The sequence below is a fragment of the Marinobacter sp. LM1 genome (assembly GCF_042763285.1).
GTDB classification, from domain to species: Bacteria; Pseudomonadota; Gammaproteobacteria; order Pseudomonadales; family Oleiphilaceae; genus Marinobacter; species Marinobacter nauticus.
This window is the reverse complement of record NZ_CP114373.1, coordinates 1,900,255-2,013,585: the sequence shown is the minus strand read 5'-3', so window position 1 is coordinate 2,013,585 and position 113,331 is coordinate 1,900,255. Positions and strand designations below refer to the sequence as shown.

114 protein-coding genes, 3 tRNA genes and 1 pseudogene (2 of these 118 cut by a window edge) are annotated in these 113,331 nt (G+C 57.6%); 54 read left to right on the top strand and 64 right to left on the bottom strand.

All coding sequences use genetic code 11. From position 1 onward, the window contains the following. From OZ656_RS09455 to OZ656_RS09435, 5 genes are all read right to left on the bottom strand, one after another. On the bottom strand, positions 1–276 hold the start of the coding sequence (locus tag OZ656_RS09455; RefSeq protein WP_023010396.1) for a GntR family transcriptional regulator. 405 nt of this gene lie to the left of the window's left edge; only the first 276 of its 681 coding nucleotides appear in the window; its start codon is at positions 274–276; its stop codon lies beyond the left edge, outside the window. A gap of 92 nt (positions 277–368) precedes the next feature. Continuing rightward, a complete protein-coding gene (gene mdoH, locus OZ656_RS09450; protein ID WP_278350701.1) occupies positions 369–2,474 on the bottom strand; it encodes a glucans biosynthesis glucosyltransferase MdoH in 2,106 nt (701 codons plus the stop codon). Continuing rightward, positions 2,467–2,724: a hypothetical protein gene (locus OZ656_RS09445; protein WP_022991112.1), complete on the bottom strand. Its 258-nt coding sequence runs from the start codon at positions 2,722–2,724 to the stop codon at positions 2,467–2,469. Before OZ656_RS09445 ends, mdoH begins: the two co-directional genes overlap by 8 nt. Positions 2,725–2,738: 14 nt before the next feature. Further along, positions 2,739–4,277: a glucan biosynthesis protein G gene (locus OZ656_RS09440; RefSeq protein WP_278350702.1), complete on the bottom strand. Its 1,539-nt coding sequence runs from the start codon at positions 4,275–4,277 to the stop codon at positions 2,739–2,741. A gap of 120 nt (positions 4,278–4,397) precedes the next feature. Beyond that, positions 4,398–5,528, bottom strand: coding sequence for a ShlB/FhaC/HecB family hemolysin secretion/activation protein (locus OZ656_RS09435; protein ID WP_278350703.1), 1,131 nt, complete (start codon positions 5,526–5,528; stop codon positions 4,398–4,400). Between the two features lie 394 nt (positions 5,529–5,922). On the opposite strand from OZ656_RS09435, the gene galU reads away from it, so the two are divergent. Continuing rightward, positions 5,923–6,759, top strand: coding sequence for a UTP--glucose-1-phosphate uridylyltransferase GalU (gene galU / locus OZ656_RS09430; protein WP_011785155.1), 837 nt, complete (start codon positions 5,923–5,925; stop codon positions 6,757–6,759). 16 nt (positions 6,760–6,775) lie between these two features. Here galU and OZ656_RS09425 read toward each other — a convergent pair whose 3' ends face one another. Next, entirely contained in the window at positions 6,776–7,192 is a 417-nt protein-coding gene (locus OZ656_RS09425; RefSeq protein ID WP_011785156.1) for a helix-turn-helix domain-containing protein, read from the bottom strand. Positions 7,193–7,310: 118 nt separating this feature from the next. Here OZ656_RS09425 and OZ656_RS09420 point away from each other — a divergent pair, with 118 nt between their 5' ends. Next, entirely contained in the window at positions 7,311–8,177 is an 867-nt protein-coding gene (locus tag OZ656_RS09420; protein ID WP_114433985.1) for a RibD family protein, read from the top strand. Here OZ656_RS09420 and OZ656_RS09415 read toward each other — a convergent pair whose 3' ends face one another. Genes OZ656_RS09415 through OZ656_RS09400 form a run of 4 tightly spaced genes read right to left on the bottom strand, consistent with a single transcriptional unit; the run spans position 8,178 to position 12,430 of the window. Next, positions 8,178–9,149 carry a lysylphosphatidylglycerol synthase transmembrane domain-containing protein gene (locus OZ656_RS09415; RefSeq protein ID WP_278350704.1) on the bottom strand — a complete coding sequence of 324 codons (972 nt, stop codon included), beginning with the start codon at positions 9,147–9,149 and terminating at the stop codon, positions 8,178–8,180. Beyond that, complete coding sequence (locus tag OZ656_RS09410; RefSeq protein WP_278350705.1) at positions 9,131–11,050, bottom strand: glycosyltransferase family 4 protein; 1,920 nt, start codon at positions 11,048–11,050, stop codon at positions 9,131–9,133. The genes OZ656_RS09415 and OZ656_RS09410 overlap by 19 nt, the downstream gene beginning before the upstream one ends. Beyond that, positions 11,037–11,435, bottom strand: a complete 399-nt coding sequence (locus OZ656_RS09405; protein ID WP_011785160.1) for a 6-carboxytetrahydropterin synthase — start codon at positions 11,433–11,435, stop codon at positions 11,037–11,039. Before OZ656_RS09405 ends, OZ656_RS09410 begins: the two co-directional genes overlap by 14 nt. Positions 11,436–11,449: 14 nt before the next feature. Further along, positions 11,450–12,430, bottom strand: coding sequence for a zinc-binding alcohol dehydrogenase (locus OZ656_RS09400; RefSeq protein ID WP_041656326.1), 981 nt, complete (start codon positions 12,428–12,430; stop codon positions 11,450–11,452). A 111-nt stretch (positions 12,431–12,541) separates the two neighbouring features. Between OZ656_RS09400 and OZ656_RS09395 the strand changes: the two genes are divergently transcribed. The 6 genes from OZ656_RS09395 (at position 12,542) to OZ656_RS09370 (ending at position 17,399) form a co-directional block, all read left to right on the top strand. After that, positions 12,542–13,297, top strand: a complete 756-nt coding sequence (locus OZ656_RS09395; RefSeq protein WP_278350706.1) for a CDP-alcohol phosphatidyltransferase family protein — start codon at positions 12,542–12,544, stop codon at positions 13,295–13,297. Next, positions 13,278–13,880 carry a YceI family protein gene (locus OZ656_RS09390; RefSeq protein ID WP_278350707.1) on the top strand — a complete coding sequence of 201 codons (603 nt, stop codon included), beginning with the start codon at positions 13,278–13,280 and terminating at the stop codon, positions 13,878–13,880. The genes OZ656_RS09395 and OZ656_RS09390 overlap by 20 nt, the downstream gene beginning before the upstream one ends. 129 nt (positions 13,881–14,009) lie before the next feature. After that, positions 14,010–15,074 carry a hypothetical protein gene (locus tag OZ656_RS09385; protein ID WP_278350708.1) on the top strand — a complete coding sequence of 355 codons (1,065 nt, stop codon included), beginning with the start codon at positions 14,010–14,012 and terminating at the stop codon, positions 15,072–15,074. Positions 15,075–15,114: 40 nt separating this feature from the next. After that, complete coding sequence (locus tag OZ656_RS09380; RefSeq protein ID WP_278350709.1) at positions 15,115–16,203, top strand: hypothetical protein; 1,089 nt, start codon at positions 15,115–15,117, stop codon at positions 16,201–16,203. A gap of 116 nt (positions 16,204–16,319) precedes the next feature. After that, on the top strand, positions 16,320–17,279 hold the full coding sequence (locus tag OZ656_RS09375; RefSeq protein WP_153739986.1) for a DMT family transporter: 960 nt from the start codon (positions 16,320–16,322) through the stop codon (positions 17,277–17,279). 43 nt (positions 17,280–17,322) lie between these two features. Further along, a tRNA-Val gene (locus OZ656_RS09370) sits at positions 17,323–17,399 on the top strand. Between the two features lie 112 nt (positions 17,400–17,511). Here the strand turns inward: OZ656_RS09370 and OZ656_RS09365 are convergent. Then, positions 17,512–17,685: a DUF2897 family protein gene (locus OZ656_RS09365; protein WP_278350710.1), complete on the bottom strand. Its 174-nt coding sequence runs from the start codon at positions 17,683–17,685 to the stop codon at positions 17,512–17,514. 157 nt (positions 17,686–17,842) lie between these two features. Between OZ656_RS09365 and OZ656_RS09360 the strand changes: the two genes are divergently transcribed. Both OZ656_RS09360 and OZ656_RS09355 read left to right on the top strand, forming a co-directional pair. Next, positions 17,843–18,631, top strand: coding sequence for an RluA family pseudouridine synthase (locus OZ656_RS09360; RefSeq protein WP_278350711.1), 789 nt, complete (start codon positions 17,843–17,845; stop codon positions 18,629–18,631). A 260-nt stretch (positions 18,632–18,891) separates the two neighbouring features. Next, positions 18,892–19,716, top strand: coding sequence for a vWA domain-containing protein (locus OZ656_RS09355; RefSeq protein WP_278350712.1), 825 nt, complete (start codon positions 18,892–18,894; stop codon positions 19,714–19,716). A 108-nt stretch (positions 19,717–19,824) separates the two neighbouring features. Here OZ656_RS09355 and OZ656_RS09350 read toward each other — a convergent pair whose 3' ends face one another. The 5 genes from OZ656_RS09350 to dapA are packed head-to-tail and all read right to left on the bottom strand — an operon-like array spanning position 19,825 to position 24,417. After that, a complete protein-coding gene (locus OZ656_RS09350; protein WP_278350713.1) occupies positions 19,825–20,832 on the bottom strand; it encodes an NAD-dependent epimerase in 1,008 nt (335 codons plus the stop codon). Between the two features lie 52 nt (positions 20,833–20,884). Then, positions 20,885–21,625 (bottom strand): TIGR04219 family outer membrane beta-barrel protein, encoded by a 741-nt coding sequence (locus OZ656_RS09345; RefSeq protein WP_226610687.1) that lies wholly within the window; start codon positions 21,623–21,625, stop codon positions 20,885–20,887. 32 nt (positions 21,626–21,657) lie between these two features. Next, entirely contained in the window at positions 21,658–22,371 is a 714-nt protein-coding gene (gene purC / locus OZ656_RS09340) for a phosphoribosylaminoimidazolesuccinocarboxamide synthase (protein WP_272998903.1), read from the bottom strand. Positions 22,372–22,412: 41 nt separating this feature from the next. Beyond that, positions 22,413–23,507 carry an outer membrane protein assembly factor BamC gene (bamC, locus tag OZ656_RS09335; RefSeq protein ID WP_278350714.1) on the bottom strand — a complete coding sequence of 365 codons (1,095 nt, stop codon included), beginning with the start codon at positions 23,505–23,507 and terminating at the stop codon, positions 22,413–22,415. 31 nt (positions 23,508–23,538) lie between these two features. Next, a complete protein-coding gene (gene dapA / locus OZ656_RS09330) occupies positions 23,539–24,417 on the bottom strand; it encodes a 4-hydroxy-tetrahydrodipicolinate synthase (protein ID WP_278350715.1) in 879 nt (292 codons plus the stop codon). A 74-nt stretch (positions 24,418–24,491) separates the two neighbouring features. On the opposite strand from dapA, the gene OZ656_RS09325 reads away from it, so the two are divergent. Next, positions 24,492–24,959, top strand: coding sequence for a peroxiredoxin (locus OZ656_RS09325; RefSeq protein WP_022991090.1), 468 nt, complete (start codon positions 24,492–24,494; stop codon positions 24,957–24,959). A gap of 4 nt (positions 24,960–24,963) precedes the next feature. On the opposite strand, the gene OZ656_RS09320 is transcribed toward OZ656_RS09325, so the two are convergent. Next, on the bottom strand, positions 24,964–26,040 hold the full coding sequence (locus OZ656_RS09320; RefSeq protein WP_011785176.1) for an AI-2E family transporter: 1,077 nt from the start codon (positions 26,038–26,040) through the stop codon (positions 24,964–24,966). A gap of 15 nt (positions 26,041–26,055) precedes the next feature. After that, positions 26,056–26,283, bottom strand: coding sequence for a sulfurtransferase TusA family protein (locus OZ656_RS09315; protein WP_011785177.1), 228 nt, complete (start codon positions 26,281–26,283; stop codon positions 26,056–26,058). A gap of 156 nt (positions 26,284–26,439) precedes the next feature. Here OZ656_RS09315 and OZ656_RS09310 point away from each other — a divergent pair, with 156 nt between their 5' ends. After that, positions 26,440–27,912 (top strand): M48 family metalloprotease, encoded by a 1,473-nt coding sequence (locus OZ656_RS09310; protein ID WP_226596223.1) that lies wholly within the window; start codon positions 26,440–26,442, stop codon positions 27,910–27,912. Positions 27,913–27,929: 17 nt separating this feature from the next. On the opposite strand, the gene nadA is transcribed toward OZ656_RS09310, so the two are convergent. The 14 genes from nadA to aspS form a co-directional block, all read right to left on the bottom strand. Then, entirely contained in the window at positions 27,930–28,991 is a 1,062-nt protein-coding gene (gene nadA / locus OZ656_RS09305) for a quinolinate synthase NadA (protein WP_011785179.1), read from the bottom strand. Positions 28,992–29,182: 191 nt separating this feature from the next. Continuing rightward, positions 29,183–29,258, bottom strand: a tRNA-Lys gene (locus tag OZ656_RS09300). Between the two features lie 62 nt (positions 29,259–29,320). Further along, positions 29,321–29,396 (bottom strand) — tRNA-Lys (locus OZ656_RS09295). A 113-nt stretch (positions 29,397–29,509) separates the two neighbouring features. Continuing rightward, positions 29,510–30,286: a tol-pal system protein YbgF gene (gene ybgF, locus OZ656_RS09290; RefSeq protein ID WP_278350717.1), complete on the bottom strand. Its 777-nt coding sequence runs from the start codon at positions 30,284–30,286 to the stop codon at positions 29,510–29,512. Between the two features lie 23 nt (positions 30,287–30,309). Next, entirely contained in the window at positions 30,310–30,879 is a 570-nt protein-coding gene (gene pal / locus OZ656_RS09285; RefSeq protein WP_023010425.1) for a peptidoglycan-associated lipoprotein Pal, read from the bottom strand. 54 nt (positions 30,880–30,933) lie between these two features. Next, positions 30,934–32,256 (bottom strand): Tol-Pal system beta propeller repeat protein TolB, encoded by a 1,323-nt coding sequence (gene tolB, locus OZ656_RS09280; protein WP_278350718.1) that lies wholly within the window; start codon positions 32,254–32,256, stop codon positions 30,934–30,936. Between the two features lie 14 nt (positions 32,257–32,270). Next, positions 32,271–33,242: a cell envelope integrity protein TolA gene (gene tolA / locus OZ656_RS09275; RefSeq protein ID WP_278350728.1), complete on the bottom strand. Its 972-nt coding sequence runs from the start codon at positions 33,240–33,242 to the stop codon at positions 32,271–32,273. A gap of 75 nt (positions 33,243–33,317) precedes the next feature. After that, the gene (gene tolR, locus OZ656_RS09270; RefSeq protein ID WP_011785184.1) at positions 33,318–33,764 is read right to left on the bottom strand and encodes a protein TolR; all 447 of its coding nucleotides are present in this window, start codon (positions 33,762–33,764) and stop codon (positions 33,318–33,320) included. Positions 33,765–33,797: 33 nt separating this feature from the next. Continuing rightward, complete coding sequence (tolQ, locus tag OZ656_RS09265; protein WP_011785185.1) at positions 33,798–34,487, bottom strand: protein TolQ; 690 nt, start codon at positions 34,485–34,487, stop codon at positions 33,798–33,800. A gap of 38 nt (positions 34,488–34,525) precedes the next feature. Continuing rightward, entirely contained in the window at positions 34,526–34,945 is a 420-nt protein-coding gene (gene ybgC, locus OZ656_RS09260; protein WP_011785186.1) for a tol-pal system-associated acyl-CoA thioesterase, read from the bottom strand. After that, a complete protein-coding gene (ruvB, locus tag OZ656_RS09255; RefSeq protein WP_278350719.1) occupies positions 34,938–35,969 on the bottom strand; it encodes a Holliday junction branch migration DNA helicase RuvB in 1,032 nt (343 codons plus the stop codon). The genes ybgC and ruvB overlap by 8 nt, the downstream gene beginning before the upstream one ends. Before the next feature lie 160 nt (positions 35,970–36,129). After that, entirely contained in the window at positions 36,130–36,759 is a 630-nt protein-coding gene (gene ruvA, locus OZ656_RS09250) for a Holliday junction branch migration protein RuvA (RefSeq protein WP_278350720.1), read from the bottom strand. Between the two features lie 30 nt (positions 36,760–36,789). Next, positions 36,790–37,317: a crossover junction endodeoxyribonuclease RuvC gene (ruvC, locus tag OZ656_RS09245; RefSeq protein ID WP_011785189.1), complete on the bottom strand. Its 528-nt coding sequence runs from the start codon at positions 37,315–37,317 to the stop codon at positions 36,790–36,792. A 69-nt stretch (positions 37,318–37,386) separates the two neighbouring features. Beyond that, entirely contained in the window at positions 37,387–39,186 is a 1,800-nt protein-coding gene (gene aspS / locus OZ656_RS09240) for an aspartate--tRNA ligase (protein WP_023010017.1), read from the bottom strand. 204 nt (positions 39,187–39,390) lie between these two features. On the opposite strand from aspS, the gene fabR reads away from it, so the two are divergent. After that, positions 39,391–40,017 (top strand): HTH-type transcriptional repressor FabR, encoded by a 627-nt coding sequence (fabR, locus tag OZ656_RS09235; RefSeq protein WP_014421258.1) that lies wholly within the window; start codon positions 39,391–39,393, stop codon positions 40,015–40,017. 11 nt (positions 40,018–40,028) lie between these two features. Here the strand turns inward: fabR and OZ656_RS09230 are convergent, their stop codons facing one another. From OZ656_RS09230 to tadA, 4 genes are read right to left on the bottom strand one after another with little or no spacing between them, the layout of a single operon-like run. Continuing rightward, the gene (locus tag OZ656_RS09230; protein WP_199453931.1) at positions 40,029–40,439 is read right to left on the bottom strand and encodes an HIT domain-containing protein; all 411 of its coding nucleotides are present in this window, start codon (positions 40,437–40,439) and stop codon (positions 40,029–40,031) included. A 19-nt stretch (positions 40,440–40,458) separates the two neighbouring features. After that, positions 40,459–41,805, bottom strand: a complete 1,347-nt coding sequence (locus OZ656_RS09225) for a UDP-glucose/GDP-mannose dehydrogenase family protein (protein WP_278350721.1) — start codon at positions 41,803–41,805, stop codon at positions 40,459–40,461. A gap of 33 nt (positions 41,806–41,838) precedes the next feature. Next, positions 41,839–42,828: a UDP-glucose 4-epimerase GalE gene (gene galE, locus OZ656_RS09220; protein ID WP_278350722.1), complete on the bottom strand. Its 990-nt coding sequence runs from the start codon at positions 42,826–42,828 to the stop codon at positions 41,839–41,841. Beyond that, positions 42,825–43,307, bottom strand: a complete 483-nt coding sequence (tadA, locus tag OZ656_RS09215; protein WP_014421254.1) for a tRNA adenosine(34) deaminase TadA — start codon at positions 43,305–43,307, stop codon at positions 42,825–42,827. Before tadA ends, galE begins: the two co-directional genes overlap by 4 nt. A 438-nt stretch (positions 43,308–43,745) precedes the next feature. Here tadA and OZ656_RS09210 point away from each other — a divergent pair, with 438 nt between their 5' ends. After that, positions 43,746–44,702: an arsenic resistance protein gene (locus OZ656_RS09210; RefSeq protein WP_153740019.1), complete on the top strand. Its 957-nt coding sequence runs from the start codon at positions 43,746–43,748 to the stop codon at positions 44,700–44,702. Between the two features lie 15 nt (positions 44,703–44,717). On the opposite strand, the pseudogene OZ656_RS09205 reads toward OZ656_RS09210, so the two are convergent. Further along, a pseudogene (locus OZ656_RS09205) lies at positions 44,718–44,975 on the bottom strand (mercuric reductase); the annotation flags it as partial. 106 nt (positions 44,976–45,081) lie between these two features. Here OZ656_RS09205 and OZ656_RS09200 point away from each other — a divergent pair. The 6 genes from OZ656_RS09200 (at position 45,082) to OZ656_RS09175 (ending at position 52,494) form a co-directional block, all read left to right on the top strand. Beyond that, complete coding sequence (locus OZ656_RS09200) at positions 45,082–45,429, top strand: hypothetical protein (protein WP_153740020.1); 348 nt, start codon at positions 45,082–45,084, stop codon at positions 45,427–45,429. Positions 45,430–45,531: 102 nt separating this feature from the next. After that, positions 45,532–46,803, top strand: coding sequence for a TolC family protein (locus tag OZ656_RS09195; protein ID WP_227548807.1), 1,272 nt, complete (start codon positions 45,532–45,534; stop codon positions 46,801–46,803). 23 nt (positions 46,804–46,826) lie between these two features. Next, the gene (locus OZ656_RS09190; protein ID WP_009575228.1) at positions 46,827–48,041 is read left to right on the top strand and encodes an efflux RND transporter periplasmic adaptor subunit; all 1,215 of its coding nucleotides are present in this window, start codon (positions 46,827–46,829) and stop codon (positions 48,039–48,041) included. A gap of 14 nt (positions 48,042–48,055) precedes the next feature. After that, the gene (locus tag OZ656_RS09185) at positions 48,056–51,202 is read left to right on the top strand and encodes an efflux RND transporter permease subunit (protein WP_044629832.1); all 3,147 of its coding nucleotides are present in this window, start codon (positions 48,056–48,058) and stop codon (positions 51,200–51,202) included. Between the two features lie 80 nt (positions 51,203–51,282). Beyond that, positions 51,283–51,477, top strand: a complete 195-nt coding sequence (locus tag OZ656_RS09180) for a DUF6316 family protein (RefSeq protein ID WP_044629833.1) — start codon at positions 51,283–51,285, stop codon at positions 51,475–51,477. A 108-nt stretch (positions 51,478–51,585) separates the two neighbouring features. Then, entirely contained in the window at positions 51,586–52,494 is a 909-nt protein-coding gene (locus OZ656_RS09175) for a cation diffusion facilitator family transporter (RefSeq protein WP_042924023.1), read from the top strand. 106 nt (positions 52,495–52,600) lie between these two features. Here OZ656_RS09175 and OZ656_RS09170 read toward each other — a convergent pair whose 3' ends face one another. Beyond that, positions 52,601–53,506: a cation transporter gene (locus tag OZ656_RS09170; protein ID WP_153740021.1), complete on the bottom strand. Its 906-nt coding sequence runs from the start codon at positions 53,504–53,506 to the stop codon at positions 52,601–52,603. A gap of 81 nt (positions 53,507–53,587) precedes the next feature. Here OZ656_RS09170 and cadR point away from each other — a divergent pair, with 81 nt between their 5' ends. Both cadR and OZ656_RS09160 read left to right on the top strand, forming a co-directional pair. Then, on the top strand, positions 53,588–53,995 hold the full coding sequence (cadR, locus tag OZ656_RS09165) for a Cd(II)/Pb(II)-responsive transcriptional regulator (protein WP_063142036.1): 408 nt from the start codon (positions 53,588–53,590) through the stop codon (positions 53,993–53,995). Positions 53,996–54,065: 70 nt separating this feature from the next. Further along, positions 54,066–54,215: a hypothetical protein gene (locus OZ656_RS09160; protein WP_080530605.1), complete on the top strand. Its 150-nt coding sequence runs from the start codon at positions 54,066–54,068 to the stop codon at positions 54,213–54,215. Positions 54,216–54,337: 122 nt separating this feature from the next. Here the strand turns inward: OZ656_RS09160 and guaA are convergent, their stop codons facing one another. Both guaA and guaB read right to left on the bottom strand, forming a co-directional pair. Next, entirely contained in the window at positions 54,338–55,915 is a 1,578-nt protein-coding gene (guaA, locus tag OZ656_RS09155) for a glutamine-hydrolyzing GMP synthase (RefSeq protein ID WP_014421253.1), read from the bottom strand. Between the two features lie 65 nt (positions 55,916–55,980). Further along, the gene (gene guaB, locus OZ656_RS09150; protein ID WP_199453938.1) at positions 55,981–57,444 is read right to left on the bottom strand and encodes an IMP dehydrogenase; all 1,464 of its coding nucleotides are present in this window, start codon (positions 57,442–57,444) and stop codon (positions 55,981–55,983) included. A 190-nt stretch (positions 57,445–57,634) separates the two neighbouring features. Between guaB and xseA the strand changes: the two genes are divergently transcribed. The 3 genes from xseA to OZ656_RS09135 all read left to right on the top strand — a co-directional run bounded on the left by xseA (position 57,635) and on the right by OZ656_RS09135 (position 61,524). Beyond that, positions 57,635–59,014 carry an exodeoxyribonuclease VII large subunit gene (xseA, locus tag OZ656_RS09145; protein WP_206769661.1) on the top strand — a complete coding sequence of 460 codons (1,380 nt, stop codon included), beginning with the start codon at positions 57,635–57,637 and terminating at the stop codon, positions 59,012–59,014. 113 nt (positions 59,015–59,127) lie between these two features. Further along, the gene (locus tag OZ656_RS09140) at positions 59,128–61,002 is read left to right on the top strand and encodes a propionyl-CoA synthetase (RefSeq protein ID WP_379945171.1); all 1,875 of its coding nucleotides are present in this window, start codon (positions 59,128–59,130) and stop codon (positions 61,000–61,002) included. Between the two features lie 312 nt (positions 61,003–61,314). Beyond that, the gene (locus tag OZ656_RS09135) at positions 61,315–61,524 is read left to right on the top strand and encodes a cold-shock protein (RefSeq protein WP_011785214.1); all 210 of its coding nucleotides are present in this window, start codon (positions 61,315–61,317) and stop codon (positions 61,522–61,524) included. Positions 61,525–61,624: 100 nt separating this feature from the next. Here OZ656_RS09135 and leuA read toward each other — a convergent pair whose 3' ends face one another. Next, entirely contained in the window at positions 61,625–63,319 is a 1,695-nt protein-coding gene (gene leuA / locus OZ656_RS09130; RefSeq protein WP_278350051.1) for a 2-isopropylmalate synthase, read from the bottom strand. A 142-nt stretch (positions 63,320–63,461) separates the two neighbouring features. Here leuA and OZ656_RS09125 point away from each other — a divergent pair, with 142 nt between their 5' ends. Then, positions 63,462–63,959, top strand: a complete 498-nt coding sequence (locus tag OZ656_RS09125; protein WP_278350050.1) for an Lrp/AsnC family transcriptional regulator — start codon at positions 63,462–63,464, stop codon at positions 63,957–63,959. Here OZ656_RS09125 and OZ656_RS09120 read toward each other — a convergent pair. Beyond that, complete coding sequence (locus OZ656_RS09120) at positions 63,947–64,570, bottom strand: TetR/AcrR family transcriptional regulator (RefSeq protein WP_278350049.1); 624 nt, start codon at positions 64,568–64,570, stop codon at positions 63,947–63,949. The genes OZ656_RS09125 and OZ656_RS09120 overlap by 13 nt on opposite strands. A 126-nt stretch (positions 64,571–64,696) precedes the next feature. On the opposite strand from OZ656_RS09120, the gene OZ656_RS09115 reads away from it, so the two are divergent. Next, positions 64,697–66,430 carry a proline--tRNA ligase gene (locus tag OZ656_RS09115; protein WP_278350048.1) on the top strand — a complete coding sequence of 578 codons (1,734 nt, stop codon included), beginning with the start codon at positions 64,697–64,699 and terminating at the stop codon, positions 66,428–66,430. Between the two features lie 65 nt (positions 66,431–66,495). Here OZ656_RS09115 and murB read toward each other — a convergent pair whose 3' ends face one another. From murB to OZ656_RS09070, 9 genes are all read right to left on the bottom strand, one after another. Continuing rightward, positions 66,496–67,527, bottom strand: a complete 1,032-nt coding sequence (murB, locus tag OZ656_RS09110; RefSeq protein WP_011785219.1) for a UDP-N-acetylmuramate dehydrogenase — start codon at positions 67,525–67,527, stop codon at positions 66,496–66,498. Then, entirely contained in the window at positions 67,524–68,003 is a 480-nt protein-coding gene (locus OZ656_RS09105) for a low molecular weight protein-tyrosine-phosphatase (RefSeq protein WP_011785220.1), read from the bottom strand. The genes murB and OZ656_RS09105 overlap by 4 nt, the downstream gene beginning before the upstream one ends. Further along, on the bottom strand, positions 67,996–68,781 hold the full coding sequence (gene kdsB, locus OZ656_RS09100) for a 3-deoxy-manno-octulosonate cytidylyltransferase (RefSeq protein WP_011785221.1): 786 nt from the start codon (positions 68,779–68,781) through the stop codon (positions 67,996–67,998). The genes OZ656_RS09105 and kdsB overlap by 8 nt, the downstream gene beginning before the upstream one ends. A gap of 20 nt (positions 68,782–68,801) precedes the next feature. Then, on the bottom strand, positions 68,802–68,990 hold the full coding sequence (locus tag OZ656_RS09095; protein WP_011785222.1) for a Trm112 family protein: 189 nt from the start codon (positions 68,988–68,990) through the stop codon (positions 68,802–68,804). Beyond that, the gene (gene lpxK / locus OZ656_RS09090) at positions 68,983–70,044 is read right to left on the bottom strand and encodes a tetraacyldisaccharide 4'-kinase (protein ID WP_011785223.1); all 1,062 of its coding nucleotides are present in this window, start codon (positions 70,042–70,044) and stop codon (positions 68,983–68,985) included. Before lpxK ends, OZ656_RS09095 begins: the two co-directional genes overlap by 8 nt. Then, positions 70,041–71,810, bottom strand: a complete 1,770-nt coding sequence (gene msbA, locus OZ656_RS09085) for a lipid A export permease/ATP-binding protein MsbA (protein ID WP_023010006.1) — start codon at positions 71,808–71,810, stop codon at positions 70,041–70,043. Before msbA ends, lpxK begins: the two co-directional genes overlap by 4 nt. Then, positions 71,810–72,235: a biopolymer transporter ExbD gene (locus OZ656_RS09080; RefSeq protein ID WP_011785225.1), complete on the bottom strand. Its 426-nt coding sequence runs from the start codon at positions 72,233–72,235 to the stop codon at positions 71,810–71,812. Before OZ656_RS09080 ends, msbA begins: the two co-directional genes overlap by 1 nt. 5 nt (positions 72,236–72,240) lie before the next feature. Then, on the bottom strand, positions 72,241–72,867 hold the full coding sequence (locus tag OZ656_RS09075) for a MotA/TolQ/ExbB proton channel family protein (protein ID WP_011785226.1): 627 nt from the start codon (positions 72,865–72,867) through the stop codon (positions 72,241–72,243). Positions 72,868–72,939: 72 nt separating this feature from the next. Beyond that, a complete protein-coding gene (locus tag OZ656_RS09070) occupies positions 72,940–75,360 on the bottom strand; it encodes a DNA internalization-related competence protein ComEC/Rec2 (protein ID WP_379945170.1) in 2,421 nt (806 codons plus the stop codon). A gap of 83 nt (positions 75,361–75,443) precedes the next feature. On the opposite strand from OZ656_RS09070, the gene OZ656_RS09065 reads away from it, so the two are divergent. Further along, positions 75,444–75,989: a DUF2062 domain-containing protein gene (locus OZ656_RS09065; protein WP_041656333.1), complete on the top strand. Its 546-nt coding sequence runs from the start codon at positions 75,444–75,446 to the stop codon at positions 75,987–75,989. Here the strand turns inward: OZ656_RS09065 and OZ656_RS09060 are convergent. Beyond that, a complete protein-coding gene (locus OZ656_RS09060) occupies positions 75,977–76,675 on the bottom strand; it encodes an ABC transporter ATP-binding protein (protein WP_278350044.1) in 699 nt (232 codons plus the stop codon). The two genes, OZ656_RS09065 and OZ656_RS09060, sit on opposite strands and share 13 nt — an antisense overlap. Further along, on the bottom strand, positions 76,668–77,912 hold the full coding sequence (locus OZ656_RS09055) for a lipoprotein-releasing ABC transporter permease subunit (protein WP_011785230.1): 1,245 nt from the start codon (positions 77,910–77,912) through the stop codon (positions 76,668–76,670). The genes OZ656_RS09060 and OZ656_RS09055 overlap by 8 nt, the downstream gene beginning before the upstream one ends. Before the next feature lie 154 nt (positions 77,913–78,066). Between OZ656_RS09055 and OZ656_RS09050 the strand changes: the two genes are divergently transcribed. The 9 genes from OZ656_RS09050 to infA all read left to right on the top strand — a co-directional run bounded on the left by OZ656_RS09050 (position 78,067) and on the right by infA (position 84,923). After that, on the top strand, positions 78,067–78,651 hold the full coding sequence (locus tag OZ656_RS09050; RefSeq protein WP_278350041.1) for a PilZ domain-containing protein: 585 nt from the start codon (positions 78,067–78,069) through the stop codon (positions 78,649–78,651). 104 nt (positions 78,652–78,755) lie between these two features. Beyond that, positions 78,756–79,061, top strand: a complete 306-nt coding sequence (locus OZ656_RS09045; RefSeq protein ID WP_121206738.1) for a hypothetical protein — start codon at positions 78,756–78,758, stop codon at positions 79,059–79,061. A gap of 151 nt (positions 79,062–79,212) precedes the next feature. After that, on the top strand, positions 79,213–80,214 hold the full coding sequence (locus OZ656_RS09040; protein WP_031210503.1) for an agmatine/peptidylarginine deiminase: 1,002 nt from the start codon (positions 79,213–79,215) through the stop codon (positions 80,212–80,214). Then, positions 80,211–81,134 (top strand): carbon-nitrogen hydrolase, encoded by a 924-nt coding sequence (locus OZ656_RS09035; protein ID WP_153740033.1) that lies wholly within the window; start codon positions 80,211–80,213, stop codon positions 81,132–81,134. Before OZ656_RS09040 ends, OZ656_RS09035 begins: the two co-directional genes overlap by 4 nt. Positions 81,135–81,141: 7 nt before the next feature. Then, positions 81,142–82,053 carry a MoxR family ATPase gene (locus tag OZ656_RS09030; RefSeq protein ID WP_278350040.1) on the top strand — a complete coding sequence of 304 codons (912 nt, stop codon included), beginning with the start codon at positions 81,142–81,144 and terminating at the stop codon, positions 82,051–82,053. A 174-nt stretch (positions 82,054–82,227) separates the two neighbouring features. After that, entirely contained in the window at positions 82,228–83,181 is a 954-nt protein-coding gene (gene trxB, locus OZ656_RS09025) for a thioredoxin-disulfide reductase (protein ID WP_278350039.1), read from the top strand. 15 nt (positions 83,182–83,196) lie between these two features. Next, a complete protein-coding gene (gene aat / locus OZ656_RS09020; protein ID WP_153740035.1) occupies positions 83,197–83,913 on the top strand; it encodes a leucyl/phenylalanyl-tRNA--protein transferase in 717 nt (238 codons plus the stop codon). Beyond that, positions 83,910–84,623, top strand: coding sequence for an arginyltransferase (locus tag OZ656_RS09015; protein WP_278350038.1), 714 nt, complete (start codon positions 83,910–83,912; stop codon positions 84,621–84,623). The genes aat and OZ656_RS09015 overlap by 4 nt, the downstream gene beginning before the upstream one ends. Positions 84,624–84,704: 81 nt before the next feature. Continuing rightward, complete coding sequence (gene infA / locus OZ656_RS09010) at positions 84,705–84,923, top strand: translation initiation factor IF-1 (protein ID WP_014421226.1); 219 nt, start codon at positions 84,705–84,707, stop codon at positions 84,921–84,923. Between the two features lie 50 nt (positions 84,924–84,973). Here the strand turns inward: infA and clpA are convergent, their stop codons facing one another. Next, positions 84,974–87,244, bottom strand: coding sequence for an ATP-dependent Clp protease ATP-binding subunit ClpA (clpA, locus tag OZ656_RS09005; protein WP_379945169.1), 2,271 nt, complete (start codon positions 87,242–87,244; stop codon positions 84,974–84,976). Between the two features lie 18 nt (positions 87,245–87,262). Beyond that, a complete protein-coding gene (gene clpS / locus OZ656_RS09000; RefSeq protein WP_278350035.1) occupies positions 87,263–87,622 on the bottom strand; it encodes an ATP-dependent Clp protease adapter ClpS in 360 nt (119 codons plus the stop codon). A 432-nt stretch (positions 87,623–88,054) separates the two neighbouring features. On the opposite strand from clpS, the gene OZ656_RS08995 reads away from it, so the two are divergent. The 8 genes from OZ656_RS08995 (at position 88,055) to OZ656_RS08960 (ending at position 95,008) form a co-directional block, all read left to right on the top strand. Continuing rightward, positions 88,055–88,366 (top strand): cold shock domain-containing protein, encoded by a 312-nt coding sequence (locus OZ656_RS08995; protein WP_011785239.1) that lies wholly within the window; start codon positions 88,055–88,057, stop codon positions 88,364–88,366. A 158-nt stretch (positions 88,367–88,524) separates the two neighbouring features. Then, positions 88,525–89,133 (top strand): pseudouridine synthase, encoded by a 609-nt coding sequence (locus OZ656_RS08990; RefSeq protein WP_153741391.1) that lies wholly within the window; start codon positions 88,525–88,527, stop codon positions 89,131–89,133. Then, a complete protein-coding gene (locus OZ656_RS08985; protein ID WP_011785241.1) occupies positions 89,130–89,579 on the top strand; it encodes an NUDIX hydrolase in 450 nt (149 codons plus the stop codon). Before OZ656_RS08990 ends, OZ656_RS08985 begins: the two co-directional genes overlap by 4 nt. A gap of 48 nt (positions 89,580–89,627) precedes the next feature. Then, the gene (gene mnmA / locus OZ656_RS08980; protein ID WP_153741392.1) at positions 89,628–90,806 is read left to right on the top strand and encodes a tRNA 2-thiouridine(34) synthase MnmA; all 1,179 of its coding nucleotides are present in this window, start codon (positions 89,628–89,630) and stop codon (positions 90,804–90,806) included. Next, the gene (gene hflD / locus OZ656_RS08975; protein ID WP_023009997.1) at positions 90,803–91,423 is read left to right on the top strand and encodes a high frequency lysogenization protein HflD; all 621 of its coding nucleotides are present in this window, start codon (positions 90,803–90,805) and stop codon (positions 91,421–91,423) included. Before mnmA ends, hflD begins: the two co-directional genes overlap by 4 nt. 79 nt (positions 91,424–91,502) lie before the next feature. Further along, entirely contained in the window at positions 91,503–92,870 is a 1,368-nt protein-coding gene (purB, locus tag OZ656_RS08970; RefSeq protein WP_153741393.1) for an adenylosuccinate lyase, read from the top strand. A 14-nt stretch (positions 92,871–92,884) separates the two neighbouring features. Next, positions 92,885–94,036: a cupin domain-containing protein gene (locus OZ656_RS08965; RefSeq protein ID WP_153741394.1), complete on the top strand. Its 1,152-nt coding sequence runs from the start codon at positions 92,885–92,887 to the stop codon at positions 94,034–94,036. A gap of 3 nt (positions 94,037–94,039) precedes the next feature. Continuing rightward, positions 94,040–95,008, top strand: coding sequence for a GNAT family N-acetyltransferase (locus OZ656_RS08960; RefSeq protein WP_153741395.1), 969 nt, complete (start codon positions 94,040–94,042; stop codon positions 95,006–95,008). Here the strand turns inward: OZ656_RS08960 and OZ656_RS08955 are convergent. Further along, a complete protein-coding gene (locus OZ656_RS08955) occupies positions 94,997–96,007 on the bottom strand; it encodes a LysR family transcriptional regulator (RefSeq protein ID WP_011785247.1) in 1,011 nt (336 codons plus the stop codon). The two genes, OZ656_RS08960 and OZ656_RS08955, sit on opposite strands and share 12 nt — an antisense overlap. 227 nt (positions 96,008–96,234) lie before the next feature. Here OZ656_RS08955 and OZ656_RS08950 point away from each other — a divergent pair, with 227 nt between their 5' ends. Together OZ656_RS08950 and OZ656_RS08945 are read left to right on the top strand one after the other, a co-directional pair. Next, on the top strand, positions 96,235–97,005 hold the full coding sequence (locus OZ656_RS08950) for a hypothetical protein (RefSeq protein WP_011785248.1): 771 nt from the start codon (positions 96,235–96,237) through the stop codon (positions 97,003–97,005). A 44-nt stretch (positions 97,006–97,049) separates the two neighbouring features. Next, positions 97,050–99,398, top strand: coding sequence for an ATP-binding protein (locus OZ656_RS08945; protein ID WP_278350909.1), 2,349 nt, complete (start codon positions 97,050–97,052; stop codon positions 99,396–99,398). Here the strand turns inward: OZ656_RS08945 and OZ656_RS08940 are convergent. Next, positions 99,349–99,816, bottom strand: coding sequence for a MarR family winged helix-turn-helix transcriptional regulator (locus OZ656_RS08940; RefSeq protein WP_199453973.1), 468 nt, complete (start codon positions 99,814–99,816; stop codon positions 99,349–99,351). The two genes, OZ656_RS08945 and OZ656_RS08940, sit on opposite strands and share 50 nt — an antisense overlap. A 2-nt stretch (positions 99,817–99,818) precedes the next feature. Next, positions 99,819–100,304, bottom strand: coding sequence for a glutathione peroxidase (locus tag OZ656_RS08935; RefSeq protein WP_272998688.1), 486 nt, complete (start codon positions 100,302–100,304; stop codon positions 99,819–99,821). Positions 100,305–100,560: 256 nt separating this feature from the next. On the opposite strand from OZ656_RS08935, the gene OZ656_RS08930 reads away from it, so the two are divergent. From OZ656_RS08930 to htpX, 3 genes are all read left to right on the top strand, one after another. Further along, entirely contained in the window at positions 100,561–101,775 is a 1,215-nt protein-coding gene (locus OZ656_RS08930) for a pyridoxal phosphate-dependent aminotransferase (RefSeq protein WP_199453975.1), read from the top strand. Between the two features lie 12 nt (positions 101,776–101,787). After that, entirely contained in the window at positions 101,788–102,261 is a 474-nt protein-coding gene (locus OZ656_RS08925; RefSeq protein ID WP_014421210.1) for a hypothetical protein, read from the top strand. A gap of 93 nt (positions 102,262–102,354) precedes the next feature. Next, positions 102,355–103,236, top strand: a complete 882-nt coding sequence (gene htpX / locus OZ656_RS08920; RefSeq protein ID WP_014421209.1) for a protease HtpX — start codon at positions 102,355–102,357, stop codon at positions 103,234–103,236. A 62-nt stretch (positions 103,237–103,298) separates the two neighbouring features. Here the strand turns inward: htpX and pdxB are convergent, their stop codons facing one another. Genes pdxB through OZ656_RS08905 form a run of 3 tightly spaced genes read right to left on the bottom strand, consistent with a single transcriptional unit; the run spans position 103,299 to position 106,308 of the window. Beyond that, entirely contained in the window at positions 103,299–104,453 is a 1,155-nt protein-coding gene (pdxB, locus tag OZ656_RS08915) for a 4-phosphoerythronate dehydrogenase PdxB (protein WP_278350910.1), read from the bottom strand. A 23-nt stretch (positions 104,454–104,476) separates the two neighbouring features. After that, positions 104,477–105,748 carry a DEAD/DEAH box helicase gene (locus OZ656_RS08910; RefSeq protein WP_014421207.1) on the bottom strand — a complete coding sequence of 424 codons (1,272 nt, stop codon included), beginning with the start codon at positions 105,746–105,748 and terminating at the stop codon, positions 104,477–104,479. Continuing rightward, a complete protein-coding gene (locus OZ656_RS08905) occupies positions 105,745–106,308 on the bottom strand; it encodes an elongation factor P hydroxylase (RefSeq protein ID WP_226374420.1) in 564 nt (187 codons plus the stop codon). The genes OZ656_RS08910 and OZ656_RS08905 overlap by 4 nt, the downstream gene beginning before the upstream one ends. Positions 106,309–106,454: 146 nt before the next feature. On the opposite strand from OZ656_RS08905, the gene dsbD reads away from it, so the two are divergent. Continuing rightward, positions 106,455–108,332 carry a protein-disulfide reductase DsbD gene (dsbD, locus tag OZ656_RS08900; protein ID WP_278350911.1) on the top strand — a complete coding sequence of 626 codons (1,878 nt, stop codon included), beginning with the start codon at positions 106,455–106,457 and terminating at the stop codon, positions 108,330–108,332. A gap of 1 nt (position 108,333) precedes the next feature. On the opposite strand, the gene tusA is transcribed toward dsbD, so the two are convergent. Further along, entirely contained in the window at positions 108,334–108,579 is a 246-nt protein-coding gene (tusA, locus tag OZ656_RS08895) for a sulfurtransferase TusA (RefSeq protein WP_014421203.1), read from the bottom strand. 84 nt (positions 108,580–108,663) lie between these two features. Between tusA and OZ656_RS08890 the strand changes: the two genes are divergently transcribed. After that, positions 108,664–108,957 carry an antibiotic biosynthesis monooxygenase gene (locus OZ656_RS08890; protein ID WP_011785260.1) on the top strand — a complete coding sequence of 98 codons (294 nt, stop codon included), beginning with the start codon at positions 108,664–108,666 and terminating at the stop codon, positions 108,955–108,957. Positions 108,958–108,966: 9 nt separating this feature from the next. Here OZ656_RS08890 and rlmM read toward each other — a convergent pair whose 3' ends face one another. Then, positions 108,967–110,043: a 23S rRNA (cytidine(2498)-2'-O)-methyltransferase RlmM gene (rlmM, locus tag OZ656_RS08885; RefSeq protein WP_273030201.1), complete on the bottom strand. Its 1,077-nt coding sequence runs from the start codon at positions 110,041–110,043 to the stop codon at positions 108,967–108,969. A 131-nt stretch (positions 110,044–110,174) separates the two neighbouring features. Between rlmM and OZ656_RS08880 the strand changes: the two genes are divergently transcribed. After that, positions 110,175–112,064: a diguanylate cyclase gene (locus OZ656_RS08880; RefSeq protein WP_278350912.1), complete on the top strand. Its 1,890-nt coding sequence runs from the start codon at positions 110,175–110,177 to the stop codon at positions 112,062–112,064. Here the strand turns inward: OZ656_RS08880 and OZ656_RS08875 are convergent. Further along, the gene (locus OZ656_RS08875; protein ID WP_278350913.1) at positions 112,037–112,684 is read right to left on the bottom strand and encodes an alpha/beta family hydrolase; all 648 of its coding nucleotides are present in this window, start codon (positions 112,682–112,684) and stop codon (positions 112,037–112,039) included. The genes OZ656_RS08880 and OZ656_RS08875 overlap by 28 nt on opposite strands. Positions 112,685–112,918: 234 nt before the next feature. Here OZ656_RS08875 and ccoN point away from each other — a divergent pair, with 234 nt between their 5' ends. Continuing rightward, positions 112,919–113,331, top strand: partial view of a cytochrome-c oxidase, cbb3-type subunit I gene (gene ccoN / locus OZ656_RS08870; RefSeq protein ID WP_023009983.1) — the 5' portion only. 1,018 nt of this gene lie beyond the right edge of the window; 413 of the gene's 1,431 nt are visible here — the first part of the coding sequence; its start codon is at positions 112,919–112,921; the stop codon falls past the right edge of the window.

The following is a 113,331-nucleotide window of genomic DNA, read 5'->3' as shown; positions in this document are numbered from 1 at the left end:
CTCCATGACTTCTCGAATTCGGTACAACTCAAGAAGCTCTGCGGCACTAACGGACACCACCTTCACACCAGCGTGAGGGCGCCTGACCAGTAATCCACGGGATTCAAGGCGGCCCAACGCTTCACGCAGCGGGCCTCGGGTAAGGTTAAAGCGGGAACAGAGCTCGACTTCGCCGATTTTTTCGCCCGGCGCCAGATCGCCCTTCACAATCGCCGTTTGCAGACAATCAAAGGCCTCATCGGCGCGGGTTTGGGTTTGCAGCTGTGCCTGAATCATGCTTTGTTAACAATCCAGAGGTTATTTAGCGTGAAACTACGCCTGCATTCCCTGATTGTCAACAATTGTGAGTTAGGCTTAAGTATGATTGTTTACAGATCCTGCAAACCTTGCGCGTGCAGTACGAGATTGCGAACGCGTTGCCCCCAGAATGAGTCCGAAGGCGCACTCCAGGCTCGCCGATGCAGGGCTGTCAGTGCCTGCGGGTCTTCCAGCAAAAGCGAAAGCCGGCCCTTTTCGATTCCCCGGTAGCCTCGGCTGACGCAGGCATCGAGCTCTCCCTCAATGACTTCTTTCTTCAAGCCCTTGGCGCCACGCCCGGCAAGGTGGCGGTGCAGCCGATTGACCGCAGGGATCAGTACCGCCTGTTCCACCGGTGTGAGAGCAACCTCACTCTCTGCCTCCTCTCGAAAGCCCCGTGCATCATCAAGCATCGGCATACTGGTTCGCTCTTCAGGTGTTAACAATAAGCCCCTGCGACTCAGGGACTCACCGCTGCTTGACCGGCTCAACCAAACCGTTGTTGGCGCTGCCAGTGCCAGAGGGACAGACACGGGTAATGACCATAAAAAGAACATCGGGTCCAGGGTCCAGGCAAAGGCCGACCAAGCACTACCGATGATAAGTCCGGGCAGATGTCGCACAGCAGCCTCCCGCCAACCGGTCTCCTCGGTACGATTCTGGCCAGCCCAACTCAGCCGAACGTTTAACAGGGCCGAAATAACGGAATGACTGTGGGCAAGCATCCGGATGGGGGCAAGCAACACTGAGACGACGATTTCAAGCAACACGCTCGACAACAACCTGAAAAAGCCGCCAAATCCACTCAGAGCCCGATGGGCGACGACATCAACAATGGCCAGAAACTTGGGCAAAAACAACAGCGCCATGGTGCTGACGACCAAGGTGATGGCCCATGTCGGCCGCCATTCTGGCCACAAAGGAAAGGGGCTCTCACGCCCGTCCGGAAAATAATCGATAGGCGCGACGGTCAGTTGCACAGCAGCAATCGTTGTCAGGACCAGGAACAACAACCATAACGGTGACGATGCGTACGCCATAATGCCATTCAAAAAGGCAAAACGATGTGCCAGGCGCAATCGAGGCGAGAATAGCATCAGCGCTGCGTGCTGCAGGTTTCCTTTCGACCAGCGCTGATCTCGGGCAAGCTCGTCATCAAGCGTGGGCGGAGATTCTTCATAGCTGGCCCCCAAAGCCGGTTCCAGCCAGACTTCATACCCTGCTCTACCCAGAAACGCCGATTCTACGAAATCATGGCTCATGATTGGCCCTTGCCAGATACCAGCGCCTTTGAGCTTTGGCAAACCACAATGCGCCATAAATGGAGCAACGCGTATCACAGCGTTGTGGCCCCAGAATGCAGCATCCCCCATCTGGATGGCAGCCAGGCCCGTGGCAAAAAGCGGCGAGTAAAGCCGATTGGCAAACTGCTGGATACGAGCAAACGCGGAGCGAGCGTTAATAATGGTAGGAGCAGTCTGAAGGATCCCAACCTGGGGCTCCCGGTTCATCACCTGCACCATGGTCCGAATAGTGTCACCGGCGAGGAGGCTATCGGCGTCCAGAACGACCATATACTGATACTGACTTCCCCAGCGCCTCAAGAAATCAGCCACGTTGCCGCTTTTGTAGTTGAGATTAACCCGACGCCGGCGATAGAAGAGCCGACCGTGAGCGCCGAGCTCTTCCACCAGTTTCAACCAGACCTGCTGTTCTTGCAGCCAGACATCAGGATCCTGACTGTCTGAGAGAATATAAAAATCAAAATCATCCAGGCGGCCTGATCGCGCCAGATCGAGGTAAATGGCTTTGAGCCCCTTCAGCGTCCAGCTTACCGGCTCGTGATACAACGGCATGACAATTGCGGTTTTCGACAGCGGCGTTGCCGCCAGCTCATTCTGAGTATGGCGCTTCAGTAGCGATGCCCGATCTCCGCCCAGCAAGCGCAGCAGGAAACCGTATACCGCGATCCAGAAGCCAAAGGCAATCCAAAGGTAAAGTACCGCGAAAACAGCAACGATCAGCCACTCCGCCACGTTGCCGCCGTGATAAGGCAGCACCTGGAGCAGAAACCAGGATGCCAGCCCCGTCTGGCCAGCCACAAACGCAGTCAGCACCAAGCGTCGGATCGTCGCCTGCAGGTGCCAGGGGCGGGACACAGTCGCTGACTCAGTCATCGGTGAAATACCCGATACTGCTGCGGCGAATCGGCGGTGCTACCGGCGGAAGACTTGGCTCATCCAACTCGAAGTAGTCAGGAATGCGGGCCAAAAGGTCCTCAAACCGAACGCTGTGTTCGTTTCCGGCGACGCCGTCCGCGAGTAAGGCCAGTGCGCCATTGAACGTTTTACGGTCGTTACTGGCGCCACTCAATTCAAGGTACACCAACAGCTTTCCCAGCAACTGGTAAGAGGTTTGCGCGTCCATACGATCCTCCAGGATCAGGGTTCTGCCCGCAGGCCTGTCCCCGGCGGCAGGGAGTAGCTCCACGTCTCCGTGGCGACCTCATCATCCACCATCAGAAAACCCCGCAGCTGAAGAATCTGATCCGGCGCGGGCTTGGCCAGGATCGACAATCGCCAATGATTCTCTGGCGCTACCCACTCCACAAAGTGTTCAAGCACCTCAACACCCTCGCCCCCGGTCACTTTGCTGACTACGGGAGACTCCGCGTTGAGTTCCGACAAGGGACCGCCGGCAAAATCCACCAGAATCCGATAGGCACCCGCCTGATCACCGCCGCCTATACGATCCCCTGCGCCGACGAAGGTGTTTACCACCTTGCCGCCGGGATGTGGCGCCACGCCGGGACCGCCGAACTGAATCGAGTAGTTCAGATCCCGCGACGTGCCTGCGGACACTTCACCTCCCGGACTCCAGAAAGCGACTATGTTGTCATTGGTTTCGTCGTCCGTAGGTATCTCCACCAGAACCACATTTCCTTTCCCCCAGTCCCCCTCGGCGCTCACCCAGGCGCTGGGCCTGCGCTCATATCGGGCCTCCAGATCTTCGTAGTGACGAAACTCCCGATCACGCTGAATCAGACCAAAGCCGCCGACACGACGGACACTGTGGAAACTTGCGGCAAGTCGATCCGGGTTCATCAGCGGGCGCCATAGCCATTCGCCGGTTGCATCATCATGGATTAACAATCCGTCCGAATCGTGGACCTGGGGGCGCCACTCACCAAGCGGTCTGGGAGTATGTTCCCCGTAATAGAACATGGAAGTGAGTGGAGCGAGCCCCAGCAACTCGATGTCTTCCCGCATAAACAGGCGGGCTTTCACATCTACCCGGGTCTGCTCCCCGGGGTATACCGTGAACTCATAGGCCCCGGTCAGGCTTGGACCATCCAACAATGCGTAGACACGAACATGATCGCTGTCGGGAGCGGGGCGCTCCAACCAGAACTCCGTGAAATCAGGAAACTCCTCACCGGTCGGCAAACCCGTGTCTACAGCGATACCCCGCGCAGACAGCCCGAAGGAGGTTTCCTTACTGACGCCGCGAAAATAGCTTGCGCCCGCGAACACCAGGAACTGATTGGCTACGTCGGGACCATCAAAAGGAAACGTCAACTTGAGCCCGGCGTACCCGAGATCGGCTGGCACCCGCTTTCTGAGCGCCTCGTCGTCGACATTGAACAGACTCTTATCGAACGACAGCGGATGGACGCCCTCGCTGTCCACTACGTGGATGCTTACCGGACGGGTGTAAAACTTCCCTGCGGGAATGAGCATTACCTGGAAGCGGGAATTCCCGTCTCGCCACAAACTTTTTGAGGGATCAAAGCGGATGGACTGGTATTCGTCGTAACTCAGGTCTGCCATAAAGTCGGGAATACGAGGGGCCTGCTCGTATGCCGCACTCGCCTTCGATTTCGCTTTTTCCACAACATCCTGAAACTGGAATGCCTGGGCATAAAAGGGAGCAAACAAGAACAATCCCAGAACCACCAGACCTACTTTCCCTGCGTGCATCGTTTCCTTCCTCGGTTCACGGTTTGTCCATTCAATGTAGCACCGCGCCCGAGGGCTGCTACAAGTGACAAGTTCGTAAGCGAATCGAAATCAAATGAAACGACGTGAGGCAGAGTTGCTTCAGATCTGCAAGCTCATGGTAAAGCGGACATCCGGTTGATCAGGTATTGTTATGGCATCTGTGGTTGTATTCAGCACCCGCCCCAGGCTGACATCGGCGCTGAATTGCCGCGCAGATAGCCCCCATGAAACCTCTCCCGAAGTAACATGTCCTGCCTGATGCTGCTGGAATGATTCATCAGGAATCCAGCCGCGCAGGACAGAAAGACGAACACTCGACGAAAACCGGGGAAAGAACGGAACGTCGAATTCCGGGCTACGGCTACCCAGGCGCAGCCACCCACCTTCGGCTACGCTAAGTGACTGGCCATTGAAACCCGCCACCAGCCCTGACCCGGCAACCCTCAGGTGCTGAGAACCCGGAATATCGGCAGACGCCAACTGGTATTCCCCGTCCAGTCCCCAGTGCCAGGCCAGTAACTCTCGGTCAAGCGATGCACTGAGAACCATGCGCCCAAACTGCTCTTCACGCCGCCCCTGTTCCGAATCGGTCGCACGCTCTATCTCGGCCTCAATACCCGTGACCGCACGCAGTCCGCTGCTCAGGTCAAAACCACCGTACAGATTGTGATGTCCGTTAGCCTCAAACCCCACAGTCGATAACTGGTAACTGGAACGATGCACTTCATCCGTTCTTCGGGTCCAGTACTGGTTTACGGAAGAGTATCCGGCACGGCCGAGGAACTGATAGCCGAACGTAGAGAACAGGGCTCGCCTGCCGGTGATAGTGAGATCCCGGGTGCGTCCTTCTTTCTGAAAACGGGAACCGTCTGCCCTGGACACCTCTTCATAAGCGGTATTCCGGAGTTCAATATCCAGATGGTTACGCCCTACCGGAAGGCCATAACTGAAGCCGAGTACTCGGCGCTCATTGCCCACCCGATAGGTCTTGGCGTCACTGTAGCGCACGCCGGCACGATGATTCGCCCAGAAAAGACCATTCAGGCCCACGTTCAGCGCCCCATCCCGATGATCGGTGTCCCGGTTGGTGCGCCCGGAAAACTTCATCTTGGAGCGCAGCCAGTGTTCACGGGTCAGCTTCAGACTGTTCTCGGGAAGCAACGCCTGCCGGCTGGTTTCAGGGGTATCACCATCAAGCGCCGTCTCTGAACCGTAGGCTGGCAGACACAAGCTCGCTGTCGCGCACAAAAATAGTGCAGACAATGAGAAGTGACGAACAGGCAGTTTGAAGATCAATGGCGGCACTCTGGAAAACCCGAAGCAATGTCAATTTCATGTAAACCCATTAATTCGGTGCAACTTTAAAAGATAGGCCGCTCTCAGGCCACCATTATCATCATAAATTTACAATTTTAATGTTACGTAAAATCATGTAGTTAAAAGCGGGACTGAAACAATTTTCTAGGCATTTCAGTCACCCCGGACAGATCGGAACCAGTCGACAGAATTACCAGAAATCAACACTCGGAAATGAAACCCTCCAACTCAGCATACAACTTGGTTACACTTGGCACGCTTTGTGGGTAAACAAAGCGGTAAACCACCTGATTAAGGACGAACAATCATGATCAAAAAGTGCCTCTTCCCGGTTGCCGGATACGGCACCCGTTTCCTTCCGGCCACCAAGGCCATGCCCAAGGAAATTCTGCCGATCGTTAACAAGCCACTGGTGCAGTACGGGGTGGAGGAAGCCGCAGATGCCGGCATTCATGAATTCGGCTTTGTCACCGGCCGCGGCAAACGCGCCATCGAAGATCATTTTGATATCAGTTACGAGCTTGAGCACCAGATTGCCGGTACCGGCAAGGAAGGCCTGCTTACCTCTATCCGGGATCTGATCAACAACAACTCTTTTGCCTTCACCCGTCAGAATGAAATGAAGGGACTGGGCCACGCCATCCTGACTGGCCGCAACCTGGTGGGCGACAACCCGTTCGCCGTTGTGCTGGCGGATGACTTCTGCGTGGGCCCGGAAGATGGTGACGGCGTTCTGACCCAGATGGTCAAACTGTATAACCAGTTCCGCTGCTCCATTGTGGCCATCGAAGAAGTACCGGAAGACGAAACCCACAAGTACGGTGTGATTGCGGGTGAATCCATGAAGGATGGCCTTTACCGTATTACCGACATGGTGGAGAAACCAGCACCGGAAGACGCGCCCAGCAACCTGGCGATTATCGGGCGCTACATCCTGACCCCGGACATTTTCGACATTATCGAGCGTACGCCGCCGGGTAAGAATGGTGAGGTTCAGATTACCGATGCCCTGCTGGAGCAGGCGAAGAATGGTTGCGTGCTGGCCTACCAGTTTAAAGGTCAGCGTTTTGACTGCGGCAGCATTGACGGTTTCGTGGAGGCCACCAACTTCGTTTACGAGAACATCTACAAGAAGGGAAAATAGAGGCGACCCGGGCCCTTTAGCGCCCCAATAGCTGCAACACCATGCGCCGGTTATCTGCACTTGCCTTGCGGAACCGGCGCAACAGCTCGGTTTCGTCATCACTGAGCTGGATTCGATTGATCTCCTGCTCAAGCTCTTTCAGCGCCACTGAGAGATCATCACTGTTGCTGAACGCCAGCCCCGGCAGTTCCAGTTGTCCATCCTCACCGTCATCGTCCATATCCAGCAGACGTTCCAGCGGTGTTTCGGTTTTCAGGCAAAAATCCAGCAATTCACTAACCCCGGGGTACCCTCTCTGGCGTGCGTCCGTCGCCTCCCAGCTGCGGACACGGGCCTCGTCCACGCCACACATTTCGGCCACATCCCCCAGGGACAACTGGCCCTGCTCCCGAATACGACGCAGACGACGGTTAAAAGATTGCAGGTACCGCATGGCTCCGTGCCCCTGAAAAGTTGGCCGAAAAAGTGAATCAAACCGGAAATGTATCGTACATATAGCTTTGGACACAATCTGCCTATACTGAAACGAACAACGAACGAGCAGGTACCACATGGCAAATGACGCACTGGACACCGATAACGCCTGGGATCTGGTACTCAGCGCGATCAACCGGAGCAATATCACCCTGCCCGTGCCCGGTTCTGATCAACCCGCGGTGAAGATCAACGGCAAAAGCTGGGAACTCGTTCAGCCGGCATCCGAACAAGCGAGGAACCTGCTGTCGTTGTTCCTGCCCCTGTGCCAGCCCGTCACCAACAACAGCCGGGTGATCGGCCAACTTGGCCAGAGCCTCGATGGCCGGATCGCCACAGTCACCGGCTGCTCCCGGTTTATCAATGGTGACGACGGCATTACCCACCTGCACCGAATCCGCGCCCTGTGTGACGCCGTGGTGGTCGGCGCTGGAACGGCCAGCACCGACAATCCGCGCCTGACCGTGCGCCGAACCTCTGGCCGCAACCCGGTGCGCGTCGTGATCGACCGCCGGCAGCGGGTGCCTGCCAGCCACCACCTGTTCACCGACGGCGATGCTCCTACGCTGCATCTGATTGCCGGCGATTATCAGCCAGGCCCGAAAACGCTGGATCCGACCGGGGTTACAACAGTGCCTTGCCTGGGCTCCGCAGAAAACGAAGCCCCTGCTTCTCCCGAACGTATCCTGCAGGTGTTACAGGATTTTGGACTTCGCAAGATTTTTATCGAGGGCGGAGGCGTTACCGTCTCGTCCTTCCTGAAGGCGGGATTACTGGACCGCTTACACGTGATGGTTGCCCCCATGATCATCGGAAGCGGCCGGCCTGCGTTCTCCCTGCCGGAGATTGACCAGCTGGATGAGGCGCTTCGCCCAAAAGCCCAGTTGGTGAATCTTGGTAGCGATATGCTTTTTGATCTGGCATTCGACACCGCCAAACCCTGATTACCGGCGGAACAGCAGCGCCAGGGCACCCGGCAGACTCACCAGAAACACCGCCGCACCATAGCCAACACTCAGCGCCACGCCCTGCTCTGCCGGCAGCCCTACCAATGGCCACAGAATAGCCGCCACGCCCTCTCTGACGCCCCAACCAGACACCGTTAACGGGACCACCATGGCCAGTAACAGTAGCGGGCACAGGGCCACGACCAACAGCCAGGGTGTGCCGTCGGCAAACAAGTCCATGCCCGTGGCCATTAACATGAACACCGCCATATAGGTCAGGAAAACCAGAACCGAGGTACCAACCTGCACCAGGGCATTCCGACAACCCAGAAAAGCCCGACGCACATCCCCGCTTAATCGTCGGACATAACGCCTGAACCGGGCCCCGAACCCCGTCATAGAGACCAGCAAAACCCCGAGCACGGCCAACGCGGGCAGAATCAGCCAATAGCCCAGGTTCAGGGATACGCCTGCGTCACCGACCTGGCTATTTAACTGCCCGGTCCACCAAAGCCCGGACACCGCAATCAGTACAACCGGTACCAGCACCAACTGGCCTGACAGGCGCTCCAGCACAACCGCATGGACAATCGCCAGTTGCTGCAAACGCTTCGCCGAACGGCTGTGGCGCCAGGCTCGATTTACGTCCCCCATCACGCCCCCGGGAAGCACCTGATTCAGAAACCCGGCCAGGTAATACTCCCGAAAGGCAAAGCCAAAGCCCATGACTACACCGAGCCGGTTCGCGGTATACCGCCAGCGCCAGGCCGACAGTGCGATCTGAATCAGCGAGACCACCAATACCGCAAGGATGATCGTTGGCGGAACCATCGCCAGCCTCTGGGCTAGCCTATCGATGTCGACGAAAACAAAAACAATCCCCAGGAGCAGCAAGGTGACGCACCAGCGAAACACCCCTCGCCCAAAGCCGGGGACCGGCCTCTCCGGGTTCAGACCTGCTTCGGCCATGCCAGCAGATCCGTATGGCTCACGGTAATGGCGAGGGCGCCGGTATCCAGCTGTTGCCGACGGGTTTCGAGCCAGAATTGGATATCATTCGCCTGTTCCGGCTGCTGTTCTGTGGCAGCCTCCGCCCAGCCCTCAAGCAACATAGCGGCGAGGCTGGCCTGCTCACCCGTCAATACCCAGGGACTATCTGCCGTTTGGATGTCATAGCCCTTGCCGGACATGAAACGGCTCAAACAGGCCGTGGCGTCCGGGCCGAGCGCAGCGCCACTGCCCTTCTCCCGATGTTGATGGGCATTGACCAGAGCGCGCAGTTTGTCATCGAAGGGATGAGCAGGTTCCAGAGTAAAAAAGCCGCTGTAAGTGATGACGACCAACAATGCCGCCTGACGTTTGGCCACCGCTGCAGACAAGGCGCTCAACCAGGGTTCGGAAACCAGGTCGATCAAGGCCGAAGACGTCACCAGGTCCGCGTTTTCGGGCAACGCCGTACTGAGGTTATCTTTCGTCAAGACCATTGTTTCCAGCACAGCCGGTGCATCCAGCTTTTCAACCCGCTGAAGGGCGATCCCGGCCAGGGTTTGGTCCGGCTCAACCAACGTCCAACGCTGGGGTACCGGTAGTCTCGGGCAAAGGTAGACAGGATTGGAGCCCCGACCGGTACCGAGATCCACTAGATGAAGGGGCGCCCCCGGTTTGCTACCCGACGCCCGACAGTCATATCGTTCGGTAAGCCATTCGGCGAGTCGGGCCGTCAGCCCCTCATCACGGGCCTGGTGATCGGCGGGCTCCCTTGCTTCCAGCCAATCCGCGGAAAATTGAACCGGATTACGCGGCCTGCCCTTTTCCAGCCCGGCAATGAAATCTTGCGCGGTTTCAGACCAGCGACGGATCTCGCACCGGGCCTGCATAGCGCCCGCGACCAGTGTCTCAAGGGCGTCCGGTTCGGCAAGCAGCCGGGTCAATCTGGTGGCCAGAGCCGCTACATTGCCCGCTTCATACAACGCAACGCCTGGTTTGGCGCCAGTCGAAACCAGCGCGCCGCCGTTGGAACTCAACACGGGCAGCCCGGCTGCGAGGGCCTCATCGATGACCATGCCATAGCCTTCGTAAAGCGAGGGAAACACAAATAGATCCGCTTGCTGATAAGCCTTCAGCACATCTGCTTCTTTCAGCTCGCCAGCAAACTCAACACGGCTTTCCAGACCGGATTCTCGGACCAAGGCACGAACACCGGAAGCATAATCCGTGGCTCGCTCCGCACTGCCAACCAGCGTCAGGCGCCAGTTCAGGTGTGTGAGTTTAGCAAGCGCCTGAATCAGCTGATGCTGCGCTTTTCGGGGTGACAGATGACCCACACACAGCAGATGAATCGCCCTGGTGGCATCACGCCGGCCAATCCGGGGCGGCTGCTGAAAAAAAGCATCGTCGACAGCGGGCAAGGCAGTGGTCACCCGCGCCGGCGTCACTCCGAATGCCTGCAGCCGTTCCGCCGTGTAGTGACTGGTGGTAAAAACGGCGCCGACACAGGCCAATGCCGTCGTTTCCGAATGCTTGAACCAGGCCTGTTCCTGCTCACTCAGGCCGTTCTCATCCGCCAGCGGGTGGTGCACCAGCGCCATCAGGTTCAACCGGCTCTGGTGTCGCTGTAAAACCTCAGGCAGGCCGCCCATCGCCAGGCCATCCAGCACGACCCGGGTTCCGTCTGGCAAACCCGCAAGGAACCGATCCAGCGACTGCCTGGCAAAGTCATCCGGTTTGGGAAACGTCCCTTCCAGGCCGGTTAACTGTACCGGAATGCCCGCCTTGGACAACGCCGCAACCAGGCGCCGCACATAACGGTAACCACCGGTGTTCTGGCCGGGGTCTCCCGGCACCACGAACCAGAGTTCAGATGCCGGCATGGTAGCTGGCCCACGCGATGTGCGACTCGCTGAGGGTCACTTTCAAGCTGACCACGCCTTTACCGTCCTCACCCAGCCGGCCGGCGTGAATGGCCGCCGCCATGCGGTCAAACACCACCTTGGCCATGAACTCTGTGGTGGTGTTTCGTCCCGCAAGCTGGGGAATATCATCCAGGTTCTTCATGTTGAATTCCGACAACACGTCCTTGAGCAACGCCGAAGCCTGCCCGATGTCGACAATCAGGTCGTTGTTGTCGAGTACGTGGCGCTCGAAAGTAACATCCACCACATAGGTTGCCCCGTGAACGCCCTGGGCAGGCCCGAAAATCTCACCGTTAAAGCTGTGGGCGATCATCATGTGATCACGAACGGTCAGGCTGAACATAGTCTCTCCCTGGGTTAGTAAACAATTCGGTGGCAGAGCGCATCGGCGCCCGGCATCAGAATATTTCCGGCGACTTGCGGAAGCTGTTCAAAGCGCGACTCTCCGCTGATCAACGCATCCAGAGCCGGCTCTGACAGCATGGAAAGCGCCAGTTCCAGGCGGCGGCGATGGTGCCAGCGCGGCCTGCGCTCCGGCGATAGCTGGCCCACCTGGCTTGATTTCAGAGTCAGCCGGTTCGGGTGAAAGGCGTGTCCCAGCGGCACGGAAACAGGCGTGTCTCCATACCAGCTCAGTTCAATCACCCGGGCATCCGTCCCCGCCAGCGACAAGGCTTTGGCCAGCCCCGAGGGGTGCCCGGAGGCATGAAATACCAGGTCACAGTTCTGGATGTCCGGCTCGGTAGTGAACCGCACCCCAAGGGCTTGAGCCACCGATCGTCGCCCTTCATTGGTATCAACCCCGATCAATTCCACGCCGGGAATGCGATTGACCAGCCAGGCCACCAACAAGCCCACCACGCCAAGACCAATCACCGCAATCCGGTCACCAACCGCAGGCTGCCCATCCCAGACTCCATTAACGGCGGTCTCCATGTTGGCCGCCAGCACTGCTCGCTCGGCTGGAACCTTGGCTGGCAAAGGCAGCACCGCGGATGCTGGCACCGCGTATCGCTGCTGGTGAGGATAGAGGCAGAATACGTTCCGCCCCAGGAGGGCTTCCGGCCCGTCCACAACCTCTCCTACACTGGCATAGCCGTATTTCACCGGAAACGGAAATTCGCCTTCCTGAAACGGTGCCCGCATTCTCTGGTATTCGTTTTCAGGAACCTGGTTGTTGTAGACGAGGGATTCCGTCCCCCGGCTGATGCCGGAATAGCGGGAACGAACGATCACATACGGTGTTTCAGAAGCGGGAAAAGTCGGCTCGGGCACTGGCCCTAACCTGGCCTCCTGATACCCGGTAATCCAAAAGGCAGTGTTGTTCTCAACGTCCATGAATAGTCCATTTGATGAATGGCTGCGTACGCAAAAGCAGTCTCTCCAAACTATAGTCATAGAATGGGAGCTTGCTAACGCCACTCACAGGCTATACGGACGCAATGGCGTATGGATTCCATCAGTACCTCAATGAAAGGAAGTTTCAGCCCCATCAGTGATCTGATCCTGGGAATGCTGGGCCTGGCTGGCGTTTCGTTTATTCTGACCAAAGCCTTTGATCTGCCAACCGGCTTCTGGTTAATCACCTTTGCGTTCTATCTCGGGCAAAGTGTACTTATCCTCCGGCACTGGCGGTGGCAGACCGACTTCGGCTGGGCCAACCGCGCCACGCTGCTGCGGTCGGTTCTGGTGCTGGCGCTGGTTGGCTGGGCTCCGTTCCTCGGTGACCACTCCTCTTCAGCAACCTCAACCGAGCTCTGGAGCTATGCGGTTATCAGCCTGATCGCCCTGTTGTTGGACGGTGTCGACGGCAAAATCGCCCGGGCAACAGGAAGCCATAGCGCCTTCGGTGCCCGTTTCGATATGGAGCTGGACGCGCTCTTTATCCTCGGGCTGTGCGTTGCCACACTGGCCCTGGAGAAAGCCGGTAGCTGGGTACTTGCCCTGGGCCTGATGCGCTATCTGTTCATATTGGCCTGTTGGCCACTGCCCTGGCTGAATAACCCGCTGCCAGACAGCTTCCGACGGAAGACCATCTGTGTCTGGCAGGTGGTCACACTGATGGTCGCGGTTGTGCCCATTACCCCTGCATTATTCGCCAGCCTGACGCTCGGGCTCGCTCTGGCATTGCTTGCCTGGTCCTTTTATCTGGACGTGCGCTGGCTCTACCAAAGGAGACAAAATCATGAAACTGTCATTTCCTGAAGCTCTGACAACCTCAATCCTGCTGGCCACCGCTACCAGTGTTTCTGCAGAGCCGGCTAAGTTCGAAGTGGACGAAGAACACTTCTCCATGAGCTTCGAAATCATGCATATCGGTTATGCCCCGGTGATGGGCATGTTCCGGGATATTGAAGGCCAGTTTGAATACAACGAAGAAACCGGAGAACTGAATTCCGGGAAGCTGGTTTTCAAAGCCAGCAGTGTCTTTACCAACCACGATAAACGGGACGATCACCTCCGCAAGCCCGATTTTCTGGACGCCAGCAAATACCCGGAGATTACCTTTGTGGTGAGTGATTTTGAAAAAACCGGGGACAATACCGGCATAGTGACCGGTGACCTGACCTTGCTGGGACAGACCCGGCCGGTCGACGTGAACGTCACCCTCAACAAAGCGGCGGAGTATCCCATCGGCCATGAGGACTACACCCTGGGCATCAGCGCAGAGGCTGTCATCAACCGCAGCGATTGGGGCATGACCTACGGCCTGGAAAACGGACTGGTGGGAGATGAGGTGCGGCTACGCTTCGGCTTTGAGGCCATCAAAGACAGTGGCTGGTTCTGAGTTTGAGAACCGTCTCGCAAAACGACACAAAACCTCTGCTATTCCGGCCTAATTTTTTGCCGTTTAAGACAATTCGACCCTATGGTTAAAAGTTAACCAAGCCTTCAATAACAATAACGGGGTCTGACAATGCCGTACCGGGCATTAAGCATAAGCCTGGCCATCACCGCCGGTGTGGCCGGTGCCGTGTGGCTGCTCTCGGCCGAGAACGAGGGCAGCTTCCGGGGCCTTCAGCAAGACACCACCACTTCCGTTCCGGAAGCGGTTTCCAACCAGGAGTCGGCCGCCCAGGCCACACCTGCCGGGCCTGTTTCCGAACCACCCTCCGATAACGCACTGGGATTCATGCTGGCAAGTGTCGCAGACGAATACCAACAGACCATTCGGTACCCGGATTATTCGGTACCGCTGACCAAAGCTCAGGCAGAGGCTTACCAGGGTAACCGCTACCACCCGGTCGTGCTTCCGCTGGAGGGCGATGGCAGATTTGTAGTGACGCTGGACAAATTCCGCTTCAGCCAAGGTGAGCCGATTCTGGTGGTAGCGTCCCTGAAAGGTCGCCAGGTGTTCGGCCAGTCTCTGTCCGCCACCCTGGAGACCGCCGGAGAGCGGGGCCGGGTAGCCTCTGCCGAGCTGGAGAATGCAGACCCCGGTTATTACCAGGGCACCATCAGTTCCGATCATCCCCCCGGCGAGTACCGGTTGATTGTGGAGGCCCGGGTAGACGGCAAGCCCGTTCGACATGTGTCTTCACTGACCATCGAACCCGATCTGGGCAGCTTCGAGGGTCTGGAAACCGCCTATGTGTCTGGGAACGACCTGGTCATCCCTGTGCGCTTCGATCCGGAACAGTCTGGCTATTACGCCCTCTCTGCACAGCTCTACAGCGGCGAAACCCCGCTGGCCCAATTGCAACAGGAAACGTCTCTGGGCAGCAGCTCGGCCGTCATTCGCCTGAAAGCCCATGGCAGCGTGTTAGCCAATCGCGACATTCAGGGCACCCTGCAACTCAGGCATTTGCAGATACGCCGGTTACCCGCCGCCCCGGGCGACCGCACCGACTACGCCTTCGGTCCCGAGGAAGGCTATGAATTTTCACCGCCGGATCTGGACGGCCTCCAAAACCAGCCGGCGATGAATCCCGAATCAGAACAACGGGCTGCCCTGCTACGGCAGCTGGCGGACAAGTTCTGATAACACCACAACAATAAATCGGAAAGAAACGGAGCAACCAATGACAATGAAAAGAAGAGGATGCCTGACGAAAACCGCCCTCGCGACAGCGCTGGCTGGCGGCCTGTTTGCCACTGGCGCAAGTGCGCAGTTGGCCGGCCACAATGTGATCCTGGTTCACGGCTTCATGATGGATGATCTGTCCAACCCACCGGCCAACTTCCAGGAAGTCCAGCAGGCCGGCGAAGATAACTGGCGGGAATACTGGCTGAACCGGGCCGAAGCCCGTATCGACTGGGCCAGCAATGGCCGGGTAGAAGGCCAGATCGCCCAGCAGGCTTATCAGCAACTGCGGCAGATCAGTCAGCAAGGGCTGTGTAATGACTACTGCGTTGTTGTTACCCACTCCACCGGCGATCTGGTAACCCGCCATCTGCTGGAAAACCAGGCGCGCTGGCTGCAATCGGAAGGCCTGCAACCGCTGAAAATCCTGGCAGTACTGGACATGGCCGGTGCCGGTGGTGGCACGGAACTGGCCGACCTGGCCGTGAGCATTGCCTACAACGACAGCTGGTACAACTGGCCGGTGAAACAGGCGGTCAAAGCCTTTACCGGCATTGACCCGGAGCCGGATAATCTGGGTGTGGTCAACGACTTGCAGACCAACGTTGCCCGCAACCTGGCCGTCAGCCCCAACAGCATTCCGCGCCTGCGGTTCGTTGGCGGTGGCTCATCCTACGGAGGTATCACCAAACCCTTTATTGATGGCACCGACGATGGCGTTGTTCCCACCCATTCAGCCTGCGGAGCAACCAATGCCAGCGGTATTGATTCCTGCTCCAACAGCATCAGCCTGGCCGGTAAAGTCAGCGGACAGAACGGCCCGTCCGGGTTGTATTACAACCACTACCCGGTGCTAATGAGCGAGGGCGCAAACCATGGCGACGTGATCAATACCCAGACCGGCAACACCGCTGTCCCCGTGGTGAACAACACCACCCTGAACGGCCTGCGTGTGGACTTTGCCAGCCGCACCTACAATCAGCGTGCGTGGTGGCAGTTCTGGGGCTCTGGCGACCAGTACATTGAAGTGCCGAACTCCAGCCAGACCAGCCTGTCCAATCTTGTATACACCACACTCAACAACTGATCGATCGTTGTTGCAAAGGCTCAGGGATGAGCCACTCCCTCGGTTTTCGCTGCTATCTTTTTTAATTCGCAAACTATAGATTGAGCCCTCTGATTTTTATTGATGCCGGTTCAATCATGTCTGACGCCCACAAATCTGATCTTTACCTGGTACTCGTTACCCTGCTGGCGGCGATTGGCTGGATGCTGTCTAAAGAGGCAGTTTTAATGATGCCGCCCCTGATGTTCATGGCGGCTCGCTTTCTGATTGCCGGCTCCTTTCTCGCCCTGCTGGCCTTACCCTCGCTGTTAAGGCTTACCCGGGACCAGATACTCCGAAGCCTGGGTGTGGGCTTTGTGTTCGGCATTGCCATGACCTGCTGGATCATGGGGCTGTATCACACCGACAGCATGGGCGAAGGCGCGTTTCTGACCAGCCTGGGCGTGGTGATTGTCCCGATCATTGCCCGTACAGTATTTGGCGAACAGCAGCCTTTGAGCACCTGGCTGGCGATACCGATTGCGGTGGCCGGTCTGGCGCTTTTGTCCCTCGAAAACGGCTTCAGGCCAGACCCGGGGCAGCTCTATTTCGTTCTGGCGGCAACCATCTTTGCCCTGTACTTCACGCTCAATACCCGCGCCGCCAACCAACGCATCGTGGTCGACAAGCAAGGCAAATCGGTGGAGAAAAAGAAAGTACCGGCACTGCCGCTGACGGCCATTGCCCTGCTTACCGTTGGGACCGTGACCCTGGCGGAGTCCGCCATCAGCGAGCGTTGGACTCACACACTGACCAACCCCGAACCCATGCTCTATGTCTGGGTACTGGCCAGTGCCTTGATTGCCACAGCTGGACGTTTTCTGTTGCAGACCTATGCCCAGAGCCTGTCGGTGAACAGCCACGGTGTAGTGATACTGGTACTGGAACCGGTGTGGGTTGCTGTCTTCGCGGTTGCCTGGTTCGGCGAGACCATGACCCTGCTGCAAATAGCCGGCTGCGCGCTGATTTTTGCCGCGCTTCTGGTCAATCGCTGGAACGCCCTGAGCCGCGCCATCAAGGCCCTGATGAAAGCGAAAAATCCCCCGCAAAGAGGTTGACCAGGGCACCCGAAATCCGTATATTTCCACCCCGTTGCAGGACAGGACCATAGCTCAGTTGGTTAGAGCGCTACCTTGACATGGTAGAGGTCCGCGGTTCGAATCCGCGTGGTCCTACCAATCCTGCAGAAGAAGTCGCTTACAGCTTTGCTGGGCGGCTTTTTTTGTGTCCGGGAGTTTTCGTTGACCATCATCTAAGCTGGAAAGTTGGAACTGGTTCATGGTTCTGGCGCTACCAGCTATCCCCGTCTTTTTTATCCTTTGCCTCCTGTTCCGCTTTGCGCTGACGAATCTTCTCAAGCTTTTCTTTGGGGATTTTCATATTTGCCCCATCTCGCAGTAAAAGCAGGCTTCCGACAATCATCGCGAAGGCGGCGAATATAAACAGCCAGCCAATCATTGGCATGTCGATAACTCCTTGAGGTGGCTTTTACTCAGTGTACACCCTCAGCGCTTTCTGTCATCAATGTGCCTTGAGGTACAAGCGCCTTGTCGACACTTTCCCCGCTCCGTATTATTGCCGGCAATCATCTTGGATCTTCTCCTTCCGGATAAAAACGCCGATGCGCAAACAGTTTGATGTCACCGTAGACCAGAGCACGACGGCTGTGGATGCGCTTGCAGACGCCTCGGGCCTGCCCAAGCAGCGCATCAAGGATGCCATGGCCAAAGGCGCGTGCTGGTGGACACAGAAGGGAAAACACGTGCGTTTACGCAAGGCCAAGCGGGAACTGAAACCCGGTACCCGTATTCAGCTTTTCTACGATGATCAGGTGCTGGCGCGCAAGCCGGAAACACCGACGCTGCTGGAGAACAAAGGTCGTTACAGTGTCTGGTTCAAACCCCACGGGCTGTTATCACAGGGTTCTCAATGGGGCGACCATTGCAGCTTGCTGCGCCTGGCAGAAATTGAACTGAACACACCCTGCTTTCTGGTCCACCGCCTGGATGCCGACGCTGCAGGTCTGATGCTGATTGCCCATGATGGCAAGGCTGCGGCGGCCCTTTCAGAATTGTTTGCCGGGCGCGCCATGACCAAGATCTACCGAGCGCGGGTCGCCGGCAACCTGATGGCGGATGATCTTCGCCTCGACACGCCACTGGATGGCAAGGACTCAATCAGCCGCGTGACGACACTGGGCCGGGATGAGGAATCAGACACAACGGACGTGCAGGTACGAATCGAAACCGGCCGTAAACACCAGATCCGTCGACACCTGGCCGGCCTGGGGCACCCGATTGTCGGGGATCGGCTGTATGGAGGCGCTCGGTCAACCGTGCTTGAACTAGAGGCCATCTACCTGGAGTTCAAATGCCCCATGTTAGGCAAAGTAGTTAAAATCTCTGTATAGACCTCCAACCTGTTAGCTATCCCTGACGCCCACCCTCACAAATGTCAGCTTTTGATACACTCCAGCTCGCCGCCGGCTATGTCCGCAACCACCAAGCCTTTGTAACATTTTGACTTATAGGCATTATTCGTCTAAATGAAAATTATGGCTCACCTTTTGCCTAGATTATTTTAGCCAACATGGGCTACAACCCGGTATCCACCGATTGAGCAGTACGGAATGGATCCCATAGAAACGACTCAACCTGGATGAGGTGAACCATGAATCTCAAGAAGTTTTTCTCCGGCCTTATTCTGGGGACTGCCGTCGCAGTATCGCCTGCGCACGCCGCCCCCATTCTTAGCGATATCGTATTTGTTGTGGATGAATCCGGCTCCATGGGTAATGTTCAGGCAAACCTACGGACTAACATCGGACTGTTTGCCAGCATTCTGACTGGCACGGGCCAGGTCAATGCCCAGTACGGGTTGGTAGGGTATGGAAGCGGCTCTCCCGCTCCAAGGTTGATTACGGACTTCACCGATGCCACAAATTTCTCAACCGCGGCGCAAGGGCTGGTAACTAATGGCGCCTCGGAGCCGGGCTATACCGCTACCGCATTCGCGCTCAACGGTTTAGATGGCCAATCCAGCCTGTTCTCCTTCCGCAACAACGCGGTTAAGAACATCATTATACTGACCGACGAGCCTTCCAATGGCGATTTCATCAGGCGTGGATCTGTAGGAGGCCAGGCGGTTTCTGAAAGCGTTCTTGACGGACTACTGACTAGCAATAACGCGCTCTACAACGGCGTTCTGAGAAACAACAGCACAATCGCATCCTATCAACAGTTGATCTCCGATCATGGCGGAACGGTATTTGACCTGAATCTGTTCAATACCACGGACCAGACCATCGTGCAGAACTTCGTTACAGACTTCGCCAATAAAAAGCTTCAGGAAACCCTGGACTTCTGTCAGCTCAATCCGACGGACCCAGCGTGCCAACCGTCTGCATCGGTGCCGGAACCGTCCTCATTGGCCCTCATCGGCCTTGGCCTGTTTGGCCTGGGACTTCGAGCTCGCCGGAAGGCCGCCACTGCCTAACCTCCAAGGTACCGTTGAGCAAAAAGGCCAGCGATCTCGCTGGCCTTTTACTATCTTAAGCAGCACCGGCGCGGGCCGAATACTGCGGCAATGATCAAGCAGGCAAAATCATACCTTGTAAAAATCCCGATACCAGTCCACGAAGTTGGCAATGCCCTCTTCCACCGTGGTAGACGGCTTGTACCCCACATCGTTGATCAGGTCATCGACATTGGCGTAGGTGGCCGGCACGTCACCCGGTTGCAACGGCAGCAGATTCTTCTCGGCTTTTTTGCCCACCCGCTCCTCAATAATCTCGATAAAACGGGACAGCTCCACCGGGTTATTGCTGCCTATGTTGTAGATGCGGTAAGGCCCCTTGCTGGTGCCCGGGTCCGGCTGGGCACCGCTCCAGTCTTCGTTCGGCTGGGCTACGTTGTCCAGGGTACGGATAACGCCTTCGACGATATCGTCGATGTAGGTGAAGTCCCGCTTGTGATGGCCGTGATTGAACACGTCGATGGGCTCACCGGCCAGGATCTTTTTGGTAAAGATGAACAGCGCCATATCCGGCCGGCCCCAAGGGCCGTAAACAGTAAAGAACCGCAGCCCGGTGGTGGGCAGGTTGTACAGATGGCTGTATGTATGGGCCATCAGCTCGTTGGCTTTCTTGGACGCCGCGTACAGGCTCAGCGGGTGATCCACGTTATCGTGCACGGAGAATGGCATGGTCTCATTGGCCCCGTACACGGAGCTGCTGGAGGCATACACCAGATGCTTGACCTCGTTATGACGGCAACCCTCAAGGATGTTCATGAAGCCGACCAGATTGGCATCCACATAGGCATGAGGGTTTTCCAGGGAATACCGGACTCCGGCCTGGGCTGCCAGGTGCACTACCCGCTCGGGCTTGTGTTCACGAAAAACCGCTTCCATGGCCTCGCGGTCGGCCACGTCCTGGCGTACTTCCGTGAAACCGGGCTTGTTCAGCAGCCGGGCCAGGCGTGCTTCCTTGAGATTGACGTCGTAATAGTCGTTGACGTTGTCCACGCCAATCACTTCATCGCCACGATCGAGCAAACGGTGAGCAAGATGCGAGCCGATAAAGCCGGCGGTTCCCGTAACGAGGATTTTCAAGATCTGTTCTCCATGAAAAATGGCGCCCGAAGGCGCCTTTTAGCGGTCCTGGTCAGAACGCCACGCCAACACTGGCGAAGGGTCCGGACATTTCGACATCCAGTTTGTCGTCATCGTCTTCATAGTCGATGGCCATCTGACGATAGCCCGCCCGCAGCTGCAGCATGGCGAATTCGTACTGGCCATAAGCGTTGAAGTCGTGCAGAGAGTCGCCGCTGTAGCTGATGAAATTGCCCTCGGCACCTACGGACACGCCAGTTAACGGCAGGTCAAAACGGGCGGCGAGGTAGCCCATAGGGACGACGGCGTCGACGGAGGTTTCACTTACTTTTGTGGAAAGCGGAGTCTGATCGCGAAGCACAAGCTCACCATCAAATCGGCGGGCAGTCAGGCCCAGATCCAGATTCACCCAGTTATCAAGTACTTCGTAATACAGGGTCACATCCAATTGATCGATATCCAGATCGGACTTGACTTCCGCACCAACCGGTATGTCATCAAACGCTTCCAGCCCGATCTCACCACGCCCACTCTGGGAAATGCTGGTGTAATTCAACCGTACGTTCGGCAGCACCGGAATCGGATGCTCGAAAAACGCCGTGAAGTTCGCGTTGCTGTCGCTGTCGAGGTTGAGATCCTTTTCAATATCAACGGCCGAATCCTTGTTGACCACTTCGCCAGAGAAATCGGAATCCCAATAGCTAACGTTGGCGCCAACGCCTAGTACATCAGCATCGGCCAGCGGCGCGGCCAAAGCCAGTGAGCCACCTACAACAATCATCAGTTTACGCATAACGCACCCGTTTTTGTGGTTGTATTAGCCGGTCAGTCAAACTTTATGCCGAGACGACGACCGACTTCTTCATAGGTTTCAATCACTTCGCCAAGGCCCTGGCGGAAGCGATCCTTGTCCATTTTCTTGCGGGTTTCCTTGTCCCAGATACGACAGCCATCAGGGCTGAATTCGTCACCCAGAACGATCTGACCACCACTGCGGCCAAATTCCAGCTTATAGTCCACCAGCAGCATGCCGGCGTCGTCAAACAGTTTTTTCAGCACGTCGTTGACCTTATAGGTCAGCTCTTTCATCCGGGCCAGCTCATCGGCCTTGGCCCAGCCGAAGCTGACCGCCAGGGATTCGTTCACCATCGGATCGTGCAGCGCATCGTTTTTCAGAAAGAGCTCAAAGGTGGGCGGGTTCAGCTCCTGACCCTCGTCCACGCCAAGGCGACGGCACAGGCTGCCCGCAGACACATTGCGCACCACACACTCAACCGGGATCATCTCAAGCTTCTTGACCAGGGACTCGGTATCAGACAGCAGCCCTTCGAAGTGGGTAGGTACGCCGGCCGCTTCCAGCTTTTCCATGATGAAGGCATTGAACTTGTTGTTCACCATACCCTTGCGGTTCAGCTGTTCTTTCTTCTCTCCGTCAAAGGCCGAGGTATCGTCCCGGAACACCAGAACAAACCGCTCGGGATCGTCCGTGCGGTAAACCGATTTTGCCTTGCCGGCATAAAGCTCTTCGCGCTTTTCCATTACTTTCTCCAAACGGCCGGTGGCCACGGCCACCCCGTTAATCAATACAGATGTTCAAAGAGTTGGGTAAGCAGATCTGCTGAACTGCGCTCACCCCCGTAGCTGTCCTGCTGCTCGGCGGTAACGCTCATAGCGTCCGCGCTCTGCTGAATTCGAACTGTGTGGGTGTGAACCGGCTTTTCGGCATCGCTGAACCACGAGAACCAGCCCGGGCTGCGTTCGTCTTCCGTGCGGAAATCCACCTGCAACCAGCCTTCGCTCCGGTTCAGATCCAGTACCGGCAGCCCCATTTCCTCCAAGGACCGATTGACCTCTGCCCAGGTGCGGCCGAAATCCAGTTCTACCCGAATGGCAACCGCTTCTTCCTGTTCAGACTGCAAGCGTACCAATGGCTTGGAGACCATGCCTGAGGCCGCCCGCGAGAAGGATTTGTTATCCTCACGCTGTTTGAGGAAATCCCCCAGCTCCGTCAGCAGCGCCCGCTGGTGTTGCTCGGAGGTTGCATCGGCACCGGTGTCACTGTCCCAGGGCATGAGTTCTTCCGGGGCTTGCTCCAGCTCCAGAATACGCACGCGGATTTCAGTGGTTTTACGACGGATGCCAGGTGCCAGACGGGCCTGCATCACCACTTTGGGTTCAGTTGCGGTCGGATTATCAGCGAGCCCCAGCAGTGTTCGGCTGCGCTTGCTGAAGTTCGCCAGTTCACTCTGGAGAATCCCCAGTTGCGGGCTGTCATGGGCAATGCCCAGACCGCTTTCATTCATCCAGGCACTCACCACGGGCCAGAGTCGGCCCGGCACCTCATTGACCAGTAACCAGATACGGCCGTCCAGCTCTTCAATTACATAGTTTTCATCCAGAATCTCGGATGTCATATCTGGCGGACGGGGAATCGACGACGGGTAAAGATTGCGGGAATCAGCTGTGTTGATAGCCCGTATCGGCATGGTCTCACTCAGTCGGGAGCTGTCGAGACCATCTGGCACCTGAATCGGCTCGCCTTCCGGCGCATTGACATAGCCTTCGGAACGATCATTTATGAAACTGCAACCGGCCAGGGCACTGGCAAGCACCAATGCCGAAACAGGTCGAACGAACAAAACGGTTTTCTTACGGGCTCTTGCAGGAACCTGCATCGGGTTACTCCGGTTAACGGTAACGGTGGCCTCAGAGAACACCTGAGGCCTTGAGCGCGTCTTCCACCTCGCCGTGGAACTTTTCACTGAGCGGCGTCAGTGGCAGACGGATGCCCTCACCGATCATGCCCATGCGGTACAGCGCCCATTTTACCGGAATCGGGTTGGCTTCCAGGAACAGCTTGCGATTAAGCGGCATCAAAAGCTCATTCAAGCGGCGGGTTTCGTCTTCGTTGCCCGCAATGGCCGCTTCACAGAGCTCAGCCATGGCTTTCGGAGCAACATTGGCCGTTACCGAAACATTACCTTTCGCGCCCGCCAGCATCAGATCCGCCGCTGTGGCGTCGTCACCGGAATACACCGCAAGGCGTCCATCCAGGGCTTCGATCAGCTCGGCGCCACGGGGAATGTTCCCGGTCGCATCCTTGATACCAACGATATTGGGGATATCGGCCAGGCGAACCACCGTCTCGTTCAACATATCGCAGGCAGTGCGGCCCGGTACGTTGTAGAGAATCTGGTTCATGCCCGGTACCGCTTCCGCGATGGCCTTGAAGTGCTGATACAGGCCTTCCTGGGTCGGCTTGTTGTAGTAAGGCACCACGAGCAGACAGGCATCGGCACCGAGTTTGTGGGCTTCGGTGGTCAATTCAATGGCTTCGCGCGTACTGTTACCACCGGTACCGGCAATAACGGGAATCCGGCCGTTCACACGTTTTATGATATGCCCGATCGTCCGGATGTGTTCCTCCGGATCCAGGGTTGCGGATTCGCCAGTGGTGCCCACAGCAACAATGCCATGGGTGCCGTTTTCGATATGAAAGTCCACCAGTTTGTCCAGATCCTCCCAGTGAATATCACCGTTTGGATGCATGGGCGTGACCAGTGCGACAAGGCTACCCGTAATCATAAAAGCTCCGTCCGAATAAAACCGATATGGTAATGTTGGGCTCGAACTGACACAAGGGAATTAAAGGAGATGTCATGTCATCCGTAGCATTGAATCAACCCGTGCCAGAATTTCAGGCTGAGGCCACTGGCGATCAGACCGTTCGCCTGAGCGACCTGAAAGGCCGGAACATCGTTATTTATTTCTATCCGAAAGACAATACACCGGGCTGCACCACCGAGGGCCAGGACTTCCGGGACAGAATGGAAGCCTTCGCTGCCGAGGACACCGAGATATTCGGCGTCTCGCGGGATGGCCTGAAAGCCCATGATAACTTCCGGGCGAAATACAGCTTTCCGTTCCACCTGATTTCCGACAAGGACGAATCCCTGTGCAAGCTGTTCGACGTCATCAAGCTCAAGAAGCTTTATGGCAAGGAGCACCTTGGCATTGAACGCAGCACCTTCCTGATCGACAAGGAAGGCGTGCTGCGCAGGGAATGGCGCGGCGTCAAGGTCAAAGGGCACGCCGACGAGGTGCTGGAAGCCGTCAAGGCCCTTTAACGCCCTATTCCGCAATGGCTGGTGGCGGAGGCGACTCCTTCACCGGCCAGGCCGCGAAAACCGCTTTCAGCATCGTCGCCAGTGGAATCGCAAAAAACACGCCCCACAAGCCCCAGATTCCGCCAAAGAACAACACGGCAACAATAATCGCCACCGGGTGCAGGTTGTTCACTTCCGAGAACAGAATCGGTACCAGGACATTGCCATCAAGCGCCTGAATAATGCCGTAGATGACCATGACCCAGATAAAATGGCTGCCCCAGCCGAACGCAAACAGGCCGATCACTGCCACCGGAATGGTGACCACCGCAGCGCCAATGTAGGGAATCACCACGCTCAGCCCCACCAACAGGGAAAGCAATGCCGCATAGGGCATGCCGAGAAACTTGAAGGCGACATAGGTGACGCCACCCACTATCAGGATCTCCACCGCCTTGCCACGGACGTAGTTGGCACATTGCAGATTAACCTCGTGCCAGATGCGAACCATCATTGGTCGCTGCGGAGGTAGCAGGCGGGCAAATGAGTTCACCAGGACCCGACGGTCTTTCAGAAAGAAAAAGACCAGGATAGGCACCAGAACCATGTAGATCAGCAAGGCCACAAGGTCCGGAATGCTGGAGAGCGAGAAAGACACCAGCCATTGAGTCAGGTGCCCTACTTCGGCCGAGATCTGCTGATACATGGTATTCACAGATTCAGCAGAAACCAGATGCGGATATTGTTGCGGCAGAACCTCAAGATAGGACTGCAGCTCGCGGATGATCCGTGGCGCTTCGCCGGCAAGGGTACTCAGTTGGGTCCAGATCAACGGCAACAAGCCGAAGATAAAACCCACCAGCACGCCCAGGAACACGACAAACACGCCAATTACGGCGATCAGCTCAGGCACACCCATCCGGTTCAGTTTTGACACCAGGCCCTGCAGAATGAACGCGACAATCAGGGAAGCGATGGCCGGCGCCAGCATGGCCCCGAACCAGATAATAAAGACGGTGCCTGTCACCAGCAGCAAAAAAAGGATGACGGCTTCTTCGTCTGAAAAATACTTGTGGGCTAGACCGCGCAGAATTCTGACCATGAATGACTCCGGAAATTAACCGCCGCACTTTATCACGAAACGGTATTCCCCATTACTCTCCGATTGGCTGACAAGCGTATGGGCCGACAACGCCAGCCAGGCAGGTATGTCCCTCAGTGAGCCGGTATCCGTGGCGACAACCACCAATTCCTCCCCGGGCGTCATGGAGTTGAGCTCCAGCTTGGTTTTCAGCAGCGGCATGGGACAACGCAGGCCGCTGGCATCCAGGGTTCTGTCAGCCATAATCAGCATTTACCATTACGTTTCATACAGTAATCAGGCAGGCATTATGCCGCTGGTGTTACTCTATTGCATCACAAGAGTTGGTAATACTCCGGAGAACTTGCCGGCTGCCGCCTTGTCAAACGGGCAACACGAATTCGAGGCATCCTCAGACATATGAAGTACCAGAACGAAGGCCAACACCGCTCCCCCTGGGCCCTGATCGTTTTTCTGGCCCTCAGCATGGCGGTCACCAGCCCGGCCACACGCGCGCAGTCGTCAGACCTGCCAAGCATCGGCGGTAGCGGCGGCCTGATCTCCGGACAGATGGAAGCTGATATTGGCCAACAGGTTATGGCCTCCATTCGCCGTTCAGCCCCGCAACTTCAGGACCCACTGGTCTACGACTACCTGAGCGCGATCATTTATCGTCTGGTGCCGTCCGCACCGCTGGATAACCGCGACCTGAAACTGGTTCTGATTGACAGCCCGGCCATCAACGCTTTCGCCGTGCCCGGCGGCGTAGTAGGCGTCAATGGGGGCCTGTTTCTGAACGCCGCCACCGAACAACAGTTTGCCTCGGTCCTGGCCCACGAACTGGCCCACCTCAGCCAGCGCCATTTTGCTCGCCGAATGCAGCAACAGGAAACCAGCGCTCCGTTAACCCTGGCCGGCATGATCGCCGGTATCGTGCTTTCTGCGGTTACCCAGTCAGACATTGGCATTGCCGCCATCGCCGGCACCCAGGCCATGGCGGTGCAGAACATGCTGGCCTACAGCCGCTCCCACGAACAGGAAGCCGACCGGGTTGGCATGGACATCCTGGCCAGTGCCGGCATGGACCCGAGAGGCATGCCCGAGATGTTCGAAATCATGATGAGACAGAACCGCCTGCAGGGAAATCGCCTGCCGGAATACCTTTCCACTCACCCGCTGACCCAGAACCGGGTTGCCGACACCCGCAACCGGGCCGAACAATACCCTGATACCCGGGTGCAGGACGGACAGGAATATCACCTGGTTCGCAGCCGCCTGCAGGTGCATTACAGCGAATCTCCCGAAACGGCGATAGAAACGTTCGAGGCTTACCTTGCCCGGGAAGACGCCCAGCGCAACGATGCCATCCGTTACGGCCTGGCGGTGGCTTATCAGGAAAGCCGACGCTACGACAAGGCCGAACCATTAATGCGGGAATTACTGAAAGCCAACCCCGGGCGCATCACGTTCCAGGTGTCACTGGCGGAAGTTCTGCTCAGCCAGAAACGGTATGCCGACGCCAGAGCGCTTATGCAGGAGGCACTGGCGCGCAATCCCGGCAACTATCCCATCACATCCACGCTGGCGGCCATAGAGATTGCCGATGGTAACGGGGCCGCTGCTGCCGACTACCTGAGGGAGCTGACTCGCCGCCTTCCCAGCCAGGAGCAACTGTGGCTGAGACTGGCCGAAGCCGAAGGTATGGCGCGAAATATTGTCGGCGTACACCGGGCGAGAGCGGAATACGATGTACTGATGGGCGATCTGAAATCAGCACAGCGGCAATTGCGCCAGGCTCAGGAGAAACTGCCGGCCGGCTCCGCCGAACGCCAGGTGGTGAGTGAGCGCCTTGGTGAGCTGACTAACCGACTTCAGGCGCGCGAAGCCGGTTAGGAATAACCCCGAAGCCTTCAGGCGTTGCCGGCAGCCTTGAGGTTCATGTTGGCGGTGAAGTCCAGCATCCGGCGCAGCGGGCGCAGCGCGTCTTCTCGCAGCTCGTCATCCACATGCACTTCCTGGTCGCCATGCTCGAGCACGTGCAGCAGATTCTCCAGACCGTTCATGGCCATCCAGGGACAATGGGCACAGCTTCGGCAGGTTGCGCCGTTGCCCGCGGTGGGCGCTTCAATCAACGTTTTGTTGGGCGCCAGCTGTTGCATCTTGTAGAAAATGCCGTTGTCGGTTGCAACGATAAACTCTTCGTTCGGAAGCGTTTGCACCGCATGAATCAGTTGCGAGGTTGAACCGACCACATCCGCCATCTGTACCACCGCATCGGGTGACTCCGGGTGCACCAGGATTGCTGCATCCGGGTACAGAGCCTTGAGGTCTTCCAGGCCACGGTACTTGAATTCCTCGTGCACGATGCAGGAGCCGTCCCACAGCAGAACGTCTGCGCCTGTGGTTTTCTGTACATAGCCGCCCAGGTGTTTGTCTGGCGCCCACAGGATTTTTTCACCTTTGGCGTCCAGATGCTCAACAATGGCCTGGGCGCAACTGGAGGTGACCACCCAATCGGCCCGGGCTTTCACCGCAGCCGAGGTGTTGGCATAAACCACGACGGTGCGATCCGGGTGCTGATCACAGAACTCGGAGAACTCGTCTGCCGGGCAACCAACATCAAGCGAGCAAGTTGCCTCCAAAGTCGGCATCAGAACCTTTTTCTCCGGATTCAGAATCTTTGCCGTCTCTCCCATGAAACGAACGCCGGCAACGACAACGGTGGAGGCCGGGTGTTGGTTACCGAAGCGCGCCATTTCCAGGGAATCCGCCACACAACCACCGGTCTCTTCTGCCAGCCGCTGGATGTCCGGGTCGGTGTAATAATGCGCTACCAGAACGGCATCCTTCTCCTTCAGAGCCACCTTGATCCTGGCCTCGAGATCAGCTTTCTCTGAGGCGCTCAGGGGCTTGGGCTCCGCCTGATGGGCGAGATGTTCCTGAACCAGAATGCGGTCTTGCGCTTTAGTCATCACTTATTCTCTGATTGACGTTAACGGCCAGAGTATATCACTTCTGCCTTTGGTTTCATGATCCTGCAATGTGGGTATGCCAGGTTGCAGGATAGCGTCCGTCCTGTGGGTATAGGTGGGTTCTTGCGGGCAAAAAAAAAGAGCCTTTCGGCTCTTTTTTCCGCAAACCCCGTGGTGACGGCTTGCCTTGTTGGTGGGTCGTGAAGGATTCGAACCTTCGACCAATTGGTTAAAAGCCAACTGCTCTACCAACTGAGCTAACGACCCCTAACTGGCTGTGCTGGCTTTTCATCCAGCGAACGCGCGGCCAAAACCTCGCACTCTGAATTTGGTGGGTCGTGAAGGATTCGAACCTTCGACCAATTGGTTAAAAGCCAACTGCTCTACCAACTGAGCTAACGACCCAAACGAGGCGCACATATTACTGATATTTTTTTGGTGATCAACCCCTTTTTTTCATGGTCGACCAACTTTTTTCAATGACCGATCAAGATCCGTGCAAGTTGACCAGATACCGATCAACCCTGGGCGGAATCAAGATACTTCTTCGCCAACTCTGCCGCCCCTGAATCGGGGTACTGCTCGACCACGGAGGTCATCCGACGCCGTGCCTCGTCTTTTTCGCCAAGGCGATCCAGAGTCACCCCCAGCTTGTACACAGCGTCCGGCGCCTTGCGATGATCACTATAGCGCGTCGCAACGATGGTAAAAGCCTGACGGGCCTGCTCCAACTGGGGTTTCGCCAGATAGACTTCACCAAGCCAGTAATAGGCATTAACGGTGAGGTCGCCCTCGGGATAGGTATCCACAAACTCGTACAGGCGGGTTATCGCCGTGTCGTAGTCTTTCTTGTTGCGGATAAGGTCGATAATGTCGTTATAGGTTTTCTGCTCTTCCGGTTCCGGCGAACGATACACCCGGGTCGGCTTCAGTCTTCCACTGTCTGCTGAAGCTCCCGCTGCAGCCGACTGCTGTGCAGCACTGGCCCCGGACTCGACGGCCTTGGACAGCTCCAGTATCCGCTGATCCAGATCCACATAGCGGTCCCTGCCCTGCTGTTGCAGGCGACCAATCTGGTGCTGCTGTTCTTCAACCTGGCCACGCAGGTCTCGAACTTCGCGCTGCAGTTGCTGAATCATGTAGAACAGCTCTGCCGTGGCCTGGTTGTTGCCGGCCTTACGCTGGGCCTCGGAGCTGTTGTTCTGGAATGCGGGTGTGGACGACTGTGCATGGGCGACTCCCGCCAGGCCAAGGCCCAGCGGGATCAGCACGGCCGCCATGAGGTGTTTTCTCATGGATACGTCCGTCTAGGTCGGTTTTACTGGAATACCAGCTCTACGCGACGGTTCTGTGCCCAGGCACTTTCAGTGGAACCACGCACGGCCGGCTTTTCTTCACCATAGCTTACGGTTTCAATCTGGCCACGGGAAGCGCCGTTTACAATCAGGAAGCGCTGTACGGCGTTCGCGCGGCGCTCACCCAGAGCCAGGTTGTATTCCTTGGTACCACGCTCGTCAGCATGACCTTCCAGGCGTACCTGCTGACGCGGGTTGTCCGCCAGGTAGCGAGCGTGGGCAACCAGCACGTCACGGGCGTCCGGCTTGATTTCGGACGTATCGAAATCGAAGTAGAAGGTGGTAATGTCACGCAGGGCTTCCTGCTCGGCTTGCTCCTGAGCGGCCCGACGCTCGTCATCAGTCAGCTCGGAGGCGGAAACGCCGGAGCCATCCGCACCACCGTAAACGGTAGAACCGCCATCCTGATCAATCGCGGCCACGTCAGAACCGTAAGTACCCTCTTCCATGTTTTCACCGGTGGAGCTACAACCAGCAACCAGGCCGGCGGACAGGAGCATGGCAAACGCTTTTGCAGAGAAAGACATCTTCATCACGTTATTTCCTCTTTTCAGGTCTTCGTTGAATTAATTCAGTTCAGTGCATTTTCAGCGGGTAACCGGCCCCCAGGCCGGCTCCCGCACTTCGCCCTCAGAGGCCGGCAGGCTATACGCCGCGCCTCCGTCTGCGGATACCACGGTCAGTACGCCTTCCCCATTCTGACGGGTTGCGTAGATCAGCAACCTGCCATTGGGAGCCACACTGGGTGATTCGTCGGAACCGGTTCGGGTAATAACCGTCTCTTCGCCGGTCTCCAGATTGGTTCTGGCGATATGGAAGGCGCTATCGCGCTGATGAACGTAATAGACATAGTCACCCGTGGGGCTCGGTCGCGGCCTGGCGTTGTAGCGACTGCCAAAGGTAATTCGACGCGGCTCAGCCCCCGGGCGTTCCATGTGATAGATCTGCGGCCCACCGGAGCGATCAGAGGTAAAGTAGATACCCCGGTCGGCATGGTCCCATGCGGCTTCGGTATCAATCGCCCAATGGTCGGTCAACCGCGTCAGGTTGCGGCTGGCAAGATCCATTCGGTAGATCTCGGCGTTGCCGTCGCGAGAGAGCGTCATCAACAGCGAACGGCCATCGGCTGACCAGACCGGTGCCGAGTTCAGCCCCGGGAAGTCAGCGACCTTCTGGCGCTCACCGGTAGCCAGTTCATGGATAAAAATAACCGGTTTGCCCGTCTCAAAGGAAACATAGGCCAGTTTCTTTCCATCCGGCGACCAGGCCGGTGACAGAATGGGCTCCCGGCTTTCCAGCCGGACTTTGGAGCGCTTACCATCCACATCGCTGACCTGAAGCCGGTAACGGGTCTGATCGCCCTCACCAGACACGGTGATGTACGCCAGCTTGGTGGAGAATACACCGGGAGCTCCGGTAATAGCCTCATATACCCGGTCACTGATGTGGTGGCCCAGCGACCGCAGGTTAGAGGCAGGAACTGCCGCCGTTTCACCAAGAATCCGCTTCTCCTGGTTAACATCAAACAACTCGTAGCGGGCCTGAATCCGATCACCATTGCGGGTCAGCTGCCCCACCAGCACATAGCGCTGCCCCAGCATGCGCCAGTCCCGGAAATACACCTCGGAGCGCTCAGAGGGAAGGCTCAGCATTTTTGATGGTTCTAGCGGACGAAACTCACCACTCATGGTCAGATCTGCCTGCACGATACCGCCCACCTTGTCCCCGGCGGGCATACTGCCACTCTCTGCGAACGGTACAACGGCAATCGGAATGGCCGACCCCGCACCTTCGGTAATGCGGATCAACAGTTCCGCCCGGGCGCCCAGGGATGCCGTCAAAAACAGCACCAGGCAGGCAATAACCGGTGTCTTCAGAAAGCTACCAGAGCAACGGGATCTGCTTTTCATAAACATTATCAACCTCACCGCAGTCTTTGCGGGTTGAATTCAATCATGAACTGGCGGAAATAACGCTCAAACGTGTCACGATTATCCGGAATGGGATAGCGGTTCAATGATCGGACCGCACTCAGGGCCGAGTTATCAAACGCAGTGTTGCCACTGCTACCGACCAACTTCACACTGGCCAGTTCACCAGTGGGCAACAGTGTGATCTGCAACCTCGCCGTCATGTTTTCATTCGCTGAGGACGGCGGATACCACGCCTGCTTTAACCGCTCGCGAATCAACGCCTGGTATTTATCACTCTCGCTCTGCATCTGCGCTTCTCTTGCACGCGCTGCCGCGGCTTCCTGCTGGCGGCGGGCTTCCGCTTCACGCTCCTGCCTGGCCTGATCCGCCAGCGCTTCCAGCTGCTGTTCACGCAGGCGCCTCTCAGCCTCAAGACGTTTCCGCTCTGCCTCTTTGCGAGCTTCCTCTTCGCGGCGCTGTCGTTCAGCCTCTTCTTTCTTTCGCTGCTCTTCCTGTCGGCGTTTTTCTTCCTCGGCCCGGCGTTTGGCCTCTTCTTGCCGCTTGCGCTCTTCCTCAGCTTTCTGCCGTTCACGCTCTTTGGCTTCGGCTTCCGCTTTCTGGCGCGCCGCTTCACGCTCTCTGGCTTGCTTCTCTGCCAGCTCCTTAGCCTGCGCCTCTTGCTGACGACGCTCTTCTTCGCGCCTGCGAGCTTCTTCCTGAGCCTTCCGTTCCGCCTCCTGCCGGGCTTTTTCTTCAGCCCGGCGCTGGCGTTCAGCTTCTTCCTGCTCGCGCGCCTGTGCCTGCTTGCGCTCCTGCTCTTTATCCGCCTCGTCCTGCTCTTCCACCACCGGTGTCGGCCTTGGTTCAGGACTGATCAGCCGGGCCGAAATACTTCTGGGCTCCGGTTCTGGTGGCGTATTCCACGACCACCCGGCCAGAGCAATACCGAACACCAGCAGGTGCAGCCCTACCGAGACCGCCACCGGCGATTTCAGAGGTGCTTTTCCGGTACTGACGATGTCCCGCTTGTGGCCCTTCAAAATGTCACCATCATCCAATTACTGATTATCATTGGGCGCGTCGGTAATCAGGCCAATCCCGGTGGCCCCGGCAGCCTGAAGCTCAGCCATCAGGCGCACCACCACACCGTAGTCCACGTACTCATCGCCCCGGACGAGCACTTCACCGTTGCTCCGTTGGGACAGAATCTTTGCCACCTGGTTGCGCACCTCGTCCAGCGCCATCGGCTCGCTGGCGTCGTCACCCACTTCCAGGTAGTAGGCGCCATTGCTATCGACAGACACGGTGATGGACTCCACGTCTTTGTCCTGCTGAATCGGATCGGAGGTTGTCTCCGGCAGATCCACCTTCACGCCCTGGGTGAGCATCGGTGCCGTCACCATGAAGATCACCAGAAGCACCAGCATCACATCGATGTAGGGGACTACGTTGATCTCAGACATCGGCTTGCGCCGTTGCTGAGGCATCATTCCCATACCTTTCATCTCGCTACACTCCTGTTACCGCCAGATGGCAACTTATGCTGCGGCCTGATCGCTGTTGTGGACCCGGCGATGCAGAATGCTGGAAAACTCTTCCGCAAAGGTTTCATAGTTCTTCAGCAAGGCGTCTGACATGGCCGAGAACCGGTTATAGGCAATGACCGCAGGGATGGCCGCGAACAGGCCCATCGCCGTGGCAATCAACGCCTCAGAGATACCCGGCGCCACCGTGGCCAGCGTGGCCTGCTGCACCTGGGCCAGCCCGCGGAAGGAGTTCATGATGCCCCACACGGTACCGAACAGGCCAACGTAGGGACTGGTGGAACCGACCGTCGCCAGGAACGGCAGATGGGTTTCCAGGCGCTCCTGCTCCCGGGAAAAAGCCACGCGCATGGCTCTTTGGGTACCTTCCATCACGGCGTCGGCATCCCGGCTCTGCTGACGAAGGCGGGAGAACTCTTTGAACCCTGCCCGGAAAACAGACTCCATACCGGAAAACGGCGTTGGCTCCGCACTCACTTCTTTGTAGAGCTGGCCCAGATCCATGCCGGACCAGAACCGGTCCTCAAATTCCAGCTGAGCCTGACGGGCTTTCCGGAAGACCTGCAGGCGCTGGAAAATCAGTGCCCAGGAGACGACCGATGCCAGCATCAGCAACAGCATGACCAACTGCACCAAAATCCCTGCATTCGCAATCAGATGCCAGACTGACAGTTCCGTTTCCACTGTTCACTCCCAAGTAGTTTTGTAAATCTTTCAACAAATTATACGAAATTCTTAAGAATTTCCTGCATATTTTCCGGAAGACGCCGGGGTTTGCCGGTATCCAGTGCAACACAGGCCACACGAACGTCTGCATCACACAGCAACTGCCGATCATCCGCGCGATACACGCATTGCCGAAAGCCCATCCAGACCCGGGATGCCGCTTTCAGCTCAGCCGTAACCAGCAACTGATCATCCAGCTTCGCGGGCATCCGGAAGTGCAGATTCATCTTTTGCACCACGTAACTGATGTTGTGCTCCAGCCCCGCACGAAGCCCAACACCCTGGCTACGGACCCACTCCGTTCTGGCACGCTCCATGTAGTGCAGATATTTGGCATGAAAAACAATGCCACCGGCATCTGTATCTTCTATGTAGACCCGAACCGGCAATTCAAAGCTGGCAGAGGGATCACTCAAACAGGTCGTCCTCCCGGCCGGACTTTGGCGGCACCACCCCGAAATGCTGGTACGCGCTCGAGGTCACCATACGCCCTCTTGGTGTCCGCACCATGTACCCCTGCTGAATCAGGAATGGCTCCAGTACGTCCTCAATGGTACCCCGCTCCTCACTGATTGCTGCCGCCAGACTCTCCACACCCACCGGGCCACCATCAAACTTCTCGATCATGGCCAGCAACAGGCGACGGTCCATGTGGTCAAAGCCCTGGCTGTCCACTTTCAGCATGTTCAGTGCCTGGTCGGCAATATCCGCCGTGATATGGCCATTGGAGCGCACTTCCGCAAAATCCCTGACCCGGCGCAGCAGCCGGTTGGCAATCCTCGGGGTCCCCCGGGACCGGCGGGCAATCTCGAACGCCCCTGCCTCGTCGATTTCCACCGACGACAGCCGGGCCGAACGGGTAATAATATGGGTGAGGTCCTGGTGATTATAGAACTCCAGGCGCTGGACAATGCCGAACCGGTCTCTCAGCGGCGACGTCAGCAGACCAGCACGGGTGGTTGCCCCTACCAGCGTAAACGGCGGCAGATCCAGCTTGATAGACCGTGCAGCCGGCCCTTCACCAATCATGATATCCAGCTGATAGTCTTCCATGGCCGGATAGAGCACTTCCTCCACCGCCGCACTCAGGCGATGGATCTCGTCGATAAACAGGACGTCACCTTCCTCGAGGTTGGTGAGCATGGCAGCCAGGTCTCCGGCCTTTTCCAGTACCGGGCCGGACGTCGTCTTGATCGAGACACCCATCTCATTGGCAATGATGTTGGCCAGAGTGGTTTTACCAAGCCCGGGAGGGCCGAAAATCAGCACATGATCCAGCGCTTCCTGGCGGCCCCGGGCAGCGGAGATAAAAATCTCCATCTGTTCGCGTACCGTAGGCTGGCCCACATACTCGGAAAGCAACGTCGGACGGATGGCCCGATCATGCACTTCCTCATATTCTCCGGCCTTGGCCGATATCAATCGGTCCGATTCAATCATGGCATTATCCGCTTGCTGGGAATAAACAACATGCCCGCTGGCTCACCCTGTAAGTCAGGTTGCACCAATTGTACAAAGGGGCGCTTGTGAGTCACGTTACGCTCTATACACATTGGTGTCATGGTTCTGTGGCCTTAGCCGACACAAAAACGCCGGGTTGTTACCCGGCGGGAATCATATTCTTCAGGGCCAGACGTATCAGCGTTTCGCTGTTCATCTCCGGGCCGGCCACCTTGCTGATCGCCTTGGCCGCCTCCTGGGGCTTGTAGCCAAGGGCAATCAATGCGGCCTCCGCCTCCTCACGTGGGTCAGGCCCAGCCTGACTCGCCGTAGCCTGCCCGGCTCCAGTCGGCACATCGGGCTGAGACGGGACGAACTGCCCTTCCAGCTGCCCTATCCTGTCGGCCATTTCAATCAACAGCCTCTCGGCCGTTTTTTTGCCGACACCGGGCAGTTTGACCAGCGAATTCGCGTCCCGAGCCTCGACACAGCGGATGAATTGCTGTGCATCCAGGCCCGACAGAATGCCCACCGCAAGTTTGGGGCCAACACCGTTAACCTTGATCAGCAGCCGGAACAGATTTCGATCCAGACGGGAGGCAAAACCATAAAGGCTCTGGGCGTCTTCACGAACGGCGAAATGGGTATGAAGGGTCACTTCCTGCCCGGTCTCGGGCAGATGAAAAAACGTGGTGTAGGGAATGTCAATTTCGTAACCCAGGCCGGAACATTCCACCAGCGCCTGCCCGGGAGACTTTTCAATCAGCATTCCTCGGATTCGACCAATCAAACGGGCTCTCCTGTCGCGGCAAACCGCCGCTTATGGTTGGCGTACGCGGCCGCTTCTGACCTTACCTCCGGTCCTGGCCATACGTAATACACTCTGGTTCATATGGGCATGGCAGAGGGCAATGGCCAGGGCATCGGCGGCATCCGCCTGTGGTTTTCGGGACAGCCCCAGAAGCGCCTGCACCATGTGCTGCACCTGGGATTTATCCGCTCCACCAGTACCCACCACCGCCTGCTTCACCTGCCGGGCAGAATACTCATGAACTGCCAGGCCGCTGTTGGCGGCACTGACGATTGCAGCTCCCCTTGCCTGACCGAGCTTCAGGGCCGAGTCAGGGTTGCGCGCCATGAACACCTGCTCAATAGCGAACTCCTCCGGGCGATATTCGCCAATCAGCACGGCGAGACTGTGGAAAATAGTCTGCAGCCTCTCCGCCATTGGCTTTTCACCTACTCGGATGCAGCCACTGTCGAGGTACTCAAGAAGCCGGCCTTCAGAACGAATAAGACCGTAACCGGTGATGCGGGAGCCGGGGTCTACCCCCAGGATGATTGCCATCCGCCTGCCCTCGGAAGTGAGAGAGTCTGGCCGTGCCGGAGATGGCGCGCCACCTCCGGCATCGTGCCTTTACTCTTTATTTTCTGCCTTGTTGCCTTCAACGGCTTTAGCAGAACGGCGCAGACGAATATGCAGCTCCTTCAGCTGCTTCTCGTCTACCTCGCCCGGCGCCTGAGTCATCAGACAGGTGGCGCTCTGGGTTTTCGGGAAAGCGATGACGTCGCGGATTGACGAAGAACCGGTCATCAGCATCACCAGACGATCCAGACCAAAGGCCAGACCACCGTGAGGCGGGCAACCAAATTTCAGGGCATCCAGCAGGAAGCCAAACTTGGCACGAGCCTCTTCCTCTCCGATACCCAGGATACGGAACACCGCTTCCTGCATTTTCTCGTCGTGGATACGGATAGAACCACCGCCCAGCTCGGTACCATTGAGCACCATGTCATAGGCACGGGACAAGGCGTTCGCCGGGTCTGCTGCCAGATCTTCCGGACTGCAGGACGGCGCCGTGAACGGGTGGTGAATGGCGGTCAGATTGCCATCCGGCAGCTCCTCGAACATCGGGAAGTCTACAACCCACATTGGTGCCCACTCGCAGGTAAGCATATTGAGGTCGTGTCCTACCTTGATACGCAGGGCGCCCAGGGCTTCATTCACGACGGTAGCCTTATCAGCGCCGAAGAAGACGATATCGCCATCTTCCGCACCTACGCGCTCCATGATGGCCAGCGCAACGTCGTCACCCAGGAATTTCACGATTGGCGACTGCAGGCCTTCGGCACCCTTGGCCAGTTCGTTTACCTTGATGTAGGCCAGGCCCTTGGCACCGTAGATACCAACAAACTTGGTGTAGTCATCAATCTGTTTACGGGTCAGCTCGGCACCCTTGGGCACGCGAAGGGCGGCGACACGGCCTTTCGGATCTTTGGCGGGACCAGCGAACACCTTGAAGTCCACGCTTTCCACCAGATCACCCACATCCTGAAGTTCCAGAGGGATACGAAGGTCCGGCTTGTCGCTGCCGTAACGCTGCATGGCTTCAGAATACGGCATGCGCGGAAACTCCGGCAGCTCAACATCCAGCACATCCTTGAACAGGGAACGAATCATTTCCTCGTTCAGGCCCATCAGGGTTTCTTCATCAATGAAAGAAGCCTCGATGTCCACCTGGGTAAACTCGGGCTGACGATCGGCACGCAGATCTTCATCGCGGAAACACTTGGCAATCTGGTAGTAGCGATCTACACCAGACACCATCAGCAACTGTTTGAACAGCTGCGGCGACTGTGGCAGAGCGAAGAAGGAACCCTCGTGGGTACGGCTCGGTACCAGGTAGTCACGGGCACCTTCCGGGGTGGCACGGGTCAGGATCGGGGTTTCCACATCCATGAATCCGCGGCTGTCCAGGAAGTTCCGGATGTAACTGGTCACACGGGAACGGAACCGCAGACGGTTGATCATCTCCGGGCGACGCAGATCTACGAAACGGTACCGCAGGCGAACATCCTCGCCCACGTCGACGTGCTCATCCAGCGGGAACGGCGGGGTGGCGGCTGCGTTCAGAATGACCAGCTCTTTGCCCAACAGCTCGACCTGGCCAGTGGGCATGTTGTTGTTCTCGGTACCCGCGGGGCGACGACGAACGCGGCCGGTCACCTTGATAACAAATTCGCTGCGGACTTTCTCCGCCAGAGCAAAACTTTCAGGGGTGTCCGGATCGACCACAACCTGAGACATGCCATCCCGATCTCGCAGATCCAGAAAGATGACCCCACCGTGGTCACGGCGGCGGTGTACCCATCCGCAGAGTGTGACTTCCTGATCGATGTGAGATTCGTTAATCCCACCGCAATAATGGCTGCGCATATCGGTTCCCGTTCGTTCTGAATGTGTTCGCGTTGAATCAAAGAATTTGGGCGGCTATAGCCGAAAAGCCGCCCATTATAAACACAATGGCTTTGAAAATCAGGCGTCCGGAAACAGAATTGACACCGGATATCCGGCAGCGGGATGACTATCAAAAAACCGGGGGCTAGAATGCATGGTTTGACCGGACCATGGAGTAAGACGTTGGCCACCCGAGCGGAACAGAAACTGAAAACCCGTCGAGCACTGATGGACGCTGCCCTCGCCCAACTGAGCGCAGACCGGGGCTTTGGCAGCCTGAGTTTGCGGGAAGTCGCCCGGGAGGCCGGCATTGCCCCCACATCCTTTTATCGGCACTTCGCCGAGCTGGACGAGCTTGGCCTGGCCCTGGTGGACGAAGGCGGCGTGGCCCTGCGGCAGCTGATGCGCCAGGCCCGTAAACGTATTGCCCGGGACGGCAGTGCGATTTCCACTTCGGTGGACACCTTCATGGAGTACCTGGGTAACAACGCCAACCTGTTCCGCCTGATGCTGAGGGAGCGCACCGGCGTATCCAAGCCTTTCCGGACGGCGGTGAAAGCAGAAATCGACCATTTCGTAACGGAGCTGGCCGACGATCTTGGCCGGTTTGCCGACGAACAGAACAAACCCCTGGCGGAAGCCAGGATTGTCGCCGAAGCAATGGTCACACTGGTCTTCAATCAAGGCGCCGAGGCGCTGGATGCAACCCCGAAAGAGCGAGAAGAACTCAAGCAGAAATTGAAAACCGAGCTGAGAATGATTCTGGTGGGTTCCCAGACCCTGGCCCAGTGGCAGCAGGGTCTGGATTGAGCTACTAAATCTTAGGCAAGTTGCTCAAGTAGCGGCTGCAGCTTTGCTTTCACACTGGCTAGCTGCTCTTCTGTGTAAGGTACAGGAGGCTGCTTGCCCCACACCGGGCCCGGCCAGGCCGGGTCGCCCTGATAGCGGACAATATGATGCAAGTGCAACTGGGGCACCATATTGCCCAGCGCTGCCACATTCATTTTGTCGCCACCGAACAGTTCCATCATCCCCTCACTCAATGCAGAGGACTCGAATAGCAGACGTTGCTGCTGCTCGTTCGGCAACTCATAGATTTCCCGAATGCCTGATACGCGGGGTACCAGGATAACCCAGGGCCAGGTGTTGTCGTTCATCAGCAAGACATCACACAGACGGCTTTCCCCCAGCTTGTGGGTATCTGCCGCCAAACGCTCGTGAAGCTGGAACATCAACACCCCTCCCCGGCCGTCAGACCGCTGAATGGAACTGGTTACGGCCGCGGCCAATGGCGTAGTAGATCAGGCCATGACGATCCAGCATTTCCGGCTCGTACAGGTTGCGACCATCAAACACCACCGGCTCACTCAGGGTTGAGGCAATCACATCAAAGTCCGGTGAGCGGAACTCTTTCCACTCGGTGCAGATCACCAATACGTCAGCACCCTTCAACGCCTGTTCCTTGGTACCGCACAAAGTCAGTCCCTCGTGATCCCCGTAGATGCGCTGGGTTTCCTCCATGGCTTCCGGATCGAAAGCCTGCACCTTCGCACCGGCTTTCCAGAGATCTTCCATCAGGGTGCGGGAAGATGCTTCGCGCATGTCATCTGTGTTGGGCTTGAACGCCAGACCCCAGAGCGCCACGGTCTTGCCCTTCAGATCACCCTGAAAGTAGTGCGAGACCTTGTCGAACAGCACATGCTTCTGGGCATAGTTCACTGCTTCCACCGCGTTCAGCAGCTTGGACTCGTAGTCGCAGTCGCGGGCGGTGCGGGCCAGGGCCTGCACATCTTTCGGGAAGCAGGAACCGCCGTAACCGCAACCCGGGTAAATAAAGTGATAACCGATACGCGGGTCAGAACCGATACCCCGGCGAACTTCTTCAATATCCGCACCCAGCCGCTCGGCCAGGTTTGCCACTTCGTTCATGAAGCTGATCTTGGTAGCCAGCATGGCATTGGCCGCGTACTTGGTCAGCTCAGCAGAACGGATGTCCATGAAGATCATGCGATCGTGGTTACGGTTGAACGGGTAATACACTTCCCGCAACACATCCGCCGCCTTTTCGCTCTCGGTACCGACCACAATCCGGTCCGGCTTCATGAAATCGTTGATGGCAGCACCTTCTTTCAGGAATTCCGGATTGGACACCACATCAAAATCCAGTTCCAACCCCCGCTTGTCCAGCTGGGCACGAACCGCCGCCTTTACTTTGTCGCCAGTCCCGACCGGTACGGTGGACTTGTCCACCACCACCTTGTAATCCTCCATGTGCTGCCCAATGGATTTCGCCACTGCCAGAACATACTGAAGGTCCGCAGAACCATCTTCATCCGGTGGCGTGCCAACGGCGATAAACTGAAGGGTACCGTGCTTGACCGCTTCCTCGGTGTCCGTGGTAAATGCCAGGCGACCTGCCTCAACGGTGTGCTTGACGATGTTGTCCAGGCCTGGCTCGTAAATAGGAATCTGGCCGTTCTTCAGTTTTTCGATCTTGCCCTGGTCCACATCCATGCACAGCACGTGGTGCCCGACATCCGCCAGACAGGCGCCGGTCACAAGGCCGACATAACCGGTTCCGAAAATCGTAATCTTCATGCAACTCTTCCTGAAAATTTAGAATGAAAACTGTCAGTGGCCTGCTTTCTTTTGCTGCCAGATCTTTTCCCAGGCCAGCGCGGTCCGCACGATGGTATTCAGATCATCAAAATCCGGCTGCCAGCCCAGGACACTCTTGATCCGTGTGTTATCGGCCATCAGCGCAGCCGGGTCGCCGGCTCGGCGTCCGGTTTCCTGTACCGGGAAGTCAACACCGGACTCGCTTTTCACCACATCAATCACTTCACGCACAGTGAAGCCACGGCCATAGCCGCAATTAAGCACCTGAGACTCACCGCCTTTGGCCATATAATCCAGCGCCATAACATGGGCCTTGGCCAGATCTTCCACATGGATGTAGTCGCGGACACAGGTGCCGTCACGGGTCTCGTAGTCGGTGCCAAACACGCTCATACCATCTCTCTGCCCGGTCACGCACTCGCAGGCTACCTTGATCAGGTGCGTTGCCTCCGGCGTTGCCTGCCCCAACAAGCCGTCCGGATTGGCACCGGCCACGTTGAAATAGCGCAGGATCACGTAATTCAGACTGCTGGCGGCGGCGAGGTCCATCATCATGCGCTCGCTCATCATTTTCGAGGCACCGTAGGGGTTGATGGGCGCCAGCGGAAGGTCTTCCGTCAGTACGGTTTGTTCGGGCATACCGTAAACCGCTGCGGTGGAGGAAAACACCATGTAGGGAACCTGATAGCGCTCAACCATCTTGAGAAGATTCAGGGTGTTACGGGTGTTATTGCTGTAATACTTGAGGGGGTTGGCAACCGATTCCGGCACCACAATATTGGCGGCAAAATGCAGCACCGCCTCGAATCCGTGTTCGGAGAACACCGCTTCAAGCGCCTGCTCATCGGCGAGATCACCCACCACCAACTCGCCGGCGGTCACGGCCCAGCGATAACCGGTAGACAAGTTATCAAAAACGACAATGTCGTGACCTGCCGCCGCCAGTTGACGCACAACGTGACTGCCAATATACCCGGCGCCACCCGTTACCAATACTTTCATGGAGCTTCGCTTCCCTTCCCTGAGTGTTGTTTGCGACGTTGCCGGATTTCACGGCGACGCCGGCTGAAAAATTCAGATATCACCTGACCACACTGCTCTGCCATCACCCCGGCGGAAACCTCTACCCGCCAGTTCAGGTGCGGCTCTTCCAGGGTTCGCCTGGCTGATTCCACAGCGCCGGCCTTGGGCTCCAGAGCGCCAAATACCAACCGGCTGACACGGCTGTGAACGATCGCGCCGACACACATGGTGCAGGGCTCCAGTGTCACGTACAAGGTGGCACCGGCCAATCGATAATTGCCAACCCGGGCCGCCGCATCCCGTAACGCCCGGATTTCCGCATGGGCCGTAGGGTCACAGCCGGAAATCGGTGCATTGAAGCCCGCACCCACTTCCTTGCCGTCAAGCACAACCACGGCCCCTACCGGCACTTCACCGACAGCATCCGCCTGGCTGGCCAGAGCCAGCGCCCGGGCCATCCACAATTCATCCTCAGAGGCTGTCGTCACCGTCAAACAGCTCCCGGCCGCTTATTCCCACTCTATTATCAATAAGCCATTTTTGTCTTTTATTTTCAACGGCTTATTATACTGATAATCGGTAACACCATGATAAATACCATGCTCAGAAATTCCTTAAAAATAATTTCATTTTTTACTGGCAGCTCCTCTCAACAGGGTCAGAACCAGCCAAACCGGGTAAAAAGCCACCAACCCTGTGGAGACGCCCATCCCCGCTACTGTCAGAAAAAAGGTATAACGCTGACGCTAACCATTTTACCGTATCTCTCCCGACCCAACCTAAAGAGATTTCAGTCCCCCTCGAAGCCTGCCGAAATGCTCAGGGCAAGTGTCGGGAGTTCATTGCGCCCCAATGATACTATCGTGCCCTCGAAAAAACAGCGGGAACAGCCTTAAATGCGCGAACAATTGGAGCGATATCAAGTCTGGCTTTATCTCCTAGCCATCCTGGCCGGCATGACCATCGGCTGGATGTCATCAGAGCAGACCCGTCATTGGGAAGCGCTGCTTTGGCCCGCACTGGGCGTTCTCCTGTACACCACTTTCACTCAGGTACCACTGATACATCTCAGGTCGGCATTTCGTGATCGCCGCTTTCTGGCCGCTTTGCTGACGGGCAATTTTATTCTGATACCAGTGGTCGTTGGTCTTCTATTGTGGCTGTTACCGGATGATCCCGCTATTCGTCTCAGCGTGCTGCTGGTACTGCTGGTACCCTGTACGGACTGGTTTATCAGTTTTACCCATCTCGGTGGCGGGGACGGTGCCCGGGCCATCGCGGCCGCGCCGATCCTCCTGATTGTCCAGCTCATTTTGCTGCCCGTTTACATCTGGCTCTTCATGGGCAATATCGCCATTGAACTGGCGGTTGGCAGCCACTTGTTGCCAGCCTTCTTCGGACTGATTGTCACTCCGCTGATCCTGGCCTGGTTAACCGAACGGCTGACGGAAAAGCACCAGCGAGCGCAAACACTGGTGGACTGGCTTGGGTGTCTGCCCGTGCCATTGCTGGCGCTGGTGGTGTTTCTGATTGCCGGCTCCCAGGTCAGCCTGGTGATCGACAATGGCGCCCTGCTGTGGTCCGCGCTCCTAGTCTTTGTACTTTACCTGGTTGCCGCCGCCATTATCGGCAAGGGGCTCAGCGAACTATTCGGGTTCACACCCACTACCAGCTGCACCCTCACCTTCAGCTTTGGCACCCGAAACTCCTTCGTTATGCTGCCACTGGCCCTGTCACTGCCGGAACCCTGGCGGGCCGCTGTCGTTGTCATTGTTTTCCAATCCCTGGTCGAGTTGTTCGGTATGGTCGCGTATCTGCGCTGGCTGCCGCACCTGATCAGGCATTCCGACTGAGCCGGGAACGCAGCCTTACCCGGCACAACAGGACAATTGAGTCACGTCCTTGGTAAAAGTCTGGGCGCAGTGCTTGAGCCCTTCCACTGTGGTCCGGTAGGGAAACAGCTCTTCAGCCAATTTCTGCACGGTCATATTGGCCCGCATCGCCATGACCGCCGGCATGGCGCGAAGATCGAGCATAGCGTCGCCGCCGGCCATATTGATCCCGGCCCGGCTGCCCCCGGCGGCAGCCACATAGACGAACTGCGGTTGGTCGGTGCAATCGCCCGCCACTCAGGGCAGCGCACTACGGACACACGTAACGCCATGGGAGTCCAGTCCTTTCTATGTGGTTGCCTTTCTGCTAGGCTCACGATCAAATTCCGGGACCACTTGCATGATTAAACGCTGTTTCATAGTCGCAATGACGCTGTTGATTGCTTTGCAGTCAGTGGCATCTATTGCCTATGAAGCACAACCGCACAACCCCGCAATGCCACATTATGATGAGCATTCACACGAATCAGCGGATTTTTCCAGCGAAAATCAGGCAACCAAGTCGTCTCCCGACAGCCCCAGTCATTCAGCGGACCATGGCCATCACAGCCACAGCTGCTTTCACATGGTGTTGCTGGGAACCCTCACAGACATTTCCGGCTTGGCTGCGGGAATAGTACAGTCCGACTACCAAGCCAACTTCACCACCGGGGTTCAATCCTCCCTTTTCCGCCCTCCCGTTTCCTGACCCTGCGAATACCTTCCCCACCCGGGGAACAACTGTCATTTAGACTTTCGTAGGAGCAGCCTCATGCTTTTCAGAATGCCCATGAAAACTGGGCGGCGCGCAATGCCGTCCCACTCTATTATCCATGCCTTTTCCCTTCTAGCGCTGGCATTCGGTGCTGCCCTGGCACACGCCGGGGAGAAACCGCTCACTCTGTCCGAGGCCCTCTCGCGGACCATGGCGCAAAACCCCGGCCTCCAGGTCTTCGATTTTCGCCTTCAGGGCCTTGATGGCCGCCGCATTACGGCAGATCAAAATCCTGCCCTGGAGGCCGGCCTGGAAGTGGAAAACTTCCTCGGCAGCGACAATCTGCGAGGAGTTGACGGGGCAGAGTACACCCTATCCCTGTCATCGGTTCTCGAACTTGGCGGCAAGCGTCAGGCCCGCGTCAGCGTGGTTGACTCACGATACGGGCGCGTCGAGGCCGAGCGCCGGGCCGAGACCCTGGATGTGCTCGGACAGGTGACCCAGCGCTTTGTCGCCACCCTGGCCCTGCAGGAAAAACTCCAACTCGCCGCTGAAGCCGTGGCGCTGGCCGAGGCCACCCACGAGATCGTCACCCGTCGCGCCGACCGCGGCGCGGCGCCCCAGGCCGAAGTCCTGCGCGCCAGGGCCGCGCTCACCCAGAGTCGTATTGAGCAGTCCCATCTGCGAGCCGCCTACGAGAGCCGGAAAATGGCTCTGGCTTCCCTGTGGGGTGATACCAGCCCGGACTTTCAAATGCTGGAAGGCGACCTGTTCCAGTTCGGTTCCTCCGACAACTTCGTTGCTCTGTACCAGCGGGTCAGCGACAGCCCGGCCATTCAAATCTACGCCAGCGAACAGCGTATCCGCGAAGCGGAAATTCAGCTGGCGCGCAGCCAGTCCGAGAGCGACATCCGTTGGCAGGTCGGCATCCGGCGCTTCGAAGAGACGGATGATACGGCCTTGACCGCTGGGCTCTCGGTACCGCTCTTTTCCGGACGGCGCAATCGCGGCGAGGTGCAGGCCGCCCTGGCGGCGCGGGATGAGGTCCGATTCCGCCGGGAGGATACCCTGCTGCGCCTCCATTCGCGCCTGTTCGACGCCTACCACTTGCGGCAACAAAGCATCGAGACTGTTGAGCAGATTCGCAGCCAAATGCTTCCCGACCTGACCGAGGCACTCACTCAGACCCGCGAAGCCTATGAAAACGGCCGCTACAGCTATGTGGAGTGGACCGCCGCACAGCGGGAGCTGCTCTCAGCACGGGAGGCACTGGTCGACGCCGCCACCACGGCGCTGCTCAACCAGGCGTTGATCGAACAACTTACGGCGCAGCCACTCGCGACTGTTCCGGGCGCCCCGACGCGCTAACCCACAAATTCAGGATTCACACCATGCAACTGATAAAACAACTCTGTCTGATTCTGGTGGCCACCTGCCTTGCCATCAGCCCCTTACAAGCTGCCGAGGAACAACACGACGAATCGCAGGCAGAGGCCAGGGGGCCTCACGGCGGCATACTGCTGCAACAGAACGACGCCACCGTCGAACTGCAGATCTTCGAGCAGGGGGTCCCACCGGAATACCGGGCCTGGGTCACCAGGGATGGCCGCGCCGTTACTGATGATATTGACCTCAATGTCCAGCTCACCCGCCTGGGTGGGCAAGTGGACACCTTCGACTTCGCCTACCAGGGGGACTACTGGCTGGGGGATGGCGTGGTGACCGAACCCCACTCCTTCGACGTAGAAGTGAGCCTCGCCATGGACGGCAAGAACTACCGCTGGCACTGGGAATCCCACGAAGGTCGCACCCGGATCGCCCCGGCTATCGCCCGAAAAGCGGGTATCACAACGGCCGCAGCCGGGCCGAGTGCCATCGAGCGCAGCCTCACCACCTACGGCAGCCTGACCACGGCACCGCAGCAGATTGCCCGGATCCGCGCCCGTTTCCCGGGCGTGGTCAGCCAGGTGAAGGTCAATCTGGGCGATCGGGTCGAGCGTGGTGACGTGCTCGCTCAAGTCGAGTCCAACGAAAGCCTGCAAACCTACGCACTGCGAGCGCCCATCGACGGGATCGTCATTGAGCGTCGGATCAGCAACGGAGAAATGACCGGGGAGCAACCCCTATTCGCCATTGCCGATTTGACCACTCTGTGGGCGGAATTCAAGGTCTTCCCCGGCCAACGGGCCGAGGTTGCCATTGGCCAGAAAGTCCGACTGAAGGCTGACGGCATTGACCGGGAAGGCACCATCCGCCACCTGCTGCCGGCACCCGGCAACGCGCCCTACACCCTGGCCCGGGTCGAAGTCGACAATGCCGAGGGACTGCTGACCCCCGGTTTGCTGGTGGCCGGGGATATCGTGGTGGAAACGGTGGAGGCCCCCTTGGTGGTTGACAACCGCGCCCTGCAATCCTTCCGGGACTGGACCGTGGTGTTTATTCAGGTGGATGACACCTACGAGATCCGCCCACTGGAGCTGGGCCGCAGCGACGGCAACCTGACTGAGGTGCTGGGCGGCCTGCAAGCAGGCGATCGCTATGTGGTGGAAAACAGTTATTTGATCAAGGCCGATATCGAAAAATCCGGCGCATCCCACGACCACTAACCCAGGAGGCTTTGATGATAAACGCCATCTTACGCTTCTCGGTAGAGCGGCGGTTTTTAACGTTATCCCTTATTCTGGTGCTGGTCGGCGTGGGCGTGTGGAGTTTTCAGCGCCTGCCCATCGACGCGGTGCCGGATATCACCAATGTCCAGGTACAGATCAACACCGAGGCACCGGGCTATTCGCCCCTGGAGGCAGAGCAACGCATCACCTTCCCGGTGGAAACGGCCTTGTACGGCCTGCCCAACCTGTCCTATACCCGGTCCCTGTCCCGCTACGGCCTGTCCCAGGTCACGGTGGTGTTCGAGGAAGGCACGGACATCTATTTCGCCCGCAACCTGATCAATGAGCGCTTGGGCGCCATCAAGAGCGCGCTGCCACCCGGGCTGGAGCCGGAGATGGGTCCCATCGCCACCGGTCTTGGCGAGATCTTCATGTACACCGTAGAAGCCCTGCCCGGTGCCACTCAAGCGGATGGCAGTCCGCTGGACGCTACGGCACTGCGTGAGATCCAGGACTGGATCATCAAACCCCAGTTGGCCCAGGTGCCCGGCGTGATCGAGGTCAACACCATTGGCGGCTACGACAAGCAGTACCACGTCACGCCGTCGCCCCAACGGTTGCTGGAGTTCGGCATCACGGTGGATGAACTGGTCAGCACCCTGCGGGCCAATAACACCAATCGCGGCGCCGGCTATATCGAACGCAACGGCCAACAGCTGTTGGTGCGCTCGCCCGGGCAGCTGGCCACCATTGGCGATATTGAACAGGTGGTGATTGCCAACCGGGATGGTGTGCCAGTCCGGGTAGCCGATGTAGCTGAAGTGGCCATTGGCAAGGAGCTGCGCACCGGCGCCGCCACCCGCGACGGCAAGGAAACGGTGATGGGCACCGCCATGATGCTGGTGGGGGAAAATTCCCGGGCGGTAGCACAGGCGGTGGCCGAAAAGCTGGAGGCCATTCAGCCCTCCCTGCCCGACGGCGTCAAGGTGGAGGCGGTATACGACCGCACAGCCCTGGTGGACAAGGCGATTGCCACGGTGGAGAAGAACCTGCTTGAAGGGGCACTGCTGGTGATCGTGGTGCTGTTTCTGTTGCTGGGCAACCTGCGCGCCGCCTTGATCACGGCAGCTGTCATTCCGCTTTCGATGCTCGCCACCATCACCGGTATGGTGCGGTCTGGCGTATCCGCCAATTTGATGAGTCTGGGGGCGCTGGATTTCGGCCTGATCGTCGACGGCGCGGTCATCATCGTCGAGAACTGTATCCGGCGCCTGTCCCAGGCCCAGCACCAGGGTCAGTTGGCCCTCAAGGAACGTCTGCAATTGGTGTTCGAGGCCACCAACGAAGTGATTCGTCCCAGCCTGTTTGGTGTCGCCATCATTACTGTGGTGTACCTGCCGATCTTTGCTCTCACCGGGGTCGAGGGCAAGATGTTCCACCCCATGGCGGCCACTGTCGTAATGGCACTGCTGGCGGCCATGGTGCTGTCACTGACCGTGGTGCCCGCCGCTGTTGCGGTCTTTATGGGGGGCAAGATCAGCGAAAAGGAAAGCCCGGTAATCAGCGGTGCTAAATCGCTCTACAGGCCTGCGCTGCGGGTGGCTATGAGGTTCCGCTGGCTGGTGTTGGGCGGCGCGACCACGCTGGTAGCGGTCTGTCTCTGGCTGGCGACCACCCTGGGGTCGGAATTTATTCCACAACTGGATGAAGGGGATATTGCACTCCATGCCCTGCGCATCCCGGGCACCGGGTTGGAGCAGTCCATCGAGATGCAATCGCAGCTGGAAGAACGGCTGAAGGCCTTTGGGGAGGTGGACAAGGTGTTCGCCAAGATCGGCACGCCGGAAGTGGCCACCGACCCCATGCCCCCCAGCGTAGCGGACAACTTTGTTATCTTGAAGCCCCGCAGCCAATGGCCGAACCCAGACAAAACCAAGGATGAACTGGTGGCGGAAATGGCAGCAGCGGTGGAAATGCTTCCCGGCAACAAGTATGAGTTCACCCAGCCCATAGAAATGCGCTTCAACGAACTGATCTCCGGCGTGCGCGCCGACCTCGGCATCAAGGTGTTCGGCGATGACCTGGATCAGCTGCTGGCATCGGCCAACGACGTCCTTGAGGTTGTGGAATCCATGGAGGGCGCCGCCGATGCCCGGGTCGAACAGGTGACCGGCCTGCCCATGCTGTCGGTACACCCCAAGCGCATGGCGCTATCCCGCTACGGGCTGACCGTGGATGATCTCCAGGATCTGGTGGCAGCCGGTGTCGGGGGCGAAAACGCCGGCCTGATTTACGAAGGCGACCGCCGCTTCCAGTTGGTGGTGCGTCTTCCCGAAGACATCCGCCGGGATGTGGACAGCCTCGCGGACCTACCTGTCCCCCTGCCGGACGGTGGCTATGTGCCCCTGTCGGAAGTGGCCGAGCTGGAGCTGGCTCCGGCGCCCAACCAGATCAGCCGGGAAAACGGCAAGCGTCGGGTGGTGGTCACCGCCAACGTGCGGGACCGCGACCTGGGCGGATTTGTCGAGGAAGCACAGGCGCGCATTGCGGACGACGTGGACCTACCCGCCGGATACTGGCTGGATTACGGCGGGACCTTCGAGCAACTGCAGTCCGCCAGTCAGCGGCTTGCCATCGTGGTGCCCGTGACCCTCGCCATCATCCTCGCACTCTTGGTGATGGCCTTCGGCTCCCTCAAAGATGCCTTGATCATCTTCACCGGCGTGCCACTGGCCCTCACCGGCGGGGTTCTGTCCCTGTGGCTGCGAGACATGCCCCTGTCGATCTCGGCGGGTGTTGGCTTTATCGCCCTCTCCGGGGTGGCGGTGTTAAACGGCTTGGTGATGATCGCCTTTATCCGCGATCTGTGGCACGAGCAGGGTGACCTGATGAAGGCCATTGTCGAAGGCGCCCTGATCCGCTTACGGCCGGTATTGATGACCGCCCTGGTAGCAAGCCTCGGCTTTGTACCCATGGCACTCAATACCGGCACCGGTGCCGAAGTACAGCGTCCTCTGGCGACCGTGGTGATCGGCGGGATTATCTCGTCCACCCTGTTGACGTTGTTTGTACTCCCTGTGCTCTATGCGCTGTTGCATGGCAGAAGTGCCAGTAACTCCACGCCCACAGGCGACATTAATCACGACACTGATAGTTAACCAACACTCCATCGTGGGGGGGGAATCTCCCCATGATTTTTTCAATGTTCTTTTATTGCGGTTTATATCCTGGAAAGACTATGAACGATCCACCCAAGCAACGAATAGATGACTTGAAAGAAGCCTCACCCTTTCGAACACATCGCATCCACGCCATCAACAGTGACTGGTATTTTTTAACCCGTGAAGGTCAAAATATCGGGCCATTCCCGAACAAAAAAGCGGCCGAAGACAGCCTTGCGGAACTCCTGAAAACTGTCAAAATGGATGAGTAGCCAATGGCCCAAAATCCACAAAGTCGCCAAGGTACAGGCGACCAGGCACAGAGTAAGCTGAATACAGCAGATGCCTCTTTATAAATAGCCACCAACTAGGTTAACCCAATGAGTCACGACCATGTGCATATACCCCCCGAGACCAAGGATAAACGCGTTGCCATCGCCATCTGGGCGAACGGGATCCTGACCCTGGCTCAGATTGGGGGAGGTATCTTTGCCGGCAGTCTCGCCCTTATCGCGGACGCCTTGCATAACTTCTCTGACATGGCCTCACTCGTCATCGCGTTCGCGGCGCAAAAAATTGCGCGCCGCCAGGCTGACGCAAGGATGACCTTTGGCTACGGACGCATTGAAATCGTTGCAGCTCTCATCAACTACACTACCTTGATCATTATCGGGATCTACCTGGTTTACGAAGGTGGCATGCGGATAATCGATCCTCCAGAGGTAAAGGGCTGGTGGGTCGTCTGGCTTGGTGGTATCGCTCTGGCTGTGGACGCCTTGACAGCGTTGCTCACCTATTCGATGCAGAAAGACAGCGTCAATATCCGTGCACTGTTTCTTCACAATCTGTCGGATGCACTCGCGTCGGTCGCCGTGGTCATTGGCGGGACTCTTATTTTGCTCTACGACATGCGCTGGGTTGATCCTGCCATCACCATCGGTATCGCGGGCTATATTCTCTACCTGGGCCTGACAGAAATCGGCGGCACCATCAGAACACTCATGCTGGGTAGCCCGGTGGACATCGATACCGATGCCGTCATTGTTGCCCTCTCCAACATCGAAGGCGTTATCGACCTTCACCATGTGCATTTTTGGCAGATGGGCGAACACGATGCCTCGCTGGAGGCCCATGTGATTATCGAGGAAAGTGCATGGGATCAGCTTGAGAATATCAAATACAGGATAAAACAGGCTCTGGCGCAGGAATTCAACATACGTCATTCAACACTGGAATTCGAGCACCCGGACCACATGCACAAGGATGCCCACACCTATGGGCACGGTTGACAGAAAATTCTCCATAAGCATCGGCGAGAGCGGCGACTATTTTAATAGGCCGCCCAGGCGCGGAATTTTGCCGGCATGAATCCGAGCAGCGAGAAAGAGCCAGAGACTAATAGCGCAGTTGCAGAATACGCCGGGCGCCATTCAGCACAATCAGCCCGATGATCAGACCAATGACCAGGTCGGGATGACGGGAGCCCGTCCAGGCGACCAATACACCGGCGACGATAACCCCCACATTGGCGATGACATCATTAGCCGAAAAGATCCAACTTGCTTTCATGTGTGCGCCGCCGTGCCGGTTTCTTGCGATAAGCACCAGACACCAGACGTTGGCCGCCAGGGCCACAAGACCAAAACCCATCATTAACGCGGATACAGGTTCGCTGCCGAAGACAAATCGCCGCCCGACTTCAGCCAGGACTCCCAGCGCCAGAATCAACTGAAGCCAACCGGAAAAATGCGCAGCGCGCAGCTTCATCCGTACACTGTGTCCAACGGCATACAGTGCCACGCCATAGACGGCGGCATCAGCAAACATGTCCAAAGAATCCGCGATCAAGCCAGTGGATTGCGCCAGCCAGCCTACTGTCAGTTCAACCACGAACATAACGCCGTTGATGGCCAGCAACCACTTCAGTATACCGGCTTCGACCTGGGCGGTTGCCTCTTCCTTCTCCCTGGCCAGGACTAGATCCCCTTCCCCCACCGGGGTGGTTTTTTCCAGCGTGGCACCCAGCCCCAGGGAGCGCATCCTCTCCTCGATGGCAGCCCCATTGTCGCCATGGAATACCCGCACCTTCCGATTCGGTGTATCGAACTCCAGTAAAACGCGGGGCTCAATACTGTCCAGAGCCATGCGGATCATCCCCTCTTCCGACGGGCAGTCCATTTTTGGTACCCGGTAGTCACTGACATAGCCATGCTGCAAAGCTACGTCAGTATTCGCTATCCCAGAGGTGGGGGCACTGGCAATCTTGTTGCTCTGACAGTTGTCATTGCACGGGTCAGACATCGAATAAAGCCCTTGTGGATGTACAGACAGCCACTATAAACTCTATAACAACTATAGAGTCAATCGGAATATTGAGAGATGATGAAAATCGGCGAACTGTCGAAAGTGACTGGCTGCTCCGTGCAAACCATCCGGCATTATGAAAAGGAACATTTGATTGCCTCTGTAGAACGCAGTGAAGGCAATTTTCGCCTGTACGATGAAGCTGCCGTTGAGCATTTGCTGTTCATCAAGCACTGCCGCAGCCTGGATCTCAGTTTGCCGGAGATCCGGCAGTTGTTGGCTTTAAACCGGTCACCCGGTGCGCAATGTGATGATGTGAATCGGATGATGGATAGGCATATCGAGCAGGTGGAGGCGCGTATCCAGGAACTAACCAAACTGAACGAGCAACTGAGAATGCTGCGCCGCAGCTGTTCAAACCGTCGGACAGTCGAGCAATGCGGCATATTGCGGAATTTGTCGGCTACTCCGGTTTCGAGCGGCTGACACCCGGTTCCAAAAACTCTCCTGAACGTTCTGTAACAGGGGCATTTTTCCAGCGTAGGCGCCGACCGCAATGGTGAGAGAAGAACTGCACAGCGGAAAACCGGTCAGTCTGTTGAATGACTGGTTTACCACCTATGACGGCTATTACCTGTATTACCCGAGTCGCCGTCAATCATCCCCGCTGTTTCGCTTGCTGGTGGATGCACTGAGGTTCAAATAGAAAAACCGGGTAATTCCAGGTAATTAATCAAAGTCCAAAAACAAACAACCCGGCAATGGCGCCGGGTTGAATGAACGCCTGTCATTGACAGACGGTTACCAGAGAGTGCCCGTCGTTGCCGGCTACTCCCACTCAATGGTTGCAGGCGGCTTGGAAGAGATGTCGTAGGTTACCCGCGAAACACCGGAGATTTCGTTGATAATCCGGTTTGACACGGTTTCGAGCAATTCATACGGCAGGCGCGCCCAGCGAGCCGTCATGAAGTCGACGGTTTCAACCGCGCGAATAGCGATGACATATTCATAGCGACGGGCATCACCCACTACACCCACTGATTTCACCGGCAGGAAGACGGCAAACGCCTGGCTGGTCTTGTGGTACAGATCAGCACGGTGCAACTCTTCCAGGAAGATCGCGTCGGCACGGCGGAGGATGTCCGCGTACTCTTTCTTGACCTCGCCGAGGATACGAACGCCCAGCCCCGGCCCCGGGAACGGATGGCGATACACCATGTCGTATGGCAGACCCAGCTCAAGGCCGATCCGGCGCACTTCGTCTTTAAACAGCTCGCGCAGCGGCTCTACCAGCTTCATCTTCATGGTTTCCGGCAAGCCACCCACATTATGGTGGGATTTGATGACGTGAGCTTTACCGGTTTTGGACGCCGCAGATTCGATTACGTCCGGGTAAATGGTGCCCTGGGCCAGCCAGTTCACATCTTTGATGTTGGCCGCTTCGTCGTCGAACACGTCAATGAAGGTGTTACCGATGATCTTGCGCTTCTGCTCCGGGTCGTTCACACCCTTGAGCTTGGACAGGAACAGATCTTCGGCGTCAACCCGGATAACCTTCACGCCCATGTTACTGGCAAACATGTCCATCACCTGATCGCCTTCGTGCAGACGCAGCAGGCCGTTGTCCACGAACACGCAGGTAAGCTGGTCACCGATGGCTTTATGCAACAAAGCCGCCGTAACCGAAGAATCCACCCCACCGGACAGGCCCAGCAACACTTTGTCGCTGCCGACCTGCTCCCGGATCTGCCGAACCGCGTCATCCACGATTTTCGCCGGCGTCCAGAGCGCTTCGCAGCCACAGATGGTCATCACGAAGTGTTCCAGAATTCGCTTGCCTTGCAGCGTATGCGTCACTTCCGGATGGAACTGGACACCGAACAAGCCGCGGCTCAGATCCTGCATGGCTGCAATCGGCGCACTTTCAGTGGAAGCCAGCAGTTCAAAACCTTCAGGCATGGCCACCACTTTGTCACCGTGGCTCATCCACACATCCAGCAGAGATTCACCGGCCGGCGTCAGATGGTCTGTAATGTCCGCAAGAAGTGGACCCTTGGCACGCACTTTCACCTGGGCGTAACCGAACTCCCGCTTCTCGGAACTGGCCACCCGACCACCGAGCTGCTCAGCCATGGTCTGCATGCCGTAGCAGATACCCAGGACCGGGATGCCCCGATCAAACAGACCTTCCGGCGCGCGCGGGCCACCCAGCTGGGTTACCGATTCGGGGCCGCCCGCCAGAATAATCCCCTTGGGATTGAACTCGTTGAGCTCGTCATCGGTGATATCGAATGCCTTGATCTCGCAGTAAACGCCGATTTCGCGAACGCGACGGGCGATCAACTGGGTGTACTGGGAACCGAAATCGAGAATCAGGATACGGTGGTCGTGAATGTTCTGGGCCATGGAGTCCTCGGGCTGTAAAGAAACAACGCGGCCCGGAAACCGGGCCGCGTCTGATCAGGCAAAGATTAACCGATTCGGTAGTTGGGCGCTTCTTTGGTGATGGTCACATCGTGAACGTGACTCTCACGCATACCGGCATTGGTAATGCGAACAAACTCGGGCTTGGTACGCATTTCGTCCATAGTGGCGCTACCGGTGTAGCCCATGGAGGCCCTGATACCGCCAACCAGTTGATGCACGATATTGCGCATCGGGCCTTTACAGGCCACACGGCCTTCAATGCCCTCCGGCACCAGTTTCTCGATGCCTTTGCTGGCATCCTGGAAATAACGGTCGCTGGAACCCTGGCCCATCGCGCCGATAGAGCCCATGCCACGGTACGCCTTGTAGCTGCGGCCCTGGAACAGTTCGACTTCACCCGGAGCCTCATCGGTGCCTGCCAGCAGGCTGCCGATCATGACGCAGTGAGCGCCAGCAGCAATGGCCTTGGCGATGTCTCCGGAGAAGCGGATACCGCCGTCTGCAATCAGTGGCACACCGCGGTCCTTCAGGGCAGCGGCGACATTGGAAACCGCAGAAATCTGGGGCACACCAATGCCGGCGACGATCCGGGTGGTACAGATGGAACCGGGGCCGATACCTACCTTCACAGCGTCAGCGCCAGCTTCGGCCAGCGCGATGGCAGCATCACTGGTGGCGATATTACCGCCAATGACCTGAACATCCGGGTAGTTTTGTTTCACCCAGCGAACCCGATCGATCACGCCCCTGGAATGGCCATGGGCGGTATCAACCACAATCACATCCACGCCGGCTTCTGCCAGTGCGGCAACGCGAGCTTCGGTGTCGCCGCCAGTGCTGACCGCGGCACCAACTCGCAGGCGCCCCTGCTCGTCTTTGCACGCTAGCGGGTAGTCCTTGGCTTTCTGGATGTCTTTTACCGTGATCAGGCCACGGAGCTGGAATTGGTCGTTTACCACCAGAACTTTCTCGATGCGGTGGCGATGCAGAAGCTCTTTTACCTCGTCCAGATCGGCGCCTTCCTTGACGGTAACGAGCTTGTCCTTGGGCGTCATGATGTCCCGCACCGGAGTATCCATGCGGCTTTCGAAACGGATATCACGGCCGGTCACGATACCGACAAGGTCATTGCCATCCACAACCGGGAGGCCTGAGATATTGTTGGCCATGGTGATATCGACCAGCTCGCGCACGGTGGTCTCGGGAGATACGGTGATCGGATCCTTGACCACGCCACTTTCGAACTTCTTGACCTTGCGGACAGCAGCCGCCTGCTGCTCCACCGTCATGTTCTTGTGCATGATACCGATACCGCCTTCCTGGGCCATGGCAATGGCCAGCTCCGCCTCGGTTACCGTATCCATGGCCGCCGACACCAGCGGAATATTCAGGGTAATACCCTTGGTCAGCTGGGTTTTCAGGTCGACCTGGTGAGGGAGAACTTCAGAATATCCGGGCACGAGCAGAACGTCGTCAAACGTGAGGGCTTCTTCGGCAATACGCAGCATTGGGATCCGCCTTTTGAACATGCTAAGTTGGGAATTTCCGTGCCGCACCCGCGGCGGTGCGACAAAGCAAAATCCTTAATCGATCTATTATAAAGTGGTGCGTAAGGACAGTAAACCGCGCGGTTTTTGCCATTTGGTTGCATCTTTTTGAATTTCCGTTATTTTTGGCCATCTCTTTCGGCTATTGCTTATGAATAATCCTGGAGCCCGCCCTGTGAGCACCCCCTATCCGGACACCCGCCCACGAGCACTCACAGTCAGTGAGCTCAACCACCAGGCGCGCCACCTGCTGGAATCAAGCTTTATGCAGGTCTGGGTTGAGGGGGAACTCTCCGGCTTTTCCAGACCATCCTCCGGGCACTGGTATTTCTCGCTCAAAGATCAGAAATGCCAGATCCGGTGTGCCATGTTCCGTGGCGCCAACCAGCGGATCCGCACCCTGCCCCGGGAAGGAGACCAGATCCGGATTCGCGGCAAGGTGACCCTGTACGAGAACCGCGGGGATTTCCAGATCATCGTGGAACACCTCGAACCCGCCGGCCTGGGTGCGCTCCAGCAAGCTTTTGAGGCACTCAAAGCGAGACTCCAGAGTGAAGGCCTGTTTGATCCGGCCCGAAAGAAACCGATTCCCGCCACGCCCAGGCATATTGGTGTGATCACCTCACCAACTGGCGCCGCCATTCACGATATCCTGACGGTACTCAAGCGACGTTGCCCGGCTATTCCGATCACGCTCTATCCCACCGCCGTTCAGGGCCAGGCGGCCACCGCAGATATCGTCCAGGCCATTGACCGTGCTCAACGGCACGGTCTCGCTGACGTCCTGATCATCGGCCGTGGTGGCGGCTCCCTGGAAGACTTGTGGTGCTTCAACGAAGAAGCCGTCGCGCGGGCCATTGCCGCCTGCCCCATCCCGACCGTCAGCGCCGTTGGCCATGAGGTCGACGTCACTATTGCTGATTTTGTCGCGGACTTGAGAGCCCCCACGCCGTCGGCCGCCGCTGAGAAGATCTCACCCGACCAGCAGGACTGGCTCCGTCGACTGACCGAACAGCAGGGACGTCTTGGCCAGTCTGCACGCCGCTTATTGCAAAGGCTGGATAACCAGTTGGGGCACCTGTCTGCCCGGCTCCGGGATCCTCGACGGGAACTACTGGAAAAGGCGCAACGCATGGATGAGCTTGAGCTGCGACTGAACAAGGCCATCCGTAACAGACTGGACCAGCAGAAGCAGAAAACCGATTACCTGCTTCAAAGGATGAGCGCGCAATCCCCACGCCGAACCCTGAAAACCGCAAGTGAACAGACCCAACAGCTCGAGGAACGCCTGACACTCGCGGCCCGGCACCTGCTGCGCCAAAAAGACGAGCGATTGCAGCACATTGCACAAACCCTTCATGTGGTCAGCCCCCTGGCCACCCTCGGAAGAGGCTACGCCATCGTCAGGGACGACCAGGGCCGTATTGTTCGCAAGGCCGGCGACCTGGAAACCGGCGATCAGATTACCGCAAGACTTGGACGCGGCTCGGTGTCAGCCCAGGTGACGGAGATCAATTCTTCGTCGGAATAGTGCCGCAGAGCCTGGCAACTACGCCTATGGTCTACTAGCCCCGGATTTCAAAGCTCCTAAAGTTGTCAATAACAACGATAAAACAACAACACGCACAACTGAGGTGGAGCACAATGAGCTACAACTCCGAATTTCGCCGGTCCATTGACCAGCGGGATGATTTCTGGCGCGAGCAGGCGCAGCACATCGACTGGATCAAAGCACCGAATACGATCTGGCGCGCCCTCGACAATGGCCACGGCGAGTGGTTTCCAGACGGGGAACTGAACACCAGCGACGTTGCTCTGGATGCCAATATCCGTGCCGGCCGTGGCGACCAGAAAGCCCTGATTTACGACTCCCCGGTCACCAATACCAAGCAGTCATTTACCTACAACGAACTGCGTGATGAAGTCGCTCTGTTTGCCGGCGCCCTGCGCGCCCGCGGAGTCGAAAAAGGTGACCGCGTCATCATCTACATGCCGATGATTCCTCAGGCAGCCATCGCCATGCTGGCCTGCGCCCGGCTCGGCGCTATCCATTCGGTGGTCTTCGGCGGGTTTGCCGCACACGAACTGGCCGTTCGCATTGAAGATGCCAAGCCCAAGGCCCTGATTACCGCCTCCTGCGGCATCGAAGTTACCAAAGTGATCGAATACAAACCGCTGGTAGACAAGGCCATTGAGCAATCAAGCCACAAACCGGAAGCCTGCGTGGTATTCCAGCGGCCGCAGGTCAAGGCAACCATGCAGGAAGGCCGAGACTTTGACTGGAACGAGATCGTGGCCAACGCCACCCCGGCTGATCCGGTACCCGTCAAGGCCAACGACCCGCTTTATATTCTCTACACCTCCGGTACCACTGGAAAACCCAAAGGTGTTGTCCGTGACAACGGGGGCCATGCCGTTGCTCTCACGTACAGCATGAAGCTGGTTTACGATGCCAAACCCGGCGACGTTTACTGGGCGGCCTCAGATGTTGGCTGGGTGGTGGGCCACAGCTACATTGTTTATGCACCGCTCTTTACCGGCTGCACCACCATTTTTTACGAAGGCAAACCGGTAAAAACCCCGGATGCCGGCGCATTCTGGCGTGTGGTTCAGGATCACAAAGTCAACATGCTGTTTACCGCGCCCACCGCATTCCGTGCAGTGCGCAAGGAAGACCCGGAAGCAGATCAGCTGAGCCGCTACGATGTCTCCTCTCTCAAACGCATCTTCCTGGCCGGCGAGCGCCTGGATCCCCCGACCTACGAATGGCTGAAAGAGCACACCGGGCTGCCCATCCTCGATCACTGGTGGCAGACCGAAACCGGCTGGGCCATTTGCTGCAACCCGGTTGGCATTGAAATGATGACTACCAAACCCGGTTCTGCAACCGTCCCCTCACCCGGCTTCAACGTTCAGGTGGTGGACATGGAAGGCAGCCAGGTGCCGGCGGGCGAACAGGGTCAGATGGCGGTGAAACTGCCGCTGCCCCCAGGCTGCCTGATGACCGTATGGGGCGACGACAAGCGCTTTCAGAACAGCTACCTGAAGCCGATTCCTGGCTTCTACAGCTCAGGCGACGGTGGCTTTATCGATGATGACGGCTACGTCTTCATCATGGGTCGGACGGATGATGTGATCAACGTCGCCGGGCACCGGCTCTCTACCGGCGAGATGGAAGAAGTCGTTGCGTCCCATCCGGCCATCGCGGAATGCTGTGTGGTGGGCGCCCATGACGACATGAAGGGACAGATTCCGGTTGGCCTGGTGCTGATCAAAGATGGCGCCACTATCGACCAGGACGAACTGGAGGAGGAGCTGGTAGAGATGGTTCGCGAGAAGATCGGGGCCATTGCCTGCTTCCGCCGAGCCATCGTCGTTGACCGGTTGCCCAAGACCCGCTCCGGCAAGATCCTGCGCCGGATCATTCGCCAGATTGCCGATGGTGAGGAGTACACGGTACCCAGCACCATCGACGACCCGGCCATACTGGAAGAAATCAGCGAGAAATTCGGTCGCTGATCAAACCTCCATCCGCTGAGCCACACAACACCCGGGGCGCTCTTGATCAAGAGCAGCCCCGGGTTTCACTTTCATTACAACTTATTGTTTTTTATCAATTAAAAAACGCTTGCTGATCATAAAAAAACAATTGACGCCGTTCAAAGTCGGTCTATACTGAAAATTGCTGTGTACTTCTGCAGCGTTATTTGGCGAATGCGTTACAACGTCCTGCCCTTGGCTTTTCGTTGCCCCTTCCTCAGTGCGCTCCGGATGTCCCAGCTCGAAAGAAGGTCCCGTGAGGGAAAATTATCAGTAAGACAGGAAAGATCGATGTCCGATACCAAAACCGGCCACGTGAAGTGGTTCAACGAATCCAAGGGCTTTGGCTTCATCGCCCAGGAAGGCGGCAGTGACGTTTTCGTTCACTACAGTGCAATCAACGCAAACGGTTTCCGTACTCTGGCCGAAGGTCAGCAGGTGCAGTTCACCGTAACCCAGGGCCCGAAAGGCCCGCAGGCCGAAAACGTAACACCGCTTTAAGCTGTTATGTCAGCGTCCTGATGCCCCTCACGGGCAGAAACAAGAAAGGCCGGCAGTCCCTGGATTGCCGGCCTTTCTGTTGGTAGAAGGGATTATCCGCTCAGACAGTTTCTGCCGCTTCTGCAGAAACAGACTCGGACCGGCTACCATCGAGCACCTGAGCTACCGCCGAGAACAGGGCCTGCAATGTCGCCGAGGTAGTATCTTCCGCCAGGGCTGCCGCGCTGCAGTGCCTGCCATTGGCTGTCAGCCGGATACACGCCAGAGCATTGGCATTGGTACCTTCGCCCAGCGCGTACTCATCATAGGCTTCGACCGCCACCGAGACCCCAAACTGCCTGGACAGTGCGTCGGAAACCGCCTCCACGGCTCCCAGCCCTCGACCTTCCAGGGTAGCCGGAGCAGCATCACCACCGACAACTACCTCGGCCCGCACGCCATTATCATCCCGATGCAGGTCGTAGGAGCGAAGAGCCCAGTCGCTGTGCACTTTCAGATAACGCTCTTCAAACAGACGGTGGATAGTATGTGAATCGATCTCTCCACCATTGGTTTCAGCTTCGTGCTGGACCACCTTGCTGAATTCGATCTGCAGCCACCGCGGCAGAGTAATATCGTAGTCCCGCTCGAGTACGTAAGCGACACCGCCTTTGCCGGACTGACTGTTGATACGAACCACTTCCTCGTACCGGCGGCCGACATCGAATGGATCGATGGGCAGGTAAGCCACGTTCCAGGCATCGCCCTCTTTCCGACGGGAGAGACACTTGCGAATGGCGTCCTGATGGCTGCCGGAGAAAGCGGTAAAGACCAGCTCACCAGCATAGGGATGACGCGGATGAGTGGAAATTTCGGTGCACGCCTCCACCACTTCGGTGATTTCGGCCATGCCGGACAGATCCAGGGTAGGGTCAATCCCCTGGGAATACAGGTTCATGGCCATGGTGACCAGGTCCATGTTACCGGTGCGCTCGCCGTTGCCCATCAAGGTACCTTCCACCCGGTCTGCACCCGCCATCACGCCAAGTTCGGCAGCTGCCACCGCGCAGCCCCGGTCATTGTGGGTATGCAGGCTGATGCTGATGTGCTCCCGGTAGCGAATGTTGTCGCAGATCCACTCCACCTGGTCTGCGAACACATTGGGCGTTGCCATTTCAACGGTCGCCGGCAGGTTAATGATGACCGGCTGGCCCTGGTCCGGGCGCCAGACATCGTTGACGGCATCAATCACACTGGCAGCAAAATCCAGCTCCGTGCCGGTAAAGCTCTCCGGGGAATACTGGAAGGTCCACTCTGTGTCCGGATAGCGAGCAGCGATATCCCGCACGATAGTGGCGCCACGTACCGCGATATCGCGAATACCTTCCCGGTCAAGACCAAACACCTGCTCCCGCTGCACGGTAGAGGTGGAATTGTAGACGTGCACAATCGCCCGTTTGGCGCCCTCAAGGGCCTGATAAGTCCGCTCGATCAATTCCGGCCGAGCCTGGGTCAGGACCTGGATCTTTACATCATCCGGAATCCGGTTTTCTTCGATCAGCTTGCGGCAGAAATCAAAGTCCGGCTGGCTGGCTGCCGGGAATCCGATTTCGATCTCCTTGAAACCCAGCTTGACCAGCAAATCAAACAAACGCTGCTTCTGGGCAACAGACATGGGTTTGACCAGGGCCTGGTTGCCGTCCCGAAGATCTACAGCGCACCAGACCGGGGCTTTCTGGATAACCTGATCGGGCCAGCGACGGTCTTTCTTGGCGACCGGCTGGAAAGCAACGTATTTGCGATGGTCAAAAGCCATGATGAAAATTCCTTCCGATATCAGACAGTGATTGGAACACACACAGTGTAAAGGCTAGAGCGAGCTATTTGGTTGCCATTTTCTGGCCGCAACACCAAATAATGCCATATAATTTCAGAAAACCTCCAACAAGAGACAGAAAATGCCTGTTACAGAGAAAACGCTTGTCAAAATTGACAAGCTCGACCGAAAAATCCTCGAACAATTGCAAAAAGACGGCTCCCTGACCAATCAGCAGCTGGCCGAGAAAGTCGGGCTATCCCCCTCTCCCTGCCTGCGCCGGGTTCGTGCCCTTGAGGAGGCCGGCATTATCGTGCGGACGGTCACTATTCTGGATCACAAAAAACTGGGACTGTCGCTCACCGCCATCATTCTCATTGGCATGGACCGGCATACACCAGAGCGCTTTGCGGCGTTTGAGGAACAGGTGGGTGAGTATCCTGAGGTTCAGGAGTGTTATCTGATCACTGGTCAGAGCGCGGATTACATGCTCAAAGTGGTCGTGCCGGATATGGACCACTACCACCACTTTCTGTTGAACCGGATAACCCGCATTCCCGGTGTCAGCGGCGTTCACTCCAGCTTTGTTCTGCGGCGGGTCATCGACAGCACTGCCCTGCCGCTGGGTTACCTGTCCTGAGCCACCAGGTTGTCCAGGTAAGCACGGGCCATGGTTTTCATTTCCTGTACCAACAATACGCCCTGCTCATCCGGCAGGGTGGCCGCCAGCCGAAGAATCGTGCCGGCAGAACGGGGTAACAGCAAACTGGCTGTCCAGCGGCGATCTGCAGGCAAATCGGGATACTCCTCCTGCAGACGGGCATCCAGATCCCGGGCATTGCTGTAGAGTTCGCGAAGATCCAGCTCCCTCAGTTCCGGCATGGCTTCCACGCCACTCCAGATGGCGGAATAGGCGGGCTCCGTTCGGTAGAAGTCGTAAAACAGATCGATCAGAACATCCACCGCATCGCTCAGACTCAGTTGCGGCAGCCTGGCCCGCAACGCCTGCTCCATCTTCTCAACGTGACGCTCCGCAATGGCATGAACAATCGCTGCTTTATTCGGGAAATAGCGGTAAAGCGATGCCAGAGACATACCGGACTGCCGGGCAATGGCCGACATACTGGTACTGTCGACGCCCTGCTCGTGAAAGATCCCGGCGGCATGGTGCAGTATGGTGTTCACCCGTTCCCGGCTGCGAGCCTGAACCGGGCGCCGGCGGGGTGACACATCGATGGATTCGTCAGTCATTATCTGTACCTTGTGATGCAGGCTCCGTACAATAACGCCCACTCTACGACAATGAAAGGCTGTGGCGGGCATCCCGCCTTGCCAATTAGTCTGACTCCCACTTTTCTGATGACAGCGGAAGACACGATGCGAGCGAGCCGTTACCTGATAGCTACCCAGAAAGAGACCCCTTCCGACGCCGAGATTATCAGCCACCAGCTGATGCTGCGGGCGGGCATGATCCGTAAACTGGCCGCCGGCCTTTATACCTGGTTGCCTTTAGGGTTGCGCACCCTGCGCAAGGTGGAGCGAATCGTCCGTGAAGAAATGGACAAGAGCGGTGCCCAGGAAGTTCTGATGCCGGCGGTACAACCCGCCGAGTTGTGGCAGGAATCCGGGCGCTGGGAACAGTACGGCGGTGAACTCCTGCGCCTGAACGACCGCCATGGCCGGGATTTCTGCTTCGGCCCCACCCACGAGGAAGTCATCACTGATCTGATCCGGAACGAGCTGAAAAGCTACAAGGAGCTGCCGGCCAATTTCTACCAGATCCAGACCAAGTTCCGCGATGAGCGCCGCCCCCGGTTTGGTGTGATGCGCGCCCGCGAGTTCATCATGAAGGATGCCTACTCCTTCCATCTGAACGCGGAATCCCTGGATGAAACCTACAAGGTCATGCACCAGACCTACTGCAACATTTTCGACCGTCTGGGGCTCGACTATCGTCCGGTACAGGCGGACTCCGGTTCCATCGGTGGCAGTTCATCCCATGAATTCCACGTCCTGGCCTCGTCTGGTGAAGACGCCATCGTGTTCAGCACCAGCGGTGACTACGCCGCCAACATCGAAAAAGCCGAAGCAGTGGCACCGGCCGGTGAGCGCCCTGCCCCCGGCGAAGAACTGAAAGAAGTTCATACCCCGGGACAACGCACCATCGACGCCGTTTCCCAGTTCCTCGGCATGCCGGCTGAGCGCAGCGTAAAAACGCTGCTGGTGAAGGCAGAGGCGGATGAAAATGGTGAATCCGGCCTGGTGGCCCTGATTCTGCGCGGCGATCACACCCTGAATGAGATCAAGGCAGAGAACCTTCCCGGCATTGCCGAGCCGCTGACCATGGCAACCGACGAGGAAATCGAGAAAGCCATCGGCTGCAAGCCAGGCTCCATCGGCCCGGTCAAGCTGCCGGTACCGGTTATCGTGGATCGCAGCGCTGCCCACCTGGCAGACTTTGTCTGCGGTGCCAACAAGGATGACTATCATCTGACCGGCGTGAACTGGGGGCGTGATGCAGAGATCAGCCGTGTGGAAGACCTTCGCAATGTGGTCGAGGGCGATGCCAGCCCGGATGGGAACGGCACACTGGAGATCCGTCGCGGTATTGAAGTTGGCCACATTTTCAAGCTGGGCAACAAGTACAGCAAGGCCATGAACGCCTCGGTTCTGGATGAACACGGCAAGACTTCGATAATGGAAATGGGCTGCTATGGTATTGGCGTTTCCCGCATCGTCGCGGCGTCCATCGAGCAGAACCACGACGAGAAGGGCATCATCTGGCCGGATGCCATCGCACCGTTCGAGGTGGCCATTGTTACCCTGAATGGCCACAAATCTCCGGTGGTGGCCGAGGCTGGCGACAAACTGTACGAACAGCTTCGCCAGGCCGGTTACGATGTCCTGCTGGACGACCGTAACGAACGCCCGGGTGTGAAATTCGCCGATATGGAGCTGATTGGTATCCCCCACCGCTTCGTGGTCTCAGAACGCGGCCTGAGCGCAGGAACCCTGGAATACAAGGGTCGGCGGGACGAGGAAAAACAGGATATTCCTGTTGACGAGGCTCTGTCGTTCCTGGTGAAGGCGTCGCCCAAAGGCGGCCTGTAACCCTGAACCAAATTCACCGGAAGGCTGTTCCCGGCCTTCCGGTGTCTTGACGACGTCTCCGCAGATCAGGCGTTGCCCACAATCCCCGGTTCCATCTCCAGCTCAACGCCGAATTTCTCAAGCACAGACTGGCGCACGTCATCAGCCAGGGACAGTACATCCTGGCCGGTTCCACCGGAATGATTGATCAGTACCAACGCCTGGCGGTTGTGAACCCCGACCCGACTGTTGCGAAACCCCTTCCATCCGGCCTGGTCAATAAGCCATGCAGCCGCCAGTTTGACCTGACTATCCGCGGGATAGGACACAACATCCGGAAACCGGGCCTGAAGCCCCCGAAACTGAGTCAATCCTATAACCGGGTTTTTGAAGAAACTGCCCACATTCGGCAATACCGCAGGATCCGGCAGTTTGCGATGACGGACAGCCATCACGGCCTCGGCCACCGCCAGGGGTGTTAACTCAGCCTCGTTAACGTCGCCAAAGTAATCCTGAAGATCCCGATAGCCGATATTCAAAGACGCATCGCGGGACAACCGGAGCCGGATTTCAAGAATGATGTAGCAGCCCGGCCGGTGCTTGAACAGGCTGTCGCGATAGCCGAACTCGCAGGCGCTTGCGGGCAGGTTTTCTACCTCCAGAGTCTGGCGGTTCAGTACCGTGACACTCTCCAGACAGTCACACAACTCGGTGCCATAAGCCCCGATGTTCTGTACCGGGGCGGCGCCGGCCGTGCCCGGGATCAACGCCAGGTTCTCGATCCCGCGATAACCGGAGCGGGCGGCATAAAGCACAGCCTCGTGCCAGTTCTCGCCGGCTTTCAAGACCAATACCGCACCATGATCATCTACCCGCTCCCAACTTCGGCCACGCAATGCCATCAGGATGACCAGGCCGGGATAATCGCCGGCAAACACCAGATTACTGCCACCGCCAAGTACCAGAACGGACTGTTCATGGTCATCGGCCCAGCAAAGCGCCTGTTTGAGCTGCACCGCGTTTTCGACTTCAACCAGGTATCGGGCCGTTGCAGGCACAGCCAGGGTATTCAACCTCTGAAGGCTGGCCCGCTCCTGAATCTCCAGAGCCTGACTCAAGCCAGCCGCCTCCGGATTTCTTCCAGAAGGCCGGAACTTGCGTCGTGAATCAGATCAAGCACGTGTTCAAAGCCATCCTCTCCGCCGTAGTAGGGGTCCGGTACCTCGGCCAGCCGAGAGCCCCCGAAGTCCAGAAACAGTCGGGGTTCGGTACCGCCATTCTGGTGCCAGACCTCACGAACGTCGGCAAGATTGGACCGATCCATCACCAATACATAGTCAAACTGGTCCAGATCTTCCGCACGGAACTGGCGGGCGCGCAGGTCGCTGATATCGATACCACGGCGCGCCGCGGCGGCAGTTGCCCGCTCGTCCGGGGATTTACCGATATGCCAGCTGCCGGTGCCGCAGGAATCAATATGCAGTCTGTCTAACAGGCCATGTTCCTGGGCGAGGTGACGGAAAACTCCCTCGGCACTGGGAGAGCGACAGATATTGCCCAGACAAACAAACAGCACGCTTACACGATCAGCCACGGGCACCCCCTTTTTCCATCAGCGCCCGTAGACGGGCCAGATCCTCTTCGGTATCCACCCCGGGGGCCGGTGGCCGGTCCGCCACATCCACATGAATCAGAGCACCGTTATAAAGTGCTCGCAACTGTTCCAGGGATTCCACCCGCTCGGTAGGGGCCGGCAGCCAGGTAACGAACTCACTGAGCACACTGGCTCGATAGCCATAGATACCAATGTGCCGGAAATAGCCAATGCCATCCGGAAGGTCCACATCCTGGGTAGCCGCCCCCGCCGGCCAGAAGTCCCTGGCCCAGGGAATCGGAGCCCGACTGAAGTAATGAGCCATGCCCCGGGCATCGAACACCACTTTCACAACATTGGGATTGAACACCTGGCGGGCATCGTGAATCCGCTCGCACAGCGTTGCGATGGCGGCCTCCTGGTACTGCTCAAGGTTATCGGCAACCTGATTGATCAGTTCGGGCGGTATCAGAGGCTCGTCCCCCTGAACGTTGACCACCCGATGATCCGGATCCAGCTGCAGCTTCCTCGCCACTTCCTCAAGGCGGTCTGTGCCACTGGCATGATTGGGCGAGGTCATGATGACTTCAGCACCAAAACCGCGACACGCCTCTTCGATACGGGCATCGTCGGTCGCGACCACCACGCGGCTGGCGCGGCTCTCATTGGCCCGCTCGCAGACATGCTGAATCATCGGCTTGCCGGCAATCATGGCCAGAGGCTTGCCGGGCAAACGGGTAGAGGCATATCGGGCGGGAATGACAACGGTAAATGACATGGTTGCGTCCTGCGGGTGACTCAGTGTTTGTCGAGGCGCTCGTCCGTGCTGAGGGTGCGGGCTTCAACCGCCAGCATAACCGGAATCCCCTCACGAATGGGGAACGCCATGGCATCCTGGTAGCAGATCAACTCGGTACGGGCGTCGTTGAGCTTGAGCTCTCCCTTGCACACCGGGCAGGCCAGCATGGCCAGCAGTTTCTTATCCATGGTTCGATTCCTCGCTGATATCAGTTTGCAACTGGCCAGAGCTGGCTCTGAGCCGTTCCAGAAAATGCTGTTCAAAAGGTTCCGACAACCGGGCCTGAACCGTCAAGACCCAGGCGTTGTCCGGCGCAAAGCCATGGCACTTCACCGCATCCTTGGCCGTCATCACCAACCATTCAAGAGCACCGGACGCCAGGTCTTCGGGGCGAAAATGATGATGGTCGGGAAAGGGAACTTCATTCACGTGGGCGCCAAGGTTCCGGAGGGTTTCGAAAAATCGACCGGGATTACCAATACCCGCTACTGCCCGTACCGGCTTGCCTTTGAGCTGCTCCGGAGACAGGGTCTCACCGGAATTCAGGTTCACCAGAGCCGAAGGCACCAGCTCCATGGCATGAATCTCCGGATGATCAACGCCGGCAAAACTCTCTATGGTCTCTCCGGCCTCAGGAAACTCAGCTCCGTTAAGAACGACAAAGTCGACACTGTTCAAGCGCTCAACCGGCTCCCTCAGCGGGCCTACCGGAATGATGGCACCATTTCCGGTACCGCGCCGGGCATCGAATACAGCCAGTTCGATATCCCGGGGCAGGCGGTAGTGTTGCAGGCCATCATCACAGATCAACACATCGCCCAGGCCATTCTCCAGCGCCCAACGGGCCCCTCGACAGCGATCCGGGTCCACTACAACGGGGCATCCGGTGGCCCGGGCCAGCATCAGAGGCTCATCACCACAGACACCCGCCGGGGTCCCGTCAGCGACCAGCAAGGGATACTGAGAACTCTTACCACCGTAGCCACGGCTGAGAATCACCGGTTTCCAGCCGTGTTGATTCATGCACTGAACCAGACTGGCAGTAAGAGGCGACTTGCCGGTCCCGCCAGCGGTGATATTGCCCACCACCACAACCGGCACCGGCAGCGATTCATTGCGCGCATGCCAGGCCTTTCGGCGTCTGGACTCAGACACCGCCCGATACAACCAGGCCAGTGGTGTGAGCAGGGCAAGAGGTCTGCCCTGCCCGTACCAAAGCCGGTCAACCAGGCTGGTACTCATGCGTGCTCGCTGAACTGAATCTGATGCAGCTGGGCGTAGGCACCCCCCGCAGCCAGCAGCTCACCATGACTGCCGGATTCGACAATGCGGCCATTATCCATGACCAGAATTCGGTCGGCTTTCTCAATGGTGGATAGCCTGTGTGCGATCACCAGCGTGGTACGGCCTTGCATAACGGTTTCCAGCGCCTCCTGAATATGGCGCTCGGATTCTGTATCCAGAGCCGATGTCGCCTCATCCAGAATGAGGATCGGTGCGTCCTTGAGGATGGCCCGTGCAATCGCAAGGCGCTGGCGCTGGCCGCCGGAAAGCATCACGCCATTGTCGCCGATCATGGTATCGAGCCCCTCCGGCATGCGGTTGATAAACTCAAGCGCATGGGCCTTCTCAGCCGCTTCCATGATTTCCTCCCGGCTGCAGTCGCGCAAGGCGCCATAGGCAATATTGGCGGCAATGGTATCGTTGAACAGCACCACGTTCTGGTTCACCAGAGCAATCTGGGCACGCAGGGACTGAAGCGAAAACTCCTTCAGTTCATGGTCATCAATGCGGATAGCTCCCCCAGTGTACTCGTAGAAACGGGGTAACAGGCTAACCATGGTCGACTTACCACTGCCTGACCGGCCCACCAGTGCAACGCTCTGGCCGGCTGGAATATCGATGGTTATCCCTTCAAGCACATTGTCGAGCTGATCCCGGTATCGGAAAGACACCTGGTCAAATGTGATGTCGCCTTTGACCCGCTGCGGGTTGTAGGAGCCTGGGTCCTCTTCCGGCTTTTCATCCATGGTCTCGAACACATCAAATGCAGCCGCCACACCCTTCTGAATCTTGGCGTGCACGGAAGTGACCTGGCGAATGGGCTTGGCCATGGTCGTCGCCGCGGTGATGAACGCAATCAGCTGACCAGTCGACATCTCACCCCGAATCTCCGGCGCAAGCATGGTCCACACCAGCGCGGCGATAGCAAAAGCCACCAGCACCTGAATGACCGGGACACTGATCGCCTGAGTAGAAGCCATTTTCAGGCTCTGTTTCAGGTTTCGGGCACTGACCTCACGAAACCGCTCCCGTTCATAATCTTCGCCTCCGAAGGTGCGCACCACCCGGTATCCGGTGATCGACTCGGAGGCCACATGGGTGATATCGCCCATGGAGCCCTGAATACGCTTACTGATTCGACGAAACCGTTTGCTGGCATAATTCACTACCAGACCAATGACCGGACCGGCAGTAAGAAAAATCAGGGTCAGCTTCCAGTTGGTGTACAGCATAAAGCCGAGCAGACCCAGTATGGTCAGGCCTTCGCGAAGGGTGATAGTCACCGCATTGGTCGCAGCATCAGCGACCTGCTCAACGTTAAAGGTGAGCTTCGAGACCAGACGCCCGGATGCATTTTCATCATAGTATCGGGACGGCAAAGACATCAGGCGATCAAACACATCGTTGCGCAAGGCGTTGATCACGTTTCGCCCGACGTAACTGATAAAATACTGGCTAAAAAACGTACCAACGCCTCTGAAGGCGAAAACACCCACAATCAGCCCGGTCAGCAACATCCGGTTCTGGTCGGACGGATTCTCGATCGCCGTGATCACATATTCCATCGCCGCGGCCATCCCGGTGGATGCAGCGGCGTAAATGATGTTTCCGAACACGGCGAGGGAGAACGCAAACCAGAAGGGCTTGACGTACTTGAGCAGGCGTTTGTAGGTGGTCCAGCTACCGGCAGGTGGCGTATTGAGCGGCTCCGGCCTTGTTTGCATCACTGGCTCTCAGCCTCCCGCTCTGTGGTTATGCTCAGCTTGGCAAAACCCAGGCGACCGGCAACATCCATGGCCCGCACCACAAATTCGTGGGGGGTTCGGGCATCTGCAGTGATAATGAACGGCAGACTGTTGTCGCCCTCAGCCAGTTCACTGACACCACGCTCCAGGGTTTCCCGGCGATTATTGACCAGGGGGCGGTCATTCAGAAAGTACTGGCCCTCGGCGTTAATCACCACATCAATCTGCCAGACTTCAGACGGAGCTGCCGGCTCTGCACTGGCTTCCGGAAGCTCCACCTGCAGGTGGCTCTCCCGGGTAAATGTGGTCGACACCATGAAGAAAATCAGCAGCAGGAACACCACATCAATCAGTGGCGTCAGATCTACCCCGACTTCCTGGCTTCGTTGACGCTTGAACTTCACGGCGTTCAGGCTCCTTCAACGTCGATTTCGCGGTCTCCGTGGACCACTTCCACCAGTTTGATGGCTTCCTGTTCCATGTTGACGACCAATTCATCCACGCGACGGATGAAATAGCGGTGACAGACCAGAGCAGGAATGGCGACACTCAGGCCAGCCGCGGTGGTAATCAATGCCTCGGAAATGCCTCCGGCCAGGTTACCGGCATTGCCAACGCCGGCCAACTGGATTTCGGCAAACACCTTGATCATCCCGATAACGGTACCCAGAAGGCCCAACAGCGGCGTGATTGTGGCGATAGTACCCAGGGGATTCAGAAAACGCTCCAGCTCGTGGATAACCTGGCTGGCCTCGTGTTCGATGCTTTCTTTCATGATCTCGCGACCATGCTTGGCGTTGATCAGGCCGCCGGCCAATATTCGGCCAAGCGGAGAGGATGCCTGCAGCGCCTTCAGTTTGCGGCCGTTAAGCTCCTTTTTTTTGATCCAGCGCCAGAGCTCGTTAATAGACTGCGGGGGCGCAACCCGAGAGGCCCGCAAGGTCCAGATTCGTTCCAGAATGATGGCAAGTGCCAGGATGGAACAGGCAACAATGGGCACCATCAGGATGCCACCGGCTTTCAACAGCTCGAACACGCTTGATCTCCCTGATTAGTTACAAGCCGCGCTACTTTAGCATAGCTGCCGGTGCAGGCCACACCCGGATTGTCACGGTATTTTACATTCACTCCTGGCAAGCCCCGGAGACGCTATCCAGAAAGGCTGCGTCTTCCAGAGCTCACTCATAAGCAGACCTGAATCTGTGAACCTGAGTGTGATCTGGCCGGAGCAGGCCGTATTCAATGGCACTGCACCGCTGGCGCGGTATCGACCGGTTACTTCCGGATGCGGATGCCCGAAATGGTGCCGGTAGCCCGCCGTATAGATCACCCGATCCGGCGCCACCGCCTGCACCCAGCGTGTTGAAGATGAGGTTTTGCTGCCATGGTGTGGCGCCAGCACCACCCGGTGCGCAACGCGGTTCTCAAGCCAGTCCGGCCCACCATCACCCAGCATGAGTTTTTCAACCTTCCGGCTGATATCCCCGGTCAATACGAGATCACTGTTGCTGGGCGGATGATACAGGCGCATCACGCACGAAGCGTCATTCCCTTCCGCAGGCATTGGATTTTGCCACCGCGACATCACAAGACCCGGCCACTGAATATTCCCCGGGCGACAGGCCTCCACCGGTGCCGGAACACGCCCATTAATCAGATCCGGCTCACCGGAAATCACCCTTTTGATCGCGAAGTGCTCAGATAACGTCTCGAGACCGCCGGCGTGGTCATTGTCGGCATGACTCAGAACCAGCAGATCAATAACCTCGACGCCCATCGCCCGGAGATTCGGAACCAGCACCGAATCCACAGCAGAGTACACGCCCGCGACTTCCGGCCCGGTGTCATACACCATCACCCGGCCACTGGCACGAACCACAACCGACAGCCCCTGCCCCACATCCAGAACACGTACTTGAGGCGCCTGTACGACGGAATCGCCTCCTCCGGCACCGGACCAGGGAATACTGAGCAGCAGAAAGGTACCCCCCAGCAATGCCCGCCATCGCCAGTCGCTCCAGCGAATTGCCCAAAGCGCCAGCAACGCCAGACTGGCTGCCAGTGGCAGCGGCAGAGGCTGCATCTGTCCTGCCGGGAACCGGGCCACCAATTCCAGCCACCACCAAAGCGCTCCCAGGACCAGGTCAAACCCGGCCGATACCCAGGGCAGGAGCCACCCTCCGGAAAGGAGCGCGATGATAGCCCCCAGGAACAGCACCGGCATGACAGCAAGCGAAACCCAGGGAACCGCCAGAAGGTTGGCCGCGAAGCCTGCAAGCGGTTGGCCCTGATGCAACAGCATCAACATTGGCCACAATCCGAAAAATACCGCCCCCTGCGCTCTTAACAAGGCCGACAACCAGCCCGACGAGCCCAGACGGCCGGAGAACACGATCAGCAGCACCCCGACAGCACCAAAGGACAACCAGAAGCCCTGATCCAGAGGCGCAAACGGATCCATCAGAAGCACCGCTGCCAGCGCCAACACAAAGGGCCGCCAGCCACTTTGCTGTCTTGCCTTGAGCAGATACCAGCCGCCCGCAACCACCATTACCAGGGCCCGGCGAGTCGGTACAGTAAAGCCGGCCAATAACGCATAGGCGAAGCAACTGAGAACAACTACCAGAAAAACCAGAGAACGCCGCCCCTGCTCACTCAGGCAACCAACCGGCAGCAACAGCAAGCCCCAGCGCGCCAGCAGACCGGCTCCGACAGCCACCAGCCCGAGATGCAAACCGGAAATGGCCACCAGATGTATGGTGCCGGTCGCCTTGAGCACCTGCCAGTGGTGATCTTCCAGCGAGCCCCGGTTACCCATCAGCAAAGAGGCAATCAGCGGGTAGTATTCCGCTTCACCAAACCAACGCTGCAACTGTTTTGAAGCGCGCCAGTGCCAGGCGTGGTACTGACATTGCAGTCCGCAGGCCAGCTCCGGAGCTGCATCCACCTGCTTTACACTGCCAGTCGCCCGGTAGCCATGGCGGAACAACCAGTCTTCATAACGAAACCCGTCTGGATTCAGATTGCCGTGCGGACGCTTGAGCGTGACCTCCAGGGTCAGACGATGGTCGGGTAGCGTGCGCCCCTCCCTGCCGTACCAGGACAGCCGAAGGACGCGGGGCAAGGTATAACTTTTGGACACATCGGGGACATGCCATTGCCGAACACAGAATCCGAATCTCAGGCTGTCAAAGCTTCCCGGTGTCGGCAAATCACAGAGGTAGCCGGAAACCATGATGCGCTTGGTCTCCAGCTCCGAAGGCAGGCGTTCGGCAAGTCTCATATCGGCATTCCAGCCGGCCCAGGCCAGCCCCAGCGTCGCAGCAACCACCACGGGCGCAAGCCTATGCATGCGCCGATATCGCCAGAACATCGCCAGCAACATTACCCCAACCAGCACAAACAGCCATGGATATGGTGGCAAGGTTGCGAGCCGATACAGTAAGATAACGCCGCAAGAGAAGGCGAGAATGCTGGCGAGTCCAACACCGAGCCTGCTGACCCGGTTGGTAACTGGGTTTTCGGACAATCCTTGTCCTCCGATTTTCGATAGCGCTGGCAGCCCCTGGGTGCCAGTGATTACTCAAAGCCAGGAAACAGGCCGAACTTCCTATGCCGAAGAAGTTCATGAAACGGTATTTGCCCACCCCTGAAAAGGTGCAGTCGATGCAATCGCTGCGTTTTCTGGGCGATATCCTCCATGAACCCAACCTGTGGCATATCAACCGACACTGTGTTGCCAGGGCCTTCCTGGTGGGCGTCTGGTTCTGCTTTATCCCGATGCCCTTCCAGATGCTGGCGGCGGCCTTCTGCGCCATCTGGTTTAACGCCAACCTGCCTTTGTCTGTGGTTCTGGTCTGGATCAGCAATCCGCTGACCATGCCCCCTATGTTCTACTTCAATTACAAGGTGGGGGCCTGGATACTGAACCGGCCGGTTCTGGCGTTCGAATTCGAGCTTTCCTGGGACTGGATCAGCCACAGATTGATCGATATCGGCGTGCCCCTTTATCTGGGTTCTCTGGTTCTGGCTACTGTTACCGCCTGCCTCGCGTACCTGATCATTCAGTATCTCTGGCGCCGCAAGATCCGCACTGACTGGCAATTGCGGCGTCGCGAGCGCATCAAAAGCACGCCAGCCAGCAATCAGGCCTCCTGAACCAACCGCCCCTGCTCCAGTCGCAGCACCCTTCCCAGGCTCCGGGCCATGGTCATATCGTGTGTAACCATAATGAATGAGGTCCCGGAATTATCCCTCAGGTCACCAATCAGGGCCCGAATCCCCTCTCCGGTGTGCTCATCCAGGTTACCGGTCGGCTCATCCATCAATACGCACTCCGGGCTGTTAACCAGCGCCCTGGCTATGGCGACCCGCTGACGTTCACCACCGGACAACTCACCAGGCTTGTGCCTGAGCCGTTCACCCAGGCCGACCCTTTGCAGCAGATGCTCCGCCTTCGGGCGGGCCTGCCTGGGTGGCATGCCACCCAGCGCGCAGGGCAACATAACGTTCTCGAGGGCGGTAAATTCCGGTAACAGGTGATGGAACTGATACACAAACCCCAGGTGCTGGTTCCGGAAGCGCGCCCTGCCCGCTTCCGATAGCTTGTGAATGTCCTCGCCGCAGATCCGGATATGCCCCGAGGAAGGGCGATCCAGGCCACCCAGCAGATTCAGCAGGGTTGTTTTCCCGGCTCCGCTACTGCCGACAATGGCGACTGTCTCGCCGGCCTCAACCTGGAGAGAGATGTCCGAAAAAATCGTCAGCGTCTCCGGCCCTTCGCTGTAGGTTCGGGTAACCTGCTGACAATCAATCACCAGAGATGTCCCCTGCCCGTCACTCATAACGCAATGCCTCCGCCGGTTCGACCCGCGATGCACGCCAGGCCGGGTAAATAGTTGCCAGCAGGCTCATAGCAAGGCCCGCACCGCTGATAATCAGTACATCCTGCAACTGGAGCTGCGATGGCAGGTAGCTGATGAAATAGACATCGGCGCTGAGGAACTGATGCCCCAGCGCCGATTCAAGCCAGGAGATAAAGCCGCTGATGTTCAGGGCGCCAAAGATCCCCAGCGCGGTACCTGTCAGCGTTCCAAACACGCCAATCACGGCACCCTGGATGATAAAGATCCTCATAATGCGCCCGGGCGTGGCGCCCATGGTTCGCAGAATAGCGATATCCGCAGTCTTGTCGGTCACCACCATGACCAGTGTCGACACAATATTGAAGGCCGCCACGGCGACAATGAACATCAACAACAACCCGATCATGGTTTTTTCCATGCGGATTGCCTGAAACAGGTTGCCGTGGGTACGGGTCCAGTCCGATACGTAGTAGCGGCCGCCCAGTGTGCGGGCAACATCATTGACAACCCGAGGTGCCGCAAACAGGTCATCCATCAACAGCCGGATACCCTCTGCCCGACCACCGGTGCGCATCAACCGCGCCGCATCATCCATGTGGATCAGCGCGTAGTTGCCATCCAGTTCTGCACCAACACTGAAAATACCCTTGACGGTGAAGCGCTTGAGCCTGGGCAACACCCCGGCCGGGGTTACGGAAGCTTCCGGCAACACCACCGTCAGCTTATCTCCCACCCCCAGGCGAAGACTGTTAGCCATCAACCGGCCTATGATGATTCCGAATTCGCCAGAACGAAGCTCATCAAGGCTGCCTTCGATAAAATGATTCTCGATAATCGAAACACTGGCCTCCTGCTCCGGCAGGACACCGTTGAGCATAACGCCCCGGACGTTACCACCACCGGTTACCATGCCCTGCCCCTGGATAAAGGGAGCGGCCGCGAGCACCCGCGGGTAGGCTTCGACCTTCTGGTCAATCTCCTGCCAGTTCTCCAACGGGCCGGAAGCCCCCTGAATCGTGGCATGGGGCACCATCCCAAGAATGCGCTGCTTGAGTTCACGATCGAACCCGTTCATGACCGAGAGCACGATGATCAGTACCGCAACGCCCAGCATCAGGCCAATCATTGAGGTCAGGGAGATAAAGGAGATGAAGTGATTGCGTCGTTTGGCGGCGGTGTATCGCAGCCCAATATAAAACGATAAGGGTCTGAACATGTAGGGGTGCCTGTCGCTACCTTGCGGTCCGTCGATTATTGATTCCCTGCCGGCCTCGATCATTACCTGGCCCGGAGATTTGCCAGGCCTCTTACCAGCCATCGGGAAACTGCTAAACTGTTCTATAATCAATAAAAACCCGTCCGGAGACAGGATGCCAAGCCAGAATAAAACGCCACCGAGCGGAGACAGCCAACGGGAGCGCCGGGAGTTCTTCCGGATAGAAGACCGTATCGGGCTTGAGGTACGCCGCCTGGACGACGCCCGTGCCGGCGACGACCCGTTCAACAGCTCACCACTGGAAGCCCTGAAAGCCGAGTTCCGGAGGCTGGACCAGGACGTACGTGCACACCTGGCAAGCCTGGCCGAGCGCGACCGCCTGCTGGCCGGGCTGGTCAAATCCCTGAACAGCAAGGTCGATACGCTGGCGCGCATTATCGCCTTTGAGCAAAATCCGTTGCAACCGGAGGACTGGCAGGATGTGACCCTGAGCGAGGGCGGGCTCTCATTCAGCTGGCCCACGGCAGCCTTTGGCGCGGGTGACCGACTGGCCGTTCGGATGACCTTACCACCAGAGCTATACCAGCCAAGAGCCATTGCTGAAGTACTGGATACCGAGCACGACAACCAAGGCGGCACACGGGTTCACACGCTGTTTGTTGAACTGGATGACAGCGACCGTCAGCAAATTGCCCGGCATGTGATGCGTTGGCAGATTCGGCAACGCCAAAAAGAGTAAGATACTGAAAAAGTGCTGACTTTTGCTAAGCTTTTCGGGATATTACGTTTTATTCATCTGCCGCAGACAGTGCGCAGTAATCATGCATTATTGGAGACTCCTCTATGACAAACTACCGCAATGTGATGGCTGCCGCCGTTTTGGCTACGGCTGTATTCGCCGGCTCAGCGCCACTGGCCCTTGCTGAGGAACTGAGGGTACCGGTCGGCAGCCAGGCCGACAGAAGCCAGATCAGCCTGCCCGCGAACGGCATGAGTGAAGACTCCGTCCGGAATCGCTGGGGCGCCCCCCAGAACATCAAAGGTCCGGTCGGAGAACCCCCCATCAGTCAGTGGCATTATCAGGATTTTGTCGTCTATTTCGAAGGTAACCGCGTAATACATGCAGTGGTAAAGCAACACAAAGACTGATAAACACCCGCTTCATCAAACACCGGCCAAGGAATGACAATGCACGGGCTGCATTGCTCAGATAGAATGGCGGCTTTTGCAAACCAAGGTGACTTATACAGTGACTTCCAGACGTACGTTGCCTGCGGAGTGGGCTTCCCAAAGCGCAGTCATGTTGACCTGGCCTCATCCCGGAACCGACTGGGCAAAGCGCATGGCCGACGTGGAGCCCGTGTTCGAGGCCATTGCCAAAGCGGTCCTCCGTTTTGAACACCTGGTGATCAGCTGCGAGTTCGTGGCACGTCTCCAGCAACTTGGCCAGCAGCTGAACGCTTATGCCGAAGGCAACGGGTTACCAGGTCGCGTAATCACTGTGCCAGCCCCGGCCAACGACACTTGGGCCAGGGACCACGGCCCCATCACCGTGGATACCGCTGACGGCCCCGCTCTGCTGGACTTCCGGTTCAATGCCTGGGGAGACAAATTTCCCTGGGAAAAAGACGATGCCCTCAACCGGCACCTGGCGAACGCGGGCGTTTTCGGCAAACACCCACTGCAGCCAGTGGATTTTGTCCTGGAAGGCGGCTCTATAGAATCCGATGGCGCCGGCACCTTGCTCACTACCAGCGAGTGCCTGCTGACTCCGTCCAGAAACCCATCCATGGATCGGACGGCTATCGAGCAATTGCTGGAGGAAGTCCTCGGGGTCGATCGTATTCTCTGGCTCAACCACGGATATCTGGCGGGCGACGATACCGACAGCCACATCGATACCCTGGCACGGTTCTGCGCGCCTGATCATATCTGCTATGTGACCTGCCCGGATGTTGCGGACGAGCACTACAGCGCCCTGGCGGCGATGGAAGAAGAATTGCAGGAATTCCGTCAGGCCGACGGCACCCCCTATCGCCTGACGCCCCTGCCCTGGCCCGACCCGATTTACGATGAGGACGGCGAACGGTTGCCAGCGACCTACGCCAACTTCCTGATCATCAACGGCGCAGTTCTGCTGCCAGTCTACGATGTGCCGCAGGACGAAGAAGCAGTTCGCATCATGGCGGGCATCTTCCCAGACCGGGAGATTATTCCAATTGACTGCCGCCCGCTCATTTACCAGCACGGCAGTCTGCACTGCGTAACCATGCAAATTCCTGCGGGGGTGGTAACGGTATGACCAGCACGAACACCAGCTCCAACCTGAAGGTCGCCGCCATTCAGCAAACCTGCAGTCCCGACAAGAACCGGAGTCTCGCGACATCCGAACGCCTGATACGGCAGGCTGCGGTGGATGGCGCGCAGTTGATTGTCCTGCAGGAGCTGCACGCCACCCAGTATTTCTGCCAGACCGAAGACACCGCCATTTTTGAGCTTGCAGAGCCCATTCCCGGGCCCACCAGCAACTATCTGTCTGGTCTCGCAAAAGAATTAGGCGTTGTGCTTGTGGGTTCTATTTTTGAAAGGCGCATGAATGGCGTTTACCACAACACATCTGTGGTGTTCGACACCGATGGCAGCCTGGCCGGGCTGTACCGGAAAATGCACATCCCGGACGACCCGGGCTTTTATGAGAAATTCTACTTTACTCCCGGTGATGCCACCTTCAATGACGGCAGCAGCGGGTTTACCCCCATCCAGACTTCCGTTGGTAAGCTGGGGGTCCTTGTGTGCTGGGACCAGTGGTACCCGGAAGCGGCCCGACTGATGGCACTGGCCGGCGCGGAAATACTGATCTACCCGACCGCCATTGGCTGGGATGTGACCGACGATCCAGACGAACAGGCCCGGCAACTGGACGCCTGGGTGACCGTTCAGCGTGGCCATGCGGTAGCCAACAACCTTCCGGTTATCGCCCCGAATCGCGTTGGGACCGAGCCAGATCCTTCCGGCCAAAGCGATGGCATCCGGTTCTGGGGGAACAGTTTCATCTGTGGCCCTCAGGGCGAGTTTCTGGCCCGCGGCAACGAGACTGACGAGTGTATCCTGTCGGTAACCCTGAACCGCCAGCGCACCGAATCCATCCGGAGAATCTGGCCGTACCTCAGGGACAGGCGCATCGATGCCTACGGCGACATTCTGAAACGGGTGAGGGACTGAAACCGGCATGAAACAGAAAATGGACACTGTCGTCAGCGCCCTTAACAAGGTACTGCTGGGCAAGGAGAATCAGGTTCGTCTGGCGCTCTGCGGCCTGCTTGCCCGCGGCCACCTGTTGATTGAAGATATTCCGGGCATGGGCAAGACCACCCTCTCCCATGCGCTGGCAAAAATCATGGGGTTAAGCTATCAGCGAATCCAGTTCACCAATGACCTGCTGCCTGCAGACGTCCTCGGCTACTCCATGTATGACAAGCAGGCCGGCGGGCTCGTGTTTCACCCCGGCCCCATCTTCGCCCAGGTGGTTCTGGCAGACGAAATCAACCGCGCGTCACCGCGCACCCAAAGCGCCCTGCTGGAAGCCATGGAAGAAAGGCAGGTATCCATTGAGGGGGAAACCCGACCACTACCTACCCCGTTCTTTGTGATCGCAACCCAGAACCCCATAGAGCAAGGCGGTACCTTTCCCCTGCCTGAATCCCAGCTTGACCGGTTTCTGATGCGACTTCGGCTGGGCTACCCCGACCCGAAAGCGGAACGGGAGCTGCTGGAGGGCGAAGACCGCAAACACCTTACCGATCGTTTGCAGGCCATACTCCCGCACGATGAGCTGGTGGCCTTGCAGCAGGCCGCGGAAAAGGTATCCGCCAGCCCGGCTTTGCTGGATTACCTGCAACGCCTTCTTGAGCAGAGCCGGCGCATGCCCGGACTGCTTTACGGCTTGTCCCCGAGGGCGGGCCTCGGCCTGCTGAGAGCCGCCAAAGCATGGGCACTGATGGAAGGTCGTAATCACGTACTGCCCGACGACGTGCAGGCCGTCTTCCCCGCCGTAGCCGAACATCGCCTGGAACAGGGAGAATCCGGTAAAGCCCGGGAGCGGGTGCGCCAGCTGTTAACGACCGTATCGGTGCTTGAATAATCCGGGTCTGACCACATAGCAACGTTTTATAAGCCGCATTGGCGTAAACGAATGGCAGCCCGGTCATTTCATGTTAGCCTTTTGCCAGATTTCAGATGAGCGGCTCCCGTTCTGCCCTCCGAAGGGACAGAGGAGAGCCGTCGAATACGCATACTTCATTTCAGTGAGACACAGATGAGCGAAACCCGACATTCCCGACTGATCATTCTTGGCTCCGGCCCGGCCGGCTACACCGCTGCAGTCTATGCCGCGCGCGCCAACCTGAACCCGACCCTGATCACCGGTATCGAAGTGGGCGGCCAGCTGACCACCACCACTGACGTAGACAACTGGCCGGGCGACAATGACGGCGTTCAGGGCCCCGAGCTAATGCAGCGCATGCAGAAGCACGCCGAGCGTTTTGAAACCAGCATCGTGTACGACACCATCAACGAAGCTGATCTGAACAACCGCCCGTTCCGGCTCAAAGGCGACAACGGCGAATACACCTGTGACGCTCTGATCATTGCCACTGGCGCTTCTGCCATGTATCTGGGGCTTGAATCCGAAGAGAAGTTCAAGGGTCAGGGCGTGTCGGCCTGCGCCACCTGTGACGGCTTCTTCTACCGCAAGCAGAAAGTCGCGGTTATCGGCGGCGGCAATACTGCTGTGGAAGAGGCTCTGTATCTCTCGAACATCGCTGATGAAGTGACCCTGGTTCATCGCCGTGACAAGCTTCGGGCCGAGAAGATCCTTCAGGACAAACTCTTCGAGAAAGCAGAAAACGGCAACGTCAACATCATCTGGGACCACACCCTGGACGAAGTGCTCGGCGATGGCACCGGCGTTACCGGCATGCGCATCAAGAGCACCAAAGATGGCAGCACTCAGGATCTCGAGCTGGCCGGCGTATTTATCGCGATTGGCCACAAGCCGAATACCAGACTGTTTGAAGGCCAGCTGGATATGACCAACGGTTACATCCGGATTCGCTCTGGCCTGGAGGGCATGGCCACCCAAACCAGCATTCCGGGCGTGTTCGCCGCGGGCGACGTAGCTGACCACGTCTATCGGCAGGCTGTGACGTCCGCCGGTTTCGGGTGCATGGCTGCGCTGGACGCCGAGAAGTTTCTTGACCAACAGGGCTGACAGCTCAGAAGCAGAATGACGTCGCTACCCTGGCTGGATCCTGATCAACTCTGGTTTCCTCCCGCAGAAGAAGCGCTGGAGGATCCCGATGGACTGCTTGCCCTGGGTGGCGACCTGTCTCCGGAACGCCTGATTCTGGCCTATCGGAATGGCATTTTCCCCTGGTTCAGTGACGACCAGCCCATTCTCTGGTGGTCACCCAACCCTCGTTGCGTGCTGTTTCCCTCTGACATCCACATCTCCCGGAGCCTGCGCCGGACACTGAACCAGCGCCGATTTCGTATCACCACCGATCACTGTTTCGGCCGCATCATCCGGCTCTGCGCAAACACCCGCGCTGAGGGCACCTGGATAACCGACGAAATGATGGCAGCGTATACAGAACTTCATAGACGTGGCATCGCCCACTCCATTGAAGTCTGGAATCGCAACAATGAGCTCGCAGGCGGCATGTACGGACTGGCTATCGGCCGCTGCTTCTTCGGCGAATCCATGTTTTCACTGGAAACCAACGCCTCCAAGGTTCTGATGGTGCACCTGGCACATCAGTTGGGTGAATGGGGCTATCAGTTCATGGATTGTCAGGTGGAGAGCGACCATCTGCTAACGATGGGGGCGAGCAGTATTCCGAGAGCCGAGTTTTTATCTATACTCAGGGCATGTGTCGATCGGAAACCAGACCAGCCAGACTGGAACTTCAGCTGGCAATGGCCCTGCCCGGAGGTGAAATGAGTAATCTCAGAACGCTCGTTTTCTTTGCCACCCCTCCTCACGATTGTAGTTACCTGCCAGACCGTGAAGCGACCACCATGTTTGTGGACCCTCGCGCCCACATCGACAAAAAACTCTACAGTCAGTTAACCGCACTGGGCTTCCGCCGCAGCGGCTCACATTACTACCGTCCGCACTGTGAAAGCTGTAACGCCTGTGTTCCGGTACGCCTGCAGGTAGGCCAATTCGAGCCAGACCGGAATCAACGCCGGGTGCTTCGCAAAAATGCCGACCTCGACTGCAAGCTGGCGCCAGCAGCATTCAGTGAACGCTATTACCGGCTGTATGCCCACTATATAGAGGAGCGTCATCGCGACGGGGACATGTATCCACCTTCAAGAGAACAATTTACCTCGTTCCTCGTGGAGGGGGCTACCGACTCCTGGTTCCTCGAAATGTCTCTTGATGGTGACCTGGTGGGACTGGCAGCCGTCGACCTGCTGGATGATGGCCTCTCGGCCATCTACACCGTCTTCGCGCCGGAACTGGAGCACCGGAGCCTGGGCACTTTCGCAGTGCTCTGGCAGATTGAGGAAGCCAAACGGCGGGAATTGCCGCATCTGTATCTGGGGTACTGGATAAAAGAATGTCGGAAAATGAACTATAAAACCCGCTTTAAGCCCATTGAGGCCTTGCGGGATGGCCACTGGCGCGAGATGTCGACCGACTGAGTTTTGCCAAACGTGGAGAATTCAGGCAGAATTGCGCAATTTAAAATCACCGAAAAGTATTCCGAACGAGGTTTCTACTGAATGGCGAAATCAGATGTCATTGAAATGGAAGGCGTTATTATCGACACCCTTCCCAACACCATGTTCCGCGTTGAGCTGTCCAACGGCCACGTTGTGACTGCACACATCTCCGGAAAAATGCGCAAGAATTACATCCGCATTCTGACTGGTGACAAGGTCAAGGTTGAGCTGACTCCCTACGACCTCAGCAAGGGCCGCATCGTTTACCGTGCCCGTTAATGGTCCGAGCTGACATCTGAAAAGCCCCGCAAGTGCGGGGCTTTTTTGTATCACACGGCTTCAGCCGGTTCGTCCTCATAATCAAAGGTCAGCTCGTCGTCCTTGAGCTGAATGAACACATCACCACCGTGCTCCGATAGCCGGCCGAACAGGATCTGCTCCGCCAGCGGACGCTTGATCTTGTCCTGAATCAGGCGCGCCATCGGCCGGGCCCCCATGGTCACGTCATAGCCTTTTTCCGCCAGCCAGAGCTTGGCCGCATCGTCAACGTGAAGCACCACATGCTTCTCATCCAGCTGGGCCTGAAGCTCGGTGAGGAACTTGTCTACCACGTGCGTGATGGTGTCCTTCTGCAGATCGGCAAACTGGATAATGCCATCCAGCCGGTTCCGGAACTCCGGCGTGAAGGATTTGCTGATCACCTCCATACCGTCGGTACTGTGATCCTGCTCATTGAAGCCAATGGAGCGGCGGGCCATGCTTTCAGCGCCCGCATTGGTGGTCATCACCAGAATCACGTGACGGAAATCTGCCTTACGGCCATTGTTATCCGTCAGGGTACCGTGGTCCATCACCTGCAGCAGCAGGTTGAAGACTTCAAGGTGCGCCTTCTCGATCTCATCCAGCAGCAACACGCAGTGCGGGTGCTTGTTGACCGCTTCGGTCAGCAGGCCGCCCTGGTCATAACCGACATAGCCGGGAGGTGCACCAATCAACCGCGACACGGTATGGCGCTCCATGTACTCCGACATATCGAAGCGAACCAGCTCAATGCCCAGCACCTTCGCCAGCTGCTTTGTGACTTCCGTTTTACCAACACCGGTCGGCCCGGCAAACAAGAAGGCACCTTCCGGCTTCTCAGGCGCTTTCAGCCCTGCCCGAGCCAGCTTGATGGCGGTTGACAGGGATTCGATCGCCGGATCCTGACCGAACACCACCATTTTCAGATCGCGTTCAAGATTGCGCAGCAGATCCTTGTCGCTGGTGGAAACATTCTTCGGCGGAATTCGCGCAATATTGGCGACCACGTCTTCGATGTCGGTCACATCGATGGTTTTCTTGCGCTTGTCTTCCGGCTGCAGCCGCTGCCGTGCACCGGCTTCGTCGATCACGTCGATGGCCTTGTCCGGCAGGTGCCGGTCGGTGATGTACCGGTCTGCCAGCTCTGCGGCTACCCGCAACGCCTTGTCGGTGTACTTGAGATCGTGATGTTTCTCGAAGTTTGGCTTGAGACCCTTGAGGATCTGGTAGGTGTCCTCAACGCTCGGCTCGTTGACATCAATTTTCTGGAAGCGACGCGCCAGGGCGCTGTCTTTCTCGAAAATACCGCGGAACTCCTGAAACGTGGTCGAACCAATGCAACGGAGTTCGCCTGAACTGAGCATAGGCTTAAGCAGGTTGGAGGCATCCATCACGCCGCCCGACGCAGATCCGGCACCGATGATGGTGTGGATCTCATCGATGAACAGAATGGCATGATTCTGCTTCTTCAGGTCACTCAAAAGGCCCTTGAGGCGTTTTTCAAAATCGCCACGATACTTGGTACCGGCCAGTAACGCTCCCATATCCAGTGAGTAGACGACGGCATCCGAGATAATCTCCGGCACCTGCCCGTCCACAATCCTCTTGGCCAGACCCTCGGCAATGGCTGTCTTGCCAACGCCGGCCTCGCCCACCAGCAAGGGGTTGTTCTTGCGGCGGCGAACCAGAATCTGTACCACCCGCTCAACCTCATGCTCACGGCCAATCAGCGGATCAATACGACCCTGCCGTGCCTGTTCGTTGAGGTTAGTGGCGTAGCTCTCCAGCGGACGGGAATGACCGCCCTCTTCCGCTGCTTCGTCCTGGGCAGCGTGATCCGCGCCTTCCTGGTCCTCTGCTCCCTGAACCCGGGAGATACCATGGGAGACGAAATTAACCACGTCAATCCGGGCGATATTCTGCTTTTTCAGCACATAAACCGCCTGACTTTCCTGCTCACTGAAGATGGCTACCAGTACGTTTGCTCCGGTTACCTCCTTCTTGCCAGACGACTGCACATGGAATACCGCTCTCTGCAGTACCCGCTGGAACCCCAATGTGGGTTGGGTTTCGCGCTCACTGTCGGAGCTAGGGATCAGGGGGGTGGTGGAGTCCACAAACTCTACCAACTCTTCCTCAAGGCGCTTCAGGTCTGCACCACAGGCTTTCAGGACACCCACTGCCGATTCATTGTCGAGAAGGGCCAGCAACAAATGCTCGACGGTCATGAATTCATGACGCTTGTCCCTCGCATTTTTGAAGGCCGTATTCAGCGTAATTTCCAGATCTTTACTCAGCATGGGCCACCCCAACGTCTGTCAGTCCGCACGTTCAATCTCGCAAAGGAGCGGATGTTCGCATTCCGAGGAATACTGGTTCACCTGTGCTGCCTTTGTTTCCGCGATGTCTCGGGTATATACCCCACATACGGCTTTTCCCTGCGTATGGACGAGCAGCATCACCTGCGTCGCCTTTTCTTCGTTCATGGCGAAGAACTTCATCAGTACGTCCACCACAAAATCCATGGGTGTGTAATCATCATTCAGGAGCACAACCCGGTAACGCGCCGGGCGCTTCAGGGCAGGCTTCTCCGGCGCAACACTGCCCCCCTCATGGCGACCGGGTTGTTCATCCTCCCCCTGATTGAATACTAGTAGAGAATTCTCAATTGTCCGCATGGTTCCATATACCGGTTATTCGGTTCCTGACTTAAATGTGGATGCGTGGCAGCGTGTTTTCAAGCCAACACTGCCCACAAGCGTGCGTTGTTTATCAATACGAACATGATACCGCTTCCAGACCTGCCAGAACCACCTGTTCCGCAGTATCCGGCACTTGACTCAGGCGCCGGTTTGGCCGACAGTTAATGTGCATTGTTAAAGAATGTAAACTCATGCTTCATCGTGTAACCGGAAACCACAGCCAATACCGGTTTCACGTTGTTGGCAACAGTTCAGGCGCCACCAGGGCGCTGTGAATTCAACACACAAGACCAATAATAAGGGAGCACCTGCCGAGCCTCTGGAACTTGCCCGCCATACACGGGCACCAAGTACAGAGGAACAGTCAGCGCCTCCCAAAGTGACAGCAAAGGAACAGGGGAGTTCATCATGCCAAGAGGCAAAGTCAAATGGTTCAATAATGCCAAGGGATACGGCTTCATCATTGAAGATGGCTGCAGCGATGACCTGTTTGCCCATTTCTCCTCAGTCCAGATGGATGGCTACAAAACCCTCAAGGCCGGTCAGACGGTAACGTTCGACAAGAAGCCCAGTGACAAGGGCGTCCACGCCATTAACATTGTTCCGGACGAGGTTCCGGCCAGAGAGTCCGGGGCGAAAACGGCATCGGATTCGTCGGATCAGGCGGCTCAATCCAGCAACAGCAACGAGAGCTACACGCCCCGTGCTGTAAACGGCTGATGCCAGGCGTTGCCTGAAGCCCTCAGCCAACGCCGGCAGCCTGCCATTTCTTTCCTTTTCCCACCGGTTCTGCCGGTGGGCTGGCTTCGTGCTTTTTAATCAACGGTGATTGCAGTAGTCTTGGCGCTTTCGCGCATTTCCGGCACAGGACTTCACCCATGGCGAAGCTGATTCTCTTCAACAAACCGTTTCACGTATTGAGTCAGTTTACCGACGAGCGCGCCAGCCATCCCAGAGCTACCCTAGCCGACTGGATTGATCAACCCGGCGTTTATCCGGCCGGTCGACTCGATTACGATTCCGAAGGGCTTATACTGCTCACCGACGAGGGCGCAGTACAGCATCGTATCGCATCGCCCACCAACAAAATGCCCAAGACTTATTGGGTTCAGGTCGAAGGTGAGCTCACAGACGAGGCCCTGCAAAAACTTCGCAAAGGCGTAGTGTTGAAAGACGGGATCACGCGGCCGGCCAGAGCGGATCGACTTGAAACACCCGAACTGTGGCCCCGCAACCCGCCGGTGAGATTTCGACAGAATGTGCCTACCACTTGGCTGGCGCTGACGATTACCGAAGGCAAAAACCGGCAGGTACGCAGAATGACGGCGGCGGTAGGCTACCCTACCCTGAGACTGATCCGGGTCCGCATCGGGGACTGGACCCTGGATAACCTGAAGCCCGGCGAATACCGAAGTGTTACGGTCAATCTGCCCGACACTCCCCCGAAACTATCAACCAGGCCCAAAAGGAGGCGTCACCGATCATGACCTGGAAACCCCATGCCACCGTGGCGGTGGTTGTTGAAGACGATCAGGGCCGGTTTCTTCTGGTTGAGGAAGTCAGTGGCGGGAAGGTGGTTTTCAATCAGCCCGCAGGCCATATAGAGGAAAACGAGGCCATTCTGGATGCCGTACGCCGGGAAACCCTGGAAGAGACCGGGTGGGAGATAGAACCGGTTTTTTTCCTCGGCATCTACACCTACAAGGCCCCCGCCAATGGTGTCACCTACTACCGGTTCTGTTATGCCGCCAAAGCCCTCCGGCACGCCACCGACAAGCTGGATACCGGCATCATCGGCCCACACTGGCTGACGCCGGAGGAAATCCGGGAACTCGGTGACCAGCTTCGAAGCCCGCTGGTGCTCCAGTGCATCGAGGATTACCGAAACGGACGCAAATTCCCTCTTGATGTGGTTGTGGATGGACAGACGTAATCACCGGATGATGTTAAAATTCGCGCTTTTGACCGGTTCCCAGACGAAATGACCCAGAATACTGAGCCCCAATCCCCCGAGCACACCCGCGTGATCGTCGGCATGTCCGGCGGCGTGGATTCCTCCGTTGCGGCCTGGCTCCTGAAAGATCAGGGGTACCAGGTGGAAGGCCTGTTTATGAAAAACTGGGACGAGGACGACGGGACCGAATACTGTACTGCAATGACCGATCTGGCAGATGCCCAGGCAGTTGCCGACGCCATCGGCATCAAACTGCACACCGCCAGCTTCGCTGCGGAGTACTGGGACCGGGTATTCGAGCATTTTCTGTCGGAATACAGTGCCGGCCGAACCCCCAACCCGGACATCCTCTGCAACAAGGAAGTAAAATTCCGGGCGTTTCTGGATTACGCCGTTACTCTGGGCGCCGACTATATCGCGACCGGCCATTACACACGCCAGCGCCCGCTCAACGATGGTAGCGGCAAGGCCCAGTTGCTCAAGGGACTGGACCCCAACAAAGACCAGAGCTACTTTCTCCATGCCGTCTCCGGCGAGCGCATCGCCCGCACCCTGTTTCCGGTGGGCGAACTGGAAAAGCCGGAGGTTCGCCGGATTGCTGAAGAGCAGGGGTTCGTTACTCACGATAAAAAAGATTCGACAGGAATCTGTTTTATCGGGGAACGGAAGTTTACCGATTTTCTGAAACAATACCTGCCCGCTCAGCCCGGCAACATTGAAACGCCCGACGGCACGGTGATTGGCAAACATCAAGGCCTGATGTACCACACCATCGGGCAACGTCAGGGCCTTGGCATTGGCGGTCTTGCGGAGTTTGGCGACGAGCCCTGGTATGTGGCAGAAAAAGACCTCAAGCGGAATGTATTGATTGCCGTCCAGGGCAAGCATCACCCGCTGTTATTTTCGCGGGGACTGGTCTCGGGCCCTGTTGACTGGGTGGCCGGCGAACCTCCGGCACAGAAGTTCCGCTGCAAGGCGAAAACCCGATATCGCCAACCGGATCAGGATTGCGAGGTTACCGTCATAGATGGTGGCGTGAAGGTCGTCTTCGACGACGCCCAGCGTGCCGTAACTCCCGGCCAGTCCGTGGTTTTCTATCAGGGTGAGGTGTGCCTGGGCGGCGGCGTTATTGAACAGACCTGGCGCGATAACGAAGCCTTACCGGCAAGACTTGAGCACCAGGCAAGTGAAGGATCTGACACATGAGCCGCTCCCTGCATGACCAGACCCTGGCGCTGGCCGGCCTGTGTCAGGCTGCGACCCTGGTGCAGCAGATTGCCCATAACGGCAACTGCAATGAAGACAGCCTGGAAACCTGTATTCGCTCATTGTTTGCCACCAACCCGGCCTCAACGCTGGATGTCTACGGCGGCGAATTGTCTGACATACGGGAAGGATTGACGGTACTTTCAACGGTACTGGCCCAGCACGGCCAACCTCAGGACGTAGAAATCCTGCGGTACGTGTTCAACCTGATCCAGCTTGAAGCCAAACTCAAACGCTCCCCAGACATGCTGGACGTTATCGGCAACAGGATCGAGCAGGCCCGGCATACCGCCAGCCATTTCGGTTACAGTCACAGCAACCTTCTGGGCAATCTGGCCTCAATCTATGCCGACACCATCAGCACCTTCCGTTTGCGCATTCAGGTAACCGGCAACCCGCAGATACTCCAGCGTAATGAAAATGCAGACAAGGTACGGGCCCTGTTGCTGGCCGGCATCCGATCTGCCGTGCTGTGGAGGCAAAGTGGCGGCCACCGCTGGCAACTCATTTTCACCCGCAAGAAGGTCATCAGCCATGCCCGGGAGTTGCTGCGCTGATTCAGCGAGCCGGCTGGTGTATCATTAGCGTCTTCATTTTCCTGTCCCGCTTTTTCTTTGATGAACTGAGAGGTTTTCGATGGAACTCACCGCCCTGACCGCTATTTCTCCGGTCGATGGCCGCTACGGCAGCAAAGTCAGTGTATTTCGCAGCATCTTCAGTGAATACGGCCTGATCCGGAACCGGGTAACCGTCGAAATCCGCTGGTTGCAGAAACTGGCTGCCCACCCCGCGATTACCGAAGTGCCCGCGTTCTCCGCCGAAGCCAATGCCTTCCTGGACAAGCTGGTCAGCGAGTTCAGCCTGGCCGATGCTGAGCGCATCAAGGAAATCGAGCGGACCACCAACCACGACGTCAAAGCGGTTGAGTACCTGATCAAAGAAAAAATTGCCGACGTGCCTGAGCTGCACGCCGTAACCGAGTTTGTTCACTTTGCCTGCACCTCCGAGGACATCAACAACCTGTCCCACGGCTTGATGCTGCGCGAAGGCCTGGATCACGGCCTGCTGCCGGCCATGGACAACCTGGTCGAAAAGCTGGCCGAGCTGGCCCGGGAGCACGCTGAACAGCCCATGCTATCCCGCACCCACGGTCAGACCGCCTCCCCGACCACGGTCGGCAAGGAACTGGCCAACGTGGTCTATCGCCTGCGCCGCCAGCTGATGCAGATCCGTGAAGTGGAAATCATGGGCAAGATCAACGGTGCGGTGGGTAACTACAACGCCCACCTGTCTGCCTACCCGGACGTGGACTGGGCTGCCAACGCCGAAGAATTCATCGAGAGCCTGGGCCTCGACTGGAACCCGTACACGACCCAGATCGAACCCCACGACTACATCGCCGAGCTTTACGATGCCATTGCCCGCTTCAACACCATTCTGATCGATCTGGACAGGGATATCTGGGGCTATATCTCGCTGGGCTACTTCAAGCAGAAGACCGTGGCCGGTGAAATCGGATCCTCCACCATGCCCCACAAGGTGAACCCGATCGACTTCGAGAATTCCGAAGGCAATCTCGGCATCGCCAATGCCCTCTTCGGCCACTTGTCAGCCAAGCTACCGATTTCGCGCTGGCAACGTGACCTGACCGACTCCACCGTATTGCGAAACCTGGGCGTTGGCTTTGCTCACAGCCTGATTGCCTACGAAGCGACCCTCAAAGGTCTGGGCAAGCTGGAAATCAACCCGGCCCGTCTGAACGAAGACCTGAACAACGCCTGGGAAGTACTGGCGGAGCCGATCCAGACTGTGATGCGCCGTTACAACATCGAGAAACCCTACGAAAAGCTCAAGGACTTGACCCGCGGCAAGGCTATGACACCCGAAGTCATCAAGAATTTCGTGGAAACCCTGGAGATCCCGGAACAGGCGAAGGCCGAACTGCGCGCCCTGACCCCGGACAACTACATCGGTAACGCGATCGACCAGGCCAAAGACATCTAGGCAGGAGCAACACCATGGATATGCTTGGCGGGCTGACAGCCACTGAATTTCTGCGCGACTACTGGCAGAAAAAGCCACTGGTTATCCGCCAGGCGTTTCCCGGTTTTCAGTGCCCGGTCAGCCAGGATGAGCTGGCCGGACTGGCCTGCGAGGAAGCCGTTGAATCCCGCATCGTCATCGAGAACGATGCCGGAAAACCCTGGCAGCTTCACAATGGCCCGTTCACTCCCGATCGTTTCAGCGAGCTGCCGGAGCAGGACTGGACCCTGCTGGTCCAGGGCCTGGACCACTGGGTACCGGAAATCGCTGATCTGCTCGACAACTTCCGGTTCATCCCCAACTGGCGGCTGGACGACATCATGGCCAGCTACGCACCGACAGGCGGTAGCGTTGGGCCCCACTACGATATGTATGACGTGTTTCTGCTGCAGGCCCAGGGCCACCGACGCTGGACCTTCGGCGGACACTGTGACCACAGATCGCCCCGGGTAGAGGGTACACCCTTACGGATTCTGAGCAGTTGGGACGGTGAAGAAACCGTGACCCTGGCGCCGGGTGACATGCTGTACCTGCCACCGGGCGTTGGCCATCATGGGGTGGCGGAAGACGACTGCATTACCCTGTCTGTGGGTTTTCGGGCACCTACCGTCGACGACGTACTGACCAGCTTTACCGACTACCTGAGCCAGAAGGAAAAAGCGGCTGAACATCTGGATGACCCGGATCTTCAGGTTCAGGAGAACCCCGGAACCATCGGCGCCGATGTAGTCGACCGTCTCGACGCTGTGATTCGGGAGCAACTCGGTGATCGCCGCAATCTGGCCCTTTGGTTCGGGCAGTTCGCCACCGCCCCCAAAAGCATGGACATAGTCGTTCCTGCCGACGAGCCGGCTGAGCCTGATGATCTGGCCGAAGCCATCCGGGCCGGCGAACAGCTGCGGTGGAACGAAGGCTCCCGCTTCGCTTACCATGAGCTGAATGATGAGACCGCCCTGTTTGTTGATGGCGAACAGTTTCTGCTCAAGGGCGATGCCCGTCCGCTGGCCCCCCTGCTCTGTGCCCGCTCCCGCATTGATATGGCGACACTGGCGGAATTTGCCGGCGACGAAGCCTTGCTGGGGCTGTTAACTAACCTCTACAACCAGGGCTCGATCTATTTCGAGTAAGCCATGGATCTGAGATTTCGAAAATACAGCTGGCAACTGGCACCCGGGTCGGTTCGCGAGATTCGCCAGCGGGTGTTTATCGATGGGCAGAAGGTGCCGCCAGAGCTTGAGTGGGATGACACCGACGAGATTGCTGATCATTATCTTGCCGTCGATGCGTCCAACCAACCCGTGGCCACCGCCCGCCTGTTTTCCGCCCTGGAAGAAACCGGCTACATCGGCCGCATGGCCGTGTTACCGGAAGCCCGGGGCAAAGGTGTTGGAGAAGCCCTGCTCAGGCACCTGATCGCCGAGTCTGCCGGCCGTTACCAGGAACTCCGGCTCTCAGCCCAGGAACATGCCACTGGTTTTTACCAACGATGCGGCTTCCACATCTGTTCGCTTACCCCCTATGAGGATGCCGGCATTCCGCACCTCGACATGCGCTGTCTGGCACCGGATCTCGCCCATCGGGCCGGTGCAGGACGCAGCAACCCGTTAATCCTGGGAGCCGATGAGGAATCCTGGCTGTTTGACCAGCCCTCATCCTTCATGAACCTGATGGATTCCCTGGTTGGCCAGGCTGGCCAGCGCCTATGGCTTTACGACCGGATTCTGGACCATGAATTCTACGACAGGCATCGCCTGCGGGAATTGGTCTCTGCCCTCGCCCGTCGCCATCGACTGAGCGAGGTCCGTTTGTTGATTCACGACGACAAGCCATTAGTGCAACGACGACACCAACTGGTAGAACTGATGCGCCGGCTCACCAGCCGCATTGAGCTCCGGCTGGTGAACGAGGACTACCCCATGGAGGATCAGCCCTTCCTGCTGGTCGACCGCCAGGGCGTGTTGTACCGACACAGCTTTGACAAGACCGAGGGCTTTGCCGATTTTTCCGCCGGCCGGCGGGTCCGGCTGATGGAAGAGGCGTTCCAGAAAATGTGGGACGCCGCGCGCCCCTCTCTGGAGTTACGCGAACTACCGCTCTGAGTGGGACACCTGAACCGCCTGAGGTGACTCGAAACTGGCCCCGAATGGCGCAAATTCCTCATCCACTTCTTCCGCCACTTCCACAATCAGTTTGCGCAGCCACTGATGGTCCGAGTTGTGCTGCAGCAGCGGGCTCCAGGCCATCTTGAGTTCAAAGGGCGGAATCTCAAAAGGCGGCACCTTGACCACCAGATTTGGATTATCTTTTTGCAGCCAGGCTGCTCTCGATGGCAGCGTGGCGATCAGATCGTGTTGTTCCGCCAGCAGCATCGCCACCTGATAATGGCGCGTAAACACGGAAATCTGGCGCTTGCGCCCCATTCTGCCCAGTGCCTCGTCCACCCAGCCCAGGCGTTGAACATCCTTCGGATTCACCCCCACCCCGACACCAAAACCGGTCTTGCTGACCCAGATATGACTGGCGTCCAGATAGGTATCCAGTGTAAACGGCTCTTTCAGGATCGGGTTCCGGGCGTTCATCAGGCACGCAAAGTATTCCGTCCAGAGGGTTTTCTGATGAAATGACTGGGGAATCTTGTCGAAACGGTTAATCGCCATGTCCAGGCGACCCTGCTCCACATCCAGAAAACTGACATCACTGGGCGTCAGAACATCCAGCGTGACATGCGGTGCTTCCTGTCGGATACGGCGCAACACCCGTGGCATCAGGCAGGATTCCGCGTAATCACTGGCCATGATCCGGAACACCCGCTGGCTCTCACCGGCCGCAAACGGTGTTTTTTCCTGCACCGCCTGCTCGATATCCGATAGAATCCCGCGAACCAGTGGCTGCAATTCCCTGGCCCGCTCGGTGGCCGTCATGCCTTCACTGGTTCGCACCAGCAGGGGATCGCCAAACAGATCCCGCAGCCTCCGCAAACCGTTACTCATGGCCGGCTGAGTGATGCCAAGGTGATTGGCCGCTTTGGTTACATTGCGCTCCCGCAACAGCACATCCAGGTACACAAGCAGGTTCAGATCAACGCGGGAAATGTCCATAGGCAGCCAGACCTCACCGTCAGCAGCAGGGTGTATTATTCATTTCCGCAATATACAGGAATCTGAAAATTCACGTAATAAATGAACCTACTACCCTGATTACAACCTGAAAAGGACGGAATAGCATATTTCTGCTAGGCTTTCAGGGCGTTACCGAATAATATCAAAACCAATAAAACAAGCCCTCGGGCCAGACGTTCATTCAATCCGGAGCCTAACCCCACACCATGGATACCACTACCATTGTGCTGCTGCTCGCCGCGATCGTCACCGTTTCCCTGGTTATTATCGTTTTCAGCCAGATGCGGGAAAAAGCGAGGATCGAACGCGTTCGCAAAATGACGGCTCAGGAAGATGCCTACAACAAGGCCTACCGCCTGCTTACCGATATTCCCGGCCAATACCTCACGCCAGACCTTAAACTACTGCTGCTCAAGCGCATGGAAGACGCCTGCCAGGAACTGACCGCGCTGAAGAGTGATCAGCCGGTAAAACAGTGGCTGGAGAACATTGCGCAAACCAAAAAGCAGATTCTGGAAAAGAACGACCAGCGCCCACCCGTAAAAGTCGACTCTCCGGAAAAGTCCACCTACATCAAAGAACTGCTCCAGGCCTTGTTCAAGCTGATTGAGGCTATGCATAAAGCCGGCCGGATAGACTCTGCCACCGCCAAGAAGAATCTGAAGTATGTTCTGTTTCTGGTGCACAAAACCCACGCCGACCTGCACGTTTTCCAGGCCCGGGATTTCATTCGCCAGAACCAGATCCGCAAGGCCATTCACGCTTATCACCTTGCCAGTACTGAGATGGGCAAATCCCGGGACAACCCTCTGGCCATGAAAGCGGTGAAGAGTTTCCGTACCCGCATCAAGGAACTTGAGGAAATGAGCACAGAGGGCAAGATGAATGAGGAAAGCCATTCCAAGCTGGACAAGGAATGGGACAACTTTCTGCAGGACGACGGCACCTGGAAGAAAAAAGCGGATTACGACGACTGAACGCAGCTTCGTAAACGCCCATATCTCAAGGATGACGCAACATCGTGTTTAACAGAATCAGGCAACGGCTCTCCTATCGCCTCACCCGGGACACGGTCCTGGTCGCCATGGTGCTGGGCCTGGTACTGAACCTGATCCAGATTACCCTGGACTACTTCACCGCCCGGGAATCGATGGACCGCGAAGTTCGCGCCCTGATTGAAATCAGCCAGAGCCCGGCCTCCCAGATTGCCTATAACATTGATGTCCGGCTCGCGGAGGAGCTGCTCGACGGCCTCTTGCAACACCCCGCCACCATAGACGCCCGAATTATTGACAGCGATGGCCAGACCATGGCTGCAGCCAGCCAGAGCAGCCCGGTTTCCCGCTATCGCTGGATCAGCGATCTGCTGTTTGGCGCCAGCCGCGTGTTCAATGAGGAACTGCAGGTGCCGCAATTGGCGGATCTGCCTCTGGGCCAGCTTGTTGTAACCATCGACACCTATCATTACGGCATACAGTTTCTCACCCGGGCGACCAATACCCTGATTATCGGGCTGCTGAAGAGCCTGGCGCTCTCCGGCGTACTGCTCGCCATTTTCTATTTTGTACTGACCCGGCCCATGATGAACGTCATCAACGCTTTGAGCCAGGTTCGGGCAAGTTCTCCGGAAAAGGTCCGGCTTCCAATTCCGGAAAACCACAAAGGTGATGAAATCGGCACCATGGTGGGCATCATCAACCAGCACCTGGAGAACATGGAAGTGAGCGTGGCCAAGCTGCGGTCCGCCGAGAGTGCCATGAAGAACTATTCCAGCCAGCTGGAACGGGAAGTGGAAGACCGCACCCGGGAAATATCCGAAAAGAATGAAGCGCTGCAGCGTGGTAACCGGGCGCTGGTCCGCGCCAAGGAAGACGCCGTTCGCCGGGCTCGTGCCCGGGCCAACTTCCTGGCAAGCATGAGCCATGAAATTCGCACACCGCTCAACGGCGTTCTGGGCATGCTGGGGCTGGCACTGGAAAGCGAGAAACACGCCGGCCAACGCAATCGTTTGGAAATTGCACTGAATGCCGGCGAGAGCCTGCTCGGGCTGCTCAACGACATTCTCGACATTTCCAAGGTCGAGGCTGGCAAGCTCTCCCTGGAGAGCATTCCGTTCAGCATGAGGAAACTGATTGAAGAATGCGCCACCCTGCACGCACAGCAAGCCCGGCGCAAAGGCATTAACCTGGTTAACGAGACCGCGCCGGATTTGCCAGAACATTTTCTGGGGGACCCCACCCGTACCCGCCAGATTCTGAACAATCTGCTCAGCAATGCCATCAAATTCACCGATGCAGGCACAGTAAAGATTCGCACCAGCTGGTCCGGGGGCAGCTTGCGACTGGAAGTCATCGACACCGGGATCGGTATGTCGAGAGAAGGCCTGCACCGGATCTTCTCACCGTTTTCCCAGGCCGATACTGACACCACCCGCCTCTACGGCGGAACCGGGCTTGGGCTGACACTCTGCAGACAACTGGTGGAGCGAATGCATGGCCAGATTCTGGTGGATTCCAAGGAAGGCGCCGGAACCCACTTTACCGTGACCCTGCCGCTTCCGGTACACCAGGGCGATGAATGGGAGATCGCAGAAGACGTTCTGCAACGCCTGGGCGACATAGGCATTGCCATGGCTCTGCCCCAAAGCAACCCTCACAGACTGGCCATTGAGTCCCAGTTGCGCTCCTGGAACATACCGGTGCGCAGCGCGAGCCGGCATCCGGAGGGCATCCTGCTGATTGATGCAGCAAATTCGCCCCGGGAAAATCTTGCCTTTGCCAATGACTGGCGCGGAGAAGGCGTGATCCTGGCCGACCAGTCCGGCACCGCCACCAGCGACCACCCGAGACACTGCGTTGTGGCACTCCCACTGCGAAGAGACGACCTGTTCCGATGCCTGTGCGCTGCCGGCGGGTTGGATTCAGGCGAACAATCAACGCACCCGGATCGATCGCTTGGCACAAGCCGGCAACCGGTACCGGCTCTCAACATCCTTCTGGTGGAAGACAACCAGGTCAACCAGTTGGTGGCCAGCAGCCTGCTGAAGAAACTGGGGCACCGGGTAGATCACGCGGAGAACGGGCGCCGGGCACTGGAAGCACTTCAGAACAAAGCTTACGACCTGGTACTGATGGACTGCCAGATGCCGGTTATGGACGGTTACGAAGCAACCCGCGCTATCCGCCAGAATCCCCAATGGCAAACGCTGCCGGTTATCGCGGTAACCGCCAATGTGATGCAAGGCGACCGCGAGGACTGCCTGGCCTCGGGCATGAATGACTACATCACCAAGCCCTATAATCGTGACGAACTCAGGGCGGTTATCGCTCGCTGGGCTCCGCTGTCTCCAGAACCTCCAGCAGACTCCTGAGCTCCTGGCGCAGCGATAGCAATCGCTCCGGCTCAATATCCAGACCACACATCAGGCGGCCGGGCACGTTCGCCGCCTTGGCCCGCATTGCCCGTCCGGCATCGGTCAGCCTCAACCGAACCACCCGTTCATCCTCGGCGAGCCGAGCCCGTTGCAACAGTTCCCGCTGCTCCAGGCGTTTAAGTAGCGGCGTCAACGTTCCCGAGTCCAGTCTTAATCTGGCCCCCAGGTCGCCGACCCGTGGCCGAAGCCCCTCACGGTCTGCTTCCCACATCACCAGCATGACCAGATACTGGGGATAGGTCAGCCCCAGCTCCTCCAGTAACGGCCGGTACCGGGCGGTCACCGCCCGGTTGGCTGCGTAGAGGGCAAAACAGATCTGGTTATCAAGCGCCAGTATCTGATCGTTGTCCTTCATGGTCAGAGTAATTTCTCGATATCGGCACGGATGTCGGCCGGTTTCGCCGTTGGCGCATAGCGCCGCACAACCTGGCCGTCCCGATTGACCAGAAACTTGGTGAAATTCCATTTGACCTTCTCAGAGCCCATCAGGCCCTTGGCCTCACGTTTCAGGAACCTGAACAGCGGATGCGTGCCGTCGCCGTTCACTTCAATCTTGGCGAACATGGGGAAACTGACACCGTAGTTCAGGGAGCAGAACTGGCTGATGGCATCGTCGTTACCGGGGTCCTGATTCATGAACTGATTACAGGGGAAGCCCAGCACCTCAAACCCGCGTTCCCCCAATTCGTCATGGAGTGACTGAAGGCCCTCAAATTGGGGCGTAAAACCGCATTTTGAGGCCGTATTCACAATGAGCAGAACCTTGCCCCGATAGTCGTCCATTGATACTTCCTGCCCTTTAATATCTTTGGCACTGAAACTGTAGATGGTTTCGCTCGCCATGAAATCTCTCTCCTGTATTGGCCGGCCACGGCCGATTTTGTATGAACGGCTGAGTCATATTGTGCACAATATAATTTCCCCCAACAAGATTCTAAATTGTCACTTCGGGTCAGCCTGCTGACACATCACTTCAAAGACGTTCCGTAAACTATCCTGATTTGGCCACAATTCCACACAATTGCCCCTGTTACCCCGAGGCGTCCCTCCGCTAGAATAAGGCTTTCGTTCAGAACCTTAGCGAAGGACCCAGGCTCCCATGCAGAACTATTTCAAATCCGCCAAACTCGACAATGTCTGTTATGAAATTCGTGGCGTGGTTCTGCGTGAAGCCCGCAGGCTCGAAGAAGAAGGGCACCGGGTTCTGAAGCTGAACATCGGCAACCCGGCAGCCTTCGAGCTCGACGTTCCGGAAGAAATCCAGCAAGACGTCATTTACAACATGCACCAGGCTCAGGGCTACGTGGAATCCAAAGGCCTGTTTTCGGCCCGAAAGGCCGTGATGCACTACTGCCAGCAGCGGGGCATTGCCAAAGTCGATATTGATGACATTTATCTGGGCAATGGCGTCAGCGAGCTGATTGTGATGTCCATGCAGGCATTGCTGAATACCGGCGACGAGGTACTGATTCCGGCCCCGGACTACCCGCTCTGGACCGCCGCCGTCACCCTCTCCAGCGGCAAACCGGTGCATTACCGCTGCGACGAACAACAGGACTGGTTCCCGGACATCGACGATATCCGCAAAAAGATCACCCGCCGGACCCGGGCTATTGTGCTGATCAACCCGAATAACCCGACCGGTGCCGTGTATTCTGAGGAATTACTCCAGCAAGTACTGGAGCTGGCCCGGGAACACAATCTCATCATCCTGTCCGACGAGATCTACGACAAGATCCTGTACGACGGCACCCAGCACACATCCATCGCCTCGATGGCAGACGACGTGCTGTTTTTCACCTACAACGGCCTGTCCAAAAACTACCGGGCGGCCGGTTATCGTTCCGGCTGGATGATCATCAGCGGAGCCAAGCACAAGGCCCGGGACCTGATCGAAGGGATCGACATGCTTTCGAACATGCGCCTGTGCGCCAATGTGCCGGCCCAGCTGGCAATCCAGACCTCTCTGGGTGGCTATCAGTCCATCAACGATCTGGTGGCACCGGGTGGGCGTCTCTACGAGCAGCGTGAGACCGCCTGGCGCATGCTCAATGACATTCCCGGCGTCAGCTGCGTCAAGCCGAAAGGGGCGCTTTACATGTTTCCGAGGCTCGACCCCAAGCACTTCCCGGTGGTGAATGACGAGAAGCTGGTTCTGGATCTGCTGCTCCAGGAGAAAATACTTCTGGTTCAGGGCTCGGCCTTCAACATTGATGACAAGCAGCATCTCCGGGTTGTTTTCCTGCCCAGAGCGGACACGCTGTCGGATGCCATGGGCCGTCTGGGCAATTTCCTTGAACACTATCGCCAGTAAACCGGAGTCAGTATGGCCGACATTCATGTCGAGGAATTCTACAAGGACGTGGCAATCGCCCTGGTTCAGCTCTACATGTCGTTTCCCCGGCGGGTAAACCTGTTCGTGGAGGATATCGCCGGGCCAGACGAGCCCGACGAATTCGGCCTGCACAGCAAGCGCCACATGGCCTGTTTCGGCGCCCTGCTCTGGCTGTCCGAAGAAGGCCTGCTCCGATACGTGGATACCATTCGCCAGGAAGCTCTGGATCAGGCGGTGCTGACCCGGGAGGCATTTGTTCGGCTCAGCGCCCCGGCCCCGCAGGCGCTTCTGAGGGAACTGTCGGCGGCTTCAAACGAACCCGAATTGCCGCCTTCCGTTCAGAAGGACTTGTCCACCTATATTCATCTGCTGCGCTCCGCCCTGAAAAGCGGCAGTTCCAGCCGCATCAGTCTGGCGGTGCAATCAACCTTCTTTAACGATTCAGGCCTGCAACCCGTTCATTAAATGGCGTTAAGGTTCTTGAACCGCTGAACCGGATCCACATATATCGGTCAGAAAGGCAATACGTTTCCCGGTAAGCTGATACAGGAAAAAACCATGCGTATTCTGTTGTTTCTGGCCACCAACCTGGCCGTTATTCTGGTTGCGAGTTTTACCCTGCGACTGCTGGGGGTCGATAGTTATCTGGCACAACAAGGCATCGACTACGGCTCGCTACTGGCGTTTGCGGCGGTGTTCGGCTTCGCTGGTGCGTTTATCTCGCTGTTCCTATCCAAGCCCATGGCGAAGTGGAGCACCAAAGCCCGGGTGATCGACTCACCTCGCACGCCGGCGGAGCGCTGGCTGGTTGAAACCGTCGCGGAGCTGGCAAAGAAAGCCGGCATAGGTATGCCCGAAGTGGCGATCTTCCCTGCTCAGCAATCCAATGCCTTTGCCACTGGATGGAATAAAAACGATTCTCTGGTGGCGGTCAGTGAGGGGTTGTTAAGCCGCTTTGACAAGGACGAAATCCGGGCCGTACTGGGCCATGAGATTGGCCATGTGGCCAATGGCGACATGGTGACTCTGACGCTGATCCAGGGCGTGGTAAACACCTTTGTTATCTTCGCATCGCGGGTGATCGGCTCGTTCGTGGACCGGGTCATCTTCAAGAATGAGAACGGCCATGGAATCGGCTTTTTTGTCGTGAGCATCGTGGCAGAAATCGTGCTCGGCATCCTGGCCAGCACCATCGTGTTCTGGTTCTCCCGTCGTCGGGAATACCGTGCCGACATTGCCGGTGCCCAACTGGCAGGGCGAGGCGCCATGATCAGCGCCCTGGCGCACCTGAAAAAGGAAAGTGAGGTTCCGGATCAGATGCCGGACACCCTGCAGGCATTCGGTATCAACCGGGGCGCCCGCGAAGGTCTGGCAGCAATGTTTATGACACACCCGCCGCTGGAGGACCGAATTGCGGCGCTACAGAACGCCAAACTGTAATTACACGAAAAAGGGCGCCACACAGGCGCCCTTCACTTTTGACGGGTAAGACACTCAGGGCGTCAGATCTTCAGTTTGAACCCGATGGCCCTGAAGCTGTCCTGAATCGACTTGCTGCTGCCCTTCAACTGCACTTTCAGGCTCGAGCATTCCCTGCGCACCGGATAGTCCCTGCGTAGCCTGTCAAAGGCCTGCGCCCGTTCTTCAGGATTACCCCGCATGGTCAGCCGCAGGCGGGCATCGTCCCGGCGGGGATCGTAACAGGCGCGCAAAGCAACCTGAACGGCCTCATCCTCATCAGCACTGCTGGTAAAGGACACTTTACTGAGGGCCGGCTCCGGCAGAAACTGTCCGGCTTTTTTGCGCACAGGCAGCCCCAGGTAACGGCACAGGGCCTGGTATATCATCTCCGTGCCCTGCATCTTGCCTTCCAGGCTGTAGCCGGCAATGTGGGGCGTGGCCAGCCACACCCGGTCTAGCAGGTCCGGGTTGATTCTGGGCTCATGCTCCCAGACATCCAACACCACCGTGGGCGCGTCCGCATGCTGAAGCCGGGAAAGCAACGCCTCACCGTCTATCACCTCGCCCCGGCCGGCGTTGATCAACAACTGATCCTGCCCAAGCGCCGCGAGCTCGCTGCCCGCGATCATCCGGTTGGTGGGATGGTCTCCAGTTCGCGTCAACGGCGTGTGCAAGGTTACAACGTCACACTCCAGAGCCTCGGCCAGCGGCACAAACTCCTCTGCGTGCTCTTCTTCAGCTTCCTGCCTGGGCGGATCACAGAGCTTTACCGTGAAATCCAGCCGCTCCAGCATTCGGGCCAACTCACCACCGACATTACCCACCCCGACAATCCCTACCGTCAGGGATGACCAGTCTTCAATACCCCGCTTTTCTGCGTACAGGGACAATACCGAGAGCACATACTCTGCCACACTGACGGCATTGCAGCCTGGCGCAGCGGCGAAACCGATGCCCTGTTCCTGGAGCCAAGCCTGGTCTATGTGGTCCGTTCCAATCGTGGCCGTACCAACGAACCGCACCCGGGCACCCTCCAGCAACTGCCGGTCTACCCGGGTTACCGAACGGACCAGAAGTATATCGGCATCCCTTACCTGGTCCGGAGCCAGCGTCCGGCCATTCACCCGGCGAATCTCTCCGATGTCGCCAAAAAAGGAATCCAGTAAGGGAATATTCTCGTCCGCAACGATCAGCATAACAGTGGTCTCACCAGTGACTCTCAATGACGACGTGGTCTGGGCCCGCGACCGCTGTTGCCCTGCGGCCGGCGACCACCCCGCTTGCGGGTAATCGGCGGGTTATCCATGGCGGCTGTCAGATTCTCATCTGGCACCGCCGTCTTCAGCTTCTGGCTGATGTATTTTTCAATCTCCGGCAGGGCAAACGCGTCCTCTTCACCAGCGAAGCTCACCGATACGCCGGTTTTACCGGCACGGCCAGTACGACCAATGCGGTGAACGTAATCTTCGGCATTGTCTGGCAAATTGTAGTTGAATACATGGGTCACGCCGTTTACGTGGATGCCACGGCCCGCCACATCGGTAGCAACCAGCACCTGGATCTGCCCCTTCTTGAACTGGTCTAGCGTTTTCAGCCGCTTGTTCTGGGCGATCTCGCCAGACATCAACGCCACTTTCACACCCTGGTTTTTAAGATCCTCTTCAAGATCACGGCACTGGTCACGACGGTTGGCAAAAACAATCGCTTTCTCTACTTCCGGCCGCTTCAGGTAATTCACCAGTACCGGCAGCTTTTCGTTATCGGACACCAGGAAAACAGTCTGTTCAACTCGTTCTGCAGTCTTCTGTTCCGGCTCGATTTCGACAAACTCGGCATTGCGGGTCCACATGGATGCCAGGTTGAGGACATCCTGGTTGAAGGTGGCACTGAACAGCAGGGTCTGACGCTCATCCTTGGGGGTACACTTGCGGATGATGCGCTTGACGTCCGGGATAAAGCCCATGTCGAGCATTCGATCCGCCTCATCCAGAATCAGGATGTCGAGCTGATCCAGAAAAACATCCTGTGAGCCCAGGAAATCGATCAATCGGCCCGGGGTAGCCACCAGGATGTCGACAATTTCGTTCTGCAACTGCTCCCGCTGCTTGTCGTAGTTCATCCCGCCAACCACAGTAACCACATTGTGGCCAGTGTAATGACACAGCTGTTCGGCGTCCTTGGCAATCTGCATGGCCAGTTCGCGGGTGGGCGCCAGCGCCAGAACACGGGGCTCGGAGGCAAAACGCTCTTTCTCGTCGATCGGAGTTTCCAGCAAAGACTGAATCGCGGTAATCAGAAAGGCTGCAGTCTTGCCGGTGCCCGTCTGAGCCTGGCCAATGAGGTCTTCACAGGCCAGGGTCCAGGGCAGTGTTTCTGCCTGAATGGGCGTGCAGTACTCGAAGCCAATTTTGGAAATGGCATCCAGCAGTCGCTTGTCCAGATTGAGGTCGCTGAAGCGTAAATCGCCGGTATGCTTTGGTTCTGATGTCATAGGGGTTCAGGTATCCTTGATTGATCGTATTCCTGCTCTGCAGTTAACAGACGGGTCTTCACTCGAGCCCAGGTTTCATCTATCCGGGCACCAGTGCTGTAAAACTGCAAGAGCGAATCGTAGAACTGCTGTGCACGGCGGGGTAATCCACAGGCAAGGTACTCGCTCGCCTGGTTGAGCACATTCAGGCGGAATGCATCTCCATCGGCAGCGCCTCCGCCGGCGAGGTTGTCGACACTGATGTGAAAGCGGAAGCCGGCCGCCAGGGAAAACAGACACTCTATGGCCTGAGGTTTCACCTCCACCTGCTCAAACGCTTGCTGCTGTTCAGGTGTTCGTCCATCCGGACAGTACCAGTATCCGTAATCGTACATTGTGCGCCGATGCTCACCGGCAATGCACCAGTGGGCAATCTCGTGCAGGGCACTGGCAAAAAAACCATGGGCAAAGACTACCCTGGCAAGGCCCTCGGGCTCGCTCACAGGGAGATATTCCGGTTCGTCGCTGCCCCTGACCAGAATCGTCCGGTATGATTCCCGGAACAGGTCATTGAACAGCATGATAAGATCGTCTGGATTGTGATTCATCGGTTGGCTATTGTGCGACTTTAACGCGGCCAATACCAGTGGGAACTTTCGCCACAGCATGGTGTCCACTGGCTTCGAACCGACTTCATGCATACCAGAATCAGGAAATGACCGTATCCATGTCAGCAGTCCAGGCCTTCAGTGCTTCTACGCGAAATCTGTCCTACCATCTCCTGCTTGTGTTGGCAGTGGGTCTGTCGCTGGCGTCTCCCGGAGCCAAGGCTCTGGGGTCCGGCAATGGCAGCCTGTTTGGTAACAGCGAATTTCTGCCGGTAGATGAAGCACTACCCTTTGATTACACCACTGATAACGGGGCTGTGGTGCTGGCCTGGAATATCACCCCCGGCCATTACCTCTATAAGAGCCGCATACAGATCAATGCCGTAACTGATAGTGTACAGGTTGGCGAACCCGGCTTTTCTTTGCCGGGCACGCTGACTGAAGACGAATTCTTTGGTGAGATCACCGTTTTTTTTGATCCGGTCCAGGCCAGGGTACCCATCACCCTGCCCGACGGTGTCCGGGAAGCGGAGCTTCAGGTGACGTACCAGGGCTGTGCAGAGGCCGGGCTTTGTTATCCCCCGCAGACCCGGGACATCTTCTATTACCCTGGTGGCGACGCTGCCGAGACCGCAGCCAACAGCGTGACCTCCGATACCGGTAATGCGGCGCCCGCAGATACCTCCACCGCGACCGGCCTCGCCGGCTTTCTGTCCAGCCAGTCGATCTGGATGATCGCCGGCGTATTCTTTTTGCTCGGTCTGGGGTTGACCTTTACACCCTGCGTTCTGCCCATGGTGCCTATCATCTCCTCCATGGTCTCCGGGCGTAATACAAGAACCACCAGCCACGCATTATTGCTGTCTGGCAGCTATGTGCTGGGCATGGCATTGACCTACGCCGCGGCGGGTGTCATTACCGGACTGCTGGGCGCCAGCTTCAATCTCCAGGCGCAGCTACAGTCGCCCTGGGTGCTGAGTGTTTTCGCTGGCCTGTTCGTGGTCTTTGCGCTGTCGATGTTCGACCTGTTCGAAATCCAGTTACCACGTTTTATTCGGGAACCCCTCAACGATGCCAGCCATCGCCTGACTGGCAGCCGTGTCGCCAGCATCTTCGGTATTGGTGCCCTTTCAGCACTTATTGTCTCGCCCTGCGTGTCTGCGCCACTGGCCGGCAGCTTGCTGTACATTTCCACCACTCAGGATGCCGTGATCGGCGGTGTGGCGCTGCTGGCACTGGGCCTGGGCATGGGAGTTCCCCTGATTCTGGTTGCCGTTGGCGGCCGGAAACTGCTGCCAAGCTCAGGGCACTGGATGACCACGGTGAAGCACTTCTACGGTGTCATGCTGCTGGCCGTGGCTATCTGGCTGGTTGAGCGCCTGGTACCGGTCTGGTTCAGCCTGACCATGTGGGGGCTGCTGATTGCTATTACTGGCGTACAGCTGGGCGCATTCGATGCCGCCAAGGCTGGCTGGCAGCGCACCCGTAAGGGGCTGGGGCTAGTTATGTTTGCCTATGGCCTGGCCTTGCTGGCCGGTGCCGTCAGCGGCGCCAACGACCCGCTCAAGCCGCTGGCGCCCTTTGTCGCCTCCGCGGCGCCGGGACCAGTGGCGGGCGAGCTATCACATGCCAGCTTCCAGCGCGTTGAGGATCCGAACCAGATCCGCACATTGCTGGCCAATGCCAGTGACCGGGGGCAGCCCGTCATGCTGGACTTCTATGCGGACTGGTGTATTTCCTGCAAAGTCATGGAACGCAATGTGTTCAGCGATCCCCAGGTCATCCAGGCACTGTCACCCTACACCCTGCTGCAGATCGACATGACGGACAACACGCCCGCCCAGCAGGCCCTGCTGGATGAACTCGGCCTGTTTGGCCCCCCGGCAATACTGTTCTATCAGGCGAGCGGGGCAGAGCTCAGCAACGCCCGCGTGCTGGGCGAGATGGATCGGGATCAGTTTCTGGAGCACGTGGCCAACGTTGGTCAGAAACTCTGAGTCAGGCGTCCTGACAGCGGCGGATCAGAAACAGGAATTCACCGCCCGCTTCCTGCTGGCTGAGAAGTTCGTGCCCGAGGAACTGGCAGAACCTCGGGATATCCCGAGTGGTTGAAGGATCGGTGGCCACCACCCGCAGCACCTGCCCAATCTCAACATCGTGGATGCGATTGTGCAGCATCATGACCGGCTCGGGACAGAATAGTCCCCGTGCATCCAGTTCTGCGTGATAATCATGATCGGACACGCGTGACCTCCTGCAAGTAGCGTGATTTTTCTGAATCCAGTGCTAAATTATTGTTTATAGCAGCGAAAATAAAGGGAGATTGTCATGATTCGGGTACTTATTGAACGCCATATTGCCGAAACTCTGGAGTCGGCCTACGAAGACCGGGCCAGAAAAGTGTTACAGCAGGCCGTCAGTGCCCCGGGCTTTATCTCCGGTGAGACCCTGGTCGACTGCCGCGACCCCAACCATCGCATGACACTGGCAAACTGGCGCTCAGAGGCAGACTGGGATCGCTGGTACCGCTCTCCTGAACGCCGGGAATTAATGGCGGAACTCACCCCCATGATGGACCGGGATGAAGCCATTACCGTGCTCCAGCACAGCGATATGCCGTGAGCCCGGTGATCAGTCCAGGCGCTCGATGAAGCAGGTTATTTCTTCCCTGTCGTGGTAGAGGTGCCGGGCCCGGAGCCGGCAATTGAGCTCGGCCTCTGCCAGCCCCTGCAGCAGTATGTCCCGGCAGATCAGCCACTCCTCATAACGTTTCTTCATGGGTAGCTTGAGATTGAACACGGTGTAGCGACACAGTTTGCCTCCGACCCAGTCCAGCGCCAGACGCGCGGTTTTGCGGGGCTTGTCGACAATATCGCAGACCATCCAGTCCACGGCCCGCTTCGGGCGCCAGGCGTAGCCATCAGCCCGGACATGCTCAACATGCCCTGTGGCCATCAACTCTGGATTCATGGGGCCATTATCGACCGCCGTCACCATCATGCCTTGCTGAACCAGTTGCCAGGTCCATCCTCCGGGAGCGGCGCCCAGATCTACCGCTTTCCGGCCGCCACCCAGGTAGTCCAGATAACGATCTTCAGGAATAAAGACTTTCCACGCCTCTTCGAGTTTGAGCGCAGACCGGCTGGGCGCTGAGGCAGGCAAACGCAAACGGGGTATGCCCTGCGGAAAAGGGGATCGATTATCGGCCAGGCTTAACCCGACAACAGCCGTTTCGAAATCCAGCAACAGCAACTCCAGACGGTCACCGTTGGCACTGTCCGAGTCCTGCGTCAGCATGTCCGCCTCCCTGAGTCCGCGGGACAGGGGTGCCACCCATTTTCGGGCAAAGTTGCCCAGATCGCGATCTTCATTGGTTTCCGTAAGCCGGGTTTCCAGTCGTGATGCCAGGCTGCCCTGCCAATCGGCGCCCCGGAGGAACTCGATAACGGCTCCAACCCGGTCCCTGGCCGGCAGCGGGCAATCGCCAAGCACCAGAAACCAGTCCCGCACAAAGACCAGCTCGTCCAGCGGTATTCTCTGCATCAATTCAAAGGCAGATTCGGGCCCGCCAAGGGTAAACCGCACCAGCCCTGCGTTCCTGATCGGCTGAAAGTAACCGAACAGACCACAAGCGGCCGCCGAATCCATCAACTCCTGACCCGCCTCGGTTTCAAACCCCGGGCGACACATCAGCATTATCTGTTGCATTCCATAACCTTGTTGGTGACCACTGTCAGGATTCTGACGCACTGACAGCGATAAAACTTGAACGTGTTTAACGGCAGCACTTGTTCACGCTGGCTACACTTTCTGCCTCCCAACGTACCGCCTGGTGGAAGATGCTCCGACTCTGGAACCTGCTTACGGCCTGTTTTCTGACCACGGCTGGCCTGCTGTTCAGCGGCCAGCTTGCGGCTATGGAACCGTGTCCCGCTCTTGATGCCGCCAGCCCGGACGCCCGAAGTGCAATCAACCACCACATCTGTTTTTACTCAGCCCGCCCGGGTGAACCGGCCCATGCTGCAACAGCACCTGAGGATCTGCCGGCCGAGTTGGCGTGGAGACCAGCCCGGGGCCATGACCTGGTATTCAGCCACACCGATTCCGTGTACTGGATCCAACTTAATGTCCGCAACAGCAGCGCTGAATCCGGTCTCTGGTACCTGAAGCTTCATTACCCGCTGCTGGACGAGGTGACGTTCTGGCAAAAAAGCCGCTACCAAAGCGGTTACAGCCCTGAAGACGCCCGACCTCCGCTGGCGACCGGCGACCTGTTCCCGTTTGCCACAAGGGGCATAGATTACCGTTATTTCCTGCTCCCCGTCACACTGGATGCCGGCGAAAACCGCTCCATCCTCATCCGGGTGCATAGCAGCGGCGCGCTGAATGTGCCCCTGGGCCTGATGACACCGGGCGAGGTCATTGCGGAAAGCAACCATCTCACCCTCATACACGGCCTGTTTTACGGCGCCCTGCTGATACTGGCGGCGTTCAACTTGCTATTGTTCATCAGTGCGGGCACCCGCTATTACTTCTACAACGCCTTTTATATAATCTCGATCGGGATGTTCCTGTTCGCCATGGGTGGATTTGCCAACCAATACTTCTGGCCGGAGAGCTCAGAACTGGCGAACCTCTCCATTCCGTTAACCCTGGCCGTTTGCGCGCTGGCGATGACTCTATTTGGCTGGTCTTTCCTGGAAGTCGGCCCCGACACTCTTTCTGTCAAGGCGCTGAAATCACTGGCCACAGTTGCCGTTGGCGCAGTAGCACTGACGCTCCTGATCCCGTATACCAAGTCCATCCTGATCAATACCGCCCTGGCCTTGACAGTCATTGTGGCGCTACAGGTTATTGCCTACGTTCGCTGGCGCCAGGGATACAGGCCCGCATTCTGGTATCTGGCGGCCTGGATGGTAATGGTTGCCGGGGCACTGATCTATGCCATGGCTGCGTTCGGGTATCTTGGCGATTATCAGGCCCGGGAAGTGATGATGCAGGCGGTTCTCGGAGGCCAGGTGGTCCTGCTGAATTACGCACTGGTGCAGCGCTGGCGCCTGCTTAACCAGAAACTGCTGGATGTGGAACACCAGGCTCGGACCGAACTGGAACTGAAGGTCCATGAACGCACCGCCCAGCTCCGCAACACCATGCGGGAACTGGAACAGGCAAATCGGAAACTGGCATCTTTAAGCCTCAACGATGCGCTCACTGGCCTGTACAACCGGCGCCACATGGATAATCTTCTGCCTGAACTCTGCAGGGAGGCCCGTCGGACCGGGAACCCATTAACTCTGGCCCTGATTGATGCCGATCATTTCAAACGCGTAAACGATACCTGGGGCCACGATTTCGGAGACCAATGCCTGAAACAGATCGCGGGCATTCTGGATGAGCACGTCAAAAGGCCAAGGGACGTAGCCATCCGTTTTGGTGGCGAGGAATTTGCCCTGCTACTCCCCGGAAACAATCTGGAAGGCGCGCGCACGCTCTGTCTCAGCATACTCAAGGCCATGCGGGAAACCGCCCTTATCGCTCCGGACAAAAAGCCTTTCCATCTGACACTCAGCGCCGGGATTGCCGAACTGGGTACGGGGGAGGAGCCATCTGACCTGTTCCGAAAAGCCGATGAAGCACTCTATCAGGCCAAGGGCGCAGGGCGAGATCAGATCGTACTCGCCAATCGCGCGTCAGCGCCTGGTCACAGCACGGCATCGTCGGCAAACTGACGCGTCAAAAGAGCAGCCTGCGCAATCAGGTCTGACTGTTGCTCTGGCTGCCGCGCCAGCGGCTGAAAATCGTGATTTCCGCCGTCCAGCCAGCACAGCCGGGTAAGGCCGGGGATCTGACCCTGCGCCTTCAGTTCATCCGGTTTACCGAATGGGTCCCGGGTACCCTGCACCACCAGTAGAGGAACCGCGACCTTATCCAGATGGTCAGTCCGCCAACGATCCAGCTTCCCCGGCGGGTGAAACGGATAGCCATAACAGGCAACGCCATCAATATCCCTGAACTTCCCGGCAGCCAGAAGCGTGGCCATCCGCCCTCCCATTGATTTTCCCCCCACCAGCAGCGGTACCTGACTTCCGAGCTCCTCTCTGGCCAGGGACACCTGATCTTCAAATGCCGCCAGCAAAGCCGGCTGCCGATCGGGCGGTCGCTTTCTGCCATCCTCGCGACGCTTCACCATATAGGGAAACTCGAACCGCACACTTTCGATGCCCTGCCCTGCGAGAGCCTCCGCCAACAACTCCATGAACAATGAATCCATGGGCGCGCCAGCACCGTGGGCCAGTATCATTACGGCTTTGGCATCTTTTCCGTAGCCTTTGGTCTTAATTCTTTTCACCAATTTTCCCTCTCTCGCTCCTGTCGCGGATCAAACCCGGTGACAGAATGGATCTGGCAAGCCATTAAAGCGTCAATAAAAACATATTGGATAGACTTGCAACTTACTGGCCAGCCTACTGATTCCGGCGGATTTGACGGATGTCATAACTTGATCTTGATCATTGCAAAGGAATAATCGTTTCTCCATACTTGCCCCCGCATAATTCCCCATCCTGAACCCATTGGTAAGGCTATGAGCACAGTAAATGCAAACCTGACATACAACTATAAGGTGGTGAGACAATTCGCCATCATGACAGTGGTATGGGGTATTGTAGGTATGGCTCTGGGTGTGCTGATTGCAGCACAGCTGGTTTGGCCATCCCTCAACCTCGACCTGCCCTTTACTCACTTCGGTCGCTTGCGGCCGCTGCATACCAACGCCGTAATCTTCGGCTTTGGCGGAAGTGCCCTTTTTGCAACGTCCTACTACGTCGTTCAGCGAACCTGCCAGGCTCGCCTGATGTCTGACGGGTTGGCGGCGTTCACCTTCTGGGGCTGGCAAGCGATCATCGTGGCTGCTGCCATCACCCTTCCGATGGGCCTGACAACGTCCAAGGAATACGCCGAGCTGGAATGGCCGATTGACATCGCGATTGCGGTTGT

What these genes read in the sequence shown, in the direction of transcription:
- mdoH (WP_278350701.1), bottom strand. Translation starts at nt 2,474, where the DNA reads ATGACTGAGTCAGCGACTGTGTCCCGCCCCTGGCACCTGCAGGCGACG.
- OZ656_RS09445 (WP_022991112.1), bottom strand. Translation starts at nt 2,724, where the DNA reads ATGGACGCGCAAACCTCTTACCAGTTGCTGGGAAAGCTGTTGGTGTAC.
- OZ656_RS09440 (WP_278350702.1), bottom strand. Translation starts at nt 4,277, where the DNA reads ATGCACGCAGGGAAAGTAGGTCTGGTGGTTCTGGGATTGTTCTTGTTT.
- galU (WP_011785155.1), top strand. Translation starts at nt 5,923, where the DNA reads ATGATCAAAAAGTGCCTCTTCCCGGTTGCCGGATACGGCACCCGTTTC.
- OZ656_RS09425 (WP_011785156.1), bottom strand. Translation starts at nt 7,192, where the DNA reads ATGCGGTACCTGCAATCTTTTAACCGTCGTCTGCGTCGTATTCGGGAG.
- OZ656_RS09420 (WP_114433985.1), top strand. Translation starts at nt 7,311, where the DNA reads ATGGCAAATGACGCACTGGACACCGATAACGCCTGGGATCTGGTACTC.
- OZ656_RS09415 (WP_278350704.1), bottom strand. Translation starts at nt 9,149, where the DNA reads ATGGCCGAAGCAGGTCTGAACCCGGAGAGGCCGGTCCCCGGCTTTGGG.
- OZ656_RS09410 (WP_278350705.1), bottom strand. Translation starts at nt 11,050, where the DNA reads ATGCCGGCATCTGAACTCTGGTTCGTGGTGCCGGGAGACCCCGGCCAG.
- OZ656_RS09405 (WP_011785160.1), bottom strand. Translation starts at nt 11,435, where the DNA reads ATGTTCAGCCTGACCGTTCGTGATCACATGATGATCGCCCACAGCTTT.
- OZ656_RS09400 (WP_041656326.1), bottom strand. Translation starts at nt 12,430, where the DNA reads ATGGACGTTGAGAACAACACTGCCTTTTGGATTACCGGGTATCAGGAG.
- OZ656_RS09395 (WP_278350706.1), top strand. Translation starts at nt 12,542, where the DNA reads ATGGATTCCATCAGTACCTCAATGAAAGGAAGTTTCAGCCCCATCAGT.
- OZ656_RS09390 (WP_278350707.1), top strand. Translation starts at nt 13,278, where the DNA reads ATGAAACTGTCATTTCCTGAAGCTCTGACAACCTCAATCCTGCTGGCC.
- OZ656_RS09385 (WP_278350708.1), top strand. Translation starts at nt 14,010, where the DNA reads ATGCCGTACCGGGCATTAAGCATAAGCCTGGCCATCACCGCCGGTGTG.
- OZ656_RS09380 (WP_278350709.1), top strand. Translation starts at nt 15,115, where the DNA reads ATGACAATGAAAAGAAGAGGATGCCTGACGAAAACCGCCCTCGCGACA.
- OZ656_RS09375 (WP_153739986.1), top strand. Translation starts at nt 16,320, where the DNA reads ATGTCTGACGCCCACAAATCTGATCTTTACCTGGTACTCGTTACCCTG.
- OZ656_RS09365 (WP_278350710.1), bottom strand. Translation starts at nt 17,685, where the DNA reads ATGCCAATGATTGGCTGGCTGTTTATATTCGCCGCCTTCGCGATGATT.
- OZ656_RS09360 (WP_278350711.1), top strand. Translation starts at nt 17,843, where the DNA reads ATGCGCAAACAGTTTGATGTCACCGTAGACCAGAGCACGACGGCTGTG.
- OZ656_RS09355 (WP_278350712.1), top strand. Translation starts at nt 18,892, where the DNA reads ATGAATCTCAAGAAGTTTTTCTCCGGCCTTATTCTGGGGACTGCCGTC.
- OZ656_RS09345 (WP_226610687.1), bottom strand. Translation starts at nt 21,625, where the DNA reads ATGCGTAAACTGATGATTGTTGTAGGTGGCTCACTGGCTTTGGCCGCG.
- purC (WP_272998903.1), bottom strand. Translation starts at nt 22,371, where the DNA reads ATGGAAAAGCGCGAAGAGCTTTATGCCGGCAAGGCAAAATCGGTTTAC.
- bamC (WP_278350714.1), bottom strand. Translation starts at nt 23,507, where the DNA reads ATGCAGGTTCCTGCAAGAGCCCGTAAGAAAACCGTTTTGTTCGTTCGA.
- dapA (WP_278350715.1), bottom strand. Translation starts at nt 24,417, where the DNA reads ATGATTACGGGTAGCCTTGTCGCACTGGTCACGCCCATGCATCCAAAC.
- OZ656_RS09325 (WP_022991090.1), top strand. Translation starts at nt 24,492, where the DNA reads ATGTCATCCGTAGCATTGAATCAACCCGTGCCAGAATTTCAGGCTGAG.
- OZ656_RS09320 (WP_011785176.1), bottom strand. Translation starts at nt 26,040, where the DNA reads ATGGTCAGAATTCTGCGCGGTCTAGCCCACAAGTATTTTTCAGACGAA.
- OZ656_RS09315 (WP_011785177.1), bottom strand. Translation starts at nt 26,283, where the DNA reads ATGGCTGACAGAACCCTGGATGCCAGCGGCCTGCGTTGTCCCATGCCG.
- OZ656_RS09310 (WP_226596223.1), top strand. Translation starts at nt 26,440, where the DNA reads ATGAAGTACCAGAACGAAGGCCAACACCGCTCCCCCTGGGCCCTGATC.
- nadA (WP_011785179.1), bottom strand. Translation starts at nt 28,991, where the DNA reads ATGACTAAAGCGCAAGACCGCATTCTGGTTCAGGAACATCTCGCCCAT.
- ybgF (WP_278350717.1), bottom strand. Translation starts at nt 30,286, where the DNA reads ATGAGAAAACACCTCATGGCGGCCGTGCTGATCCCGCTGGGCCTTGGC.
- pal (WP_023010425.1), bottom strand. Translation starts at nt 30,879, where the DNA reads ATGAAGATGTCTTTCTCTGCAAAAGCGTTTGCCATGCTCCTGTCCGCC.
- tolB (WP_278350718.1), bottom strand. Translation starts at nt 32,256, where the DNA reads ATGAAAAGCAGATCCCGTTGCTCTGGTAGCTTTCTGAAGACACCGGTT.
- tolR (WP_011785184.1), bottom strand. Translation starts at nt 33,764, where the DNA reads ATGAAAGGTATGGGAATGATGCCTCAGCAACGGCGCAAGCCGATGTCT.
- ruvB (WP_278350719.1), bottom strand. Translation starts at nt 35,969, where the DNA reads ATGATTGAATCGGACCGATTGATATCGGCCAAGGCCGGAGAATATGAG.
- ruvC (WP_011785189.1), bottom strand. Translation starts at nt 37,317, where the DNA reads ATGGCAATCATCCTGGGGGTAGACCCCGGCTCCCGCATCACCGGTTAC.
- aspS (WP_023010017.1), bottom strand. Translation starts at nt 39,186, where the DNA reads ATGCGCAGCCATTATTGCGGTGGGATTAACGAATCTCACATCGATCAG.
- OZ656_RS09230 (WP_199453931.1), bottom strand. Translation starts at nt 40,439, where the DNA reads ATGTTCCAGCTTCACGAGCGTTTGGCGGCAGATACCCACAAGCTGGGG.
- OZ656_RS09225 (WP_278350721.1), bottom strand. Translation starts at nt 41,805, where the DNA reads ATGAAGATTACGATTTTCGGAACCGGTTATGTCGGCCTTGTGACCGGC.
- galE (WP_278350722.1), bottom strand. Translation starts at nt 42,828, where the DNA reads ATGAAAGTATTGGTAACGGGTGGCGCCGGGTATATTGGCAGTCACGTT.
- tadA (WP_014421254.1), bottom strand. Translation starts at nt 43,307, where the DNA reads ATGGCCCGGGCGCTGGCTCTGGCCAGCCAGGCGGATGCTGTCGGTGAA.
- OZ656_RS09210 (WP_153740019.1), top strand. Translation starts at nt 43,746, where the DNA reads ATGCGCGAACAATTGGAGCGATATCAAGTCTGGCTTTATCTCCTAGCC.
- OZ656_RS09200 (WP_153740020.1), top strand. Translation starts at nt 45,082, where the DNA reads ATGATTAAACGCTGTTTCATAGTCGCAATGACGCTGTTGATTGCTTTG.
- OZ656_RS09195 (WP_227548807.1), top strand. Translation starts at nt 45,532, where the DNA reads ATGCCGTCCCACTCTATTATCCATGCCTTTTCCCTTCTAGCGCTGGCA.
- OZ656_RS09190 (WP_009575228.1), top strand. Translation starts at nt 46,827, where the DNA reads ATGCAACTGATAAAACAACTCTGTCTGATTCTGGTGGCCACCTGCCTT.
- OZ656_RS09185 (WP_044629832.1), top strand. Translation starts at nt 48,056, where the DNA reads ATGATAAACGCCATCTTACGCTTCTCGGTAGAGCGGCGGTTTTTAACG.
- OZ656_RS09180 (WP_044629833.1), top strand. Translation starts at nt 51,283, where the DNA reads ATGAACGATCCACCCAAGCAACGAATAGATGACTTGAAAGAAGCCTCA.
- OZ656_RS09175 (WP_042924023.1), top strand. Translation starts at nt 51,586, where the DNA reads ATGAGTCACGACCATGTGCATATACCCCCCGAGACCAAGGATAAACGC.
- OZ656_RS09170 (WP_153740021.1), bottom strand. Translation starts at nt 53,506, where the DNA reads ATGTCTGACCCGTGCAATGACAACTGTCAGAGCAACAAGATTGCCAGT.
- cadR (WP_063142036.1), top strand. Translation starts at nt 53,588, where the DNA reads ATGAAAATCGGCGAACTGTCGAAAGTGACTGGCTGCTCCGTGCAAACC.
- OZ656_RS09160 (WP_080530605.1), top strand. Translation starts at nt 54,066, where the DNA reads ATGGTGAGAGAAGAACTGCACAGCGGAAAACCGGTCAGTCTGTTGAAT.
- guaA (WP_014421253.1), bottom strand. Translation starts at nt 55,915, where the DNA reads ATGGCCCAGAACATTCACGACCACCGTATCCTGATTCTCGATTTCGGT.
- guaB (WP_199453938.1), bottom strand. Translation starts at nt 57,444, where the DNA reads ATGCTGCGTATTGCCGAAGAAGCCCTCACGTTTGACGACGTTCTGCTC.
- xseA (WP_206769661.1), top strand. Translation starts at nt 57,635, where the DNA reads ATGAATAATCCTGGAGCCCGCCCTGTGAGCACCCCCTATCCGGACACC.
- OZ656_RS09140 (WP_379945171.1), top strand. Translation starts at nt 59,128, where the DNA reads ATGAGCTACAACTCCGAATTTCGCCGGTCCATTGACCAGCGGGATGAT.
- OZ656_RS09135 (WP_011785214.1), top strand. Translation starts at nt 61,315, where the DNA reads ATGTCCGATACCAAAACCGGCCACGTGAAGTGGTTCAACGAATCCAAG.
- leuA (WP_278350051.1), bottom strand. Translation starts at nt 63,319, where the DNA reads ATGGCTTTTGACCATCGCAAATACGTTGCTTTCCAGCCGGTCGCCAAG.
- OZ656_RS09125 (WP_278350050.1), top strand. Translation starts at nt 63,462, where the DNA reads ATGCCTGTTACAGAGAAAACGCTTGTCAAAATTGACAAGCTCGACCGA.
- OZ656_RS09120 (WP_278350049.1), bottom strand. Translation starts at nt 64,570, where the DNA reads ATGACTGACGAATCCATCGATGTGTCACCCCGCCGGCGCCCGGTTCAG.
- OZ656_RS09115 (WP_278350048.1), top strand. Translation starts at nt 64,697, where the DNA reads ATGCGAGCGAGCCGTTACCTGATAGCTACCCAGAAAGAGACCCCTTCC.
- kdsB (WP_011785221.1), bottom strand. Translation starts at nt 68,781, where the DNA reads ATGTCATTTACCGTTGTCATTCCCGCCCGATATGCCTCTACCCGTTTG.
- OZ656_RS09095 (WP_011785222.1), bottom strand. Translation starts at nt 68,990, where the DNA reads ATGGATAAGAAACTGCTGGCCATGCTGGCCTGCCCGGTGTGCAAGGGA.
- lpxK (WP_011785223.1), bottom strand. Translation starts at nt 70,044, where the DNA reads ATGAGTACCAGCCTGGTTGACCGGCTTTGGTACGGGCAGGGCAGACCT.
- msbA (WP_023010006.1), bottom strand. Translation starts at nt 71,810, where the DNA reads ATGCAAACAAGGCCGGAGCCGCTCAATACGCCACCTGCCGGTAGCTGG.
- OZ656_RS09065 (WP_041656333.1), top strand. Translation starts at nt 75,444, where the DNA reads ATGCCGAAGAAGTTCATGAAACGGTATTTGCCCACCCCTGAAAAGGTG.
- OZ656_RS09060 (WP_278350044.1), bottom strand. Translation starts at nt 76,675, where the DNA reads ATGAGTGACGGGCAGGGGACATCTCTGGTGATTGATTGTCAGCAGGTT.
- OZ656_RS09055 (WP_011785230.1), bottom strand. Translation starts at nt 77,912, where the DNA reads ATGTTCAGACCCTTATCGTTTTATATTGGGCTGCGATACACCGCCGCC.
- OZ656_RS09050 (WP_278350041.1), top strand. Translation starts at nt 78,067, where the DNA reads ATGCCAAGCCAGAATAAAACGCCACCGAGCGGAGACAGCCAACGGGAG.
- OZ656_RS09045 (WP_121206738.1), top strand. Translation starts at nt 78,756, where the DNA reads ATGACAAACTACCGCAATGTGATGGCTGCCGCCGTTTTGGCTACGGCT.
- OZ656_RS09040 (WP_031210503.1), top strand. Translation starts at nt 79,213, where the DNA reads ATGTTGACCTGGCCTCATCCCGGAACCGACTGGGCAAAGCGCATGGCC.
- OZ656_RS09035 (WP_153740033.1), top strand. Translation starts at nt 80,211, where the DNA reads ATGACCAGCACGAACACCAGCTCCAACCTGAAGGTCGCCGCCATTCAG.
- OZ656_RS09030 (WP_278350040.1), top strand. Translation starts at nt 81,142, where the DNA reads ATGAAACAGAAAATGGACACTGTCGTCAGCGCCCTTAACAAGGTACTG.
- trxB (WP_278350039.1), top strand. Translation starts at nt 82,228, where the DNA reads ATGAGCGAAACCCGACATTCCCGACTGATCATTCTTGGCTCCGGCCCG.
- aat (WP_153740035.1), top strand. Translation starts at nt 83,197, where the DNA reads ATGACGTCGCTACCCTGGCTGGATCCTGATCAACTCTGGTTTCCTCCC.
- OZ656_RS09015 (WP_278350038.1), top strand. Translation starts at nt 83,910, where the DNA reads ATGAGTAATCTCAGAACGCTCGTTTTCTTTGCCACCCCTCCTCACGAT.
- infA (WP_014421226.1), top strand. Translation starts at nt 84,705, where the DNA reads ATGGCGAAATCAGATGTCATTGAAATGGAAGGCGTTATTATCGACACC.
- clpA (WP_379945169.1), bottom strand. Translation starts at nt 87,244, where the DNA reads ATGCTGAGTAAAGATCTGGAAATTACGCTGAATACGGCCTTCAAAAAT.
- clpS (WP_278350035.1), bottom strand. Translation starts at nt 87,622, where the DNA reads ATGCGGACAATTGAGAATTCTCTACTAGTATTCAATCAGGGGGAGGAT.
- OZ656_RS08995 (WP_011785239.1), top strand. Translation starts at nt 88,055, where the DNA reads ATGCCAAGAGGCAAAGTCAAATGGTTCAATAATGCCAAGGGATACGGC.
- OZ656_RS08990 (WP_153741391.1), top strand. Translation starts at nt 88,525, where the DNA reads ATGGCGAAGCTGATTCTCTTCAACAAACCGTTTCACGTATTGAGTCAG.
- OZ656_RS08985 (WP_011785241.1), top strand. Translation starts at nt 89,130, where the DNA reads ATGACCTGGAAACCCCATGCCACCGTGGCGGTGGTTGTTGAAGACGAT.
- mnmA (WP_153741392.1), top strand. Translation starts at nt 89,628, where the DNA reads ATGACCCAGAATACTGAGCCCCAATCCCCCGAGCACACCCGCGTGATC.
- hflD (WP_023009997.1), top strand. Translation starts at nt 90,803, where the DNA reads ATGAGCCGCTCCCTGCATGACCAGACCCTGGCGCTGGCCGGCCTGTGT.
- purB (WP_153741393.1), top strand. Translation starts at nt 91,503, where the DNA reads ATGGAACTCACCGCCCTGACCGCTATTTCTCCGGTCGATGGCCGCTAC.
- OZ656_RS08965 (WP_153741394.1), top strand. Translation starts at nt 92,885, where the DNA reads ATGGATATGCTTGGCGGGCTGACAGCCACTGAATTTCTGCGCGACTAC.
- OZ656_RS08960 (WP_153741395.1), top strand. Translation starts at nt 94,040, where the DNA reads ATGGATCTGAGATTTCGAAAATACAGCTGGCAACTGGCACCCGGGTCG.
- OZ656_RS08955 (WP_011785247.1), bottom strand. Translation starts at nt 96,007, where the DNA reads ATGGACATTTCCCGCGTTGATCTGAACCTGCTTGTGTACCTGGATGTG.
- OZ656_RS08950 (WP_011785248.1), top strand. Translation starts at nt 96,235, where the DNA reads ATGGATACCACTACCATTGTGCTGCTGCTCGCCGCGATCGTCACCGTT.
- OZ656_RS08940 (WP_199453973.1), bottom strand. Translation starts at nt 99,816, where the DNA reads ATGAAGGACAACGATCAGATACTGGCGCTTGATAACCAGATCTGTTTT.
- OZ656_RS08935 (WP_272998688.1), bottom strand. Translation starts at nt 100,304, where the DNA reads ATGGCGAGCGAAACCATCTACAGTTTCAGTGCCAAAGATATTAAAGGG.
- OZ656_RS08930 (WP_199453975.1), top strand. Translation starts at nt 100,561, where the DNA reads ATGCAGAACTATTTCAAATCCGCCAAACTCGACAATGTCTGTTATGAA.
- OZ656_RS08925 (WP_014421210.1), top strand. Translation starts at nt 101,788, where the DNA reads ATGGCCGACATTCATGTCGAGGAATTCTACAAGGACGTGGCAATCGCC.
- htpX (WP_014421209.1), top strand. Translation starts at nt 102,355, where the DNA reads ATGCGTATTCTGTTGTTTCTGGCCACCAACCTGGCCGTTATTCTGGTT.
- pdxB (WP_278350910.1), bottom strand. Translation starts at nt 104,453, where the DNA reads ATGCTGATCGTTGCGGACGAGAATATTCCCTTACTGGATTCCTTTTTT.
- OZ656_RS08910 (WP_014421207.1), bottom strand. Translation starts at nt 105,748, where the DNA reads ATGACATCAGAACCAAAGCATACCGGCGATTTACGCTTCAGCGACCTC.
- OZ656_RS08905 (WP_226374420.1), bottom strand. Translation starts at nt 106,308, where the DNA reads ATGCTGTTCAATGACCTGTTCCGGGAATCATACCGGACGATTCTGGTC.
- dsbD (WP_278350911.1), top strand. Translation starts at nt 106,455, where the DNA reads ATGTCAGCAGTCCAGGCCTTCAGTGCTTCTACGCGAAATCTGTCCTAC.
- OZ656_RS08890 (WP_011785260.1), top strand. Translation starts at nt 108,664, where the DNA reads ATGATTCGGGTACTTATTGAACGCCATATTGCCGAAACTCTGGAGTCG.
- rlmM (WP_273030201.1), bottom strand. Translation starts at nt 110,043, where the DNA reads ATGCAACAGATAATGCTGATGTGTCGCCCGGGGTTTGAAACCGAGGCG.
- OZ656_RS08880 (WP_278350912.1), top strand. Translation starts at nt 110,175, where the DNA reads ATGCTCCGACTCTGGAACCTGCTTACGGCCTGTTTTCTGACCACGGCT.